98 protein-coding genes, 1 tRNA gene and 1 pseudogene (2 of these 100 running past the window's edge) are annotated in these 112,070 nt (G+C 68.9%); 51 read left to right on the top strand and 49 right to left on the bottom strand.

The window, feature by feature from the left end; all coding sequences use genetic code 11:
- On the top strand, nucleotides 1–474 hold the final stretch of the coding sequence (locus QSJ30_RS02070) for an MFS transporter (RefSeq protein WP_285606125.1). It extends 723 nt beyond the left edge of the window; 474 of the gene's 1,197 nt are visible here — the last part of the coding sequence; its start codon lies off the left edge, out of view; its stop codon occupies nucleotides 472–474.
- Here QSJ30_RS02070 and nuoE read toward each other — a convergent pair.
- The 10 genes from nuoE to QSJ30_RS02120 form a co-directional block, all read right to left on the bottom strand.
- The gene (nuoE, locus tag QSJ30_RS02075; RefSeq protein WP_285606126.1) at nucleotides 426–989 is read right to left on the bottom strand and encodes an NADH-quinone oxidoreductase subunit NuoE; all 564 of its coding nucleotides are present in this window, start codon (nucleotides 987–989) and stop codon (nucleotides 426–428) included. The two genes, QSJ30_RS02070 and nuoE, sit on opposite strands and share 49 nt — an antisense overlap.
- Nucleotides 986–2,749, bottom strand: a complete 1,764-nt coding sequence (locus QSJ30_RS02080) for an NADH-dependent [FeFe] hydrogenase, group A6 (protein WP_285606127.1) — start codon at nucleotides 2,747–2,749, stop codon at nucleotides 986–988. The genes nuoE and QSJ30_RS02080 overlap by 4 nt, the downstream gene beginning before the upstream one ends.
- A gap of 9 nt (nucleotides 2,750–2,758) precedes the next feature.
- Entirely contained in the window at nucleotides 2,759–4,936 is a 2,178-nt protein-coding gene (locus QSJ30_RS02085) for an NADH-ubiquinone oxidoreductase-F iron-sulfur binding region domain-containing protein (protein ID WP_285606128.1), read from the bottom strand.
- 126 nt (nucleotides 4,937–5,062) lie between these two features.
- On the bottom strand, nucleotides 5,063–6,145 hold the full coding sequence (gene hydE, locus QSJ30_RS02090) for a [FeFe] hydrogenase H-cluster radical SAM maturase HydE (protein ID WP_285606129.1): 1,083 nt from the start codon (nucleotides 6,143–6,145) through the stop codon (nucleotides 5,063–5,065).
- The gene (gene hydF / locus QSJ30_RS02095) at nucleotides 6,138–7,358 is read right to left on the bottom strand and encodes a [FeFe] hydrogenase H-cluster maturation GTPase HydF (protein ID WP_285606130.1); all 1,221 of its coding nucleotides are present in this window, start codon (nucleotides 7,356–7,358) and stop codon (nucleotides 6,138–6,140) included. Before hydF ends, hydE begins: the two co-directional genes overlap by 8 nt.
- Nucleotides 7,359–7,372: 14 nt before the next feature.
- Nucleotides 7,373–8,728 carry a [FeFe] hydrogenase H-cluster radical SAM maturase HydG gene (hydG, locus tag QSJ30_RS02100; RefSeq protein WP_285606131.1) on the bottom strand — a complete coding sequence of 452 codons (1,356 nt, stop codon included), beginning with the start codon at nucleotides 8,726–8,728 and terminating at the stop codon, nucleotides 7,373–7,375.
- A gap of 127 nt (nucleotides 8,729–8,855) precedes the next feature.
- Nucleotides 8,856–9,737 carry a DMT family transporter gene (locus QSJ30_RS02105; protein WP_285606132.1) on the bottom strand — a complete coding sequence of 294 codons (882 nt, stop codon included), beginning with the start codon at nucleotides 9,735–9,737 and terminating at the stop codon, nucleotides 8,856–8,858.
- A gap of 74 nt (nucleotides 9,738–9,811) precedes the next feature.
- The gene (locus QSJ30_RS02110) at nucleotides 9,812–10,603 is read right to left on the bottom strand and encodes a cupin domain-containing protein (RefSeq protein ID WP_285606133.1); all 792 of its coding nucleotides are present in this window, start codon (nucleotides 10,601–10,603) and stop codon (nucleotides 9,812–9,814) included.
- Nucleotides 10,600–11,223 carry an RNA polymerase sigma factor gene (locus QSJ30_RS02115; RefSeq protein ID WP_285606134.1) on the bottom strand — a complete coding sequence of 208 codons (624 nt, stop codon included), beginning with the start codon at nucleotides 11,221–11,223 and terminating at the stop codon, nucleotides 10,600–10,602. Before QSJ30_RS02115 ends, QSJ30_RS02110 begins: the two co-directional genes overlap by 4 nt.
- On the bottom strand, nucleotides 11,220–12,443 hold the full coding sequence (locus QSJ30_RS02120; RefSeq protein ID WP_285606135.1) for a sensor histidine kinase: 1,224 nt from the start codon (nucleotides 12,441–12,443) through the stop codon (nucleotides 11,220–11,222). The genes QSJ30_RS02115 and QSJ30_RS02120 overlap by 4 nt, the downstream gene beginning before the upstream one ends.
- Before the next feature lie 46 nt (nucleotides 12,444–12,489).
- Between QSJ30_RS02120 and QSJ30_RS02125 the strand changes: the two genes are divergently transcribed.
- Nucleotides 12,490–13,968, top strand: a complete 1,479-nt coding sequence (locus QSJ30_RS02125; protein WP_285606136.1) for a sensor histidine kinase — start codon at nucleotides 12,490–12,492, stop codon at nucleotides 13,966–13,968.
- A gap of 85 nt (nucleotides 13,969–14,053) precedes the next feature.
- Nucleotides 14,054–15,268, top strand: coding sequence for a DegT/DnrJ/EryC1/StrS family aminotransferase (locus tag QSJ30_RS02130; RefSeq protein ID WP_285606137.1), 1,215 nt, complete (start codon nucleotides 14,054–14,056; stop codon nucleotides 15,266–15,268).
- Between the two features lie 25 nt (nucleotides 15,269–15,293).
- On the opposite strand, the gene QSJ30_RS02135 is transcribed toward QSJ30_RS02130, so the two are convergent.
- The 14 genes from QSJ30_RS02135 to hisS form a co-directional block, all read right to left on the bottom strand.
- Nucleotides 15,294–16,766: an HAD-IG family 5'-nucleotidase gene (locus tag QSJ30_RS02135; protein WP_285606138.1), complete on the bottom strand. Its 1,473-nt coding sequence runs from the start codon at nucleotides 16,764–16,766 to the stop codon at nucleotides 15,294–15,296.
- 22 nt (nucleotides 16,767–16,788) lie between these two features.
- A complete protein-coding gene (locus QSJ30_RS02140) occupies nucleotides 16,789–17,208 on the bottom strand; it encodes a SprT family zinc-dependent metalloprotease (protein WP_285606139.1) in 420 nt (139 codons plus the stop codon).
- A 17-nt stretch (nucleotides 17,209–17,225) separates the two neighbouring features.
- A complete protein-coding gene (locus QSJ30_RS02145) occupies nucleotides 17,226–17,792 on the bottom strand; it encodes a hypothetical protein (protein ID WP_285606140.1) in 567 nt (188 codons plus the stop codon).
- A gap of 15 nt (nucleotides 17,793–17,807) precedes the next feature.
- The gene (amrS, locus tag QSJ30_RS02150) at nucleotides 17,808–18,884 is read right to left on the bottom strand and encodes an AmmeMemoRadiSam system radical SAM enzyme (protein WP_285606141.1); all 1,077 of its coding nucleotides are present in this window, start codon (nucleotides 18,882–18,884) and stop codon (nucleotides 17,808–17,810) included.
- A gap of 4 nt (nucleotides 18,885–18,888) precedes the next feature.
- Nucleotides 18,889–19,470 carry an AmmeMemoRadiSam system protein A gene (amrA, locus tag QSJ30_RS02155; protein ID WP_285606142.1) on the bottom strand — a complete coding sequence of 194 codons (582 nt, stop codon included), beginning with the start codon at nucleotides 19,468–19,470 and terminating at the stop codon, nucleotides 18,889–18,891.
- A complete protein-coding gene (gene amrB, locus QSJ30_RS02160; RefSeq protein WP_285606143.1) occupies nucleotides 19,445–20,269 on the bottom strand; it encodes an AmmeMemoRadiSam system protein B in 825 nt (274 codons plus the stop codon). The genes amrA and amrB overlap by 26 nt, the downstream gene beginning before the upstream one ends.
- Nucleotides 20,270–20,473: 204 nt before the next feature.
- Nucleotides 20,474–22,477: an aspartate--tRNA ligase gene (gene aspS / locus QSJ30_RS02165; RefSeq protein WP_285606144.1), complete on the bottom strand. Its 2,004-nt coding sequence runs from the start codon at nucleotides 22,475–22,477 to the stop codon at nucleotides 20,474–20,476.
- A 211-nt stretch (nucleotides 22,478–22,688) separates the two neighbouring features.
- Nucleotides 22,689–25,784, bottom strand: coding sequence for a multidrug efflux RND transporter permease subunit (locus tag QSJ30_RS02170; protein ID WP_285606145.1), 3,096 nt, complete (start codon nucleotides 25,782–25,784; stop codon nucleotides 22,689–22,691).
- The gene (locus tag QSJ30_RS02175) at nucleotides 25,781–28,870 is read right to left on the bottom strand and encodes an MdtB/MuxB family multidrug efflux RND transporter permease subunit (protein ID WP_285606146.1); all 3,090 of its coding nucleotides are present in this window, start codon (nucleotides 28,868–28,870) and stop codon (nucleotides 25,781–25,783) included. Before QSJ30_RS02175 ends, QSJ30_RS02170 begins: the two co-directional genes overlap by 4 nt.
- Before the next feature lie 4 nt (nucleotides 28,871–28,874).
- On the bottom strand, nucleotides 28,875–30,065 hold the full coding sequence (locus QSJ30_RS02180; RefSeq protein WP_285606147.1) for an MdtA/MuxA family multidrug efflux RND transporter periplasmic adaptor subunit: 1,191 nt from the start codon (nucleotides 30,063–30,065) through the stop codon (nucleotides 28,875–28,877).
- A gap of 80 nt (nucleotides 30,066–30,145) precedes the next feature.
- A complete protein-coding gene (locus QSJ30_RS02185; protein ID WP_285608038.1) occupies nucleotides 30,146–30,643 on the bottom strand; it encodes a MarR family winged helix-turn-helix transcriptional regulator in 498 nt (165 codons plus the stop codon).
- A 97-nt stretch (nucleotides 30,644–30,740) separates the two neighbouring features.
- Nucleotides 30,741–32,042, bottom strand: coding sequence for a DEAD/DEAH box helicase (locus QSJ30_RS02190; RefSeq protein WP_285606148.1), 1,302 nt, complete (start codon nucleotides 32,040–32,042; stop codon nucleotides 30,741–30,743).
- Nucleotides 32,043–32,256: 214 nt separating this feature from the next.
- The gene (locus tag QSJ30_RS02195) at nucleotides 32,257–36,567 is read right to left on the bottom strand and encodes an acyl-CoA dehydratase activase-related protein (protein WP_285606149.1); all 4,311 of its coding nucleotides are present in this window, start codon (nucleotides 36,565–36,567) and stop codon (nucleotides 32,257–32,259) included.
- Between the two features lie 326 nt (nucleotides 36,568–36,893).
- Nucleotides 36,894–38,135: a histidine--tRNA ligase gene (hisS, locus tag QSJ30_RS02200; protein ID WP_285606150.1), complete on the bottom strand. Its 1,242-nt coding sequence runs from the start codon at nucleotides 38,133–38,135 to the stop codon at nucleotides 36,894–36,896.
- On the opposite strand from hisS, the gene QSJ30_RS02205 reads away from it, so the two are divergent.
- The 6 genes from QSJ30_RS02205 to prfA all read left to right on the top strand — a co-directional run bounded on the left by QSJ30_RS02205 (nucleotide 38,134) and on the right by prfA (nucleotide 42,272).
- A complete protein-coding gene (locus QSJ30_RS02205) occupies nucleotides 38,134–38,919 on the top strand; it encodes an N-acetylmuramoyl-L-alanine amidase family protein (RefSeq protein WP_285606151.1) in 786 nt (261 codons plus the stop codon). The two genes, hisS and QSJ30_RS02205, sit on opposite strands and share 2 nt — an antisense overlap.
- 98 nt (nucleotides 38,920–39,017) lie before the next feature.
- A tRNA-Arg gene (locus QSJ30_RS02210) sits at nucleotides 39,018–39,094 on the top strand.
- A gap of 375 nt (nucleotides 39,095–39,469) precedes the next feature.
- On the top strand, nucleotides 39,470–39,796 hold the full coding sequence (locus tag QSJ30_RS02215) for a PadR family transcriptional regulator (RefSeq protein ID WP_285606152.1): 327 nt from the start codon (nucleotides 39,470–39,472) through the stop codon (nucleotides 39,794–39,796).
- Between the two features lie 12 nt (nucleotides 39,797–39,808).
- Nucleotides 39,809–40,567, top strand: a complete 759-nt coding sequence (locus tag QSJ30_RS02220) for a hypothetical protein (protein WP_285606153.1) — start codon at nucleotides 39,809–39,811, stop codon at nucleotides 40,565–40,567.
- Between the two features lie 264 nt (nucleotides 40,568–40,831).
- Nucleotides 40,832–41,092 carry a 50S ribosomal protein L31 gene (gene rpmE, locus QSJ30_RS02225; protein ID WP_285606154.1) on the top strand — a complete coding sequence of 87 codons (261 nt, stop codon included), beginning with the start codon at nucleotides 40,832–40,834 and terminating at the stop codon, nucleotides 41,090–41,092.
- 106 nt (nucleotides 41,093–41,198) lie between these two features.
- Complete coding sequence (prfA, locus tag QSJ30_RS02230) at nucleotides 41,199–42,272, top strand: peptide chain release factor 1 (RefSeq protein WP_285606155.1); 1,074 nt, start codon at nucleotides 41,199–41,201, stop codon at nucleotides 42,270–42,272.
- Nucleotides 42,273–42,376: 104 nt separating this feature from the next.
- Here the strand turns inward: prfA and QSJ30_RS02235 are convergent, their stop codons facing one another.
- The gene (locus tag QSJ30_RS02235; RefSeq protein ID WP_285606156.1) at nucleotides 42,377–43,219 is read right to left on the bottom strand and encodes a hypothetical protein; all 843 of its coding nucleotides are present in this window, start codon (nucleotides 43,217–43,219) and stop codon (nucleotides 42,377–42,379) included.
- Nucleotides 43,220–43,449: 230 nt separating this feature from the next.
- On the opposite strand from QSJ30_RS02235, the pseudogene QSJ30_RS02240 reads away from it, so the two are divergent.
- The 4 genes and pseudogenes from QSJ30_RS02240 (at nucleotide 43,450) to dnaJ (ending at nucleotide 48,189) form a co-directional block, all read left to right on the top strand.
- Nucleotides 43,450–44,328 (top strand): annotated as a pseudogene (locus QSJ30_RS02240) (hypothetical protein).
- 31 nt (nucleotides 44,329–44,359) lie between these two features.
- Nucleotides 44,360–45,049, top strand: a complete 690-nt coding sequence (locus QSJ30_RS02245; protein WP_285606157.1) for a nucleotide exchange factor GrpE — start codon at nucleotides 44,360–44,362, stop codon at nucleotides 45,047–45,049.
- A gap of 77 nt (nucleotides 45,050–45,126) precedes the next feature.
- Nucleotides 45,127–46,989 (top strand): molecular chaperone DnaK, encoded by a 1,863-nt coding sequence (gene dnaK, locus QSJ30_RS02250; RefSeq protein WP_285606158.1) that lies wholly within the window; start codon nucleotides 45,127–45,129, stop codon nucleotides 46,987–46,989.
- A 39-nt stretch (nucleotides 46,990–47,028) separates the two neighbouring features.
- Nucleotides 47,029–48,189, top strand: coding sequence for a molecular chaperone DnaJ (dnaJ, locus tag QSJ30_RS02255; protein ID WP_285606159.1), 1,161 nt, complete (start codon nucleotides 47,029–47,031; stop codon nucleotides 48,187–48,189).
- A gap of 279 nt (nucleotides 48,190–48,468) precedes the next feature.
- On the opposite strand, the gene QSJ30_RS02260 is transcribed toward dnaJ, so the two are convergent.
- Together QSJ30_RS02260 and QSJ30_RS02265 are read right to left on the bottom strand one after the other, a co-directional pair.
- Complete coding sequence (locus QSJ30_RS02260) at nucleotides 48,469–49,569, bottom strand: GGDEF domain-containing protein (protein ID WP_285608039.1); 1,101 nt, start codon at nucleotides 49,567–49,569, stop codon at nucleotides 48,469–48,471.
- Nucleotides 49,570–49,666: 97 nt separating this feature from the next.
- Complete coding sequence (locus QSJ30_RS02265; protein ID WP_285606160.1) at nucleotides 49,667–51,625, bottom strand: hypothetical protein; 1,959 nt, start codon at nucleotides 51,623–51,625, stop codon at nucleotides 49,667–49,669.
- A 119-nt stretch (nucleotides 51,626–51,744) separates the two neighbouring features.
- On the opposite strand from QSJ30_RS02265, the gene pilB reads away from it, so the two are divergent.
- The 4 genes from pilB to QSJ30_RS02285 all read left to right on the top strand — a co-directional run bounded on the left by pilB (nucleotide 51,745) and on the right by QSJ30_RS02285 (nucleotide 56,570).
- Entirely contained in the window at nucleotides 51,745–53,565 is a 1,821-nt protein-coding gene (pilB, locus tag QSJ30_RS02270; protein ID WP_285606161.1) for a type IV-A pilus assembly ATPase PilB, read from the top strand.
- 11 nt (nucleotides 53,566–53,576) lie between these two features.
- On the top strand, nucleotides 53,577–54,767 hold the full coding sequence (locus QSJ30_RS02275; RefSeq protein WP_285606162.1) for a type IV pilus twitching motility protein PilT: 1,191 nt from the start codon (nucleotides 53,577–53,579) through the stop codon (nucleotides 54,765–54,767).
- Nucleotides 54,768–54,856: 89 nt separating this feature from the next.
- Nucleotides 54,857–56,059 carry a type II secretion system F family protein gene (locus QSJ30_RS02280; RefSeq protein ID WP_420798755.1) on the top strand — a complete coding sequence of 401 codons (1,203 nt, stop codon included), beginning with the start codon at nucleotides 54,857–54,859 and terminating at the stop codon, nucleotides 56,057–56,059.
- A gap of 55 nt (nucleotides 56,060–56,114) precedes the next feature.
- Nucleotides 56,115–56,570 carry a type II secretion system protein gene (locus tag QSJ30_RS02285; protein ID WP_285606164.1) on the top strand — a complete coding sequence of 152 codons (456 nt, stop codon included), beginning with the start codon at nucleotides 56,115–56,117 and terminating at the stop codon, nucleotides 56,568–56,570.
- A gap of 15 nt (nucleotides 56,571–56,585) precedes the next feature.
- On the opposite strand, the gene QSJ30_RS02290 is transcribed toward QSJ30_RS02285, so the two are convergent.
- The 5 genes from QSJ30_RS02290 to QSJ30_RS02310 all read right to left on the bottom strand — a co-directional run bounded on the left by QSJ30_RS02290 (nucleotide 56,586) and on the right by QSJ30_RS02310 (nucleotide 61,243).
- Nucleotides 56,586–57,500: an ABC transporter permease gene (locus tag QSJ30_RS02290; protein ID WP_285606165.1), complete on the bottom strand. Its 915-nt coding sequence runs from the start codon at nucleotides 57,498–57,500 to the stop codon at nucleotides 56,586–56,588.
- A 9-nt stretch (nucleotides 57,501–57,509) separates the two neighbouring features.
- Nucleotides 57,510–58,271 carry an ABC transporter permease gene (locus tag QSJ30_RS02295; RefSeq protein WP_285606166.1) on the bottom strand — a complete coding sequence of 254 codons (762 nt, stop codon included), beginning with the start codon at nucleotides 58,269–58,271 and terminating at the stop codon, nucleotides 57,510–57,512.
- Nucleotides 58,268–59,161, bottom strand: a complete 894-nt coding sequence (locus QSJ30_RS02300) for an ABC transporter ATP-binding protein (RefSeq protein WP_285606167.1) — start codon at nucleotides 59,159–59,161, stop codon at nucleotides 58,268–58,270. Before QSJ30_RS02300 ends, QSJ30_RS02295 begins: the two co-directional genes overlap by 4 nt.
- A 119-nt stretch (nucleotides 59,162–59,280) precedes the next feature.
- Nucleotides 59,281–59,808 carry a prepilin-type N-terminal cleavage/methylation domain-containing protein gene (locus QSJ30_RS02305; protein ID WP_285606168.1) on the bottom strand — a complete coding sequence of 176 codons (528 nt, stop codon included), beginning with the start codon at nucleotides 59,806–59,808 and terminating at the stop codon, nucleotides 59,281–59,283.
- Between the two features lie 355 nt (nucleotides 59,809–60,163).
- Nucleotides 60,164–61,243, bottom strand: a complete 1,080-nt coding sequence (locus tag QSJ30_RS02310) for a tetratricopeptide repeat protein (protein ID WP_285606169.1) — start codon at nucleotides 61,241–61,243, stop codon at nucleotides 60,164–60,166.
- Nucleotides 61,244–61,489: 246 nt separating this feature from the next.
- Here QSJ30_RS02310 and QSJ30_RS02315 point away from each other — a divergent pair, with 246 nt between their 5' ends.
- Nucleotides 61,490–62,269, top strand: a complete 780-nt coding sequence (locus tag QSJ30_RS02315) for an enoyl-ACP reductase FabI (protein ID WP_285606170.1) — start codon at nucleotides 61,490–61,492, stop codon at nucleotides 62,267–62,269.
- 93 nt (nucleotides 62,270–62,362) lie between these two features.
- Here QSJ30_RS02315 and QSJ30_RS02320 read toward each other — a convergent pair whose 3' ends face one another.
- Both QSJ30_RS02320 and QSJ30_RS02325 read right to left on the bottom strand, forming a co-directional pair.
- Nucleotides 62,363–63,166, bottom strand: coding sequence for a tetratricopeptide repeat protein (locus tag QSJ30_RS02320; RefSeq protein WP_285606171.1), 804 nt, complete (start codon nucleotides 63,164–63,166; stop codon nucleotides 62,363–62,365).
- A gap of 1 nt (nucleotide 63,167) precedes the next feature.
- Nucleotides 63,168–63,638, bottom strand: coding sequence for a peroxiredoxin (locus tag QSJ30_RS02325; protein WP_285606172.1), 471 nt, complete (start codon nucleotides 63,636–63,638; stop codon nucleotides 63,168–63,170).
- Nucleotides 63,639–63,770: 132 nt separating this feature from the next.
- On the opposite strand from QSJ30_RS02325, the gene QSJ30_RS02330 reads away from it, so the two are divergent.
- Complete coding sequence (locus tag QSJ30_RS02330) at nucleotides 63,771–65,027, top strand: L-serine ammonia-lyase, iron-sulfur-dependent, subunit alpha (RefSeq protein ID WP_285606173.1); 1,257 nt, start codon at nucleotides 63,771–63,773, stop codon at nucleotides 65,025–65,027.
- Between the two features lie 5 nt (nucleotides 65,028–65,032).
- On the opposite strand, the gene QSJ30_RS02335 is transcribed toward QSJ30_RS02330, so the two are convergent.
- From QSJ30_RS02335 to QSJ30_RS02345, 3 genes are read right to left on the bottom strand one after another with little or no spacing between them, the layout of a single operon-like run.
- Nucleotides 65,033–65,746 (bottom strand): hypothetical protein, encoded by a 714-nt coding sequence (locus QSJ30_RS02335; protein WP_285606174.1) that lies wholly within the window; start codon nucleotides 65,744–65,746, stop codon nucleotides 65,033–65,035.
- Nucleotides 65,743–66,393: a hypothetical protein gene (locus QSJ30_RS02340; protein ID WP_285606175.1), complete on the bottom strand. Its 651-nt coding sequence runs from the start codon at nucleotides 66,391–66,393 to the stop codon at nucleotides 65,743–65,745. Before QSJ30_RS02340 ends, QSJ30_RS02335 begins: the two co-directional genes overlap by 4 nt.
- 8 nt (nucleotides 66,394–66,401) lie before the next feature.
- Nucleotides 66,402–67,766 carry an ABC transporter substrate-binding protein gene (locus tag QSJ30_RS02345; RefSeq protein WP_285606176.1) on the bottom strand — a complete coding sequence of 455 codons (1,365 nt, stop codon included), beginning with the start codon at nucleotides 67,764–67,766 and terminating at the stop codon, nucleotides 66,402–66,404.
- Nucleotides 67,767–67,936: 170 nt separating this feature from the next.
- On the opposite strand from QSJ30_RS02345, the gene QSJ30_RS02350 reads away from it, so the two are divergent.
- Nucleotides 67,937–69,691 (top strand): ABC transporter ATP-binding protein, encoded by a 1,755-nt coding sequence (locus tag QSJ30_RS02350; protein WP_285606177.1) that lies wholly within the window; start codon nucleotides 67,937–67,939, stop codon nucleotides 69,689–69,691.
- Nucleotides 69,688–71,583, top strand: coding sequence for an FUSC family protein (locus tag QSJ30_RS02355; protein ID WP_285606178.1), 1,896 nt, complete (start codon nucleotides 69,688–69,690; stop codon nucleotides 71,581–71,583). Before QSJ30_RS02350 ends, QSJ30_RS02355 begins: the two co-directional genes overlap by 4 nt.
- Here QSJ30_RS02355 and QSJ30_RS02360 read toward each other — a convergent pair whose 3' ends face one another.
- A complete protein-coding gene (locus QSJ30_RS02360) occupies nucleotides 71,584–73,215 on the bottom strand; it encodes a GspE/PulE family protein (RefSeq protein WP_285606179.1) in 1,632 nt (543 codons plus the stop codon). It abuts the gene before it with no gap.
- Nucleotides 73,216–73,349: 134 nt separating this feature from the next.
- On the opposite strand from QSJ30_RS02360, the gene QSJ30_RS02365 reads away from it, so the two are divergent.
- The 18 genes from QSJ30_RS02365 (at nucleotide 73,350) to QSJ30_RS02450 (ending at nucleotide 88,938) form a co-directional block, all read left to right on the top strand.
- A complete protein-coding gene (locus QSJ30_RS02365; protein ID WP_285606180.1) occupies nucleotides 73,350–73,703 on the top strand; it encodes an NADH-quinone oxidoreductase subunit A in 354 nt (117 codons plus the stop codon).
- A complete protein-coding gene (locus tag QSJ30_RS02370) occupies nucleotides 73,694–74,203 on the top strand; it encodes an NADH-quinone oxidoreductase subunit B (protein WP_285606181.1) in 510 nt (169 codons plus the stop codon). The genes QSJ30_RS02365 and QSJ30_RS02370 overlap by 10 nt, the downstream gene beginning before the upstream one ends.
- Nucleotides 74,203–75,081: an NADH-quinone oxidoreductase subunit C gene (locus QSJ30_RS02375; RefSeq protein ID WP_285606182.1), complete on the top strand. Its 879-nt coding sequence runs from the start codon at nucleotides 74,203–74,205 to the stop codon at nucleotides 75,079–75,081. Before QSJ30_RS02370 ends, QSJ30_RS02375 begins: the two co-directional genes overlap by 1 nt.
- Nucleotides 75,082–75,090: 9 nt before the next feature.
- Entirely contained in the window at nucleotides 75,091–76,191 is a 1,101-nt protein-coding gene (locus tag QSJ30_RS02380) for an NADH-quinone oxidoreductase subunit D (RefSeq protein ID WP_285606183.1), read from the top strand.
- 19 nt (nucleotides 76,192–76,210) lie between these two features.
- Nucleotides 76,211–77,368, top strand: a complete 1,158-nt coding sequence (locus QSJ30_RS02385; RefSeq protein ID WP_285606184.1) for a complex I subunit 1/NuoH family protein — start codon at nucleotides 76,211–76,213, stop codon at nucleotides 77,366–77,368.
- A 10-nt stretch (nucleotides 77,369–77,378) separates the two neighbouring features.
- Nucleotides 77,379–77,882, top strand: coding sequence for a NuoI/complex I 23 kDa subunit family protein (locus QSJ30_RS02390; RefSeq protein ID WP_285606185.1), 504 nt, complete (start codon nucleotides 77,379–77,381; stop codon nucleotides 77,880–77,882).
- A gap of 34 nt (nucleotides 77,883–77,916) precedes the next feature.
- Complete coding sequence (locus QSJ30_RS02395; RefSeq protein WP_285606186.1) at nucleotides 77,917–78,468, top strand: NADH-quinone oxidoreductase subunit J family protein; 552 nt, start codon at nucleotides 77,917–77,919, stop codon at nucleotides 78,466–78,468.
- Entirely contained in the window at nucleotides 78,468–78,770 is a 303-nt protein-coding gene (nuoK, locus tag QSJ30_RS02400; RefSeq protein ID WP_026853022.1) for an NADH-quinone oxidoreductase subunit NuoK, read from the top strand. Before QSJ30_RS02395 ends, nuoK begins: the two co-directional genes overlap by 1 nt.
- On the top strand, nucleotides 78,767–81,097 hold the full coding sequence (gene nuoL / locus QSJ30_RS02405; RefSeq protein ID WP_285606187.1) for an NADH-quinone oxidoreductase subunit L: 2,331 nt from the start codon (nucleotides 78,767–78,769) through the stop codon (nucleotides 81,095–81,097). Before nuoK ends, nuoL begins: the two co-directional genes overlap by 4 nt.
- 21 nt (nucleotides 81,098–81,118) lie before the next feature.
- On the top strand, nucleotides 81,119–82,795 hold the full coding sequence (locus QSJ30_RS02410; RefSeq protein WP_285606188.1) for a complex I subunit 4 family protein: 1,677 nt from the start codon (nucleotides 81,119–81,121) through the stop codon (nucleotides 82,793–82,795).
- On the top strand, nucleotides 82,795–84,261 hold the full coding sequence (locus QSJ30_RS02415; RefSeq protein WP_285606189.1) for an NADH-quinone oxidoreductase subunit N: 1,467 nt from the start codon (nucleotides 82,795–82,797) through the stop codon (nucleotides 84,259–84,261). Before QSJ30_RS02410 ends, QSJ30_RS02415 begins: the two co-directional genes overlap by 1 nt.
- 60 nt (nucleotides 84,262–84,321) lie before the next feature.
- Nucleotides 84,322–84,603, top strand: coding sequence for an AtpZ/AtpI family protein (locus tag QSJ30_RS02420; RefSeq protein ID WP_285606190.1), 282 nt, complete (start codon nucleotides 84,322–84,324; stop codon nucleotides 84,601–84,603).
- Nucleotides 84,596–85,000 (top strand): hypothetical protein, encoded by a 405-nt coding sequence (locus QSJ30_RS02425; protein ID WP_285606191.1) that lies wholly within the window; start codon nucleotides 84,596–84,598, stop codon nucleotides 84,998–85,000. The genes QSJ30_RS02420 and QSJ30_RS02425 overlap by 8 nt, the downstream gene beginning before the upstream one ends.
- 12 nt (nucleotides 85,001–85,012) lie before the next feature.
- The gene (atpB, locus tag QSJ30_RS02430) at nucleotides 85,013–85,744 is read left to right on the top strand and encodes a F0F1 ATP synthase subunit A (RefSeq protein WP_285606192.1); all 732 of its coding nucleotides are present in this window, start codon (nucleotides 85,013–85,015) and stop codon (nucleotides 85,742–85,744) included.
- A 103-nt stretch (nucleotides 85,745–85,847) separates the two neighbouring features.
- On the top strand, nucleotides 85,848–86,144 hold the full coding sequence (locus QSJ30_RS02435; protein ID WP_285606193.1) for an ATP synthase F0 subunit C: 297 nt from the start codon (nucleotides 85,848–85,850) through the stop codon (nucleotides 86,142–86,144).
- Between the two features lie 93 nt (nucleotides 86,145–86,237).
- Complete coding sequence (locus QSJ30_RS02440) at nucleotides 86,238–87,407, top strand: TIGR04552 family protein (RefSeq protein ID WP_285606194.1); 1,170 nt, start codon at nucleotides 86,238–86,240, stop codon at nucleotides 87,405–87,407.
- On the top strand, nucleotides 87,401–87,739 hold the full coding sequence (locus tag QSJ30_RS02445) for an anti-sigma factor antagonist (protein ID WP_026853016.1): 339 nt from the start codon (nucleotides 87,401–87,403) through the stop codon (nucleotides 87,737–87,739). Before QSJ30_RS02440 ends, QSJ30_RS02445 begins: the two co-directional genes overlap by 7 nt.
- 32 nt (nucleotides 87,740–87,771) lie before the next feature.
- Nucleotides 87,772–88,938 carry a PP2C family protein-serine/threonine phosphatase gene (locus tag QSJ30_RS02450; protein ID WP_285606195.1) on the top strand — a complete coding sequence of 389 codons (1,167 nt, stop codon included), beginning with the start codon at nucleotides 87,772–87,774 and terminating at the stop codon, nucleotides 88,936–88,938.
- Here QSJ30_RS02450 and rfaD read toward each other — a convergent pair.
- The 5 genes from rfaD to QSJ30_RS02475 form a co-directional block, all read right to left on the bottom strand.
- On the bottom strand, nucleotides 88,935–89,870 hold the full coding sequence (gene rfaD / locus QSJ30_RS02455) for an ADP-glyceromanno-heptose 6-epimerase (RefSeq protein WP_285606196.1): 936 nt from the start codon (nucleotides 89,868–89,870) through the stop codon (nucleotides 88,935–88,937). The two genes, QSJ30_RS02450 and rfaD, sit on opposite strands and share 4 nt — an antisense overlap.
- A gap of 117 nt (nucleotides 89,871–89,987) precedes the next feature.
- Nucleotides 89,988–90,938 carry a DMT family transporter gene (locus tag QSJ30_RS02460; RefSeq protein ID WP_285606197.1) on the bottom strand — a complete coding sequence of 317 codons (951 nt, stop codon included), beginning with the start codon at nucleotides 90,936–90,938 and terminating at the stop codon, nucleotides 89,988–89,990.
- Between the two features lie 67 nt (nucleotides 90,939–91,005).
- The gene (locus QSJ30_RS02465) at nucleotides 91,006–91,968 is read right to left on the bottom strand and encodes a DUF1573 domain-containing protein (protein ID WP_285606198.1); all 963 of its coding nucleotides are present in this window, start codon (nucleotides 91,966–91,968) and stop codon (nucleotides 91,006–91,008) included.
- Nucleotides 91,969–91,995: 27 nt separating this feature from the next.
- Complete coding sequence (locus QSJ30_RS02470; protein WP_285606199.1) at nucleotides 91,996–92,961, bottom strand: glycosyltransferase family 9 protein; 966 nt, start codon at nucleotides 92,959–92,961, stop codon at nucleotides 91,996–91,998.
- Nucleotides 92,952–94,055, bottom strand: coding sequence for a glycosyltransferase family 4 protein (locus QSJ30_RS02475; RefSeq protein WP_285606200.1), 1,104 nt, complete (start codon nucleotides 94,053–94,055; stop codon nucleotides 92,952–92,954). Before QSJ30_RS02475 ends, QSJ30_RS02470 begins: the two co-directional genes overlap by 10 nt.
- A 335-nt stretch (nucleotides 94,056–94,390) precedes the next feature.
- Between QSJ30_RS02475 and QSJ30_RS02480 the strand changes: the two genes are divergently transcribed.
- From QSJ30_RS02480 to QSJ30_RS02520, 9 genes are all read left to right on the top strand, one after another.
- Complete coding sequence (locus tag QSJ30_RS02480) at nucleotides 94,391–95,845, top strand: sigma-54-dependent transcriptional regulator (RefSeq protein ID WP_285606201.1); 1,455 nt, start codon at nucleotides 94,391–94,393, stop codon at nucleotides 95,843–95,845.
- A gap of 88 nt (nucleotides 95,846–95,933) precedes the next feature.
- Nucleotides 95,934–96,434, top strand: coding sequence for a type II secretion system protein (locus QSJ30_RS02485; protein ID WP_285606202.1), 501 nt, complete (start codon nucleotides 95,934–95,936; stop codon nucleotides 96,432–96,434).
- Nucleotides 96,431–96,964 (top strand): YceD family protein, encoded by a 534-nt coding sequence (locus tag QSJ30_RS02490; RefSeq protein WP_285606203.1) that lies wholly within the window; start codon nucleotides 96,431–96,433, stop codon nucleotides 96,962–96,964. Before QSJ30_RS02485 ends, QSJ30_RS02490 begins: the two co-directional genes overlap by 4 nt.
- A 44-nt stretch (nucleotides 96,965–97,008) precedes the next feature.
- Nucleotides 97,009–97,194 (top strand): 50S ribosomal protein L32, encoded by a 186-nt coding sequence (gene rpmF / locus QSJ30_RS02495; protein ID WP_257304982.1) that lies wholly within the window; start codon nucleotides 97,009–97,011, stop codon nucleotides 97,192–97,194.
- Between the two features lie 4 nt (nucleotides 97,195–97,198).
- The gene (plsX, locus tag QSJ30_RS02500) at nucleotides 97,199–98,224 is read left to right on the top strand and encodes a phosphate acyltransferase PlsX (RefSeq protein WP_285606204.1); all 1,026 of its coding nucleotides are present in this window, start codon (nucleotides 97,199–97,201) and stop codon (nucleotides 98,222–98,224) included.
- A 169-nt stretch (nucleotides 98,225–98,393) separates the two neighbouring features.
- On the top strand, nucleotides 98,394–99,332 hold the full coding sequence (fabD, locus tag QSJ30_RS02505) for an ACP S-malonyltransferase (RefSeq protein ID WP_285606205.1): 939 nt from the start codon (nucleotides 98,394–98,396) through the stop codon (nucleotides 99,330–99,332).
- Nucleotides 99,333–99,491: 159 nt separating this feature from the next.
- Nucleotides 99,492–101,282: a 2-oxoacid:acceptor oxidoreductase subunit alpha gene (locus QSJ30_RS02510; protein ID WP_285606206.1), complete on the top strand. Its 1,791-nt coding sequence runs from the start codon at nucleotides 99,492–99,494 to the stop codon at nucleotides 101,280–101,282.
- Between the two features lie 8 nt (nucleotides 101,283–101,290).
- Entirely contained in the window at nucleotides 101,291–102,166 is an 876-nt protein-coding gene (locus QSJ30_RS02515; RefSeq protein WP_285606207.1) for a 2-oxoacid:ferredoxin oxidoreductase subunit beta, read from the top strand.
- An 11-nt stretch (nucleotides 102,167–102,177) separates the two neighbouring features.
- Complete coding sequence (locus tag QSJ30_RS02520) at nucleotides 102,178–102,699, top strand: ferritin-like domain-containing protein (RefSeq protein ID WP_285606208.1); 522 nt, start codon at nucleotides 102,178–102,180, stop codon at nucleotides 102,697–102,699.
- Between the two features lie 137 nt (nucleotides 102,700–102,836).
- Here the strand turns inward: QSJ30_RS02520 and QSJ30_RS02525 are convergent, their stop codons facing one another.
- The 6 genes from QSJ30_RS02525 to QSJ30_RS02550 all read right to left on the bottom strand — a co-directional run bounded on the left by QSJ30_RS02525 (nucleotide 102,837) and on the right by QSJ30_RS02550 (nucleotide 108,680).
- Complete coding sequence (locus QSJ30_RS02525) at nucleotides 102,837–103,502, bottom strand: hypothetical protein (RefSeq protein WP_285606209.1); 666 nt, start codon at nucleotides 103,500–103,502, stop codon at nucleotides 102,837–102,839.
- A gap of 27 nt (nucleotides 103,503–103,529) precedes the next feature.
- A complete protein-coding gene (locus tag QSJ30_RS02530) occupies nucleotides 103,530–105,092 on the bottom strand; it encodes a DHA2 family efflux MFS transporter permease subunit (RefSeq protein ID WP_285606210.1) in 1,563 nt (520 codons plus the stop codon).
- A gap of 159 nt (nucleotides 105,093–105,251) precedes the next feature.
- Nucleotides 105,252–105,686 (bottom strand): GxxExxY protein, encoded by a 435-nt coding sequence (locus tag QSJ30_RS02535; protein ID WP_285606211.1) that lies wholly within the window; start codon nucleotides 105,684–105,686, stop codon nucleotides 105,252–105,254.
- A complete protein-coding gene (locus QSJ30_RS02540; protein WP_285606212.1) occupies nucleotides 105,683–106,795 on the bottom strand; it encodes an HlyD family secretion protein in 1,113 nt (370 codons plus the stop codon). Before QSJ30_RS02540 ends, QSJ30_RS02535 begins: the two co-directional genes overlap by 4 nt.
- Before the next feature lie 11 nt (nucleotides 106,796–106,806).
- Complete coding sequence (locus QSJ30_RS02545) at nucleotides 106,807–108,159, bottom strand: TolC family protein (RefSeq protein ID WP_285606213.1); 1,353 nt, start codon at nucleotides 108,157–108,159, stop codon at nucleotides 106,807–106,809.
- A 38-nt stretch (nucleotides 108,160–108,197) separates the two neighbouring features.
- Nucleotides 108,198–108,680, bottom strand: coding sequence for a MarR family winged helix-turn-helix transcriptional regulator (locus QSJ30_RS02550; RefSeq protein WP_285606214.1), 483 nt, complete (start codon nucleotides 108,678–108,680; stop codon nucleotides 108,198–108,200).
- A 173-nt stretch (nucleotides 108,681–108,853) separates the two neighbouring features.
- Between QSJ30_RS02550 and QSJ30_RS02555 the strand changes: the two genes are divergently transcribed.
- The 3 genes in view from QSJ30_RS02555 to QSJ30_RS02565 are tightly spaced (at most 50 nt apart) and all read left to right on the top strand, a layout consistent with a single transcriptional unit that may run on beyond the window.
- Nucleotides 108,854–109,873 carry an alpha/beta hydrolase gene (locus QSJ30_RS02555; RefSeq protein WP_285606215.1) on the top strand — a complete coding sequence of 340 codons (1,020 nt, stop codon included), beginning with the start codon at nucleotides 108,854–108,856 and terminating at the stop codon, nucleotides 109,871–109,873.
- Nucleotides 109,874–109,923: 50 nt separating this feature from the next.
- On the top strand, nucleotides 109,924–110,670 hold the full coding sequence (gene fabG, locus QSJ30_RS02560) for a 3-oxoacyl-[acyl-carrier-protein] reductase (protein WP_285606216.1): 747 nt from the start codon (nucleotides 109,924–109,926) through the stop codon (nucleotides 110,668–110,670).
- A 7-nt stretch (nucleotides 110,671–110,677) separates the two neighbouring features.
- Nucleotides 110,678–112,070, top strand: the 5' portion of a protein-coding gene (locus tag QSJ30_RS02565) for a PP2C family protein-serine/threonine phosphatase (RefSeq protein ID WP_285606217.1). 539 nt of this gene lie beyond the right edge of the window; the window shows 1,393 of its 1,932 coding nt (coding positions 1–1,393); its start codon is at nucleotides 110,678–110,680; the stop codon falls past the right edge of the window.

Below are 112,070 nucleotides of genomic sequence, written 5' to 3' on the forward strand. Positions count from 1 at the left end.
ACCCGGGCCGTGACCCTGCTCTACCTGTCCTACATCGTGGGCGTGGTGGCGGGGCCCCTGGCGGGGCGCCTCAGCAACCGCATCGGCAACGGCGCGGCCATGGTGGTCGGCTCCCTGGTGTTCGGGGCGGGCCTCGCGGTCACCCTAATCCCGCAGGGCTGGGCCATGGCGCTGGCCCTGGCCCTGGTCTGCGCGGGCTTCTTCACCATCCACGCGTCGGCGGCCGGCGCCCTGAACCGCAAGCTCAGCACCGGCCGCGGCCGCGCCAATGCCTTCTACACCCTGTTCTACTATCTGGGCGGGACGGCGGGCATCACGCTCAGCGGCCATGCCTACCACCTCGCGGGCTGGCATGGGGTGGTGGCGCTGGCGGCGGGCGTGCTGCTGGTGCCCCTGAGCACCGGCTTGGTGGAGATGCGCCTGGCTCAGCGGGACGGATCGGCCACCAGATCCTCGGTGGCGCGGGCGAGGTAGCTTTCCAGCAGGGCGGGGACCAGGCTGGGCGTGAGCGGGCCGTGGACCTCGTCGCCGATCATCACCACGGGCGCCAGGCCGCAGGTGCCGACGCAGCGGGTGCTCTCGAGGCTGAAGATGCCGTCCTTGCTGGTCTCGCCGAAGCGGATGCCCAGCTCGTCCTGGAGCTTCTGGGCCACCTTCTCCGCGCCCTTCACATAGCAGGCCGTGCCGAGGCAGACGTTGATGAGGTACCTGCCGCGGGGCTGGAGCCGGAAGTAGTGGTAGAAGGTGGCGACCCCCGTGACCTTGGCCAGGGGGATCTGCATGAGCTGGGCCACGGCTTCGAGGTGGCCGGGGCCCAGGTGCCCGAAGTGGGCCTGCACCTGGTGGAGCGTGGCGATGAGCATGCTCTCGCTGCGCTCCTGGTGCCGGTGGGCATCGATGAAGGCGAGGATGTCCTCGGGCAGCATGGCGCGGTAGCCGCGCTCCAGTTCGGGCCAGTTGTCGGTGGAGCAGGGGCAGCAGCCGTTCATCGGATCCCCCGGGGCGTGCGGGCGGTGTAGTGGGTGTGGAGCAGCTCGTGGGCCCGGTGGCTGAGGGGCTCGCCGAGGAAGTCGGCGTAGAGCTTCTGCACATCGGGGTTGTCGTGGCTGCAGCGCAGGGTCTTGGCGGAATCGATGCTGTAGAGGGCCTTGGCGCGGGCCCGGGCCAGGTCGTGGTTCATGGTGTAGGTGCCGATGGGCGGGTAGGGCTGGCCGCCTCCGCAGATGCAGCCGCCGGGACAGGCCATGATCTCGATGAGGTGGTAGTCCTTCTCGCCGCGCTGCACGGCCTCCAGGAGGACCTTGGCATTCTGGAGGCCGTTGGCCACGGCCACATTCAGGGTCCTCCCGGCCAGGGTCACAGAGGCCTCCCGGATCTCGCCGGTGACGCCGCGGACTTCGGTCAGCTCCAGGTTGCCGAGGTTCTTCCCGGTCAGCTTGAAGGCCGCCGTGCGCAGGGCGGCCTCCATCACGCCGCCGGTGGCGCCGAAGATGTCGCCGGCGCCCGACGAGGTTCCCAGCGGGTGGTCGAAGTCGCTGTCCGGCAGGCGGGTGAAGTCGATGCCGTAGGACTTGATCATCTGGGCCAGCTCGCGGGTGGTGATGACCGCGTCCGTGGTGGGGCACCCGTCGAGCACATGCTCGGGGCGGGCGGCCTCGAACTTCTTGGCCACGCAGGGCATGACGGACACCACATAGATGTCCTTGGGATCCAGCCCCTTCTGCTGCGCGTAGTAGGTCTTGATGAGGGTGGACTGCATCTGCATCGGGCTCTTGCAGCTCGACATGTGGGGAATCAGCTCGGGATAGAACTTCTCCAGGAAGCTCACCCACCCGGGGCTGCAGGAGGTGAGCAGGGGCAGGGGGCCGCCGCCCTCCAGGCGCTTCAGCAGCTCGTGGGCCTCTTCCATGATGGTGAGGTCGGCGCTGAAGTTGACATCGAAGATGGCGTCGAAGCCCATGCGGCGCAGGGCCGTGACCATCTTCCCGGTGACCGGAGTGCCCATGGGCAGGCCGAAGGCCTCGCCGAGGGCGGCCCGGATGGCGGGCGCGGTGGTGACCACGACATGCTTTTCCGTCCGGGGGAACCCGAGCGCCTTCCAGACGCGCTCGGTGTGGTCCTGTTCGAGGAAGGCGGCGGTGGGGCACACGCTCACGCACTGGCCGCACTGGATGCAGGCGCTCTCGTCCATGGGCGCCAGGTTGGCGGGGCCCACCACGGTGGTGAAGCCCCGGCCGTGCTGGCTGAGGTTGAACACGCACTGCACCTCGCCGCAGACGCGGATGCAGCGGCCGCAGAGGATGCACTTCTCCGCATTGCGCACCACGGAGGCCCCCGCGTCGTCGATGGGGAACTGCTTCCGTCTGCCCTCAAAGTGCCGCTCGCGCACGCCCATGCGGTAGGCCAGGTTCTGCAGCTCGCAGATGCCGTCGCGGTCGCAGGTCTGGCAGTCCTTGGGGTGGTTGTCCAGCAGCAGCTCCACGATGTCACGGCGGGCCTCGCGGATGACGGGGCTGTTGGTCTGGACCTCCATGCCCTCCCAGGCCGTGGTGGCGCAGGAGGCCAGGCAGTGGTCGAAGCCCTCCACCTGCACCACGCAGACCCGGCAGCTGCCCTCGAGGCTGAGCTCAGGGTGGTAGCAGAGGCGGGGGATGTGGATGCCGAGCGTTTCCGCCGCGTCCATGACCGTGGTGCCGGCCGGGACGAGGATGGGCTCGCCGTCGATCTTGAGGCTGATCATCTGGGACATGGCGCGCTCCTACACCCGATCAATGGCGGCGAACTTGCAGACATCGAAGCAATTGCCGCACTTGATGCAGGCGGCCTGATCGATCCCATGGGCCTCCTTGCGGGCGCCGGAGATGCACTCCACGGGGCAGTTCCGGGCGCAGATGGTGCAGCCGATGCACTTCTCCGGATTGATCTCGTAGCGGATCAGGGCCACGCACTTCTTCGCGGGGCAGTGCTTGTCCTGGATGTGGGCCAGGAACTCCTCCCGGAAGTGCTTGAGGCTGGAGAGCACGGGGTTCGGCGCGGCGCGGCCCAGGCCGCAGAGGCTGGTGCGCTGGCAGAGGCGGGACAGGCGCTCGAGCTTGTCCAGGTCGGCCAGCTCTCCCTTGCCCAGGGTGATGCGCTCCAGGATCTCGAGGATGCGCGTGGTGCCCTCCCGGCAGGGCGTGCACTTCCCGCAGCTCTCCTCCTGGCTGAAGGCCATGTAGAACTTCGCGATGTCGACCATGCAGTCGTCCTCGCTCAGGACGATCATGCCGCCGGAGCCCATGATGGAGCCGGCCTTCTGCAGCGGCTCGAAGTCCACCTCCATGCCCTGCATGGCCGCGGGGATGAAGCCGCCCGCGGGGCCGCCGGTCTGGATGGCCTTGAGCTGCCTGCCGCCGGAGACGCCGCCGCCGATGTCGTTCACCACGCGGGAGAGCGTGGTGCCCAGGGGCACTTCCACCAGGCCCGTGTGCCGCACCTTGCCCGCCAGGGCGAAGACCTTGGTCCCGCCGCTCTTCGGGGTGCCGATGCGGGAATACCAGTCGCCGCCGTAGCGCAGGATGGCGGAGACATTGGCGAAGGTCTCCACATTGTTGATCACCGTGGGGTGGCCCCACAGGCCGCGATCCGTGGGGTAGGGCGGGCGCACCTTCGGCTGGCCGCGCTCGCCTTCGATGGAGCGGATGAGGGCCGTCTCCTCGCCGCAGACGAAGGCGCCTGCGCCGAGCCGGATCTCCAGGTCGAAGTCGAAGCCGGAGCCCATGATGTCCCTGCCGAGCAGCCCCTGGGCCCGGCAGGCGGCGATGGCCTGCTCGATGCGCTTGATGGCCAGCGGGTACTCGGCCCGGATGTAGAAGAACCCCTTCTGCGCGCCGATGGCGAAGCCGCCGATGATCATGCCCTCGACGATGTTGAAGGGGTCGCTCTCGAGCATGGAGCGGTCCATGAAGGCGCCCGGGTCGCCCTCGTCGCCGTTGCAGATGATGAAGCGGGTGGTGTCGGCCTGCTGGCGCGCCAGGGTCCACTTGGTGGCCGTCAGGAAGCCGCCGCCGCCGCGGCCTCGGAGCCGGGCCTTGGTCAGTTCGGAGATCACCCAGTCGGGCTCGCGGCGTTCCAGGGTGGTGGCCAGGGCCTTGAAGCCGTCGAAGCCGAGGTATTCGTCGAGGTTCTCGGGATCGACGACGCCCGCATTCCGCAGGGCGATTCGGCTCTGGCGGTTGAAGAACGCCACATCCCCATAGCGCTCCAGGAACTCCAGGGCGATGGGCTCCTCCTGCACCCGCAGGCGGGCGACCACCTGGCCTTGGAGGACGTGCTCCTGGAGGATGTCCTCCAGATCAGCTTCCGAGGTCACGCGATAGAGGATCTTCTCGGGGCGGGCCAGGAGGTAGGTGGCGGCGGAGCCCGCTAGCCCGCAGGCCCCGAAGCAGCTGGTGGTCGCCACGCCCACCCGGTGAGGCTCGACGCCGTGTTCCTCGAGCAGCTCCAGGAACCGGGCGCGGAGGTCCACGCCGCCCTTCTGGCAGCGGTCCCCTTCGCAGAACAGGAACTCGCGCTCGGGCAGCGCCTCACCGTCATGATCCAGCACGTGCTTCATCACCGGCACGCCGCCCTGGATGTGCTCGGTGAAGATGCGGTGGACCAGGTCGCGGTCCACCCGCTCGTACTTGACGGGCAGCTGGCCGGGCAGGCGCACGCCGAGGATGGGCTCGCGCGAGCAGCGGCCCGTGCAGCCGGTGCGGTGGATGACGATGTCCTTCCGCCCGGAGGCCCGGATGTGCCGGATGAACTCCTCGGCCACCGCCTGTGATCCCGCCGCGTGCTCGCAGGTGGCGGACCCGACCTGGATGAGGATCCGGTTCTCCAGGTCCCTGTCGGCCAGGGTCCGGACGGCACGGTCCGCCAGGGACCGGTAGAAGTCGCTCACGGGAAGAGGCATGAACTCTCCTGCCACCCGCTGGGGACGGGTGGATTCAAAGATGTGGAGGACGGCGGAGAGGAGGGACCCAGCACCGCGGACCGGCCATCAGCTGCACAGGGAGTCTGCTCATTGATGACCTATAGATCAGTGATGGAAGTCACATCCGGCTAAATCTTTACACTCTGTTCTGAGGCGGCCTCCAGGGCCCCTGCCGATCTGCCTTCCCAGGGCGCGGAGGCGGGTCTCCAGGCAGCCCTGGCAGGCCGCGGCCGTCTCGCCCACGCAGGCCTTGCCGGGGTAGATCTCGTAGCGGACGCGATAGCCCACGGGCGTCACATTGGGCATCAGCACGTTGGCCCCGCGCCTCAGCGCCAGCTCGCGCCCCTGAGCGCGGTCGAGGGTGGCGAGGGCGGTGGTGCCGGGGATGTTGGCCTCGGGGCAGAGCCGGCGCGTCAGGGCCACGGCCTTGAGGGTGGTGAGCTCGTCGTTGGGGACCTGATCCCGCAGAGCCAGGTAGGACGGGGCATCCGGCCCGCCCATGGGCGTCCGGGGGCTGGGCAGGAAGGGGCCGATCCCGAGCATGTCCATGTCGAATTCGCGGAAGCGGAGCAGGTCGGCGGCGAGGATGTCCCAGGTCTGGCCCGGAATGCCCACCATCACGCCGGTGCCGATCTCGTAGCCCATGTCCCGCATGCGGCGGAGCTGGGCCAGGCGGTCGCTGGGCCGGCCCGGCAGGTCCGGATGGATGAGGTGGTACAGCTCCGGGTCGCCGGTCTCGAAGCGCAGCAGGTAGCGATCCGCGCCCGCGGCCCTCCAGGCGGCCAGGTCCCCGTCGCTCCGCTCCCCCAGGGAAAGCGTGACGGCCAGGGGCGTGTCGGCCTTGATGGCCCGCACCGCCTCTGCGATGAGGGCCCGGTCGAGGCCCGGGTCCTCTCCGGCCTGGATGACCACGCTGCCGTAGCCGAGGCGGTGGGCCTCCCGGGCCGCGTCGAGGATCTCCTCCCCCGTCATGCGGTAGCGGTCCAGGCCCCGGGCGGGGGCCCGCAGCCCGCAGTAGTGGCATGCACGCACGCAGAAGCTGGAGGCTTCGATGAGGCCGCGCAGGTGGACCTCGTCGCCGACCCGGGCCCGGCGCACCGCATCCGCCTCGGCCCAGAGGCGCTCGAGGGCGGCGGGGTCCTCTTCCCGGAGCCAGGCCTTCACGCGGCCCTGGTCGAGGTCAGCCATGCAGGGCCTCCAGGGCTTCCGGGAAGGGGCGCAGCGCGCGGTCGAGGATGCCCTTGGCGCAGGCGATGGCCAGCCCGTAGTTGGTGATGGGAACCCCGGCCTCCTCGCAGCGCTGGATGCGGGACAGCATCTCGCGGCGGTTGCCCATGCAGTTGCCGCAGTGCACCACCAGGGCGTAGCGCGCGAGATCCATGGGAAAGTCCCGCCCCTGGATGTGCTCGAAGCGCAGCGGCGCTCCCACCCGGGCCTCGAGCCAGCGGGGGAGCTTCACGCGGCCGATGTCCTCGTCACCGGGGTGATGGGTGCAACCTTCGGCCACCAGGACGCGGTCGCCGCCGCGGAGGCGGTCGATGGCGGCGGTGCCGCGCACCTGGGCCCGCAGGTCGCCATGGAAGCGGCTCAGCAGGATGCTGAAGGAGGTGAGGGGAACCTCGGCGGGGACCTGCGCAGCGACGCCCTGGAAGGCCTGGGAGTCGGTGATGACCAGGGCCGGGGGGCGCTTCAGCCCCTCCAGCGCCGCCGGCAGCTCGCGCTCCTGCACCACCAGGGCCAGACTGTGGCCGTCCAGCAGGTCGCGGATGGCCATGACCTGGGGCAGGATGAGGCGTCCCTTCGGGGCCTCCGAATCGATGGGCATCACCAGGATCGCCACCTGGCCCGGGGGCACCAGGTCCGCGAGCAGCTGGCGGGAGTCGAGGAATCCGCCGGGCGCAGCCCGGAGCAGGGCCTCCTTCAGCTCTGGCAGGCCCTCGCCGCTCCGGGCGGAGACGGGCACGCAGGGCGTCCCCAGGGCCTCAATGCGGGCCCGTCCCGAGTCCAGGGGAGCCGCCAGATCCGCCTTGTTCAGGACCCCCACGGTGGGGATGTCCCGCTGCTTCAGCTCGGCCAGGAGGGCGTCCTCGAAAGGGCCCCAGGCCCCGGCCTCGGCCACGAGGAGGGCCAGGTCCACCCGCTCGAGGACGGCGCGGGTGCGGGCCATGCGCTGACCTCCGAGGGCACCCTCGTCATCCAGACCGGCCGTATCCACGAAGAGCACCGGGCCCAGCGGCAGCAGCTCCATGGGCTTCTCCACCGGATCCGTGGTGGTGCCCGCCTGCTCGGAGACGAGGGAGACCTGCTGGCGCGTGAGGGCGTTCAGCAGCGAGGACTTCCCCACGTTGCGGCGCCCGAAGAGGCCGATGTGGAGGCGGAGGGTGCGGGGCGTGGGCTGCATGGGATTCCCGGCGCTCAGCAGAAGACGTCGCGTTCGCCGCGCCGCACGCGCGCCACCATGGACTCGGCGCGCGTGCGGGCCCGGTCGTCCATGGCGGCGAGGCTGCCCGCGACCAGGGCTCCGGCCGCGGCGCGGGTGGCGGGGCCGGCATGGTCCTCCACGAACTCCTGGAGGGTGGCGAGGGCGTTGGGCTGGCAATGGAGCTTGATCTCGCCGGGCCTGGCGAGGTCCATGAAGTCGGCGCCGGTGCGGCCCAGGCGGTAGCAGCTGGTGCAGAAGCTGGGGATGAAGCCGGACTCCGCCAGGTCGTGCACCACCTCGTCCAGGTCGCGGTGATCACCCAGGGAGAACTGGGCGCCGCCGTCGCCGCCGTCCTCTTCGTAGCCGCCGGGGTTGGTGCGGCTCCCCGCGCTGATCTGGCTGATGCCCAGGTGGAAGACCTCGCGGCGGATCTCCGGGCGTTCGCGGGTGCTGAGGATCAGCCCCGTGTAGGGCACCGCCAGCCGGAGGATGGCGACGAGCTTGCGGAAGTCGGCGTCGGTCACGGCGAAGGGCGGGGCTTCGCTGGTGGCGGAACCCTCGGCGGGCTCGATGCGCGGCACGCTGATGGTGTGGGGCCCGCACCCGAAGCGGTCTTCCAGGTGGCGGGCGTGGCGCAGGAGGGCCAGCAGCTCGAAGCGCCAGTCATGGAGGCCGAAGAGGGCGCCGATGCCCACATCCTCGATGCCCGCCTGCATGGCCCGGTCCATGCAGCCCAGGCGCCAGTCGTAGTCGGCCTTGAGGCCGCGGGGATGCATCAGCGCGTAGGTGGCCCGGTGGTAGGTTTCCTGGAACAGCTGATAGGTACCGATCCGGGTTTCCCTGAGGCGCCGGAAGCCCTGGAGGTCCAGGGGGGCGATGTTCACATTCACCCGGCGGATGCTCTCGGTGCCTTCGCGCGTGGCGTAGACCGTGCGGATGGCCTTCAGGATGTAGTCCAGGCCCTCCTGGGGGTAGGCTTCGCCCGCCACGAGCAGCAGGCGCTTGTGGCCCTGGCGCAGGAGGTGGCGCACGTCGGCGGCGATCTCCGCCTGGCTCAGCGCGCGGCGGGCCAGGTCGCGGTTGGAGGCCCTGAACGCGCAGTAGAGGCACTCGTTGCCGCAGAGGTTCGACACATAGAGCGGCGCGAACAGGACGATGCGCCGGCCGTAGATCTCCTCCTTCACCTGCTCGGCCGCGTGGAACAGCTCGTCCAGCAGCTCGGGCTGCCGGAGGGCCATGAGGATCGGGAGGTCGGCCTCCTCCAGGCCCCCCAGCTCCCGGGCCCGGGCGAGGATGTCGCGAACGCGGACAGGATCCTGCGCCGGCGCAGCATCCAACAGCCGGCCCATGGACGCTTCATCCAGGGGGAATGCTTCCGAAGGGCCATGCATGGAAAGAACCTCCGCGGGGGAGCGCTGCTGGCCAAACATAACCCTGAGGTTGTCTTTGATCCAGCCCCGCAGGGGCGGACCTTGGTCACAACCGCGCGGGTAGGCGTCTCGAGAGGCGGGGTGGCAGGCTGTACCAGATGATCGTCCCCAGGATCAGCAGTCCGCCCAGGAGGGCCCAGGCCGAAGGCCGCTCGCCGATCCCGAGGAACACCCAGATGGGATTGAGGACGGCCTCGAGGGTGCCGGTCACCACGGCGCCGGTGGCGGAGAGGTGCTTCATGCCGGCGTTGAACAGGAGGTAGGCCACGCCGATCTGGAAGACGCCGAGGTAGAGGAGGATGCCGGTCTGGCTTGGCGTCGGGTGGAAACCCCGCAGGGCCAAGGGCGCGCACAGGAGTGCCACCAGGAAGTTGCCCAGGATGATGGAGCTGATGGGATCCACCTCCGGGCGGCGGTCCCGCTGCAGCTTGAGGGAGAGGGAGAAGAGGGCCAGGCAGAGGCCCGAGGCGACGCCGAGGATATTGCCGGACAGGGTGCCCGCGCCGAGGCGGCCCACGAAGAAGAGCGCCATGGCCCCGAGGCAGACGATCACCGCCGTGAGGTCCCGGGCCGCGACCCGGCGGCCGGCCAGGCGCGGCTCGAGGAACACCAGGTAGATGGGTGCGGAGAACTGCAGGAAGATCGCGTTCGCCGCGGTGGTGAGCTTGGTGGCGGCCACGAAGAACACCAGCACGCCGGCGTACGAGACGGCGCAGGCCAGGGCCAGCGCATCCGGCCGGGGGAAGGGGCGCCCGCCCCGCAGCCGCACCACCAGGGCGATGGTGAGGGCCGCCACCAGGCTGCGGGCGAAGGCGATCTGCAGTGCGCACAGGGGCAGCACCTTGATGAACAGGCCACTGGAGCTCCAGAGCAGGGCCGCGAGCGCCACCAGGGCCGCGCCCCGCATGCTGTCGCCATGTCCGGTCATGGAGCCATTGGATCACGGCCGGATCTTCGTGTCCTTCGTGGGGACCCCCAGGCTTTCCAAAATGAAAAGCTGGATCAGCCCACGGCCCCCAGGATGCGCCGCCAGCCTGCGAAGCGGATGCCGCCTTCGATGCGGAGGAGGGCCCAGCACTCGGCGCCCGGGCCGGCGGTGGGTCCGTGCTGCTGCCCGGCGCCGCAGGCCAGCCAGTCGCCGGGGCCCAGGTGGGCAGGGCCGTCCTGCAGGGTGCCGGAGAGGACCAGGGACAGTTCGGAGCCGCCATGGCCGTGCAGGGGCATGCTCATCCCGCCGGGCATGCGGGCCAGGTTCAGGGTGGCGCCAGTGGCGGGATCCCGCAGGAGCTGGGCCACGTGGGCGCCGCCCAGGCCGCGACGGGTCCAGCGCCAGTGGTCCTCCGGCGGCAGGTGGGGCCGGAGCAGGCCGAGGGCATCCCCGCCGGAAGGGCCCGTGGCGGGAATGGCCTCGCCCGCGGGGTGCTGGCTTCGGCAGCTGTCGCAGTGGCCCAGGTGCACCCTCAGCAGCAGGGCCTTGAAGGGATCGCCGCCGGGTTCCAGCGCCGACCAGGCCTCGTCCTCTGGATGATGTACGGGGCCCCGGGGAATCCGGCCCTGACGCAGGGCGGCGAGGGCGCCGCCCAGGGCGCGCTCCGCGGCCGGGGCGGGCGGCTCGGGCCAGAGCTTCCTCAGCAGGTCCGGGGTGCGCTCGAAGCTGTCCAGGAAGGCCCGGCAAGGCGGGCAGAGACTCAGGTGCAACTTGAGGCCGAGCCAGCCGAGGGGCCCCAGGGCGCCCTCTTCGTACTCGGTGAGCAGGCCGACGACTTCGGCGCAGGTGGGCATGAGCAGCGTCATCGGTCCTCCACTGGCCGCGGCGCGAATTCGGGCAGCAGGGCCCGCAGGGCCAGCCGGGCCCGGTGCACGCGCTGGCGCACCAGCTCGCGGGTGATGCCCAGGTGGCGGCTGATCTCGTCCGTGTCCCAGCCCTCGAGGTCGCGCAGGACGAAGACGGCCCGCTGGTCGTCGGACAGCCGGTCCAGGCCCTGCCGGACCCTGGCCTTCAGCTCTTCCTGTTCGACCTTCATCAAAGCCTCCGCGTCCTCGCTCCATTCGAGGAGCAGGTCCACCTCCTTGTGATGCCCGTCGTCACCGAAACGTGGCATCAGATCCTCGATGGCGTCCTCCCGGCGCCGGACCCGCTTCCGCCGGGCCATGAGGGCCTGGTTCACGCAGATGCGGTAGGCCCAGGTGCTGAACTTGCTGGCGCCCTGGAAGCCCGGCAGCTCCCGGAGGATGGTGAGGAGGGCGTCCTGGAGGGCATCCTGGCTCTCGGCCTCATTGCCGAGGATGCGGTCGATGACCCGGAAAAGCATGCCCAGGTGCGGGCGGACCAGGGCCTCGAAGGCCTCGGGGTCGCCCCCGGCCGCCGCCTGGACCAGGGCCGCCTCGGAGGGGCTGGCGGGCGCGGGGCTCATGAGGCCTCCGGGACCGCCCGGCGGGGCAGGCGGATGGTGAAGGCGGATCCGAAGCCGGGGCCCCGGCTGGACACGCGCACTTCACCCCCGTGGCGGGTCACGATCTCCTTCACGAGGAAGAGGCCCAGCCCGGTGCCGGCCACCTGCCGGGTCATCTCGTCGCCCACCCGGAAGAAGCGGTGGAAGACCCGGGGCAGGTCCTTGGCGCTGATGCCGTGGCCCTGGTCGCTCACCACCAGGAGCACATCCTCCCCGTCCCCATCGAGGGTCACCGTGGTCTGCCGGGGCTCCGAGGCGTACTTGTAGGCGTTGGACAGGAGGTTCTCCACGACGGTGCTCAGGGCCTTGGGGTCCGCGTCCACCCACAGGGGGTCGGACGAGCACTCCAGCTTCAGCCCCAGGGCTCCCGGGCCCAGGCGATGGTCCATGCCCTCGCAGACCCCGGCCAGCCATGGGCCCAGCTCCAGCGGGGCGAGGTGGAGGACCAGGCTGCCGGACTCGGCCCTGGCCACGTCCAGCAGGTTGCCCACCAGCTCGTTCAGGCGCTCGAGGTCCTTCTCCATGAGCCCGCGGATCCGCTGGCGCTGATCCGGGACGAGCTCCCGGGTGAAGAGGGTCTCCGTCCACACCCGCAGGGAGGCGATGGGGGTCTTCAGCTCGTGGGTGACGGCGGAGGTGAAGTTCCGCTGGCGCAGCTTGAGATCCAGCTCCTCCGAGAGCTTCCGGTAGAGGAGGACGAAGCCGAACAGCACGGCGAATACCATGAAGGCGCCTTCCGTGCTGGCGCGGAAGACGGCGTGCCAGCGCTCGTCCTCCAGCTCCTTCAGGGGCGCGGGACGCAGCGTGAGGAAGGCGGCCCCGTCCAGCATGAGGGGATCATCCGGCGCCATGGGCCGGGGCACCAGCTCCACCTGGGGATAGGCCGCCTGGATCATCTGCCGGCGCTCCGCGAGGCTGGGCATGGCCGGGACCCGCCCTTCCACGGCTCCGTCGCGCGAGGAGGGATCGGGCTGGGTATGCAGGATGGTGAGCAGTTTCATGCTGTCCATCTGCCAGGCCTGGGCCCGCCCGGCCCTCAGGGCCTGGGTGCGCGCCTCCAGAAGCCGCCCTGAATCGCGGATCTGCAGCCGGATCCACCAGCCGACCTGGAGGCACAGGACCACGGACACGGACAGGAAGATGATCCGTTGCAGCGGGAGGGGCTGGGCGCGAGGGGCCATGCCTCCATCTTGGCAGTGTCCCCGCATGAGGCCATCCTGGAGTCCGATGGCCACCCCCGACTCCCCTTCCGGCCCCAAGCCGATCCCGCCGCCCCCGAAAGCCGACTCCGGTCCGAAGCTGACGGCCGCGGGTGCGAAGGCGGCCTCCGGCCCCAAGCAGGTGCCGCCGCCGGCCCCGCGGCCCCAGGGCGCGGAGCTGCTGGCGGAGTTGATGCAGGCCCAGCGGCAGTTCACCCAGGCCATGCAGGAGGTCCGGGATCTGCGCGGCAAGCTGAGCCGCCGGTCCCACCAGATGCAGGTCCTCCAGCACGTGTCCGAGATCCTGGCGGCCACCTCCAAGGGCGGCCAGGTGGTCAGCGTGGTCCTCGAGGTGCTGGCCCAGGAGTTCCGCTGCCCCCGCGCCGTGGTCTGGACGCTGGAGGACGGCGGCTCGGGCTACGTGCCCAAGGAGGGCACCGGGCTCACCCGCGCCGAATGGTCCGCCATGCGCCTGCCCGCCCCGAACCCCTTCCCGGAGACCCCCCTGGTGCTGTTCCAGAGCCAGTGGCTGGACTCGCCCACCGGCGGTGCGGCCCTCGCGGCGCTGCGGGGGACCGGAGGCGGGAGCCTCTACTTCGTCCCCTTCGAGCACCAGCTGCTCCTCATGGGCTTCGTGATCCTGGCCATGCCCGCGGACCGGCAGGTGGAGGAGGAGGAGCTGGATTCCATCTCCATCCTCCAGCGGCAGACCGCCATCTCGCTCTACAACGCCTGGCTGTTCCAGGACCTGTCCGAGCAGCGGGACGCCCTCCAGCGCCAGACCCTCGAGCTGGAGCGCGTGAATGACGCCCTGCGCGAGGCGGACCAGCTCAAGAGCGAGTTCCTGGCCCTCACCAGCCACGAGCTCCGCACGCCGCTCACGGGCATCCTCGGCTTCACGCGCCTGGTCATGGACGGCCTCTACGACGATGCCGAGGAGATGCGGTCCATGCTCCAGGACAGCTACACCTCGGGGCAGCACCTGCTGGGACTGCTCAACGACATCCTGGACCTGGCGAAGATCGAATCCGGCCGCCTGGAAGTCCATTGCGAGCCCACCGGCCTCAGCCAGCTGCTGGAAGAGGTGAAGCCCATCGCCGAGGCCTATCCGCGCCGCCCCGGCGTGGAGCTGGTCTGGTCCGATGCCGCCGGCATCCCGGAGGTGATGGTGGACTCCAGCCGCCTCAAGCAGGTGCTCCTCAACCTGCTGTCGAACGCCCTGAAGTTCACCAAGGAGGGGAGCGTCAGCGTGGTGGTGGAGCGGCACCCCGGCATCATCGCCCTGATGGTGGTGGATACCGGCATCGGCGTGAGTCTCGAGGGCCAGGCCCGCCTCTTCCAGAAGTTCGCCCAGGCCGAAGGCGGCCATGCCCGGGAATATGGCGGCACCGGCCTCGGCCTCGTCATCTGCAAGCACCTCATGAGCATGATGGGCGGCACCATCAGCCTCCACAGCGAGGGCCTCGGACACGGGAGCACGCTGAAGATCACGATGCCGATCGCGTAGGGCCCGGCAGCGCCGGTGGTCTGTGGTCGATCGCGGAGCTTCGCTCCGCGATGTGTGAAAATGATCGCTCGTGCACGGAGCTCCCATGTCCTATGTCCGCCGGACCCACTTCCTGCCCTTCACCCGCCCCATGGTGGGCGAGGAGGAGATCGCAGAGATGATCGACACGATCCACAGCGGGTGGATCACCACGGGGCCGAAGTCGGCGGCCTTCGAGGAGAAGCTCAAGGCCTACAACGGCGTGCCCCACTGCCTGGCCATGAACAGCGCCACCACCGCCCAGGAGATCACCATGCAGGTGCTGAACCTGCAGCCCGGCGACGAGGTCATCACCACCTCGCTGACCTGGGTGAGCACGCTCAGCACCGTGGTGCTGCAAGGCGGCGTTCCGGTGCTGGTGGACATCGACCCGGTGACGCTGAACCTCGATCCCGCCAAGCTCGAGGCCGCCATCACGCCGCGCACGAAGGGCATCATCCCGGTGCACCTCACGGGCCTGCCGTGCCCCATGGAGGCGATCTGGGCGGTGGCCGAGAAGCATGGCCTCTGGGTCATCGAGGACGCGGCCCAGGCCATGGGCGCCCACTACAAGGGCACGAAGATCGGCGGCGACCCGCGCTCGATCATGAGCGTCTACAGCTTCCACCCGAACAAGAACATGACCACGGGCGAGGGCGGCGCCATCGCCTTCTTCAACGACGACTACGAAAGCCGCATCAAGCGCCTGCGCTTCCACGGCATCGACCGGGATGCCTGGAAGCGCTTCGCCAAGGAGGGCAGCCCCCACACGGAGGTCTACGAGCCCGCCCGCAAGGCCAACTTCATGGACCTCCAGGCGGCCATGGGCCTGCACCAGATCGACAAGCTGGACGGCTTCAACGCGCGGCGCGGCGTGCTGTTCCACCGCTACCTCGATCTGATGAAGGACATGGACGAAGTGCTGCTGCCCTGGCCCGGCGATGCCGACCACGGCCACTGCTTCCACCTCTTCGTGCTGCGCATCCACCCTGAGAAGGTGGGCCTCGATCGCGACGCCTTCGTGGCCGCCCTCAAGGAGGAGAACATCGGCACGGGCATCCACTACCGCCCGGCCCACATCCACCCCTGGTACGGGGACTTCTATGCGGCGAACCCGCAGCACCTCCCCAAGGACGGCCTGCCCCACACCGAGTGGAGCGGCGAGCGACTCCTGAGCCTGCCCCTGTGGCCAGGCCTCAGCGAAGCCGACCAGGATCAGACCGTGGGCGCCATCAAGCACGTGATCGCCCAGGCCAAGGCCCGGAGCCGCGCCACCCGCTGAGTCCCGGTCCTGGGAGCGGATCGGCTCACATCATCCGTTCGTGGGGCAGGGCGGGCAGCGGCGCGTACACCGTCGCGTGGGGATCATACATGTAGAGGTTGCCCACGCGGCCGGTGTAGGCGCAGGCGAACTGCTGGATCTGGTCGGCAAAGCGGGTCTGCTCGTCCCGGTCCCGGAACATGGGCCCCCAGGTGGGATTGAAGGCGGCCTCCACGGACTTCGTGAGGGTGTCCAGCTCCAGGTTCTGCAGCTCCGCCCGCCGCTGGAGGGCCTCGGCGCTGCTGGCCAAGTGGGCGGCCTCGTGGTCCAGGGCGATGGCGGCCTCGGTGCTGAGGCGGGCCCCCAGCACATGGCGCCGCACCCGGTTGCGCTTCCACTGGTCCATGAGCACCGAGGCCCGGCGGAGGGTGCGGCGGCGGATGGTCTCGAGGCGCAGCAGGTCGCGCATGTCCTGGTTCCGCGCCTCCAGCAGCTTGATCTCGTGCTCCAGCTCGGGCACCAGCAGCAGGGTCCGCCAGGAGGCGTTCTTCTTGGACCGGAGCACATCGCCGTAGATGTGGTCGCCCACGTAGAGCACCTGCTCGCCCTCCGCCCCGAGCTGGGCCTCCAGCCAGGCGGCGTGGCCACCGGTGAAGCAGCGGGGCCAGCCCTCCAGGGGCACCGGCTCCGGCGTGTCGAGGAAGAACCCGGGCTTGCGGCTGCTGACCACCACCAGGTCGAAGTAGTCGGTCCAGCGGGGCCGGGCCGGATCCTGCCCATCCAGCAGGTGGCCCAGGACGCCGGCCGTGAAGCTCCACTCGCTGTTGGTGAGGAGGAAGAGCTTCTTCCCCTCGCGTTTGAGCCGGTCCAGGGCCAGGGCCAGCTGGGGGTCGTGGGGAATGAAGAAGTCCCGGTGCTCCAGGATCTCCATCTTCATCTCGCCGTTGCGGTGGGTGGTGTCCACGGCCCAGCGCACGTCCCGGAAGAGCTGGAGGTAGTTCTCGGCCTTCAGCCGGCCCTGGTCGAACCCATCCACCATGCGGGCGTAGAGGTGGCTCTCGGGAATCTCGAAGAGGGTGTCGATGCTGCGGAACCCCTTGGCGGTCGTGGACAGGCGCCGGCGGCTGTAGACCGCGTCCAGGGCGGGGCGGGGCATCGCGCGGGTGCCATGGCAGGCGCGGACCACCTGGCGCTCGCGGTTGAGCTTGAGCAGGTTGCCCCGCAGGCCATCCAGCACCAGGCCCCGCACCGCGAAGGCCGGGTCGTACTCGATCTCCAGGAGCCAGGGCGAGTAGCCGCGGTCGCGTACCAGGAACCGGGCCGCCTTCTTGAAGGCCAGCTCGTCGATCTCCGGTGCCCGGTAGCGCGCCAGGGTGTGGTCCATGTCGAAGCCGATGGCCTGGATCTCGCCCAGGGGCAGCGTGCGCAGGGCGAAGAGCTTGCGCTCCGGCGGCAGCCGGTCCTCTCCGTTCAGCAGCAGCGGCGGCGCGGCGAGCAGGGCGAGGTCCCAGGCGGTCATGGAGCGAGTCTACTCCCGGCGGTCACTCTGGTTCGGTACCGATGCCATGCGTAATGCTCTGGTGCCCGAACACCTCCCAGGCCAGCTGCCGGAACCTCTCGGAGTGGCCCCAGTCCTTCTCCCGGTCCATCCAGAGCTTGTAGTGGATCAGCTCGTGCTCCAGGATGCGCCGCTGGATGTCGTCAGGGGTGTGGCAGTTCATCCCGCACACCTGCTGGGGCCAGGGCCAGTCCCGGCGGCGCAGCAGGGTGATGCTGAGGCGGATCTCCGGGTGCCACTTGCCCCGCGAATCCTTCTCGATCACGAAGAGCCCCGCGCACCGGGCCATGCGCGGCGACCAGAGCACCGGGGGCGGCGCGAGGTCCCACCCCGCCTCGCGGAGGATGGCCTGGGCCTTGGCACGCAGGGTGAGGGTCATGGTCCGGGTCTGGGGCAGTTCCACCAGGGCTCTGGTTCGCCCTATTTCCGGGCCTTTTCCTGGGCCTTGTTGTGCTTGTAGGACCCTAGGAGGAGGTTGGGGCCCTGCTCGGCGACGCCGACGTCCAGGGTCTGGTTGTCGTAATAGAACTGGTGGTTCAGGTAGGAGAGCTGGGGCGTGCCGAGGTCCGAGAGGCTGCGGAGCACCGCGAAGGCGAAGTGGATCAGCGCATCGTTGGACTGGTACTGCAGGAGGACGGTCCGGTCCAGCAGCAGGTTCTCTTCGTGTCGGTTCAAGGGGCGGGAATAGTAGATGACCTTGCCGTCGAAGGAGATGTGCGACTCATCGGTGGCGATCGTGTAGGTCTTCCCCTTGTCCGTCACCTCGAACTGATAGGCGGTCCCCTTCTTGAAGGCCGTCATCAGGCTCTGGAAGCGGGGGTGGTTGAGGTAGGCGGAGCCGTAGATGATCTTTTTCGCGGCCGGCCTCATCTCCCCAGCCGTCGGGCCGTACATCATGTGGTTGTAGCGCAGGGCCTCGCGACGCTCCTCGGGGGTCTGCCGCTTCTCCTTTTCCTTCTTGGGCGCTTTTCCGGGCGTAGCGTTCATGGGGTTCCTTGTCACTCACGGTGTCGGGCTTGATTGTCTCACAGTGCCAGGGGCGGCGCGGACCGCCGGGTCGAAGTCCCCGGGGATCGCCGCACCGCAGTCGGGGCAGCGGCCGTCCGGCCTGAGGCGGTTGGCGTCGATTCGGAACCAGTCGCGCACGATGAGCACGGCCCGGCAGGCGGGGCAGTAGGTGGTGCCCCCGGCGGGATCGTGCACATTGCCGGTGTAGACGTAGTGGAGCCCGGCGGCGAGGGCGATCTCCCGCGCCCGGGTGAGGGTGGCCGCGGGTGTCCGGGGAAGGTCCAGCATCCGGTAGTCCGGGTGGAAGGCGCTGAAGTGCAGGGGGACATCCGGGCCCAGTTCCCCGGCGATCCATTCGGACAGTGCGGTGAGCTCGCCCGTGCTGTCGTTCTGGCCGGGAATGAGGAGGGTGGTGATCTCGAGCCAGGTGCCGGTCTCGTGCCTGAGGTAGCGGAGAGTGTCCAGGACGGGCTGGAGGTGGGCCACGGAGAGCCTGGCGTAGAAGGCCTCCGTGAAGGCCTTGAGGTCCACGTTGGCGGCGTCCATCTTCGCGAAGAAGGCGCGCCGGGGCTCGTCATGGATGTAGCCGGCGGTCACGGCCACGGTCCGGAGGCCCCGCGCGTGGCAGGCATCCGCCACATCCATGGCGTATTCCGCGAAGATCACCGGGTCGTTGTAGGTGAAGGCCACGCTCCGGCAGCCCGCGGCCTCGGCGGCATGGGCGATGGCCTCGGGGGAAGCCCGCTCCAGCAGCCGGTCCATGTCCCTGGACTTGCTGATGTCCCAGTTCTGGCAGAACCTGCACATGAGGTTGCAGCCCGCAGTGCCGAAGGACAGCACCTTCGAGCCCGGCAGGACGTGGTTCAGGGGCTTCTTCTCGATGGGATCGATGCCGAAGCCGGAGGAGCGGCCGTACGTGGTCAGGACCATGCCGCCGGCCAGGTTCTGCCTCACGAAGCAGGCGCCCCGCTGACCCTCGCCCAGCTTGCAGTCCCGGGGGCAGAGGTCGCACTGGAGGCGCCCGTCCCCGAGGCGGTGCCACCAGCGGGCGGGATGGGGGGAACCGTCCACGGCCTCACCCGGAGCTTCCCACCCCGACCTCTTCCTGGAAGCGGGTCACGGTGAAGCGGGAGAGCCGCATCCCGTCGTTCCAGGCATCCGGGGGCAGCCCGGCCTTCTGGTTCAGGTGGGCCAGGAAGTCCGCGGGGTCGGGCAGCTGCTCCCAGACCTGCGGCAAGAACGCGCCCCGGTGGCCTTGCCATGTCAGCACCAGGCCATCCTCGTGGGGCCGGAGCAGCCCCAGCAGCTGGGCCCGGCTTTCAAACGGGATCGGCTCCAGGGGCGACAGGAGGGAGACCTCGAAGCCGGTGTCGGCGTACTCGCTGCGGGCCAGGGGCGGGAAGCGGGTGTCGTGGAAGGCCGCCTCCCGGGCGTTGGCGGCCACGTCCTCGCCCAGGGGCCGGTGCGGGGAGAGGGTTCCCACGCACCCCCGGAGCTGGCCGTGGCGGTGGAGGGTGACGAAGGTCGCTCCGGGCTCTTCGAGCCAGCGGGCCTCGGCACACGGCGGCGCCACCAGGCCCAGCCGCTCCGCGACGGCTCCCCGGGCGATCGCCAGGAGGGTGGGGCCCCGGTCAGTGAGTGTGGGTGGCTGGGTCATGGGCGGCCTCCGGGATGAATGCGAACGCGGCGTAGCCCACCACGCGGCCGCGGTCCCCGGCCGTGTCCCCGGAGTTCCGCAGGTCCAGCAGGTGGGGCTCCAGCCGATGGCGCCGGGCGGCCAGCAGCAGCCCGTTCACCGCCGTGGCGCCGCAGGCCTGGTCGTGGGAGGCCAGGAGGGCCAGGTCCGAGATGTCGGTGCAGGTGCGGCGATCCAGGTCCCGCGCGTGGTCGTAGGGCAGGTAGTGGGACAGGTCCGAGCTCACGACGATCAGGGTCTCCAGCCCGCCCCAGAGCAGCTCCAGCACCTCGGCCACCGCCTCGGCGGTGGCCCGGCCCACGGCCAGGGGGACGAGCTGGAAGGCGCCGAGCACCTGCTGGAGGAAGGGCAGCTGCACCTCGATCGAATGCTCGCGCGCATGGGCCGCCGGGCTGGTGGTCACCATGGACAGGGGGCGGAGGAGGTCCACGGCGGCGCCGTCCACGGGGACCCGGCCCAGGGGCGTGTCGAAGGCCGCAGCCCCGGGCAGGGCCAGGCCGGAAACAGCCACATGGTGGGCGGGGCCGAGGACCACCACCCGCTGGATGATGCCTCGCAGGCGATCCAGGGGCGCGTAGGCGCTGGCGGCGATGGGCCCGGAATAGGGGTAGCCGGCATGGGGGACGATCAGGGCCTTGGGGGGGCGGAGCCGGGGATCGCCCCGGGCCGCGTCGGCGAACATCGCCTGGATGCTGCGGCTCAGCTCACGGCTCTCCCGCGGGTAGAACAGCCCGGCCACCGCGGCCGCACGGACAGCCATCGTCGTGTCCATGCCGCCCAAAATAACCCCCTGGCCGCGCGGGGCCAGGGGGAGGGGCAGATCTGCGGATACCGGATTCCAGCGCGCCGCCGGTGGGGATCAGACGGGGCGGGGGGTCAGGGCTTGGTGAAGGTCGTGACCACGCCGGCGGGGGTCTCGGTCCGCGGCAAGTGGGCGCTCGTCCGGGAAGGTTCCACGGGGAGCTCAGAACTCGAAGGTGGGCCCGCTGAGGGTCTGGGCGTCCAGGATCTGGCCCTGGGCGTCCAGGGTGACGAGGCCCTGGGCCTGCCGGGGCGTCATCTGGCCGATCTGCTGGAGGGCCTGGCCCCGCAGCTCAGGGCTGCCGCCTTCGGCACTCTCGAAGAACACGGCGCCCACGCGGTAGGTCTGCTTGGCATCCTGCATCAGGTGCAGCTCGCGGAGCTGGCGCTCGTCCACGGGGCTGGGGGCGTCGGTCATGAGGCAGCGGGCCTGGGCGGTCTTGGGGAAGGCGATGACCTCGCGGATGTTGTCCACGCCCGCCAGGAGCATGACCAGCCGGTCCAGGCCCAGGGCCAGGCCGCCGTGGGGCGGGGCGCCGTAGCTGAGGGCATCCAGCAGGAAGCCGAACTTGGCGCGGGCCTCCTCCTCGCCGATGCCGATGGTCCGGAACATGCGACTCTGCGTCTCGGCGTCATGGATGCGGATGCTGCCGCCGCCCACCTCGAAGCCGTTGAGCACCAGGTCGTAGGCCACGGCGCGGCACCGGCCGGGGTCGGTGTCCAGCAGGTCCAGATCCTCCGGGTGCGGGCTGGTGAAGGGGTGGTGACAGGCCACGAAGCGGCTCGCCTCCTCGCTCCACTCCAGCAGGGGGAAGTCCACGACCCACAAGAACGCGTACGCGTTCTTGTCCATGAAAAGCGAGGAGAGAGCCGGGTCCTTCTCCTGGGCCGCCAGCTGGGAGGCGAGGCGGACGCGCAGCTCGCCCAGCACGCGGGAGGTCTGCGCGTCGGTACCCACCGCGAACACGGCCAGCCCTTCCCCCGTGGCGCGGAAGTGGTCCTTCAGGGCCGCTTCCGCGCCCTCGTCGAGGAACTTCTTGAAGCTGCTGGAAAGCCCGTCCTTGCCCCACTTGGCGTAGGGCAGGCCGCCGGCACCCAGCTGCTTGGCGGCCTCGCCCAGCTCGTCCAGCTGCTTGCGGCTCAGCGACCCCGCGGCCTCGCCGGGGAAGAACAGGGCCCGGACGCGGCGCTGGCCCTGGCTCTCGGCGGCGGCGCGGAAGAGGTTGAAGCCGCTGGCCGCGAAGAGGCTGGTGGCGTCCTGGATCTTGATGGCGCAGCGCAGGTCGGGCTTGTCGGAGCCGTACCACTCCATGGCGTCCCGGTAGGGCAGGCGGGGGAAGGGCGCGCTCACGTCCTTGCCGACCATCCTGGCCAGCTTGACCATGAGCGGCTCGATGACGCCCTGGACGTCCTCCTGGCGCACGAAGCTCATCTCGATATCGATCTGGGTGAACTCGGGCTGGCGGTCGGCGCGCAGATCCTCGTCGCGGAAGCAGCGGCAGATCTGCACGTAGCGCTCGAAGCCGCTGACCTGGAGCAGCTGCTTGAAGAGCTGGGGGCTCTGGGGCAGCGCGAAGAACTCGCCGGCGTGGACGCGGCTGGGCACCAGGTAGTCGCGGGCGCCCTCCGGCGTGGACTTGGTGAGGATGGGCGTCTCGACCTCGATGAACTCCAGCTCCCGGAAGTGGTTCCGGGTGAGGTTCGCCACCTCGCTGCGGAGGATCATGTTGCGCTGGAGCTGCTCGCGGCGCAGGTCCAGGAACCGGTAGGTGAGGCGCAGGTCCTCGCCCACGCCCTCGTCCTCCAGGGGGAACGGCAGGGGGGCGGCGGTGTTGAGGATCTTCAGGCCCGTGAGACGGATCTCGATGTCACCGGTGGCCATGTTGGGATTCTTGCTCTCCCGCTCGGCCACCACGCCCTCGACGGCCAGCACGAACTCGCTGCGCACGGCCTTGAGCCGGGCCAGCAGCTCGGGGTCGGCGGTCTCCTCGTTGGCCACCAGCTGCACCAGGCCCCAGCGGTCGCGCAGGTCCAGGAAGACCAGGGAGCCCAGGTTGCGCACCCGGCGGCACCAGCCGAGCAGGCGGACGGCCTGGCCCGCGTGGTCGAGGCGCAGGTCGCCGTTGCGGTGGGTGCGTTGGAAGTCGCCGAGCCGATCGAGTTTCATAGCCCTACAGGATCGCATCCCGGGGGCCTTGGGCTCAAGCCAGGAGGCCCGAAACCATTGTTCAAAAGGATTTACCACCAAGGCACCAAGGCACCAAGAAAAGCCACAAAGGCGAGGCTTCGTTCTGTCTTGGTGCCTTGGTGCCTTGGTGCCTTGGTGTCTTGGTGGTGATCAGTTCGTTCTTTTTTGGGCTCAGAGTCTTCCACCCAGTTCAGTCCTGCATCAAGGTCTCGACCAGCCCGGCCCTCCCCTTCCGATACCGCTCCCACCGCAAGCGGGCCCGGTCCATGTAGAGGTAGATGACGGGGGTGGTGTAGAGGGTGAGGAGCTGGCTGAAGAGGAGGCCGCCCACGATGGCGATGCCCAGGGGCTGCCGCAGCTCGGAGCCGGTGCCCATGCCGATGGCCAGGGGCAGGCCGCCCAGCATGGCGGCCATGGTGGTCATGGTGATGGGCCGGAACCGCAGGAGGCAGGCCTGGAAGATGGATTCCTCGGGGGTCTTGCCCTCCCGGCGCTCCACCTCGATGGCGAAGTCGATCATGAGGATGGCGTTCTTCTTCACGATGCCGATGAGCAGGATGATGCCGATGAAGGCGATGACGCTCAGCTCCGTGCGGAAGGCCAGCAGGGCCAGCAGGGCCCCCACGCCCGCGGAGGGCAGGGTGGAGAGGATGGTCAGCGGGTGGATGAGGCTTTCATACAGCACGCCCAGCACGATGTAGACCACCAGCAGGGCCGCGGCCAGCAGGAGCGGCTGGTTCGACAGCGAGGCCTTGAAGGCCTGGGCCGTGCCCATGAAGCTGCCGCGGATGGTGCCGGGCAGGCGGATCTCCTGCTGGGCCTTGTCGATGGCGGCCACCGCATCGCCCAGGGCCACGCCCGGGGGCAGGTTGAAGGACAGGGTCACGGAGGGCTGCTGGCCCTGGTGGTTCACGGACAGGGCCGTGTTCCGACGCTCCAGGCGCGTGAAGGCGCTGAGGGGCACCAGGTCGCCGGTGGTGGAGCGCACGTAGGTGTGGCGGAGGCCGTCGGGCGTCTGCATGAAGGGCGTGTCCACCTCCATCACCACGTGGTACTGGTTCAGGGTGGTGTAGATGGTGGACACGAAGCGCTGGCCGAAGGCGTCGTAGAGGGTGCTGTCGATGGCCTGGGGGGTGATGCCCAGCCGGGAGGCGGTGGCGCGGTCGATGACCAGGGAGGCCTCCAGGCCCTTGTTCTGCAGGTCCGTATTGGCATCCGCCAGCTGGGGCACTGTGCGGAGCTTCTGGAGTACCCGGGGCGCCCAGTCGAAGAGCTCACGGGCATCGTCGCCCTGGAGCGTGTACTGGTACTGGGAGCTGGAGGGCCGGCCGCCGATGCGGATGTCCTGGACGGGCTGCATGTAGAGGGTGCCGCCCGGAAGATGGGCCGTCTTCCCCCGCAGGCGGGCGATGACCTGGTCGGCGGTCTCCTTCCGCTGATCGTTGGGCTTCAGGGAGGCGAACATGCGGCCCGTGTTGCCCCCGCCGATGAAGGCCGTGACGTTCTCCACGGCGGGATCGGCCTGCACGATGGCCACGTACCCCGTCATCAGCTTCTCCATGCCCGCGAAGGAGATGTCCTGGGCGGCCTGGATGGAGCCGGTGAGGCGCCCGGTGTCCTGCTGGGGGAAGAAGCCCTTGGGGATGACCACGTAGAGACCCACCGTCGCCAGCATGGTCCCCAGGGCCACACCCAGCGTGAAGCGCTGGTGCCGCAGCACCCAGGCCAGCGACGTCTCGTAGTGCCGCATGATCCACTGGAAGGCCCGCTCCGTGGCCTGGAAGACCCTGCCATGGCGCTCCTCGCTGTGGGGGCGGAGCAGGCGGGAGCACATCATGGGCGTGGTGGTGAGGGACACCACCATGGACACCACGATGGCCACGGAGAGCGTCACGGCGAACTCGCGGAAGAGCCGGCCCACGATGCCGCCCATGAGCAGGATGGGGATGAACACGGCGATGAGCGAGATGCTGATGGAGACCACGGTGAAGCCGATCTCCTTGGCGCCATGGAGGGCCGCCTCCATGGGCTGCATGCCGCCCTCGAGGTGGCGCGTGATGTTCTCCACCACCACGATGGCGTCGTCCACCACGAAGCCCGTGGCCACGGTGAGCGCCATCAGGGACAGGTTGTCGATGGTGTAGCCCAGCATGTACATGGCACCGAAGGTGCCGATGAGCGAGATGGGCACCGCCACGCTGGGGATGAGCGTGGAGCGCACGCTGCGGAGGAAGACGAACACCACCAGGATCACCAGGCCGATGGAGATGCTCATGGCCACCTGGACATCCTTCACCGAGGCCCGGATGGTGCGGGTGGCATCGATGAGCACTTTCAGCTCGATGGTGGGCGGCAGCGAGGCCTGGAGCTGGGGGAGGATGGCGCGGACCCGGTCCACGGTCTCGATGATGTTGGCGTCCGGCTGGCGGAAGATGGGCACGATGATGGCCGGGACGCCGTTGGACAGCCCGCGGTTGCGGACGTTCTCCACGGAATCCGTGACCGTGGCCACGTCCGACAGGCGCACGGCATTGCCGTTCCGGTACCGCACAATCAGCGGCTGGTAGTCCGCGGCCTTCATGAGCTGGTCGGTGGTGGACAGGGACCAGGTGGTGCCGCCGTTGGCGATGTCCCCCTTCGGCCGGTTGATGTTGGCTCCGGCGATGGCCAGGCGGACGTCCTCCAGGGCCATGCCCTGGGCGTTGAGGACCGCCGGATTCACGTCCACGCGCACGGCGGGCAGGGCGCCGCCCCACACGAAGACCTGGCCCACGCCCTGGATCTGCGACAGCTTCTGCTGCAGGACCGAGGAAGCGACGTCGTACATGCGCTCCCGGGGGATCAGGTTGGAGGTCAGCGCCAGCATGAGGATGGGCGAGTCCGCGGGGTTCACCTTCCGGTACGAGGGGTTGTTCGGCAGGTTGGAGGGCAGGTCGCCTCGGGCGGCGTTGATGGCCGCCTGCACGTCGCGGCCCGCGGCATCGATGTTCCGGCTGAGGTCGAACTGGAGGGTGATGTTGGTCCCCCCCAGGGAGCTGGCCGAGGTCATCTCCGTGATGCCGGCGATGCGCCCGAACTGGCGCTCCAATGGCGTGGCCACGGAGGAGGCCATGGTCTCGGGGCTGGCGCCGGGCAGCCCGGCGGAGACCTGGATGGTGGGGAACTCCACCTGGGGCAGGGGCGAGACCGGCAGGAAGGTGTAGGCGATGGCCCCCAGCAGGGCCAGGGCCACCGTCAGCAGCGTGGTGGCCACCGGCCGGCGGATGAACGGCGCTGAGATGCTCATTCCGAGGGGGCCCTGCGCAGGCCGCGTACGCGGCGTGCGAGGCGATCAAAGGCCAGGTAGATGACGGGCGTCGTGTAGAGCGTCAGCACCTGGCTGAAGATGAGGCCGCCCACGATGGCGATGCCCAGGGGGCGGCGCAGCTCGGCGCCCACACCGGTGCCCAGGGCCAGGGGCACGCCGCCCAGCAGGGCCGCCATGGTGGTCATGATGATGGGCCGGAACCGCAGCAGGGACGCCTGGTAGATGGCCTCTTCCGGGGGCTTGCCGTCCTTGCGTTCGGCCTCCAGCGCGAAGTCGATCATCATGATGGCGTTCTTCTCCACGATGCCGATGAGCAGGATGATGCCGATGAGCGCGATGACGCTGAAATCCGTGCGGCAGAGCATGAGCGAGAGCAGGGCGCCCACGCCGGCCGAGGGCAGGGTGGACAGGATCGTGATGGGGTGGATGTAGCTTTCGTACAGCACGCCCAGCAGGATGTAGACCGTCAGCACCGCGGCGAGGATGAGGAACGGCGTGTTCGTCAGCGAGGCGCCGAAGGCCTGGGCCGTGCCCTGGAAGCCCGCCTTGATGCTGGGTGGGAGGTCCAGCTCGTTCCGGGCCTTCTGGATGGCCTTCACGGCATCGCCCAGGGAGGCGCCGGGGGCCAGGTTGAAGGACACGGTGGCTGTGGGGAACTGGCCCTGGTGGTTCACGGCCAGGGGCGCCGAGACGGTCTCGATGCGGGTGAAGGCGCTGAGGGGCACCGACCCGCCGGAGGCGGAGCGCACGTAGATGGCCTGGAGGTCCTCGGGCCGCTGGTACTGGCCGGGGCGGGCCTCCAGCACCACGCGGTACTGGTTCAGCTGCGTGAACATGGTGGAGACCTGCCGCTGGCCGAAGGCGTCATAGAGCGCGTCGTCCAGCATCTGGGGCGTGATGCCCAGGCGCGAGGCCGTGGCGCGGTCGAGGATGATGCGGATCTGGAGGCCGGCGTTCTGCTGGTCGCTGGCCACGTCCCGCAGCTCGGGCAGGGCGGAGAGCCGCTCCACGAACCGGGGCACCCACAGCCCCAGCTCCTTCGGATCCGCATCCTCCAGCGTGTACTGGTACTGGGTGCGGCTGACCCGGTCCTCCACGGTGAGGTCCTGCACGGGCTGGAGGTAGAGGCGGATGCCCTCGACCTTCGCGAGCTGGGGCTGGAGGCGGTGGATGACCTCGATGGCGCTGAGGCCCCGCTGCTCGAGGGGCTTGAGGTTGATCTGGATGCGGCCGCTGTTGAGCGTGGTGTTGGTGCCGTCGATGCCGATGAACGAGGACAGGCTCTCCACGGCCGGATCCTTGAGGATCTCCGCGGCGAGGGCCTGCTGCCGCTCGGCCATGGCGGGGAAGGAGACGGTCTGCGGGGCCTCGGAGATGCCGAGGAGCACGCCCGTGTCCTGCACGGGGAAGAAGCCCTTGGGGATGACGAGGTAGAGCAGCACCGTGGAGGCCAGGGTGGCCACGGCGACCACCAGAGTGCCGGTCTGGTGCTTGAGGACCCAGGTGAGCGTGCGGCCGTAGAAGGCGATGATCCGCTGGAACACGCGCTCCGAGGACTGGTAGAAGCGGCCCTGCTCGGCTTCCGGCGTGTGCTTCAGCAGCTTGGCGCACATCATCGGCGTGAGCGTGAGCGACACCACGGCGGACACCAGGATGGTGACGCTGAGGGTGACGGCGAACTCCCGGAAGAGGCGCCCGACGATGTCGCCCATGAAGAGCAGGGGGATGAGCACCGCGATGAGCGAGACGGTCAGGGACAGGATGGTGAAGCCGATCTGGCCCGAGCCCTTCAGCGCCGCCTGGAGGGGCGGCTCGCCCTCCTCGATGTAGCGCATGATGTTCTCGATCATCACGATGGCGTCGTCCACCACGAAGCCGGTGGAGATGGTGAGGGCCATGAGCGTGAGGTTGTTCAGGCTGTAGCCCAGCAGGTACATCACCCCGAAGGTGCCCACCAGCGAGAGGGGCACCGCCACGCTGGGGATGATGGTGGCCGCCAGGGTGCGGAGGAACAGGAAGATCACCATGACCACCAGGGCGATGGTGAGCATCAGCTCGAACTCCACGTCCTCCACCGAGGCCCGGATGGTGACGGTGCGGTCCGTGAGGATGGTGAGCTCCACGGCGGCGGGCAGGGAGGCCCGCAGCTGGGGCATCAGGTCCTTCACCCGGTCCACCACGGCGATGATGTTGGCGCCGGGCTGGCGCTGGATGTTGAGGATGACGGCGGGGGTGGTGTTCTTCCAGGCGGCCAGGCGCACGTTCTCCACATCGTCCTGCACGAGCGCCACGTCGGACAAGGTCACGGGGGCGCCGTTCCGGTAGGCGATGATGAGGGGCCGGTAGTCCTCGCTGGAGAGCAGCTGGTCGTTGGCGCCGATGGCGTAGGCCTGGCGAAGGCCGTCGAAGCTGCCCTTGGCCTGGTTCACGTTGCTGGCGGCCACGGCGGTGCGGACGTCGCCCAGGGTGAGGCCCTTGGCGGCGAGATCCGTGGGGTTGGCCTGGATGCGGACTGCGGGCTTCTGGCCGCCGCTGATGCTGACGAGGCCCACACCGGGCAGCTGCGAGATCTTCTGTGCCAGGCGGGTGTCCGCGAAGTCCTCCACCTTCGAGAGGGGCAGGGTCTTCGAGGTGAGGGCCAGGGTGAGGATGGGCGCGTCGGCCGGGTTGATCTTGCTGTAGATGGGGGGATTGGGGAGGTCGCGGGGAAGGTAGGTGCCCGCGGCGTTCACGGCGGCCTGCACCTGCTGCTCGGCCACGTCGATGTTCAGGTCCAGCACGAACTGCAGGGTGATGATGGAGCTGCCCCCGGAGCTGGAGGAGGACATGCGGTTCAGGCCCGGCAGCTGGCCGAACTGGCGCTCCAGGGGGGCGGTGATGGCCGAGGCCATCACGTCCGGGCTGGCGCCGGGATAGAAGGTGACGACCTGGATGGTGGGGTAGTCCACCTGGGGCAGGGCGGAGACGGGCAGCTGGCGGAAGGCCAGCAGGCCCACCAGGAGCAGCCCGGCCATCAGCAGCGAGGTCGCGATCGGCCGGAGGATGAAGGGCCGGGATGGGTTCATCGGGTCAGCCCTTCGCGGCCGGGGGTTTCGGAAGCAGGACCTTGCTGCCGGGGCGGAGCTTGTCGAGCCCGTCGGTGACCACGGCCTCTCCGGCCGTCACTCCCTGCTTGAGGGCGGTGTCGTCGCCGTCGGTGGCGAGCACCTCGACCGTGCGCATCTCCGCGGTCCCGTCGGCCTTCACCACGTAGACGAAGGCGCCCTGGGGGCTGTGCTGCACGGCGGCCGTGGGCACGATGACCACCCGGCGCAGGGTGTCGACCAGCAGACGGGCGTTCACGAACTGGTTGGGGAAGAGGGTGCGGTCGTCGTTGGTGAAGAGGGCCTTCAGCCGGACCGTGCCGGTGGCGGGATCCACCTGGTTGTCGATGGCCGCAAGGGAACCTGCCGCGAGCCGGCTCTTGAGGTCGCGGTCCCAGGCCTCGACGGGCAGCTTCCCGCCCTTGGCCGTCTGCCCCAGCACCTTCTGGATGCTGTCCGCCGGCACCGAGAACACCACGTTGATGGGCTGGACCGGGGCGATGACGGCCAGGCCGCTGGCATCGCTGGCGCGCACCATGTTGCCCGCGTCCACCTGGCGGAGGCCCACGCGGCCGGCTATGGGGGCGGTGATGCGGCTGTAGGTCAGGTTCAGCTTGGCGCTCTCCACCTGGGCCTGGTCCGCCTTGAGGGTGGCCTCGTACTGGGCCACGGAGGAGCTCTGGGTGTCCAGCTGCTGCCGGGAGATGATGCCTTGCTCCACCAGGCCCTGGAGGCGCTTCAGATCCGCCAGTGCGTTCTGATAGGCCGCCCGGTCCTTGGCCAGCTGGCCCTCAGACTGCATGAGCTGGACCTGGAAGGGCCTGGGGTCGATCTCCGCCAGCAGGTCGCCCTGGCGCACCATCTGGCCCTCGGTGAAGGCCACGCGCACCAGCTGGCCGTCCACGCGGCTCTTCACGGTCACGGTGCTCAGGGCGGTGACGGTGCCGAGCCCCGTGAGGCTCACGGGCATGTCGCCCTGGCGGGCCTGGGCGGCCACCACCGGCACGGGGCGTCCGCCCGCGGGGTTCGCGCCGGTCTCCTTCTTCCCGCCGCGGCCGAAGAGGGCCAGGGCGAGGATCGCCGCGGCCGCCAGGAGGGCCCAGAGGCGCCAGCCGCGGAACATAGCGGGGCGCCCGGCGCCGGCTTCAGGGGACTGGATGGGATCGTTGGCGTCCATGGGGGATCGAGGCCTTTGCGAGCAGATGGATCAAATGGGCTTCGGCGCTTGGCACCGGCGGAGCCGGCCCTCAGGTCGGATCAGGGCTGTGGGGCCATGGACTTGGCGGTGCCCTGGGTGAGGGTGGCCGAGTACATGGCCTCCAGGTTACCGATCATGGTCCGGAGTCCGCTCTGCAGAACATCCTGCTGCGCCTGTGTCAGGCCGGCGGCCATGGACTCATGGAGCTCCCTGGCCAGGGCCTGGAGCTCGTGGGCCTTGGCGACGGCCCCCGGAGCCAGATCGATGAGGATGCGGCGGCCGTGCCGGGGGTCGGGCCTGGCCGTCAGCCAGCCGCCCTTCACCATCGCCTTCACCACGCGGCTGGCGGTCGGATCGTCCATCCACACTTGCTGGGCCAGAGGATGCAGCGACGAGGGGCCCTTCTGGAGGAGCACCAGGATCACCCAGAACTGCTGGGGACTCAGCCCGTAGGGGGTGAGGCGGGCCCAGACGACCTGCTTGAGCGTCCGGCGGACGGCGGCGGCCAGGGTTCCGAGGCCGGCGTCATGAAGGGGGTCGGGAGCCTGTTCTTGCATAAGCAACGAGGCTGCGCTCCGTTTACCCTCGTGTCAAGGGGTATAGATCGGCTTATTCCCCCTGGAAGTCGGGAGTTAGGGAGCGGTCGCCGCCGCTTCACTTCCCCCGGGAGCTGGGCCGGGCGGGGTGGCGTCCCCGCTCACCCTTGGGCGCCTGGCCGGAGGAGGGCCGGGCGCTGCTGCGGGCGGGACCGCGGCTGCGGCCACCGCCGCCGCCCTGGCGCCCGGTCTGGATGGGCTCGGCGGGGATGCTGGGATCGGGGGCGTAGCCCTGGATCACGTCCTTGGGCAGCTCCTTGCGCAGGAGCTTCTCGATGTCCTTGAGCAGCCGGTGTTCGTCCACGCAGACCAGCGACAGGGCCTCGCCCTCGCTGCCGGCCCGGCCCGTGCGGCCGATGCGGTGGATGTAGTCCTCGGGCACCTGGGGCAGCTCGTAGTTCACCACGTGGGGCAGCATGTCGATGTCCAGGCCGCGCGCGGCGATGTCCGTGGCCACCAGGACGCGGACGGCGCCCTTCTTGAAATCCTCCAGGGCCTTGATGCGCTGGGGCTGGCTCTTGTTGCCGTGGATGGCCATGGAGCTGATGCCGTCCTTGTCGAGCTGCTCGGACAGGCGGTTCGCGCCGTGCTTGGTGCGGGTGAAGACCAGCACCTGCTCGAGCTTGCGGGACTGGATGATGTGGGCCAGCAGGGCGCGCTTGCGCTCCCGGTCCACGGGATGCACGACCTGGCGGACCAGCTCGGCGGCAGTGTTCTGGGGCGTGATCTGCACCGAGGCGGGGTTTTTGAGGAACTTGGAGGCCAGCTGCTTGATCTCGTCCGTGAAGGTGGCCGAGAACAGCAGGGTCTGCCGCTTGACGGGCAGCAGGGCCAGGATCTTCTGGATGTCACGGATGAAGCCCATGTCGAGCATGCGGTCGGCTTCGTCCAGCACCAGGATCTCCAGCTGGCTGAAGTTGAGGTTGCCCTGGCCCTGGTGATCCAGCAGGCGCCCGGGGGTGGCGACGAGGATCTCGACGCCAGCGCGGAGGGCCTTGGTCTGGGGGTTGATGTTCACGCCGCCGAAGATGGTGGTGGAGCGCAGGGGGATGTACTTGCCATAAGTACGGACGCTCTCCTCCACCTGCATGGCCAGCTCGCGGGTGGGCGTGAGGATGAGGGCGCGGATGGGATGGCGCGCGGGCGAGGCCGAGGTGTTGGCCTGGGGGGCCAGCAGCTGGAGCATGGGCAGGGTGAAGCCGGCGGTCTTACCGGTGCCGGTCTGGGCCCGGCCCATGAGGTCGCGGCCCTCCAGCACGAGGGGAATCGCCTGGGTCTGGATGGGGGTGGGGTGTTCGTAGCCCTGCTCGCGTACGGCGCGCAGCAGCTCGGGCAGCAGCCCGAGGGTATCGAAGGACATGGTCGCTCCTGAAGGGGCCCGCCCACGGAACATGTCCGGGGGCCCGGTCAGGGCGAAAAGGGGGATTCGGACTGAGAAGAGGCGGAGACCGGGGGTCGCCTGCGATCACGAAGGGGATAGTCTACCGTCATGGTCAGGATTTGGCGAGACCTCGATAGGCATCTGCCCCTCGGTCGAATTCTAACACCTTTGAAAATAAGAACCTACAGACCCATCAGATGGAGGAGGCGGTGCGGAGCCGGTCGTCCCGGGAGGCGGGCCGGCGGCTCCGTCGGCGGAGCAGGCGTCGGCGGCGCACCTCGAAGGCGAAGGCGTCCAGGGCCTCGGGATCCGGCGGCTCGCCGTTCAGGGGCACGGAGAGGATGAGCAGGCCCTCCCGTTCGGTCGCGTGGATGAACTGGGCGTCCGCCAGCTTGGAGGGCATGCACTCCAGAGGCGCCACCAGCACGGCCGCGTCGATCTCACCCCGGCGCCAGCCCAGCAGGGGGGCGCCGAGGGTGAGCACGGCTTCGCCTTCCAGGGCCTCGCGCAGGTAGGGTGCTGAAGCTTCCAGGATCCTGGGCAGGGAGCCCCGACGGGGCCAGTCGAGCTCGGTCGTGAGCGTCCCTTCGGCCACGGCCAGGATCCGCTCCCGGACCCACCGCTCCACCCGGGCGGCTGGGCCGGTCTTGGCACCCTGGGTCCGCGCGGTGTACTCGGAGTATTCGATGAAGTCGGTGGTGGCCTCGATATCCACTCGCAGACCCCGGGCGGCCAGGGCGCGCGCCATCTGGCCGTTGGCGAAGGGATCGAGCCGCACGTAGATCTCCCCGGTCAGCAGCACCCGGGGCAGGTCGGCCCCGCTGTCCGCCCGCCGGAGCTCCGCCAGGGCCTGGCGGAGCAGGGCGGGGATGCCGTAGATGCGGCCCGTGGCCACCTCGGAGACCACCCGCGCGGCGCCGAGGTCGCCGGCGGCCGTGGCTTCGAGATGAGCTGCAATGCGGGCGGCCCACTTGTCCCGGATGGCGTCTGCCGCGCCGGGCGTCCGCTCCGCGGCCCGGATGTGGCAGAGGGCCCGCTCGAGGGTGCCGAAGGCCGCCATGCCCGCGAGGATGAGGGCCTTGAAGCCCGTGGGCAGGCCGCGGAAATAGTCGCCGTAGGGCGGGGACCAGATCCGCACCCGGGCCTCCTCGCCCAGGCGCTTCAGGATCAGCTGGTGCAGGGTGCGGTAGGCCCCCATGCGACAGGGGCCGAAGGCGGCGGGAAGCAGCAGGACCACGTGTCCGGCCGGGTGGCGCTCCAGGTGGGCGAGGAGCCCGCCCAGCAACAGGGTCATGGGCAGGCACTCCTTTCCGGAGGTCTGCCGGCGGCCGAGACGCAGGGCGCCCAGGTCCGAAGGCGGCAGGGCCTCGGCCGGCAGACCCAGGCCACGCATGACGGCCGCGACGGCTTCGGGCTCGGGGCCCATGGGCGGGATCAGCAGGAGCTCCCCCTCGCGGTGGATCTCCTGGAAGGTGCGGGTGCCCACGCAGAGGTCCGCAGCCGGTCGGGGCTCGCACTGGCCTTCCCGCGGCCGGTCCTCGCGGACGCAGTGGAGGAAGGCCTCCACCCGAGTCTTGGTGCCGGCGTCCCCCGAGTGCCCGTCTGTCTCGATGACGGCGTAGGGGCGCCCCTCCATGAGCCAGGCGAAGAAGGGGACGGTGAAGCTGTCGGGCCCGCAGGCGTAGTTCGAGCAGAAGACGCTGTAGAGGCCAGGTGTCCGGCGGATCTGCCAGGCGGCCCGCAGGATGCGCTGGCTGTGGCCCCAGAAGACCTCGTCGAAGGTGGGCACGCCCTCGTCCAGGGGCAGGCAGTCCAGGGGGATGGCGATGGCGCCCTGCTCCCGGAGGATGGCGGGCACGTTGGAGTTCAGCACATCGTTGTGCAGGGTGTAGCCGCGGCCCAGCAGCACCACGGGCACCAGGTCCCGCTCCCGGCAGAAGGCCAGGGCCCGGCGGCCCAGCTCTGTCAGCTCCGCCTCGAAGGTCAGCTGGGCGGCCCGGGCCGCCCGCCAGGCGGAGCGCCATTCCGAAGGCAGGTCCCGGCCCAGGTCCGCGGCCAGGCGCCTGCACACGCGCAGGAAGGCCGGGGAGTCGTAGGCTCCGGGGCCGAAATCCACCACCGGGGAGAGCACCTTGGGCGCAGCGGCTCCCAGCTCCAGGCGGAGCACGTCCGGGGCCCCCTGGGAGATGGGGCAGACCACCGCATGGGGCTCTCCGCCCACCCTCGGAAGCTCCCGCATCATGGGCAGGAACAGGTAGTCAGGCCTCGCATCCGCCATGCCGGCCACGAGGCCGTGGTACTGCTGCATGGGCGCGCAGAAGGGCACCCCCGCTTCCTCGATGCCCCGCTTCAGCGTGTCGCGCCCCGGCGTGGGGGCCACCTGCAGGTCGAAGCCGAGCTCGTGGAGGAAGGTGGCGAAGAAAGGGAAGGTGCCTTGCAGCTGGAACTCGCCGCTGATCCCGATGAGGGGCCGGCCCCGCCGCTCCGAGAGGGGCTCGGAGAGGCGGGCCACCAGCTCCCGGCGCTCCCGGAAGGGGTCGGGGGCCCGGTCCGGCAGCTTGGCCCGCCGGGTGCCCTTGTCCCACAGGGAGCAGCCGCCGCCCCAGGTGAACCTGGTGGTGGTGCCGTCCACCCGCGTGGTGAGGCGGTCGATGCGGCACTTGTTCCCGGCGCCGCCGCAGCCCTGCGTGGCGGTGCAGACGAACTGATCCTTGGCGGCCACCTCCGCCTGGAGGAAGCGCGCCCCATCCAGGTCGTCGGCCTCCTCCCAGGCCAGCTCGCGGGCGGCCAGGAGCGCGATGCCCACCGCGCCCATGAGGCCGGGCTTGGGCGGCACGATGACCTCGGCCCCGGTCTGGCGGGCCACCGCCGCGGCGAGGGCGTCGGAGGCGAAGGGCATGCCCTGGCAGAAGATCACCTGGCCCACGGAGCGGCTGCCCTTCACGCGGTTCAGGTAGTTCGCCACCACGGAGTCGTAGATGCCCGCGATGATGGTGGCCTGGGGCACGCCGGCGGCCACGGCCCCGTCGATGACCTCAGCCATGAAGATCGAGCAGTGCTGGCCCAGGGAGATGCAGTGGTCCGCGGACAGCGCCACCTCGCCCAGCTGCGCCACGGAGTCGATCCCAGTGAAGCGGCGCCCCTGCTCCTCGATGAAGGACCCGGTGCCGGCGGAGCAGGCCTCGTTCATGGCCGCGTCGACCACCTTGCCGCCGGCGAGCCGGATGTATTTGGCGTCCTGGCCGCCGATCTCGAAGATGGTGTCCACCCGCGGATCGCACTGCAGGGCTCCGGTGGCGTGGGCGGCGATCTCGTTGAGCACGGATACCGCCTCCCGGCCGTAGCAGACGGAGAGCAGGGAACCCACGATCTCCCGGCCGGACCCAGTCACGCCGAAGCCCCGGATGTGGTGCGCGGCGGCGGTGCCCGCCAGGAGGTTGCGCATGAGGGCCTGGGCGGCCGCCACCGGCGCGCCGTCCGTGGGCAGGTAGTCCTCCCAGAGCACGGATCCGCTCTCAGGCTCCAGGGCCACCGCCTTGGAACCCGTGGAGCCGATGTCGAAGCCGACGATGACCTCGACGGGGACGGCCGCCACGGGGCCCGCGGCCAGAGATTCCGGCGGCCCCTGCAGGCGGCGGACCCGGTCCAGGTGGAAGGACAGCGGTTCGGAGACCTCCAGCGGCGCCCGATCCGGCGGGCGCAGGAGCGAATCCAGCCCCGGCAGGGCGGCGGGGGCCTCGGCGGCCAGGATGGCGCAGCCCAGGGCCTCCAGGTAGAGGCGGTCGTCTTCGGAGGCTTCCAGATAGGTCAAGCCATGGGCGGCTGCGTGGCGGCGGAAGTGGGCCTGGATGCGGGTGGACCTCGCCACGCCGCCGGCGAGCAGCAGGCGCTCCGGGCAGACCTTGGGCTTCAGGAGGGCCTGCACGTTCTCCGCGATGGCGTCGAGCAGCCCGGCGAGGATGCGCGCGCGGGATTCCCCCTTGTTGGCCAGATGGGTCATGTCCGTCTTGAGGATCACGGGGCAGCGGCCCGACAGGGGCGCCGGGTCGGCCACACCCTCCGCCAGGGCCGAGGCCTCCTCCACCGTGAGCCCGAACCGCCCCACCAGCTGCTGGAGGAAGTTCCCCGTCCCCTGGGCGCAGCGGCCATTCTCTCGGTAGATCTCGGTGCCCTTGACCCGGAGCTCCAGCACCGAGAAGCCCCGGCTGCCGATGGAGACCACCGTGGCGGGCTCCGGTCCATGCCGGAGCCGGAAGCCCGCGGCCAGGGCCTGGCGCCCCGGCACCCGCGGCAGGGCCACCGGCCGTCCCAGGCGACCCGTCACCGCGGCACCGGCCACGCCGTCCCAGTCCCAGCCGCGGAGCAGATCCAGGAAGGCCCTCCCGGGGTCCTTCCCGTGGGCCACGCAGGCCCGCCGGGTCCAGGCCCAGCCGTCTCCCTGCCGCGTCAGCTCCACGGCCTTGAGGGTCTCCGCGCCGAGGTCGAGACCGATGAACCGTGCCATGGTGCCTCCTATCCGGGGCCTCCCGGAAGCTGGATTCAGAAGCGGCAGATGAAGCTTGCGCCGGCCCGGGTCAGGAGGACACCCATAACTCGAGCCGCCAGGCTGCTTTCGAATCTCAGGTCCCCAGGTGCTTCAAGACTGAGACTGCAGAGCAGAATGAACGGATTCCGCCGAAGGGGCAGGGATATGAAGGGCTCCCGGGTTGGGCTTGGAGGAACGCTGCGAGTACCTGATCTACCTCGAGTGCGAACCCATGGTCGGCCCTATCCGGAAGGACCCCCGGTTCAAGGCCCTCCTGAAGTCGGTCCGTTCCTGGTTTTTTCGAGTCATTTCAGCCGCGTGAACACTTCGCCCATCGACCAGCTCTCCTGCTCGCCGGTCGCCATGTGCTTGACGGTGATGGTGCCGCCGTCCAGTTCGCCGTCGCCCAGGATGAGCACCGTCTGAATGCCCGTGCGGTTGGCGGTGGCCATGGCCTTCTTGAGGGCGCCACCGCGGGTCTCCAGCTGCAGGGCGATGCCGGCATCCCAGAGCCCGCGCGCCAGCTTGAAGGCCTCGGTGGCGGCCCGCTCGCCCAGGGGGATGAGCAGGGCGGGGGCGACCTGGGGGGCCTCGCCGTGGATCTGCTGCAGCACCATGGCCAGGCGGTCCAGGCCGATGGCCCAGCCGAAGGCCGGCACGTCGGGGCCACCCAGGTGCTTCACGAGCAGGTCGTAGCGGCCGCCGCCCAGCAGGGCGCTCTGGGCGCCCAGGTCGGAGCTGAGCAGCTCGAAGGCCGTGCGGGTGTAGTAGTCCAGGCCGCGCACGAGCCGCGGATTCTCTTCGTAGGGGATGTCCAGGTCTGTGAGAAGAGCCTTGAGCCGGGCGTGGTGCTTCGCCGAGGCCTCGTCCAGGTAGTCCGTGATCACCGGATGTCCTTCGAGCGCCGCCTGGCAGGTTTCGTTCTTGCAGTCCAAGACGCGCAGCGGGTTGGACTCGATGCGCCGGTGGCAGTCGGAACAGAACTGCTCCTGCCGCGCCGCGAAAAAGGCGCGGAAGGCCGTGTAGAAGGCGGGGCGCGACTCGGGAGTGCCGACGCTGTTGATGGAGAAGACCATCTGCTTGAGTCCCAGCTCCTTCAGGAAGCTGTGGAGCATGAGCAGGCTCTCGGCCTCGCTCTCGGGGCTGGCCACGCCAAAGCTCTCGGCGCCGATCTGCCAGAACTGGCGGTACCGGCCGGTCTGCATGCGCTCGTAGCGGAACTGCTGGCCGATGTAATAGAACAGGACGGGATCACTGGAGGCCAGCAGCTTGTGCTGGATGGCCGCCCGCACCACGCCGGCGGTGTTCTCGGGGCGCATCACGACTTCGCGGCCGCCCTTGTCCGTGAACTGGTACATCTCCTTGTTCACGATGTCGGAACTCTCCCCGACGCTGCGCTTGAAGACGTCCAGCTCCTCGAGGATGGGGGTGCGGATCTCGCCGTAGCCATGGCGGCCGAACACGCGGCGGGCGGTTTCTTCGATATGCTGGAACCAGCGCAGCTCCGCCCCGAACAGATCCCGCATGCCTTTCACCGATTGGGCCATGATCCGACTCCCGAGCCTCCTGCTCACCTTCAGCCTACTGTCTTGGGCCCAGACCCCCAAACCCACCGGCCCTCCGGTCCATCCGCCGCGCCTGAAGGTCATGGTGGATCCGGGGCACGGCGGGGACGATGGCGGGGCCAAGGGGCCCAGGGGCCTGAAGGAGAAGGCCGCCGCCCTGGAGATCGGCCAGGCCGTGGCCGCCAAGCTGGAAGCCGCCGGGTTCGAGGCGGTGTTCACCCGGGACGATGACACCTTCATCCCCCTCTGGGATCGGGCCCGGGCCGCCAATGCCCAGGGGGCGGACCTCTTCATCAGCCTCCACCTGAACGCCGCCCGGACCCGTGCCGCTCGGGGCTCCGAAGTCTACTTCCTGAGCCTGGGCAAGGGCGACGACGACGAGGTGGTGGCCGCCGAGAACGCCGGCGCCGGGACCGCCCCGACCAGCGCAGACAGCGTGGTGGCGAGCATCCTGGATGACCTGGCCCAGAAGGCCTTCCTCCAGGATTCCGAGCGCCTGGCCGTGGCCATCCAGGGCCAGCTGAACCGCCTGGCGGGCATCAAGGAACGCGGCGTCAAGCAGGCGCCCTTCATTGTCCTGCGCGGCGCGGCCATGCCCGCCGTCCTGGTGGAGGTGGCCTTCATCTCCAACCCGAAAGAGGAGGAGAAGCTCAAGGACGCCGCCTTCCGCGCCAAGGTGGCCGACGCCATCACCCGCGGGGTGCGCCGCTACTTCGCCCAGGCCAACGGCAGCGTGCGGCGCCGGACCGTGGCCGGACCCGGCTGAGGGAGCGTTGGCCTCCGAAGCCAAAGGCCATGCGCGCCCCGGTGCCGAAGCCTCAGCCTTGAATGAAAAGCCGATCGAAGCCATGATGAGAGGTCGTAGTACCCGTAGCTCAGTTGGATAGAGCGTTGGCCTCCGAAGCCAAAGGTCGCTGGTTCGATTCCAGTCGGGTGCACCAACAAAGCCAGGGGGGCCTTTGGCCCCCCTGGCTTTGTTGACGTTTCTGGAATCGAACCAGCGAGTGGATCGCCCAAGGCGGCACTAGATGTGCCGCCGACGCGAGCCGAGGGCGGCGCAGCCGCACGGTTCGATTCCCGACGGGGGACCAGTGGCCCCCCCTGGCTTTGTTGACGCTCCTGGAATCGAGCCAGCGAGCGGGATCACCCAGGTTTTTCCGGGTCGCGGCAGGGCCCTCCGGGTGGAGCCGCGGGGGCCGACCAGGCCAGGCTCCATGCAGCCTGATTCCCTTGAACCAAAAGGAATTTTCAATCCCGCGGCCTTGACGGACCTCATTTTGCGAGGCACAATGAAACAGCCTAAACCGGAGGACCCTGTGGATCGTGAACTGCTGAAGGGCAGCACACCCCTGCTGCTGCTGTCGCTGCTCTGCGAGGGGCCCATGTATGGCTACCAGATCATCGAGACGGTCCGCCAGCGCACCGGGGGATCGTACACGCTGAAGGAAGGGGCCCTCTATCCGGCCCTCCACAAGCTGGAGGCCACGGAGTTCATCACCTCGTACTGGGAAACCCAGGAGAATGGCCGGGAGCGCCGCTACTACTCGATCCAGCCCGCCGGACAGGCCTTCCTCTCCGCCAAGAAGAAGGAGTGGAACCAGTTCGTGGACATGGTCCAGGCCTTCGTCGGGCCCCGAGGCTGAGGGTTCGCTTCCATGTCCCGGGCCCTTGACGGCTACCTCTCCCAAGTGGCTGCCGGCCTGAGGGGAGTGTCCCGCCGGCGGCGGCTCATGCTGCTGCGGGAGCTGGAGGCCCACCTGCTGGACGAGGCCGAGGCCCGGGGCATCCAGGGCGAGTCGGCCATGTCGGCCCTGCTCGCCGAAAAGGAGCGGCCCGGCCGGCTGGCCGAGGAACTCGCGGCCGGAGAAGGCCAGGACGCCAATCACCGCGGCGGCACGGCCCTGGCGGCGGGCATGATCATCGGGGCGGCGACGGGCAGCCACATGTGGTTCGAGGGCTGGCGCTGGTACATCTGCGTGGCCTTCGCCGCGGCCCAGGGTCTGGCTGTGGGCGCCGGCTACTTCTGGGCCCGGCGGTACTGGCTCCGGCTTGACCCCTGGGCGCGGACGGCCGTGGCCGTCCTGCTCACCTCGCTGCTCTCCATCCCCCTCGGATTCACCACATCCCACGGGTTCAAGCCGACCCGCCTGCTCTACGGGGCCTACACCGGCTTCCTGCTGGAGCGGCACAGCCAGGAACGCCCGCTCTGGCAGACCCTCCTCGAGCCCGTCCTCTTCACGGCCTTCATGTTCGCCGTGGAGACGGGGTTCCTGGGCCGGATCCGGTTCCAGTGGTGGCAGGTGCCCCTGGAGCTCAGCTTCAACGCCACTCTGCTGATCAGCGTGATGCTGGCTCTGAAGCTCCGGCGCGTCCTGGCCGAACGCTGGGTGTTGATGCCCCAGGAGCAGGGGTGAATGCTGTCCGGGGGGTCCCTCGCAACGTATGCGTTGCGAGGATCTAAGGGCGCGCTGCGCGCCTCCATGTGACACGACGCTTCGCGTCGTTCCCACTCGCCTCTGGCTCCTGGACATGGAGCCTCCCCCCGGGCCCCCACGCCGGATCCCGGGAATCCCCCTTGAGTCAGGGGCGTTCCAGCGATAAACTGTTCGTCTTGCGTGGACAAGCCGCGTGCATTCACCCCGCCCATGGGGGCATCCGGTCGGTCCCAGGAGGAAGAGATGAAGGAAAAGATCCACCCCGAGCTTCACGACGTGAAGGTCCACTGCGCCTGCGGCAACGAGTTCATGACGCGCTCCACCAAGAAGGAGCTGCGCGTGGAAATCTGCTCCAACTGCCACCCGTTCTTCACGGGCAAGCAGCGCCTGATGGACACCGAAGGCCGCGTGGAGAAGTTCAACAAGAAGTATGCGAAGAAGGAGGCCCCTGCGGCCCCCGCCGAAGCTGCTGTCGAGACTGCACCCGAGACCACCGAAGCCTAGCTGTGATGTTCCAAAGAACGGGCCGAGCTCCTCGGCCCGTTCTTCTTTTTTGTGTGCTCCAGATCCCGGCGCAGCCGGGATCTGGAGATAGCTGAAAAGGTGGATCATGCTCGACCAATTAGAAGCCGTCGAAGCCCGCTTCCAGGAAGTGGAGGCGCAGCTGCAGGATCCGGCCGTGGTGTCGGATCCCAAGCGCCTGCGTGAGCTGGCGAAGCTCCGCGCGGAGCTGGAGCCGGTGGTGCTGGCCTTCCAGACCCAGCGCACCCGCATGAGGCAGCTGGAGGAGGCGGAGCTCATCCTGGGCGACAAGACCATGGATGCGGAACTCCGCGAGATGGCGGAAATGGAGATTCCCGACCTGAAGAAGGCCATCGCCGAGGGCGAGGCCGAGATCAAGCGGCTGCTCATTCCCAAGGATCCCGCCGACGCCAAGAACGTCATCCTCGAAGTCCGTGCCGGCACCGGCGGCGAGGAGGCCGCGCTGTTCGCCGCAGAGCTGTTCCGCATGTACATCCGCTTCGCAGAGCGCCGGGGCTTCAAGGTGTCGGTGCTGGACGAGAGCGATGCGGACGCGGGTGGGCTCAAGGAGGCCACCGCCGAGATCCAGGGGGACGGGGCCTACAGCCTCTTCCGCTTCGAGAGCGGCGTGCACCGCGTGCAGCGGGTGCCCAAGACCGAGACCCAGGGCCGCATCCACACTTCCGCCGCCACCGTGGCCGTCATGCCCGAGGCCGAGGAGGTGGACATCGAGATCCACCCGAAGGACCTCCGCATCGACACCTTCTGCTCCGGCGGCAAGGGGGGGCAGAGCGTGAACACCACCTACTCCGCCGTGCGCCTCACCCACCTGCCCACGAACACCGTGGTCAGCTGCCAGGACGAGCGCAGCCAGATCAAGAACATGGCCAAGGCCATGACCGTGCTCCGCAGCCGCCTCCTCCAGAAGGCCCAGGACGAGGCCGACGCGGCCCACTCCGCCCTCCGCAAGTCCCAGGTGGGCAGCGGTGACCGCAGCGAGAAGATCCGCACCTACAACTTCCCCCAGGGCCGCGTCACCGACCACCGCATCGGCGTCACCATCCACCAGATCGACAGCTTCATGTCCGGCCAGATCGAGCCGATCATCGAACCTCTGCGGGCGGCGTTCGAGGCCGAGCGGCTGCAGGCGCTGGAGGCGTGAGTGGGCTGTCAGCTATCAGCTGTCAGCTCTCCGTAAAAGCAGAAGCGGGAGGCATGCCTCCCGCTTCCTTTTTTGGCTGATTGCCGATAGCTGACAGCTGAAAGCTACTTCTTCAGCGTCACCCTCTCCGGTGAGGTCAGGCTGAAGGCCACGGGCTTGGTGGCGGGGATGCGGATCACGGTGTCGGCGGTGCCGGCGGCCACGGCGGTGCCGGCGGCGGCCCCGACGGCCGCGCCGCCGAGGGCGTGGTCGCCCTGGTTCTTCTTGTCGGTGAGGAGGCCGACCAGGGCGCCGAGGGCCGCACCGCCGCCGATGTACTTGGCGTTGCGCTCACCCCGGGCGCTGGCCACGACCACGTGGGTGTCCGTATCGATGCCGACCCCGGCGATCTCGGTGAGCCGGATGCCCAGGGCACCCTTGCCATTGCTGAGGCGGCCCGCGGCGGCGCTCTGGGTGACGACGCCCCGGGCGGAGCTGCCAGCGCTCCAGACCAGCTTGCCGTCCACCACCACGTCGGAGGCCAGGGAGCCTTCCCAGGCATCACCGGGCTGGTCTTTGTCCGTGGCCAGCTCGCGGGCCAGGGTGATCTCCAGCTTGGTGCCGGTGGGCACGTCCACCACCACGGGCTTGGGCGCTTCCTTGGCGGCAGGTGCGGAGGCGAGGACGACGGCCTCCTGCTTCTTGGCCTCGGCCCGCCGCTTCGCATCGGCCACCTGGCGCTCCAGGGCCTTGACCTGGGACTTGGTCACCTGCTGGACGGTCTCGGCATCGCCGCCGGCCACCTTGCCGGCCTTGGCTTCGGCCAGCTGCTGCTCAAGCTGGGCAACCTTGGCCTCGGCGGCCTTGGCGGCCTCATCGGCCTGGATGGAGGCTTCACTCTTGCGGTTGCAGCCCACGGCCAGGACGAGGGCCGCAGCGAGGGAAAGGCGGGTCAAGGTGGTGCGCATGGGACCTCCGTTGGGGGGGTATATAGTATGACAGCCCGACAAAGTTTACCCACATGGCCACCCCCACCCCCAACCTCAACCCCCGCGGCGAATCCGTGCTCCGGACCCTCATCGAGGCCTACCTCGAGGCGGGGGAGCCGGTGGGGTCGCGGCTGCTGGCCAAGCGGTTCCCCGAGCCCCTCTCCAGCGCCACCATCCGGAACGTGCTGTCGGATCTGGAGGACGAGTCCATGGTGGCGCAGCCGCACACCTCCGCGGGACGGGTGCCCACAGAGCGGGCCTACCGCTACTACGTGGACCGCTGGCTGAAGGCCCAGGCCCCGGATCCCGAGCTGGAGGGCCGCCTCGCCGCGGCGCTGGACGGTCTGGAGCTGGATCCCGAATCCTGGGCCCGCCACGCCAGCCGGACGCTGGCCGAGGTGATGGGCGGGGTCTGCGTGGCCCTGCCGCTGCCCCTGACGCAGAGCCGCCTGGTGCGCCTGGAGTTCGTGCCGGTCGGGCCCGGCCGCCTGGTGGCGATCTGGGTGGGGAGCTTGGGCGAGGTGGACCACCGCCTCATGGACAACCCCTGGAACTATGCCGATACCGTCCTCACGGAGCTGGGGAACTACGCCACCGCCCAGTTCGCGGGCCTCACGCTGGCCGAGATGCGGTCGAAGCTCCTGGCGGCCCTCCAGGCCGGGGCGGTGGAGGGCGAGACCCTCCGGACCCGGCTCCAGGAGTTGGCCTCCCGGTGGCCCGAGGAGGGGCCTGCCGGCGACCCCCCGGTGCTGGTGTCCGGCCTGGGCCGCCTGGGCGGCCTGCCCGAATTCTAGGATGTCGCACGGTTCCGGGGGCTGGTGGCGGCCTTCGAGGAGCGGGGCCGCCTGGCCCGCCTCCTGAACGCCTTCGCCGACCGCGCCTCGCAGGACATCCAGCTGCTGCTGGGCTCCGAGAACCCCTACCTGGATGGCTGGCCCCTGGCCACGGCGGTCCGGACCGTGGGCCTGGGCCCCGCCGGCTACGTGACCTTCGCCCTGGTGGGGCCCCTCCGCATGGACTACAGCCGGGTCATGGGCGGCCTGCGCTGGTGGTCCCGGCAGATCCAGCGGCGCCAGGGCGGATCCTGACGTCCTGTTCCGGACTGCGTATACTGCTGCGATGACCACCGGCACCCCCCGCGAGCCCCATGACAAGCCAGCTCCGCCCACCGGAGAGCCGGAGGACGTGGTGGACCTCAGCCTGGACGATGCCCTGGACGGGGATCTCCAGTCCGTGGCCGACGAGGTGGCTTCGGAATATCCGGCCCCGGCCGGGGAGGAAGCCGATCCCATGGACCGCGGGGAGCCCCGGGTGGACCTGGAATCGGCCCTCACCGAGGCCGAGGGGCAGATGGAGGAGATGCTGAGGCGCGAGGGCGAGCTGATGGATCAGCACCGCCGCCTCGCGGCGGACTTCAACAACTTCCGCAACCGGGCCCAGCGGGACATCGCCATGGCCGTGGAGCAGGCCGAGCGGAAGATCCTCCTCGAGATGCTGCCCGTCCTCGACAACTTCGAGCGGGGTCTCAGCGCCTCCTACCAGGATGTCGAATCCTTCCGCGCCGGTGTGGAGCTGATCCAGAAGCAGTTCCTGGAGGCCCTCCGCCGCATGAACGTCGAGCCCCTCCCCCTCAAGGTCGGCGAGGCCTTCGATGCCCTTCACGCCGAGGCGCTCACCACCTTCAGCGACCCGAACCTGCCTGATGGCGCCGTGGCTGCGGTCTACGAGCGCGGCTACAAGCTCAAGGGGCAGCTCCTCCGCCCCGCCCGCGTGGTGGTGAACCGGCTGCAGGACTCGGGAAAGTCCTAGCCGGGCCCAGCACCAGCACTGGATGACGCCCAGAATTCCTTTTATGATGAAGCCGATTCCCCCCCGGAGTTCCACCCATGGCAGGCAAACTGATCGGCATTGATCTGGGTACGACGAACAGTTGCGTCTGCGTGATGGAGAGCGGGGACTCGCGGGTGATCCCCAATCGGGAGGGAAGCCGCACCACGCCTTCGGTGGTGGCCTTCACGGACAAGGGGGATGTGCTGGTGGGCCACATCGCCAAGCGGCAGGCCGTCACGAACCCCCAGCGCACCCTGTTCGCCGTGAAGCGGCTCATCGGGCAGCGGTTCCAGGCTCCCAAGGTCCAGGAAGCGGTCAACCGGCTGCCCTTCCCGGTGGTGTCCGCGCCCAACGGCGACGCCTGGCTGCGGGTGGGCGAGCGGGACTACGCGCCGCCTGAAGTGACGGCCATCGTCCTCCGGTCCCTGAAGCAGGCCGCCGAGGCCTTCCTCCACGAGGAGGTGACGGACGCCGTCATCACGGTGCCCGCCTACTTCGACGATGCCCAGCGCCAGGCCACCAAGGACGCCGGCAAGATCGCGGGCCTGAACGTGCAGCGCATCATCAACGAGCCCACGGCGGCGGCCCTGGCCTACGGGTTCAACAAGAAGGGCCTCAAGCAGATCCTGGCCATCTACGACTTCGGCGGCGGCACCTTCGACTTCACCCTGATGGAGATGAACGACGGCGTCTTCGAGGTGCTGGCCACCAGCGGCGACACCTTCCTCGGAGGCGAGGACATCGACCTGGCCATCCAGAACTGGCTGGTGGAGCAGTTCCGCGAGAAGACCGGCATCGACCTGTCCTCGGACCGCATGGCCCTCCAGCGGCTGAAGGAGGCCAGCGAGAAGGCCAAGTGCGAGCTGTCCACCCTGGATCGCGTCGAGATCCGCCTGCCCTTCATCGCCCAGGCTCCCGGCGGCCCTCAGCACCTCGAAGCCACCCTCACCCGCGAGCAGCTCGAGGGGATGGCCCGGGGGCTGGTGGAGCAGACCCTGGTTCCCATCAAGGACGCGCTCGAGCAGGGCGGCAAGACGCCGCGGCAGATTGACGAGGTGATCCTCGTGGGCGGGCAGACCCGCATGCCGCTGGTGCAGCGGCTGGTGAAGGACTTCTTCGGCAAGGAACCCAACCGGAGCATCAACCCCGACGAGGTGGTGGCCACGGGCGCGTCCATCCAGGGCGCCGTGCTCAAGGGCGATATCAAGGACCTGGTGCTGCTGGACGTCACGCCGCTCTCCCTCGGCATCGAGACCCAGGGCGGCGGCTTCGTGAAGATCATCCAGCGCAACGCCACCATCCCCACCCGGGACTCCCGCACCTTCACCACGGTCACGGACAACCAGAACCGGGTGGAGATCCACGTTCTGCAGGGCGAGCGCGAGCTGGCCGAGCACAACAAGAGCCTGGGCCGCTTCGACCTCATCAACCTGCCGCCCCTGCCCAAGGGCGTGCCGCAAATTGAAGTCGCCTTCGACATCGACTCCAACGGCATCGTGAAGGTGTCAGCCCGCGATCTCATGACTGGCCTGGAGCAGGGCCTGAGCATCCGCCCCAGCTCCGGCCTCTCCGAGCTGGAGATCCAGCGCATGATCCGCGAGGCCCTGGCCAACGCCGAGACCGACGTGAAGAAGCGCGACGCGCTGAAGTACATCGCCTCGGCCGAGGGGCTGATCTTCTCCTGTGACAAGAGCTTCGCCGAATGCGGCAAGTACCTCCCCGAGGACCAGCAGATCATGATCCGGGACGTGCTCACCCGGGCCCGGCAGGCCGTGGCCGCCCAGGATCCCGCCGCCCTGCGCGCCTGCGAGGGGCAGCTGCTGGAGGCCCAGAACCTGCTGACCGATGCCGTCCTGGCCGCCAGTGAGGCCATGATGGCGTCCCTGGACGGCGAGGACGAGGGCGCGGGACCCAACTAGGCCCGAGCTATCGGCTATCCTGGAACCCAGGATGGGTGCATGAAGCGTGACTACTACGAAGTGCTCGGCGTGTCGAAGGAAGCCGGGGCGGATGAACTGAAGAAGGCCTATCGCAAGCTGGCCATGGAGCTGCATCCCGACCGCAATCCCGGGAACAAGGAGGCGGAGGAGAAGTTCAAGGAGGCCGCCGAGGCCTACAGCGTGCTGTCGGACCCCGAGAAGCGGAAGGCCTACGATCAGTACGGCCACGCCGGCCTGGGCGGGGCGGGCGGCGGCCAGCAGTTCCAGTTCGACCCCAACCAGTTCGCGGATTTCGAGGACATCCTGGGCAGCTTCTTCGGCGGCGGCCTCTTCGGGGATCTCTTCGGCGGCGGAGGCCGGCGCCGGTCCAGCGGCGAGGAGCGGGGCTCGGACCTGCAGTACAACCTCAAGCTCAGCTTCCGGGACGCGATCTTCGGCAAGGACAGCGTGGAGCTCAGCATCCCGCGCCTGGAGGCCTGCGGCACCTGCCACGGTTCCGGCTGCGAAGCCGGCTCCCGCCCGGAGACCTGCCCCCAGTGCCGGGGCGCGGGCCAGGTGGCCGTGCGCCAGGGTTTCTTCCAGATGCTCACGCCTTGCCCCCGCTGCGAGGGCAAGGGCCGCATCATCCCCAAGCCCTGCCGCGAGTGCCGGGGCGAGGGCCGCGTCCACCGCAAGTCCAAGGTGAGTTTCAAGGTGCCGGCCGGCGTGGACCGCGGCACCCGCCTCCGCCTCCAGGGCCAAGGCGAGTCAGGCCGCTTCGGCGGCCGCACGGGCGACCTCTACGTGGTCTTCGACGTGGAGCCGGATCCCCGCTATGAGCGTGACGGCCACGACCTGCACCAGCGCCTGGAGGTTTCGTGGCCCCTGCTGGTGACCGGCGGCGCCCTGGAGGTGGAGACGCCCTATGGCCCCGACAAGGTGAAGCTCGCGGCGGGCACCCCCGCGGACCACGTGGTGAAGCTGGTGAACGCCGGCGTCCCCCGCCTCCAGGGCAGCGGCCGCGGCGACCTCTACCTGCATCTGCGCGTGGCCGTGCCCAAGGCCCTCAACGCCGAGCAACGCCAGCTCCTGGAGCAGCTCCGCCGCAGCCTCGATGGTGAGCCCGCCGGGGAAGGTGAGGAGGGCTTCCTGGCCAAGGTCTTCGGCGCCGAGAAGAGCCGGAAGAAGAAGCGGAAGTAGGGGCGCTCTTAGAGCTCATAACAAAACCCGACGATGCCGCGATGAAGCTAGGCGGAATGCACCGCAAGGAAGGGCCCGCAGGGCAACGCGGTTCGTTGTTGAAGGGACCTGACACCGCGGGGCGCCCGCCTGGCTTCATCCCTCCGGGCGAGGGGCGACGGGCGTCGCGATGCCGCGTTACGCTCGTCGCGCGTAGTACCCGCTACGCATCTCCTCGCGTTCCTCGCCTCGCTCGCCCGGCACCCCTCGCGCGGCGCCGTGGGGTTTTGTTATGAGCTCTCAGCCCGCCACCACCACCTGCCGCTTGCCTTCCCGCTTGGCGCGGAGGAGGGCGCGGTCGGCCTGCTCGATGAGGTGGCCGGCGCCGTCGGCATGCTCGGGGAAGGCCGCCACGCCGGCGCTCAGGGAGATGGTCAGGTGATCATCCCCCAGGAGGACCGGCTGGCCGAGGGTCACCTGGACGAGGCGTTCGGCCAGCTTCTGGGCACCCCGGGCCTGGGTGCCGGGCATGAGGAGGCAGAATTCGTCCCCCCCGTAGCGGTAGAGGCGGTCGTGGGCCCGGCAGAGGCGCTGGGCGGTCCGGGCCACGGCCTCCAGCACGATGCTCCCCGCGGGATGGCCGTACCGGCTGTTCACCTGCTTGAGGTCATCCACATCCAGGAAGACCAGGGCCACGGACTCGCCCTTGGCGGCCGCGGCCCGCACGGCCTGGGGCAGCTCCGCCTCCAGGCAGCGGCGGTTCTGCGCCACGGTGAGATCGTCCTTGAAGGACAAGGCGCGGCTCTCCTCCAGGCGCCAGGCATTGAGCAGCAGGGGCTCCACATCCTCGAAGCCCTGGAGGAACTGTTCCGGAGACTCATGGGGATCCAGCAGCCGCAGGATGCCCAGCTGCTCCGAGGCGGCCAGCGGGAAGGCCTCCCCCCGGCGCACCAACTCTGCGGCCGCATGGCGGGGCAGGGGCGCCTCGGGGAACGATCCGTCGCCGGCCCGCTGGTAGAACAGGTTCTCCTTCCTCAGCCAGATGGCACCGCCCTGGGCTCGGGATTGCCGGATGGCCCGGCTCAGCACGAGCTCCAGGAGGTCGTCCAGCGACGCGAGATGGAGCATCTGGCGCAGCCAACCCTCGCTGCCGAGGTCCCGCTGCCGCAGGTGCCGGAGGGCCTCCCGGGCCGCTTCGAGCGGCCGGTCCTGGAGCAGCACCCAGCCCGCCCTCCGCTCCAGCACGGCGCTGACCTCTTCCGCCCCCGCCTGCTGGACCCACCAGAGGATCTCCGATCCCTCCGCCGGGATCAGCCCGGGGTCGGGCCGCTCCGCCACCAGCACCAGCGAACCGGGCCCTGGTCCTGGCACCACCATGTGTCCCCACGCCTCCAGGGCCACGCGCAAAGCGTCTCCGGCCCGGGAAGGGTGTGGCTCCAGCCAGTGGATACGGTGCATGAAACTCCCAGAAGGATGGTCCACGAGGGGGGCCGGGCGGTCAACCCAGAGCGGCTTCCAGTCTCAACGCCAGCTGGCTGAGGTGGGCGGCGAGCTGCTCCAGGATGGGCAGGGACCCTTCCCGCTGGCCGCGCTCGGCCCGGACCCAGCGCTTGAGCAGGGTCACGGCCTGGGCATCGCGGACCCCGAGGCGCTTGGCGCTCTGGATCAGCTTGTGGGAAAGCCGCGTGCGCTCCGGCCCCGTGGGGCCTTCCTTCAAGCCGGCGATGAGCCTCAGGGCCTCCTGGGCCACCTCGAGATCCTGGCGGATCAGCGGCACCCGGGCGTTGATCCGGAGCAGGAACAGCTCCAGGAAGCGGAGCAGCTCGCCCAGCACGTCCATGGCATCACGGAGGGCCTGGTGGACTTCCTCGGGGGACTCCAGGAGGCGGCCCAGATCCTGGATGAGCCGCTCGGCCTCCTCCCGGTCCGGCCGGCGCATCAGGGGGAACTCGGGGCTGCGGCGGAAGGCCAGCAGGTGCCGGTAGGACTGGGCGAGCCCCAGCGCGAGCCGGGGCCAGTCCTGGAGCTCCAGGCTCAACAGGAGCTGGGCGTGGATGGGGGGAACCTGCTCCCACAGCCGCTGGATGCGGAGCCGGAGCCGCTCGCCCTCCTCCATCATGCTGGGGGACTCCGGGAAGAGCCGCTGCTGCACGTCAGGCGAGAACAGGCCCACCAGCTCGCCCATGAGCTGCTTCTGGTGGTTGATGAGCAGGCCGCGCAGGTTGTCCAGGGTGTGGGCCAGCTGGTCCGCATCCGCGCCCGCCAGGGCCTGCTGCAGGAGGCTCCGCAGGGTCGCCTGGTCCTGGCGGAGGCTCAGCACGGCCTGGCGCAGGTAGGCGCGGAGGCGTGGCACCTCGCGCTGGTCCGGGTTCAGCAACGCGGCCCGCCCGGGGTCGTAGGCGCGCTCCACCACGCGGCCCAGCTCGGATTCGATGACGAGGAAGGTGGGCACGGCCGCATAGATCTCCTGGGCGCCGGCTCCCGCGCCGGGCTCCAGAGACTCCATCAGCCCCAGGAGGGAGATGTGGCTGGCCAGGGCCCGGGCCACCACGGAGAAGAGGGCCCGGTCCTCCCGGCGGAGGCCCTGGAGCAGCCGCCGCAGGTCGGCGGGCATGCGATCCCGGAACAGCTCGGCGTCCATGCGGGGCAGGACCCAGCCCAGGTGGTCCCAGAGCCACTGCAGGCTCCCCCGGACCTGTTCGACGGCGGGCCAGTGGATGCCCCGGTCCAGGGGACGCATCAGGCTCAGGCGCAGGTTGGTCACCACGTTCTGCAGCAGCAGCAGGGGCTCCACCCGGGCGTGGAAATCCGGGGGGATGCACGATTCCAGCTGCTCGGCCAGGCGGGCCAGGGACTCCTCCAGCCGGCCCTGGCCCTGGATGGCCCGGTTCACCACCTTCATCTGGGCGTTCAGGCGGGCGACGGCGTCGGGCCCGTCCTTGCAGGTCTGGAGCGCCGTCAGGATCTGGCGGAAGGAATCGCGGTGGTCCTCCAGGAAGGCCGCCCACAGGGCCCGGAGGGCGCCGGCGTCCTCTCCCGGCGGGGGGGCCATGGCCCGGAGCGAGGCCAGAAGGTCGAGGAGAAGCCCCACCCAGGTGGGCTGCTCCAGCTCCACCATCAGCTCCCGGTGGGCCGTCCCGGTCAGCTGGGCCAGCCGCCCCAGGCTGTGCTGGAGGACCTGGCCCATGGCGGCCCGGGCCTCGCCGAGGCGGCGGGGCGAGAACTGATGCAGGAAGGCCAGGAACAGGCCGAGGTTCCGCCGCAGCTGGGCCTGGGCGGGAGATTCCCCGGCGGCGACGGGTTCCCGCGAGGGCGCCTCCAGCAGGGGATCCAGGTCGCCGGCCCCTTCCCTGAGGATGTCCTCCAGCAGGGTGAGGTCCAGCCGGGAAAGGCCCTTCTCCCGGATCAACTGCCGGGCCAGCAGCAGGCGCTGGGGCTGAGTTCCTGGGACGGACATGGCGAAAGCATACAACGGGCCGGGTTCGGGGAAGGGGCCGGGCCGTCAGGATGATGCCGGAGGTGATACCATCGCCTCACCCCATCCGGAGGCAGCCAGTGGTCAGCAAGCTAGGGGAAATGCTCGTCAAGGCTCAGCTCATCACGGATGCCCAGTTGGAAGAAGTCATCAGGATCCAGCGGCGTGAGGGCGGCAAGCTCGGCAGCATCGTGGTGCGTCAGGGCTTCTGCTCCGATCAGGACATCGTGAGCTTCCTGGGCATGCAGTACGGCGTGCCGGCTGCGGACCTGGAGCAATGGCCCCCCATAGATGCAAGTGTCATCGCGCTCATCCCCAAGGACCTGGCCCAGCGCCACAAGGTGCTGCCCCTCCAGCGCACGGGCAACGTGCTGACCCTGGCCATGTCCGATCCCACCGACATCTTCGCCATGGATGATGTGCGCTTCCACACGGGCTACAACGTGGATCCCGTGGTGTCCAGCGAGATGGGCCTGGTGCGGGCGGTCGAGAAGTACTACGGCGGTTCCAGCGGGGTGCGCCTGGCGGACGGCCAAGCCGGCCGCGCCACGACGACCAACCTGGGCGGCGCCGCTGGAGCCGGCCCCACCGACGCTAGCCTTCCCAATCCCTTCAACGAACAGGACGAGCACATCGACCTCCAGGAGCTGGAGCAGGAGCTGGATGCCGACGCGGAGTTCGAGGCCACGGACGACGACGAGGAGAGCATCAACGTCGGCGCCCTGAAGCGGGGCAGCGAGGACGCCCCGGTGGTCAAGCTCGTGAACATGGTGCTCATCGACGCCATCAAGCGCGGTGCGTCCGACATCCACATCGAGCCCTATGAGAAGAACTACCGCATCCGATTCCGCATCGACGGCATCCTCATGGAGGTCATGCGGCCCAACCTCAAGCTGAAGGACCCGCTCACCTCCCGCGTGAAGATCCTGGCCAAGCTCAACATCGCCGAGAAGCGCCTGCCCCAGGACGGCCGCATCAAGCTGCGCGTGAACATGAGCGGCCGGCAGAAGGTCATCGACTACCGCGTGAGCATCCTGCCCACCCTCTTCGGCGAGAAGATCGTGCTGCGGCTGCTGGACAGCGACAAGCTCATGCTCGACCTCACCAAGCTCGGCTTCGAGCCGGAGAGCCTGGAGCGGTGGGACCGGCAGATTTCGAAGCCCTACGGCATGGTGCTGGTGACGGGCCCCACGGGATCGGGCAAGACCAACACGCTCTATTCCTCCATCGCCAAGCTCAACACGGTGGACACCAACATCCTAACGGCGGAGGATCCGGTGGAGTTCAACTTCCCCGGCATCAACCAAGTGCAGATGAAGGAGCAGATCGGCCTCAACTTCGCCGCCGCCCTGCGCTCCTTCCTCCGGCAGGATCCCAACATCATCCTCGTGGGCGAGATCCGCGACTTCGAGACCGCCGAGATCGCCATCAAGGCCTCGCTCACCGGCCACCTGGTGCTCTCCACCCTGCACACCAACGACGCGCCCAGCACCATCAACCGCCTCATGAACATGGGGGTGGAGCCGTTCCTGGTGGCCACCTCGGTGAACATCATCTGCGCCCAGCGCCTGGTGCGCCGCCTCTGCAGCAGCTGCAAGGCCGTGGACACGCACCACCAGCCCGAAGAGGCGCTGCGCGAAGTGGGCTTCACCCCGGAGGAGATCCAGCGGGGCATCACCTTCTACAAGCCCGTCGGCTGCGACATCTGCAACAAGCGTGGCTACAAGGGCCGCGTGGGCCTCTACGAGGTGCTGGAGATGTCCGAGACCCTCAAGGACATGATCCTCACCGGGGCCTCGGCCATCGAGCTGCGCGAGCAGGGCCAGAAGGAGGGCATGATCACCCTCCGCCGCTCCGGCTGCCGCAAGGTCCTCGACGGCGTCACCACCATCGAAGAGATCATCCGCGAAACCGTGTTGTAGGAGAGCTCCGCATGAGTGAAATCGGTTCCAACTACGTAGCCCCGCTGCAGCAGCTGCTCAAGACCATGGTGGAGTACGGGGGCACGGATCTCCACATCACCACGGAAACAGCCCCCCAGATCCGCATCGACGGGCGCATGGTGCCCCTCAAGCTGCCGCCCATGGATGCCTCCCAGACTCGGTGGCTTTGCTACGGCGTCATGACCGACCAGCAGAAGCACCGCCTGGAGGAGGATCTGGAGGTGGACTTCTCCTTCGGTCTCCAGGGTGTGGCCCGCTTCCGCGCCAACGTCTTCAACCAGCGCGGTGCCACGGCGGGTGTCTTCCGCACCATCCCCGAGAACATCCGCAGCTTCGATCAGCTGGGTCTTCCCCCCTCGGTCCAGGCCCTCTGCGACAAGCCCCGCGGCCTGGTGCTGGTGACGGGCGTGACGGGCTCCGGCAAGTCCACCACCCTGGCCGCCATGGTGGACAAGATCAACGCCGAGGAGCCGGTGCATATCCTCACCATCGAGGACCCGGTGGAATACGTCCACAAGCACCGGCGCGCCCTGGTGAACCAGCGGGAGATCCACGCGGACACCCACAGCTTCAAGAAGGCCCTGCGCTCGGCCCTGCGCCAGGATCCCGACGTGGTGCTGGTGGGCGAGATGCGCGACCTGGAGACCATCGAATCCGCCCTCACCATCGCCGAGACGGGCCACCTCACCTTCGCCACCCTGCACACCAACAGCACCGTGCAGACCATCAACCGCATCATCGATGTGTTCCCCAGCCACCAGCAGGCGCAGGTGCGAGCCCAGCTCTCCCTCGTGCTGGAGGGCGTCATCTGCCAGAGCCTCATCCCCAAGGCCGGCGGCAAAGGCCGGGCCCTGGCCCTGGAGATCATGATCCCCAACTCCGCCATCCGGAACCTCATCCGCGAGGACAAGATCCACCAGATCTACGGCACCATGCAGTCCGGCCAGTCCAAGTACGGCATGCAGACCTTCAACCAGAGCCTGTCCGACCTGGTCATCCGCAAGGAGATCACCCAGGAGCAGGCGTTTGAGTATTCCTCGAACACCGACGAGCTGCGGGAGCTCATCAACCGCGGCGTGGGTGTCGGCTCCGCCGGCGGTCGCGGAGCCGCGGCCGCGCAGCCCGCCGCCACCAGCAACCCGGCGCTGGGCGGGCGGAACCCCAACATCAAGTACACCTAGGCATTTTCCCTGCGACCATTAGTTCTTCACCACTGATCCATTCCTGCCTATCCTGAAGGCACCACCGTTCCTAGCCCGCCGAGGTCCGCATGCCCGCATACGCATGGAAAGGAAAGAATCGAATGGGGGAGGCCCAGGAGGGCGTCCTGGTGTCCGAATCCCGGGACGCCGCCGCCGCCACCCTGAAGCGCAACGGCATCGAAGTCACCTCCATCGGCGCCATGGCCGCCAAGGGCACCAAGTCCTTCGGCAAAGTGAAACCCAAGGACCTCGCCATCTTCACCCGCCAGTTCAGCGTCATGATCGACGCCGGCCTGCCCCTGGTGCAGTGCCTGGAGATCCTCGGCGCCCAGCAGCAGGACAAGGGCTTCCAGAAGATCATCGAGGCGGTGCGGCAGGACGTGGAGCAGGGCCTCACCCTGCAGGCCGCCCTCTCCAAGCACCCCAAGGCCTTCAACGACCTCTACGTGAACATGGTGGGCGCTGGCGAAAGCGGCGGCATCCTGGATGTCATCCTCCAGCGCCTGTCGGGCTACATCGAGAAAGCCGTGAAGCTTACCGCCAAGGTGAAGGGCGCCATGACCTACCCCGTGGCCGTCATCACCATCGCCATCGCGGTGGTGGTCATCATCATGGTAAAGGTGATTCCCGTCTTCTCCGCCATGTATGACGGCCTGGGCAGCAAGCTGCCCTTCCCAACGCTAGTCTGCATGGCCATCTCCACAGCGCTCATCAATTACAGTTGGCTGATCATTCTTGCCGTCGTGCTTGTCGTAGTGGGTCTGCGTCAGTACTACAAGACGACGGCGGGCCGCCTCGTAATCGATTCCCTCATGCTGAAGATCCCGATCATCGGCGACGTGCTCCGCAAGGTGGCCGTGGCCCGGTTCTGCCGCACCCTGGGCACCCTCATCAGCTCTGGTGTGCCCATCCTCGAGGGCATGGACATCACGGCCCGCACCGCTGGCAACATGGTCATCCAGAACGCCATCCTCAAGTCGAAGGACGCCGTGGAGCAGGGCCGTAACATCGCCACGCCCCTGGCGGAAACCAAGGTCTTCCCGCCCATGGTGGTGCAGATGGTGGGCGTGGGCGAGGCCACAGGCGCCCTGGACGCCATGCTGTCCAAGGTGGCCGACTTCTACGAGGACGAGGTGGACAACGCCGTGGCCAACCTCACCAGCCTCATGGAGCCCGTCATGATCGCCATGCTGGGCGGCATCATCGGCTTCATCGTCATCGCCATGTATCTGCCCATCTTCAACCTGGCCAACGTGTTCGGGAAGGACTGACCGCGGCGGTTCCGCACGCCCCTTGCATGCTTTCCTGAACCCATTGGAGGCCCCCATGACCGGCCCATTGTCCCGCTTATCCTCCCGCCGCCGTCGGGGCACCACTGGCGGTTTCTCCCTGATTGAACTCCTTCTGGTGTTGGCCATCATCGGCATCATCAGTGCCATCGCCATCCCCAGCTTCCTGGGCCAGCGACGCCGGGCCCGGGTTATCGGTGACGCCATGGCCAACGCCAAGGTCTTGTCCATGTCTCTGGAGAACCGCAAGGCTGAGAGCGGTCTTTATGGCCCCGCTGGCACCTACGGATGGAAGCCCGATGGTAGCGATACCACGGGACCCACCTTCATCCCCACCTTCCAGCCTCAGGGCAACAGCAAGATGAACTACGAGGTGAAGATCACGGGTGCGGGGCTTACCTACGAACTCACCGTCACCGATCCATCCATCGGATCGGGGGTTACCGCCTACAAGACCGACCAGTCTGGCGCCGAATTGGCTCGCCTGCATTGAGCTGACAACATCCCTTCAGTTCCGGTTCCTTCCCGCATCGGCATAGCCGAGCCCAATCATCAGGGCGCCTGCCAAGAGACTGAAGGTGGCGATGAGCCAGCTTGGTGTAGGTGGGGGCGGCGGGAACAGCATCTCGTCCGGAATGTTCTGCCATGTTTTTATTTTTTTCCCACTTGGAAGCCGCACGATGTTGGGCTCAGGTTGGAAGAGAGCCCCAGCCAGGTGCGCTTCCTGCTGGGCTGGACCGCTTCGAACCACCTGTTCGGCCGCGGCATAGGGCAGCACCCAGGGAATTAAATCCCGCCGCCATGGCTGGGGCAACTCTTGGCCCGTGAGGGAGATGGTGAGCAGAAGGCCCAGGAGGCCAAACACGACAGGTACCGCCAGGCTGTTGATGCGATCGGATAGCCACAAGTAGAGCGCCAGAACAGGCAGGCTGCCCAGCCACAGCCAGCCCAACACTTTCGCCATCTGGAGGCCGTGGAAGTGGAAGGCCAGCAAGGGACTCAGCCATCCCATGATCCGCCGATCCACCCAGAGCAGCAGGCCGATCAGAATCAACATGGCCGCGCTCAGCATCAGGGCGTAGGTCGCCTTCGCCAAAAAGATGCCCCGGCGGGACAGGGGCATGGCGTGCAAATGGCGCCAAGTCTTGAACCGATGCTCGGGCCGGAAGAGCAGAGCGGGGAGGATCGCCAGCATCAGTGGGTGAAAGAAACCTCCCCACAGGGCCACCACCATCTTCACTTGCAAGAAATCCAAGGTGGTCTTGACCTTGGGGGTCAACACCCGCAAGCCGAGGAAGGACCGCTCGACCACCAGCCCCTCGACCAGAACGAACAAAAGCGGCAGCAGCCAAACCAACCGCAGAGCAGGAGACCGCCGCAGTTTCATGCCCTCGGCGGCCAGGAGTCGAAAGAAGGCTCGCACGGCATCTCCTCAGCTACGGGGCTCGTGGTGCCGCGTGAAGTCGAAGGCCCCCAGGGCCACAAGGGCTCCCGCAGACAGCAAACTGCCCGCGGCATAGATCCAGGGAAGAACGCGCCAGCGCTCGAACATGAGTGCCATGTGGGCCGCCAGCCCCCAAGGCAGCAACTGGACCAAGGCTGACCCGCCCACTAGGCGCTGAGTGAACCAGCTACCGGCAATGGCCGCCGCCAGGCCTATCCACAACCCGGGGATCCGCATGGACAGCCAAGTCTGGAAGGCCACCACTGCTACCAAGGCCAAGGCTGAGTAGGTGGTGAACTGGACGAAAGTGACTAAGGGCAGGGGGCCCATCAGCAGGCCGGGCTGATTTCGGAGAAAGAAGCCACCGAATGCGAGCAGTACCGCGAGCAGTGAAAGTGACATCAGCAGCAGCACCAGGTGGCCGAGCGCCTTCACCAGGTAGTGGGTATGGTGAGGCACAGGTTGGATCAGCAGCAGGTTCCAGGCTCGGGCCTCGCGCTCCTGCTCCCAGGACAGCTCACATACCAGGGCGGTGATGACCGGCATGATCACCAGATTCCATGCCGCGAAGTTCAACTCCAGCCAGAACTGGAAGCCCGGCTTGAACATGCGGATCCGGCTTTCCGAAAACCAGAAGATCACCGCCAGGAATCCCGTTTGACATAGAGGTGCCAGGATGGCCGTGAGCAGCAGCCAACTCTTCCGCCACTTGACGCGCTCGGCCCTGAAAAAGGAGCCCAGGGAGGTCATGCCTCCTCCAGCAGGGTCAGGAAACGGGCCTCGAGGTTCGCCTTGTGGGGGGCCAGCTCATAGAGCGGGCAGCCCTTCTCGACCAGGCAGGCGGCGATGCGAGGGGCCACGGTGGCGGGGGCCTGGATCCAAACACGGCCTTCGGCGACCCGGGTAGGGAAGCCCAGTGACTCAAGCGCTGCCTGGGCCTGGAGCAGATCTCCCACCCGCACCACAAGTTCAGCATCGCCCGGCGACCCGAGGCCCTCAGTAGGCCCCTGGTACCGGAGCTTGCCCCGATGAATGACCACCAGATCCTCGGCCACCTGCTCCACCTCCGCCAGCAGGTGGCTGGACAGGAACACCGAAGCACCGGTCTCCTTCGGCAGGCTGCGGATCAGCTCGCGCATGTCCTGGATGCCCGCGGGATCCAGGCCGTTGGTGGGCTCGTCCAGGATGAGGAGGCGGGGCTCGCCCAGCAGGGCCAAGGCCATGCCCAGGCGCTGGCGCATGCCCAGGGAGTACTCCCGCACCGGGCGCCGGGCATCCCGGGCCAAGTCCACCAGCTTCAGCACCCGGTCGAGGCTGGAGCGGGGGATATCCCGCATCAACCGCGTGATCTCCAGGTTTTCCAGGCCCGTTAGGTGGTCGTAGAGCGATGGAGATTCCACCAGCGCGCCAATTTGCGCCAAGGCTGCGGGGTGTCCTGGATGCTGTCCAAGCACCTCGCAGGCACCGCTATCGATCTTGAGGAGCCCCAGCAGCAGCGAGATCGTGGTGGTTTTTCCGGCCCCATTGGGGCCTAGAAAGGCTGTGATGGCTCCTTCCCGAACCTGGAGGTCCAGGTCAGCCACGGCCTTGGTCTTGCCAAACCGGCGAGTCAAACCTTGGGACCAGATGGCATGTTCCATGGCGACCTTCTCCGGAATGGACCTATTTGAGAGTATCTGATCCTTGGCGCCCTCGTTACGGAGGCCCAGGACCTCACAAGAAAGGGGCCCGAAGGCCCCTTTCTCAGAAAAAAGTAATGCTACTCGACGTTGCTGACCTTGATGAACTGATTGGTGGCCGTGCCAGTGGCATCGTTGAAGGTGTTGTTCAGATAGACGGATGTGGCGACGATACCGCCGGCGGTCGGGGCGGGCGGCAGGTAGCCGATCTGGACCTGTCCCTTCTTCGCTAATGTAGCAGCTGCTTTTGTGGTCGTCCCAATGGAATCAGCTTCAGCGATTGCTGCCTGAGCATACGCCGATTCGGTGCCCGTCGCAGCCCAGGGATTCTTGGAAGTCCACACCATCGGGACCATTGAGGCCGCTGCGGTTCCAATGATATTTGTATTGAACAGAGCGAGGGTGGACACGTCCGTGCTGGCCTCACGGGCCCGGTCATAGGAGGACACGAGATCTGCCACGATGCTCACGCAGTTTTCCTGGCTGCTCTTGTCACGGGCGCGAGAACGCTGGCCCAGCAGGGCGGGGATGGCGATGGCGCTGATGATGCCGATGATGGCAAGCACGAGCAGCAGCTCGATCAGGGTGAAACCCTTCTGGTTCTTCATGGAGATCTCCTTGTGGGCGGTTGCCGCGACTGAAGGTATCAATACCTGTGCCAAGGGGCAAAGGAGAAATCGAATCCTTGCCCTGAATGGGCATCAGGCACACCTTCCACCAAGCGGGGGCTGCGAAACCCGACCACACGTCAAGAGACTGACGCGTTGGGTCAGTGTCCTGGCTCCATTGCGTCCACCCAAGTCCCCGCTTCGGCGATTGGAATCGCGCCTGACGGGTCCTGGGCCATGCTACAGGGACACGAAGTGGAAAAGCGGAGACAGGATGAACAGGATTCTTGAGGATTAACAGGATTAAAGATGACAGCAATAGGCTTTAATCCTGTTAATTCGGCTTTTAATCCTGTCAATCCTGCCCCAGCTTTTCCAGCAGTTCCCTCGCCCCCCGATGTTTCGGATCGAGCTTCAGGGATTCCTGGGCCGCCAGACGGGCTTCGTCCTTCCTTCCCAAGCCTTGGAGGATCTGCCCCTTCCGCCACCAGGCGCCGGGGTAGCCGGAACTCCCGCCTTCGAGGGGTTCGCGGAGCGCCTGGTCGAGGGCGGCGAGGCCTTCGGGGCGGTGGAGGCCGCTGACGGCGGCCACCTTGCCGAGCTGCAAGCGAAGCAGGCTGGGGGCGTCCACCTGGGCGAGGTGATCCTGGGCGACCTGCCAGGCGAGGTCGGGGCGCCCACCGTGCAGGTAGGCGTCGCTGACGGCGGCCACGCCGCGCGCGCGGGTGCGGATGCCGGGCAGCAGCCGGGGCGCCTCAACCAGGAGGCGGGCGTTTTTCCCGGCTTCGCCCAGGGCCTTCTTGGCAGGGCGTCGGTCCAGGGCATCCAGCCATTGGCCCACCACTTCGGGATCCTGGGGGGCTTGGGCGAGGGCGCGGCTGAAGGAGGCCTCGGCCTCGCGCCACTTGTCCTCCTCCACCAGGATGAGGGCCTGGAGGAGGTTGCCCCGGGCGGGGGCCACGCGGCGCAGTTGGTCGGCGCAGTTCAGGGCCTTCTTCGTGGACCCGCCCAGCAGGCCCGGCAGCATCTCGTAGGCCAGTCCCAGGCTCATCCAGGCCGGCGCGAGAGTGGAGTCGGCCGCGGTGGCGGCGCGCAGGTCATCCATGGCCCCGAGGGCCCCGCGCAGGCCGCTGAGATCGCGCTGGCGGATGGCCTCCCCCGCACGGGCCAGGCCGCGGGCCAGGAGGGCATCCGCCAGACCGGGCTTCAAGGCCACCGCCCGGTCGGCGGCGGCGCGGGCCTCGGTGAACCGCTGGAGGCTGGACAGGGCCTGGGACTTGGCCGCCCAGGCGGCGGCATCGCTCGGGTTCTGGCGCAGCCGGGCTTCGGCCTCGCCCAGCACCTTGAGGTAGTGCCCGGCATCCAGATCGGCGCGGAAGGCGGGGGCTGGAGGCTGGGCCAGGAAGACCAGGGCGATGGGAATGGGTCGGAGCATGGATAGCCTTCCGGCAAACAGGCGAAAACAGGACTAACAGGATTAGGAAGACCGGATGGGCAAGATTGGGAAAGATATTTTTGTCACTGATTTCAGCGCCATCGCTGAAACCGGCGGCTGATCGGTTGTTCTCTGGAGGATCGGTCCGCCGAGGCCAGCGGTCCAGTCCTTACCCCGGGTATAGCGTGGCGGCGCGGGTTCAGCTATGCTAAGTGATTGTTTGCACATGGCTCTGGAGGAGACCACATGAGCGCCAAGGGCGGATTGTTGGAAGGAAAGCGGGGCCTGATCATCGGCGTGGCGAACAAGCGGTCCATCGCCTGGGGCATCACCCAGAAGGTGGCCGAGGCCGGCGCCCAGCTCTGCCTGACCTACCAGAACGAGCGCCTGGGCGAGAACGTCCGCGAGCTGGCGGTGGACCTGAAGAACCCCCTGCTTCTGCCCATGGACGTGGGCAGTGACAGCCAGATCGTCATGGCCTTCGACGAGATCCGCAAGAAGTGGGGCAAGCTCGATTTCCTGGTGCACGCGGTGGCCTACGCGCCCCGGCAGGCCCTGGAGGGCCGCTTCGTGGAGACCAGCCGTGAGGACTTCCGCGTGGCCCACGACATCAGCGCCTACTCCCTGGCTGCCGTCTGCAACGCCGCCCAGCCCCTCATGGCCGAGGGCGGCTCCATCGTGACCCTCAGCTACCTGGGCGGCGAGCGGGTGGTGCCCGGCTACAACGTGATGGGCGTGGCCAAGGCCGCCCTGGAATCCTGCGTCCGCTACCTGGCCGCCGACCTGGGCCCCCAGGGCATCCGCGTCAACGCCATCTCCGCCGGTCCCATCAAGACCCTGGCCTCCTCGGCCATCCCGGGCATCGGCTCCAAGCTGAAGGCCCACCGCTCCCACACGCCCCTCCAGCGCGACACAGACCAGCTCGAGGTGGGGGACGCTGGCGTGTTCCTCGTCAGCGACATGGGCCGCGGCATCACCGGCCAGGTGCTCTACGTCGATGGTGGCTTCAGCATCATGGCGGGGTAGGCTCCGGCCATCTGAAAGGCGTGGACAGGATTAAGTGCTTGATTAACAGGATTAGAAATCTGATTGCGTCTTTGAAATCCTGTTAATCCTGCCTCAGCTTTTCCCCTGCGGGGACAGGGATTTCAGGAGAGCTTCGGCGCGTTGAGTGGCTTCGGCGCGCGCTGCTGGGGGTTGCTGGGCTTCCATCAGGCGGACGGGAAGCGCCTGGAGGCCCCGCAGGCCCAGGCGTTCGGCCACCTTCATCCAGGCCAGCCCCTCGATGGGGTCCTGGGGGGCGCCCTTGCCGCTGCTGAGGAGGAGGCCGTAGGTCAGGCAGGCCTGGGGATTTCCCGCCGCCAGCCGGGTCTGAAGGGAGGAGATGGCCTTCCGGTACCAGGCGTCGGCCACATCGGGGTGGGCTGTGTGCTGGAGGTCTCCGGCGAGGATCATGGCATCCGAGTCGCCCTGTTGGGCCGCGGCCTCAGCCCAGCGCAGGGCAAGGGCGGGATCCTTCGGGAGGCCAGTTCCAGTGAGCAGGGCCCGGGCCAGGTGGAACTGGGCGCGGGCATCGCCCTGCTCAGCCGCCTTGCGGAACCAGTGCGCGGCCTTGGCCGCATCCCTGGCGAGGAAGCCCTCGCCCTGGGAGCGGAGTAGCCCCATGGCCCGCTGGTCCGCCGGGTGCCCCAGGGCTACGCCGAGCAACCCGCGCCAGGTGCTGCGGCCATCCCAGAGCGAGGCCAGGAGGAAGGCGAGGGGGAACACCAGGGCCAGGGTGCGGAGCAGGCGGTGGAAGGCCACGCGGCTGCTGCCGCCCTGCCGGTTGGAGTGGATGGCCTGGACGGCCCCGGCCAGCAGGGTCGCGGCCAGGGCGATGGTCAGCGGCAGGAGGGCCGCGATCCCGAGGTAGGTCCAGTTCATCTCAGCCCTTCAGCCTGGTGAGGACGTCCAGCACGTCCTGCACGTGCCCCTTCACGCTCACCTTGGGCCAGGCGTGGCGGATGAGGCCCTTGGGGTCCACGAGGAAGGTGCTGCGGATGATGCCTTCGACCTCCTTGCCGTACATGACCTTCTTCCCGAAGGCCCCGAGGGGTTTCAGCAGGGCACAGTCGGGGTCGGAGAGCAGGCGGAAGGGGAGCTGCTGCTTGGTGATGAAGTTCTGGTGGCTCTTCAGGCTGTCCCGGCTGATCCCGTACACCTGGGCGCCGAGGGACTGCACGCGGGCCAGGTTGTCGCGGAAGTCGCAGGCCTCGGTGGTGCAGCCGGGGGTGCTGTCCTTGGGGTAGGCGTAGAGCACGGTCCAGCGGCCCCTGAGGTCCGCGGCCGTGACGGTCGCGCCCTGGTCGTCCTGGAGGGAGAAGGCGGGGAGGGGGTGCCCGATGAGCGAAGTCATGGGCCGTAGCCTAATACGAGTCGGGCCCATGGCGTGGAGGAAGCGGCCTGAAACCTTTCCCTGGAACCTCGGGCCCCCCGGCCGTCTGTGACCGGGGGCATGCTGCGTTGCGGCCAGAATGGGGCGGCGAGGATGACCATGGACCTGACCGAGTTCCTGTCCGCCGAATGGAAGCCGGCCCTTGGCTGCACGGAACCGGCGGCGGTGGCCCATGCCGCCAGCCTGGCTGCGGCCCAGGGCGCCGGCGGGATCCGTGAGGTGCGGCTGGTCGTCGACCCCCGCACCTACAAGAACTGCCACGCCGTGGGCCTTCCCAACAGCGGGGGGCGAACCGGGATCCTCTGGGCCCTGGCCCTGGGCGCCTGCCTGCCCGACCCGGCGCTGGGACTGGGCTGCTTCGCGGCGGTGGATGCGGCCCTCCTCGCCGCGGCACGGGAGCTGGTGGACCGGAAGGTGATCCGCGTGGAGGTGGATACCTCCCGCCTGGAACTCCACATCGACTGCACCGTGGCGCGTGAGGGCGGCACGGGCCGGGCGGTGCTGGAGGTGGAACACACGCACCTGGCGCGGTTGGAGGCCGATGGCACGCAGGTGGGCGGCAGCCCTGCCCGGGCCGGGGCTGGGGGCGCTCCATCAGTGCGGGCCCGGGTGGGAGCCATGGGCCTCCTGGAGCTGCGGAAGCTGGCGGCGGAGCTCTCCGGGGAGAATCGCCAGCGGCTGCGCGAGGGGGCGGCCTTCAACCTGGCCATGGCGGAGCACGGGGTGGCCCTCCTGCCGGAAGGTTTCGTGCCGCCGCCTGGGGGGGACCCCATGGCCAGGCTCTCCCGGCTGGTGGCCGCCGGGGTCTTCGCCCGCATGTCCGGCGAACCCCTCATGGTCATGTCCCTGGCGGGATCCGGGAACAAGGGGATCACCGTGGCCGTGCCGGTCACGCTGTGGGGCCGGGCGGGCGGGCATGCCCAGGCGCGGGTCGACGAGGCCCTGGCGTTCGGCTGTCTGGTGACCTCCGCGACCACCCACCGGTTGGGCACCCTGTCCGCCGTGTGCGGGGCCGCCAACGCCGCGGGCATCGGCATCGCTCTGGCCATCCTCCTGCTGGAGGGAGCGACTCCCGCGCAGATGGATCTGGCCGTGGCCAACATGGTGGGCAACGTGGCGGGCATGATCTGCGACGGCGCCAAGATCGGCTGCGCCATGAAGGCCATGACGGGGGTGGACGCGGCCTTCCGCTCGGCCACCCTGGCCCTGGCGGGCTTCGGCATCCCCGCCACGGACGGCATCGTGGGCATGGATGGCGACGACTCCCTGGTCAACCTGGGCCGGCTCGCCCGGCGGGGCATGACCGGCGTGGACGCCGAGGTGCTGGAGATCATGCAGGCGAAGCTCTGAGCCTCTCACCCATATTTGGGTGCGGCTGAGCTGGAGGCGCTCCAGGCGAGCGCCAGCGCCACGGCCAAGGCGCCCCAGCCGAGCGGGCTCGGATCGGTGGCCAGGCGGGGCAGTTGTTCCAGCAGCAGGCGGCCCAGGCTGTCGTGGCCGGGACCTGGGCCCAGGCCCAGCGTCGACAGGGTGGCCTCGCCCCAGAGGGCGCCCAGCCAGGCGCTGGGGAAGAGGGCGGCGGCCTGCTCCAGGCCCCAGGGCGCCCAGCGGCGGAGGGTCGAGGCCCCGGTGGCGCCGAGGGTGCGCTCCGCGGCCCAGGCCGGAGACTGCCGGAAGGCATCGAGCCTGGCACGCAGCGGTGGTTCCAGGTGGGGGGCCAGCAGCAGGCCCAGCAGCAGGAGGAGGGCCGCCCCGCCGAGGCCACCGGCAGCCGCCGCCAGGGGGAGGAGGAACAGCACGGGCGGCAGGCTGCGGAGGGCGGACAGGGCCCCGCGCCAGTACCGCCCCCGCCAGGCCAGAAGCAGCGCCAGCCCCAGGGCCAGCAGGGCGCAGGCGCTGGCGAAGCCCACGCTGCGGGCGCCGGCCAGCAGCAGGCGCAGCAGGGCGTCCCGACCGAGATCATCCGTGCCCAGGGGGTGCCTGAGGGAAGCCGCCAGGCCGCCGCCGAAGGGGTCCAGGGGCAGCTCCGGCAGGACCAGCGCCACCAGGAAGGCGAGGCGCCACTTCAAGGAACGGCCTCCGATTCCAGCGGCCTCGACAGCAGCCAGAGCAGGGCCAGGGCCGCGACCCAGGCCGCGAGCCCGGCCCGGTCCCGCCCGGCCACACGGTCCATCCAGTCCGTTCCGAGGCCCGGCACGCCCAGCATCCGTTCCAGCACCAGGGAGGCCGTGAGCCAGACCGGCAGGCGGGCGGCCAGCCAGCGGCTGACGAGGCGGGTCAGGGCAAGCCTTCGTGCCCGGCGCACCACCCGAGCGCCCCAGGCGGCGGGGAAGGGCACCTCGCGCGGCAGGGCCGCCGAAAGCCAGCGGACCTCGCCCGGAAGCGCGGCGGCGAGGAAGGCGGCGAGCCACCCGCCCTGGCCCGGGGGTCCCCAGGCCGCCGGCCACAGGGCGAGCAGGGCCCCGGCCCAGAGCAGGTCCGGCGGGGCCTCCAGCAGGGCCAGGGACCGCCGGGTCGCGAGGTCCGGTCCCCCGAGCCAGGCGAGCAGCGGCGCCGCGACGGCCAGGGCCCCCAGGGCCAACCCCGCGGGAAGCAGGGCCTGGAGGGGGAAGGGCGGGGCGGGGACCGGCCGCCACAGGGCGCCGGGGAGGCTCCAGGCCAAGCCGAGGGCCAGGCCCCAGACGGCCGCGCCCTGGGCGGCGGCGCTCCGGGCCACCGGGAACCTCACCGGTTCCAGCGCCAGCCCGCGGCCCCCGGCGTGCCGAGGTAGAGTCCCAGCACGCCGGGTCCCACCTCGAGGCGCTTGTCCACCCAGATCACGCTCTGGAGGTCGAGGATGGGGAGGGCGGCGGGATGCCGGGCCCAGAGGTTCTGGAGCTCCCGCCAGGCGGCCCCTCCCGCGTCCCGGAGCCCGGCGGCCAGGGCCGCGAACTGGGGGTCCCGCCAGCCGGTGACGTTCATGGGGCCCTTCGGTTCCAGATACTCCAGCACCGCCCACGGGTGCGGCTCGAAGACCACCACGGAACAGGCCAGGTCGAAGTCGCCCCGGCGGAGCCGGTCGACGAGGAGGGCCTGCTCCAGGGGGATCAGCTGGAGGTCGAAGCCATCCCGGCGGGCCCGCTCCCGCAGGGCCAGCAGCAGGTTTTCGGTGAAGGCCTCGCCGGAGACATAGAGCAGCTTCAGAGTCGCCGGGGGCCTGGGTGGACCGACCTCCTCGCTCTCGATGGCCTGGGGCTCGAAGCCCAGGCTCTCGGGCCAGAGGCCGCGGCTGGGGCGGGCGTTCTGGCCTAGGAGGCCAGGCGGGAAGGCGTCCTGGCGCCAGCGCTCCAGCAGCTGGAGGGGTCCCGATCCCGCGTGGCTCCAGACCACCAGCTGGGCATTCATGGGCTGGACCACCACCCGGTGGGTGGCGGGCGGCGTCAGGGGGCGGGCCGGCGGGGCGCCGATGGCGAGCCAGCCCTTCTGGAGGGCCTGGAGCACCGTGGCCGGGTCCGGCAGGAGGCGGAAGCGGATGCCGTCGATGCGGGGCTTCAGGAAGTGCTCACGGCGGAGGAAGGTCCAGGCGGCAGGCTCCTTCACGAAGCGGAAGGGGCCCGAACCCCGCTCGGGGTGGTCCTTCTGGGCCACGGGTACGCGTGCCAGCTCCAGCAGGAGGCGGCCCGGGGGCTTGGGCGAGCGGATCCACACGCGGCCCTCCTGCACACGCGCTTCGGCCCCCTCCAGGATGGTCCGCTTGGTTGGGCTGGCCTTGGGATCGCGGCGGAGCTCCGTGAAGGTCCACAGGACATCCTCCGCGGTGACCGGGCTGCCATCCGTGAACCGGGCGTCATCGCGCAGGCCGAAGGTGATGGCGCCATCTTTCTGGATCTTCCAGGAGGTGGCCAGACGCGGCACCGCCCGGCCCCCGGGATCGAGGCCCACCAGCGCGTCGCCCGCCAGGGACTGGAGGATCCACTGCTCGTAGCTGTCGCCACGGATGAAGTCGAGGGGACCGGGATCCCGGGGCAGGGACTCCTCGACCATCTGCGCCCGGGCCGGGGCCAGGGCCGAGAGAAAGACCAAGGTCAGGGCGGCTAGGCGATTCCGCATGGCTGGAGGCTCGAGGAAGTTTCCTCCAGCATGCCCGGGGCCGTGGGGCCTGCCAAGGGGTGGTTCCCGGGGGCCGTTCCACCCTTCATTTCCGGTCATCCTGTCTGCGTTTTTGCCGGGCCCGCCTGCGCCCGGGGATCGGTGTTGCTACTCTGAATGGCGGAGGCGCTGTGGCCGATCTTTCGGAATCCAAGCTGTTCTGGTGGTGGCCGCTCATGGACCGCCACCGGCGCACCCTCTACTGGGGCCTGGCGGCCACGGTCTGGTGCAGCGTGGCCGCCTCCGTGGTGCCCTACTGGTCGGGCCGGGCGGTGAACGCGCTGGAGCGCCACGATTGGCAGGGCTCCCGGGTCTTCCTGGCCTGGATGCTGGCCTTCACGGCGGCGGCGGGCATCGGCCGCTACCTCATGCGCAATACGCTCATCGGCCTTAGCCGCGACGTGGAGCGGGAACAGCGTGAATCGCTGTACAGCTTCCTGCTTGCCCGGCCCTTCGCGTTCTACGAGCGGCAGCGGGTGGGCGACCTCATGTCGCGGCTGGGCGACGACGTGGGCACGGTCCGCATGGCCACGGGGCCGGGCCTCATGAGCTTCCTCCAGGTGATCTCCATCCTGCCGGTGACGCTGGGCCTGATGTTCAGCACCAGCTGGCGGCTCACCCTGGCGGTGATGCTGCCCTTCTCCTTCCTGGCGCTGGGGTTCTACATCATCGGGAAGTGGAGCCACATGGTGCAGCAGAAGCTGCAGCTGGCCTTCTCGGCCCTGTCGACCTACAGCCACGAGACCATCAGCGGCGAGCGCGTGGTGCAGGCCTTCGGGCTGGAGGAGGCCCGGGTGGCGCAGTTCGACGCCCTCAGCCGGCGCCACGCCTCGCTCAGCATGAAGCAGTCGGTGATCTTCAGCGCCTACGCCCCCCTGTCCGCCCTCATCAGCGGCGTGTCCGCCCTTGTGCTGGTGACCTACGGGGGCAGCCTGGTGGTGCGGGGCGTCCTGAACCTGGGCGACCTCACGGCCTTCACGGGCTTCCTGGTGGCCCTGGCCTGGCCCATGATGAGCCTGGGCTGGTCCGCGAACTTGTTCCAGCGGGCCAAGGCCGGGCAGGAGCGGCTGGATCAGCTGCTCCACAGCCCCGAGCAGCCCCTGCCTCCGGCCGAGGCCATCGCCCTGCCGGAGGTTCCGGCCGCCCTGGCCCTGGAGGGCGTGACCCACCGCTTCGAGACCGGGCGCGGCCTGGGTCCGCTGGAGATCACCCTGGCGCCCGGCGACAGCCTGGCGGTGGTGGGCGGCATCGGCGCGGGCAAGACGCTGCTGCTGCAGGTGCTGGCGGGCCTTCGCGCGCCCCAGGCGGGGCGCATGCTCGTGGATGGCGAGCCCCTCTCCGACACCACCCTGCGCCGCCACTGGGCGGGCCTGGGCTGGGTGCCCCAGGAGGCCTTCCTGTTCTCGGAAACGCTCCGTATGAACCTCGCCATGGGCCGCCCCGAGGCCACGGAGGAGGAAATCTGGGAGATCGCCCGGGTGGTGGCCATGGACGAGCTGATCCACCGCCTGCCTGACGGTCTGGATACGGTGGTGGGCGAGCGGGGCGTGGCCCTCAGCGGCGGCGAGCGCCAGCGGACGGCCCTGGCCCGGGCCCTGCTGCGCCGCCCGCGCCTGCTGCTGCTGGATGACGCCCTCTCCGCGGTGGATGCCGAGACGGAAAGCCGCATCCTCGAGAACCTCCGCGCCTTCCTCGGCAAGTCCACCCTGGTGCTGGCCACGCACCGGGTCTTCGTGGCGGAGACCTGCGCCCGGGTGCTGGTGCTGGAGGAGGGGCGGGTGGTCCAGTTCGACACCCCCGAGGCGCTGGCCGCCCAGCCGGGGCTCTTCGCGCGCCTCAAGCGGCTGCAGAGCCTGGAGCGGGAGCTGGTGAAAGGCGTCGTTTGACGGCCCTGCGGATCGACCGCCCGGTGCTGGTGCGGGCCCTGGCGCTGGCCCTGTCCGCCTGGGTGGCCTTCGCCATCGCGACGCTGGTGCACGTGCAGAACGCCTACTGGGCGGCCATGCCGGTCTGGGTGGTGGCCCAGGCCTCGCGGGGCGTGCTGATCGAGCGGGCCCTCTTCCGCGTGCTGGGCACCCTGCTGGGGGCGGCCGTCGGCTTCGCGATCCTCCATATCCCGGTGGATCCGTATGTGCAGTTCGCCCTGCTGGGTCTGTGGGTGGCCGTCAATGGGGGACTGACCCACGTGCTGCGGGGCGTGCATGGCTACGGAGCCCTGCTGGCAGGGATCACCGCGGCCATCGTCGTCATCCCGGCCGTGCTGGCGCCGGGAGCCTCGCTGGACTTCGCCACCGCCCGGGTGGAATGCACCCTCATCGGCGTGGTGGTGGCCACCGTGATCACGGGGCTGGCGACGCCCGAATCGCCTCGGCAGGCGTTCTTCCTGCGCATCCGGCTGCTGTCGGCGGACGCTGTGGCCTACGCGGCTGGAGTCCTGCGCAGCGGGGCCTCCGCAATGGGCGGCGAGAAGCGCAGGATCCTCGCGGAGATCAGCGAAGCGGAAGTCTCTGCACGCCTGATCCTGGCGGGTTCCTTCGAGGGGTACCGTCGGCTGCACGACGTGGACTCGCTGATGGTGGGCGTACTCGGGACCATGAGCGCCGCCGTGGCACTCCAGCCGGATGGACACCCGCGGGCGGCCGGGCTCGATGAGCTGGCCCAGGGGTTGGAGCCAGTGGCGGAAAGCCTCCGCTCGGAGGGCGGCCTGCCCATGGGTGAGGTCCCACGGCTGGCTGAGGTGCCCGGCTCCGAGCGCCTGGCCGGTGCCCTGGCCCGCCTCCTGGAGGCCAATGCGGCCCTCGGCCGGCCCCTGGATGAAGCTACGGCCCTCCCCCTGCGGCGGGAACTGGCCGTCCTCGCACCGCACCGGGAGTGGCCCCAGGCTGGGCGCACCGCCCTGGCCTCCGGGGTCGCGACCTTCCTGGCGGCGGCCCTGGCCCACGGGTCAGGTTCTCCTTTGGCGGTCCAGGTCGCCGTGGGCGTCTGCATCTTCTCGCTGGTGCTGGGCTCCATGGCGCTGCCCCATCACATCGCCCCCAAGCTGCTGGCAGGGGTGGTCACCGGGGCATTCGTGGCGGTCCTGTACCGCCTCCTGGTGCAGCCGACCTTCCCCTCGCCCCCAGGCCTGCTGTGGACGCTGGCGCCCTTTCTGCTGGTGGGGGGCTTCCTCCGGGCCCACCCCCGCACGACCCTGGCCGGCGTGGACTTCAACATGTGCTTCCTGCTGGCCAGCCAGGCCGGTGCCACGACCATCCCGGGCACGATGGAGGTGATCGGAGGCTCGGCCGCGCTGGCCGCCGCCGCCTGCCTGGTGGCCGGGAACTACATCCTGATGCCGCGGAGCTCCGTGCGGCAGGCGGAGGAGACCGCCGAGGTGATCCGCCGGGACCTGCTCCGGATGGTCGAGCCAGACCCCGGAGCCGCCATCGAGGACTGGCGGGCGCGCGGTTCGCGCCAGATCCTGCGCCTCTCCCTGCACCTGGGCCGCGCGAAGGACCTGGGCGAGCGCTGGCCCAAGGGGATCCTGGCGGTGCTCAACCTGGGATATGCCATCGAGCAGCTGCATGAAGCGCCGGAGGACGGCGCCAAGGCAGAGGCATTCGGCCACCTGAGGCGGCTGGCCCAGGATCCCGCGGGGACGGCCGAGGCGCTGCGAAGCCTGGCCGGGAAACCCGCCGGGAGCTCCCAACAGGCGGTACTGCTGGATCTGGCCGCCGGCCTCGAGACCTCGGCCGACCTGCTGACCTTCGGCCGAAGCGGAAAACCCGACCTCAACTGATCAGGCTCCGTCGCGGAACGTGACCTTGTTGATCTCGGCGAAGGTGGTGATGCCCAGCCGCACCTTCTCGATGGCGCTCTCCCGGAGGAACTGCATGCCGCCCCGGCGGGCGGCGGCCTTCACTTCGCGGGTCGGCGCCCGCTGGATGAGCAGTTCGCGGATCTCGTCGTTCAGGCCCATGAACTCGATGATGGCCTGCCGGCCGCGGAAGCCCGTGCCGTGGCAGTCCACGCAGCCCACCCGGTCGAAGAGGGTGGCGCCGCGCAGCCAGGCCTCGTCCACGCCGTTCTCCTCCAGCTCCTGAGGGCTGGGCGGGTGGGCGGGGCGCTTGCACTTGGGGCAGAGCACGCGGATGAGGCGCTGGGCCAGGATGCAGTTCAGGGACGAGACGAAGTTGTAGACCTCGACGCCCATGTGCTGGAAGCGGCCGATCACGTCCAGCACGTTGTTGGCGTGGACGGTGGTGAAGACCAGGTGGCCCGTGAGGGCGGACTGGATGGCGATCTGGGCGGTCTCGGGGTCGCGGATCTCGCCCACGAGGATCTTGTCGGGATCGTGGCGGAGGATGGAGCGCAGGCCCAGGGCGAAGGTGAGGCCCTTCTTCTCGTTCACGGGGATCTGGGTGACGCCCTCGAGCTGGTATTCGACGGGATCCTCGATGGTGATGATCTTGTCCTCGGGGGCCTTGATCTCGCTCAGCACGGCGTAGAGGGTGGTGGTCTTGCCGGAACCTGTGGGGCCGGTGACCAGGAACATGCCGTAGGGCTCGCGGGCGAACCGGCGCAGGCGCTTCAGCTCGTGGTCGGAGAAGCCCAGGATCTCCAGGGTCAGGGCCTGGAACTCCTCCGTGAGGTTCTCCTTGTCCAGGATGCGGATGACCGCGTCCTCGCCGTGGATGGTGGGCATGATGCTGACGCGGAAGTCGATGGCCCGGCCGCGGACCTTGAGCTTGAAGCGGCCGTCCTGCGGCTTGCGCTTCTCCGCGATATCCAGCTCGGACATGACCTTGATGCGGCTGATGATGGGCGAGGCGAAGCGCCGGTCGATGGGATCCGCCGCGGGGTACAGGCTGCCGTCGATGCGGTACTTGATCTGGAAGCCCGTGGCCGTGGTCTCCAGGTGGACGTCGGAGGCGCGGCGCTGGAGGGCGTTGAAGATGGTGGTGTCCACCAGGCGGACGATGGGCGCCTCGTCCTTGTCAGTCAGGCGCTCCAGGTCGAGCACCTCGTCGTCCAGATCCTCCTCGTGGAGCACCTGGATCTTGAGGGCCTCGCCGGCCTCGTCCATGACCTTCTGGCCGCTCTCGGATTTCTTCAGCACCTCCTGGATCTGGGCGAGAGGGGCACCGGCGAACCGGAGGGGCCGCTTGAGCTGCTGCCGCAGGAGGTCCTGGGTGGGGATGTCCAGGGGGTCGGCCATGGCCAGCCACAGGACGCCATCCCGCTCCTGCACCGGCACGAAGTGGTGCTTGAGCATCAGGTCGATGGGGATGGCCTGGAAGAGCGCGAACTCCACCGGCTCCCGGGTCAGGTCCAGGTTGGGGTACAGCTCCCGGGCCGGCCGGAAGTCGGTCAGGGCCGGCTCGCCTGTCTCGACGGCATCCGTGGGGTCCGGGGGAGTGGGAAAAGTCATGGAAACATCCTACTGGAAGGGACGAAGGCCCGAAGGGGCGGAATCGGACCTGGATCACAAAGGACGCCATGGTTGGCTTCGATCGTTGACCTGCGCGGGACCGGCACTCCACAATGACTGGTCCTGGAGGCTCCATGCGTGGGTACGCGTCCATCCTGCTGCTGATCCTGGTAGCAGTGGCCCTGCCAATCATCATCCTGAACCTGTCGTGGCTCCTGCGCCCCAGTTGGCCCAGCGCGGCCAAGTACGCCACGTACGAGTGCGGCATCGTCACGACCAACGAGGCCCGGGAGAAGTTCTCCGTTCGTTACTACCTGGTGGCAGTGATGTTCCTGGTGTTCGACGTGGAAACGGTGTTCCTCATGCCCTGGGCCATCCAGATGAAGGAACTGGCCGTGTTCGGCTTCATCGAGCTGGGCCTGTTCCTGTTCCTGCTGCTGTTCGGCTACGGCTACATCTGGTCCAAGGGAGCTCTGACATGGGAATGAACCAACCCTCCGCCCTTGAGCACATCCTGATCACCACCAAGGTGGAGAAGGTCATGAACTGGTCCCGCGCCACCAGCGTGTGGCCCGTGACCTTCGGCCTGGCCTGCTGCGCCATCGAGATGATGGCCGCCGGCGCCAGCCGCTTCGACTTCGACCGCTTCGGGGCCGGCATCTTCCGCGCCACCCCCCGCCAAGCGGACCTGATGATCGTGGCGGGCACCGTGACCTACAAGATGGCCCCCATCATCAAGACCCTCTACGACCAGATGCCCGAGCCCAAGTGGGTGATCGCCATGGGGTCCTGCGCCACTGCAGGCGGGCCCTTCGATTCGTACCACACGGTGCAGGGCGTGGATAAGGTCGTGCCCGTGGACGTCTACATCCCGGGCTGCCCGCCCCGGCCCGAGTCGCTCATCTACGGGTTCATGAAGCTGCAGGACAAGATCATGACCAGCAGCCTGGCCGATCGGTACAAGGACATCTTCGAGGAGGTCGGCTGATGTCGGAACCGAACGTCCCCCAGACTCCGGAGGTCCCGGAGGCTCCCGCCGGTCCGTACGTCTACGACTACGCGGCCGCGCCGAACCGGCAGATCGTCATGCCGAAGACGGTGCCCCTGCCGAGCTACCGCACCTACCTGGCCGAACAGAAGGCCGCGGCCGAAGCCGATGAGGCCAAGTGGCAGAAGTCGCTGGCGGACTACGAGACCGCGAAGGCCAAGGCGGAGGCCGAGGGCAAGGACGCCCCCAAGCCCCCCGTCCGGCCCGTCCCCCGCAAGGACGACAACGACATGAAGGCCCCGGTGCCGCAGGAGGCGACGGACGCCGATCTCCTGAAACTGCAGGCCCTCCTGGGCGACAAGGTCGAGGAGATCTTCGAGCAGGCCGGCGAGCTGGTCTGCCAGGTGAAGAAGGAGGCCATCCTCGAGGCGCTGACGCTGTGCCGCGACGAGGCCGCCCTGAAGTACGAGATGCTGGCCGACCAGTCGGGCACGCACTATCCCGCCGCCAAGGACTTCGCCTACAGCGTGGTCTACCACCTGACGAGCATCTGCCGCCGGAAGCGCCTGCGCCTCCGCATCCTCGTGCCCGAGGGGTTCGCGCCCGAGAGCGCCTGCGCCGTCTATCCCGGGGCCAACTGGATGGAGCGCGAGATCTACGACATGCTCGGGATCTGCTTCCTCAACCATCCCGACATGACCCGCATCCTCTGCCCGGAGGACTGGGAGGGCTACCCCCTGAGGAAGGACTACCCGACCGTGGGCTGGGGCCAGCGGGACATCTCCTTCCGCGAGGACCGCAGCGGCATGCTGGAGCGCATCGCCCTCCAGAAGGCCGGCCAGCTGGGCCTCAACCTGAAGCAACCCAAGGCGGACTAGGAGCGGACGGTGTTCAAGAACGAGGAAATGGAGATCAACCTGGGCCCGCAGCACCCGTCCACGCACGGTGTGCTCCGGGTGAAGCTGCGGCTCGATGGCGAGACCATCACGCACTGCCGGCCGATGATCGGCTACCTGCACCGGGGCGTCGAGAAGATCTGCGAGAACCAGAGCTTCTTCCAGGGCCAGGTCTGGACCGATCGCATGGACTACTGCTCCGCCGTGGCCAACAACCTGGGCTGGGCGGAGGCCAATGAGAAGCTGCTCGGCATCACCGTGCCGCGCCGCGCCCAGTACATCCGCACGCTGCTGAACGAATTCAACCGTCTGGCCTCGCACCTGATCTGGCTGGCGACGCACGCCCTCGACATCGGCGCGATGACGGTGTTCCTCTACGCCTTCCGCGAGCGCGAGGACATCCTCGACATCAACGAGGCCTTCTGCGGCTCCCGCCTCACCACCACGGCCTTCCGCATCGGCGGCCTGCGCGAGGACCTGCCTCCCGGCTTCGAGAAGCTGGTCCGGAAGTTCCTGGCCAAGTTCCCCACCTGCCTCGAGGAATACGAGAACCTGCTCACCGAGAACCGCATCTGGAAGAAGCGCACCATCGGCGTGGCCAAGCTCGGCGCCGAGGATGCCATCGCCATGGGCGTCACGGGCCCCGTGCTGCGCGCGGCCGGGGTGCCCTACGACATCCGCAAGGCCTTCCCCTATGCGGCCTACGGGGAGATGGACTTCGAGATCCCCACCCGCACCGAGGCGGACACCTACGCCCGGTACCTGGTCCGCATGGCCGAGATGCGCCAGAGCGCCCGCATCATCCAGCAGTGCATCGACGGACTCCCCGAAGGGCCCGTCATGGCCAAGCTCCCGAAGATCCTGAGGTCCGAGGTCAACGAGGTCTACCACGCCACGGAATCGCCCAAGGGCGAGATCGGGTACTACCTCGTGGGCGAGAAGGGCTCGCTGAACCCCTACCGGTTCCACGTGCGGGCTCCCGGGTTCATCAACCTCCAATCCCTGCCCAAGATGGCCGAGGGAGGCCTGATCGCCGACATCGTGGCGGCCATCGGCACCCTGGACATCGTGCTCGGCGAGATCGACCGCTAGCCGACGAGGATCCCAAGACATGCCGACTCCGACCCTCACCCAGTCCATCGTGATCACCCTCATCCAGTGCCTGCTGGTGGTGATCTTCGTCTTCGTCGTCGTCCCCCTCACGGTGTTCGCCGAGCGCAAGGTGCTCGGCCACCTCCAGCAGCGCCTAGGTTCCACCCGCGTGGCCAGCGGCCACATCGGTGTCACCGGCTGGATGAACCGCGGCATGTGGAAGTGGGGCCGTATTCCGGTCCTCTCGTACTGGCGCGGCATCCCCGGCCTCCTGGCCGATGTGCTGAAGCTGATCCTGAAGGAAGACATCATCCCCACGAAGGCCGACCGGTTCGTCTTCTTCCTCGCGCCCTCCATCAGCATGGTGTCCGCGGTGGTGGTGTTCGCCGCGATCTCCTTCGTGCCCGGCACCTTCTTCACCTTCCCGGTCTGGTTCCCCTTCGTGGGCGGCCTCCCGGTCTCCGGTGGGATCGCCGACATCAACGTGGGCCTGCTCTGGATCCTGGGCGTGGCGACCGTGGGGGTGTACGGCATCGTCCTGGCGGGCTGGTCCTCGAACTCCAAGTACCCCCTGCTGGGCGGCCTGCGCAGCGCGGCCCAGATGGTGAGCTATGAGGTCCCCCTGGCCCTCAGCCTCCTCGCGCCCGTGGTCCTCTCCGCCAGCCTGAATTTCGGCGAGATGTCCGCCCGCATGGCGACCGGGATGCCGTTCTGGGCCCTGGTGCCCCAGGTCATCGGCTTCCTGCTCTACCTGACCTGCGGCTTCGCCGAGACCAACCGCCTCCCCTTCGACATGCCCGAGGCCGAGAACGAGCTGGTGGCCGGCTTCCACACCGAGTATTCCGGCATGAAGTTCGGGTTCTTCTACCTGGCCGAGTACATCAACATGACCGTCGTGGCGGCCCTGGCCTCCGCCTTCTTCCTGGGCGGCCCCTGGCTCCTGCCCTTCGGCCTGCAGGGCCTGCTGATTCCCGCTTCCGTCCCGTTCATCGGACAGCCCCACGCCATCTTCTTCGTGGCCAAGATCGTCTTCCTGCTCTTCACCTACATCTGGGTCCGCGGGACCATCCCCCGCTACCGGTACGACCAGATCATGGCGGTGGGCTGGAAGTACCTGATCCCCATGGCGCTGATCAACCTGCTGCTGGCGGCCGCCATCCGCTGCTTCGCCGTCTAAGGGGCCGCCCATGAACAAGTTCCTGAGGACCCTCATCCCCACCGACATCGCCAAGGGCCTGTCCATCACGGGCAAGCACTTCAGCCAGGTGTTCTTCACGGCCAACCGGCGCAAGGTGCCGTTCCACATCGTCTCCGAGTACCCCGAGGTGCCCGTCAAGGTCCAGCCCCGCTACCGGGGCCGCCTGACGCTGCTCAAGGACGAGCAGGGCGAGATCAAGTGCGTCTGCTGCCTGGCCTGCGAGAAGATCTGCCCCACCCAGGTGATCACCATCGAGAAGGGCAAGAAGGAGGGGCGCAAGATGCCCTTCCCCGTGCGCTACGACTTCGAGATGGAGCGCTGCATCTTCTGCGAGTTCTGCGTGGAGAGCTGCGGATTCGATTCCATCATCCTCAACCACCAGTTCGAGCTGGCCTCCTACAACCGGGAGGATCTCTCCCTGGGCACCGAGGGGCTCGGCCAGAACATGTTCGTGCCCTCCCCCGTGGGCAAGTTCAGCGTGGCTGACGACTGATCCCATCCCTTCGCGCCTATCCAGAGGACGTCCCATGGAACATTTCATCGAAACGATCGGCCGGAACATGTTCGCCATCTTCGGCGTCATGGCCCTTGTCGGCGCCCTGCTCATGATCGCCTCCCGGAGCGCGATCCACAGCGTGCTGGGCTTCCTCTTCGCGATGCTGAGCATCGCGGGGTGCTTCCTCTCGCTCGAGGCCGAGTTCCTGGGCATGGCCCAGATCCTGGTCTACGCGGGCGGCATCGTGGTGCTCTTCCTCTTCGTGGTCATGCTCGTGGAGATGAGCAAGAAGAAGGAGGGCGAGGTCTTCCAGCTGCAGTCGCGCTACGCCGTGGTGGCTGTCGCGGTGGGCGCCGCGCTGTTCCTGACGGTGTTCCGCAAGGCGATCTTCGGTGTCGCCTCGCCGGAAGCCCTGGTCCTGCGGCCGGAGCTGGCCAGGGGGCTGGACGTGGCCCATCAGAACGCCCAGGCGGTGAGCCGCGGCCTCTTCGCGGACTACCTCCTGCCCTTCGAGATCCTCAGCGTGATCTTGCTGGTGGCCCTGGTGGGCGCCGTGGTGCTGGCCAAGACGGAGAGGGTGTGATGGTCAGCCTGAACGCGGTCCTCCTCATCTCCTTCCTGCTGTTCTCCATCGGCATCGCGGGTGTCCTGATCCGGCGCAACGCGCTGATCATTCTCATGTGCGTCGAGCTCATGCTCAACGCCGCCAACCTGAACTTCATCGCCTTCGCCCGCCACAACGGCTCGGTCGCCGGCCAGGCCTTCGCCCTGCTGGTGATGGGCTTCGCCGCTGCCGAAGTGGCCGTGGGTCTCGCGCTGGTGGTGGCCCTCTACCGCAAGCGCGACACCGTCCAGGTGGACGATATCAACCTGCTGAAGGGATGACGACGACCATGGAACATGCAATGACCGCCGCCTCCCATCCGAGCAGCTACCTCTGGCTGATCCCCTTCCTGCCCTTCTTCGGGTTCCTCATCAACGGCCTCAGTGGCCGGAAGCTGAAGAGCACCAAGGTCGTGGACTTCTTCGCTCTCGGCAGCGTGGGCCTGGCCTTCCTCCTCACGCTCTGGCATTTCGTCCAGCTCATCGGCCTGCCCGCCGATGGCCGCTCCCTCCACCAGAGCCTCTGGACCTGGTTCGACATCGGCGGCGCCCGGGTGCTGGGCGGGCTTACGACCTACAAGATCGAGTGGGCCTACAAGTTCGATGTGCTCAGTGGCTGCATGGCCCTGCTGGTGTCGGGCGCGGGCTTCCTCATCCACCTGTTCAGCACCGGCTACATGGCCGAGGAGCGGAACGACGGCCGCTACTACCGCTTCATGGCCTACCTGAACCTCTTCGTGTTCAGCATGCTGAACCTGGTGCTGGGTGCCAACATCCTGATGATGTTCCTGGGCTGGGAAGGGGTGGGCCTCTGCTCCTACCTGCTCATCGGCTTCTACTTCGAGAAGGAGTTCGCCGCCGTTGCCGGCAAGAAGGCCTTCGTCACGAACCGCATCGGCGACTTCGGCTTCATGCTCGGGTTCTTCCTGATCTTCCAGGTCTTCGGAACCCTCGACTACGACACGCTGATGGGCTCCGTCCGCGGGATCGCGACCATGCCGGCCATCACGCTCTACGGCCACACCGCGAGCCCCACCTGGTGGTTCAACCTCATCGGCTGCTGCCTCTTCGTGGGCGCCATGGGCAAGTCCGCGCAGATCCCCCTCTATGTGTGGCTGCCGGACGCCATGGCGGGCCCGACGCCCGTCAGCGCGCTGATCCACGCCGCCACCATGGTGACCAGCGGCCTCTACATGATCACGCGGCTGAACTTCATCTACGTGAACGCCCCCGTGGCGCTCGCGGTGGTGCTGGCCTTCGGTTCGCTCACGGCCTTCGTGGCCGCCACCATGGGCCTGGCCCAGTACGACATCAAGAAGGTGCTGGCCTACTCCACCGTGTCCCAGCTGGGCTTCATGTTCATGGGCATGGGCGCCGGGGCCTTCAGCGCAGGCATGTTCCACGTCTTCACCCACGCCTTCTTCAAGGCCAGCCTCTTCCTCGGTTCCGGCGCGGTCATCGCGGCCTGCCACCACGAGCAGGACATGCGCAACATGGGCGGCCTCAAGAAGCTGATGCCCATCACCGCCATGAGCATGATCCTGGCGACCTTCGCCATCGCCGGCATCTTCCCCTTCTCGGGCTTCTTCTCGAAGGACGAGATCCTCTGGAAGGTGTTCGAGGGCTGGTACCAGCACGGCCACTACACGGGCCCCACCCTGAACCTGGTGGCCTGGATCCTGGGCATGCTCGGAGCCTTCTGCACCGCCTTCTACATGACCCGCCTCATCGCCATGACCTTCTATGGCGAGTACCGCGGCGCGGGGAACGATCCCTACGGCCTGACGGTGCAGTCCGAGGCCCATCACGGCCACGACGACCATGGGCACGGCGACCACGGCCACGACGCGCATGGCCACCAGGCGAACGGCCTCCACGAGCTCGATCAGACGCATGCCCATCACGATGACGATCCGGAAGACCACGACATCGTGCCGGGGCATCACCCCCATGAGGTCTCCTGGCGCATGTGGCTGCCGGTGGCCATCCTGGCGGGTCTGGCGGTGGTCGGCGGCTTCCTGAACTACCCCGAGAGCCTGCACCGCGTCCTGCCCATCGTGCCGGCCGAGCTCTTCAGCAAGTGGATCGAGCCGCTGCTCTACCAGGTGGCGCCGGTCCATCACGGGGAGCACATCCCGCCTGCCATGGAATACGGCCTCATGGCCTGGGCGACCCTGGTCTGGGCCCCCGGCGCCATGCTGCTGGCCTGGTGGATCTACAAGGTGGATCCCAGCTGGAGCCGGGCCAAGGCCTTCGTGGCCCGCTTCCCGAACCTCTACCGCTGGGTGAACGCCAAGTACTACGTGGACGAGTTCTACGAGGCGGCCCTCATCGAGCCCATCAAGCGCTTCTCCGCCCAGCTCTGGAGCTTCGACACCTGGGTGGTGGACGGCATGGTGAACGGCGCCGCCCGCGTCACGATCATCTGGGCCGACCTGTCCCACTGGATCGACCAGAAGCTGGTGGACGGCGCGGTCAACCTCACGGCCTACATCATCCAGGAGACCAGCTCGGTCTTCCGGAGCCTGCAGAGCGGCCGCGTGCAGCACTACGCCTTCGTGATGTTCATCGGCTTCCTCGTCTTCGCCTTCTGGAAATTCCTCGCCTAGCCCTCATTGGTTGGAGTCCCCATGTTCACCGCAAACACGACACTGATGCTGGTGGCGACCTTCCTGCCCCTCCTGGGGGCACTGGTCCTGCTTCTCGTGCCCAAGGACCAGCGCCGGGTCTTCGAGATCGGCTCCCTGCTGGTGATGATCGTCAGCTTCCTGATGAGCGCCGTCTTCTGGTTCGGCTATGACCGGTCCAGCGACGCGGTCCAGTGGTTCAAGGCCTGGGACTGGATCCCCTCCCTCGGCGTGAAGTTCGCCGTGGGCATGGACGGCATCAGCCTCCTGCTCTGGCTGCTGACCACCTTCATCGGCCCCATCGCCATCGCCTGTTCCTTCAAGGCCATCGAGGATCGGCACAAGGAGTACTACATCTGGATGCTGGTTCTCCAGACGGCCATGCTCGGTGTGTTCATCACCCAGGACATGTTCCTGTTCTACCTGTTCTGGGAAGTGATGCTGGTGCCGATGTACTTCCTCATCGCCATCTGGGGCGGCCCCCAGAAGCTGTACGCCGCCATCAAGCTCTTCCTCTACACCCTGGCGGGCGGCGTGCTGATGCTGGTGGCGATCCTGGCCATCTACTTCCTGCAGCACAAGACCACGGGCGGCTACAACTTCTCCCTGGAGAGCTTCCAGGCCATGGCCCCGGTGATCGCCCAGCAGAGCAAGACCTACCAGATCCTGCTGGCCCTGGCCTTCTTCATCGGCTTCGCCATCAAGGTCCCGATGTTCCCCTTCCACACCTGGCTGCCGGACGCCCACGTGCAGGCGCCCACGGCCGGCTCCGTCATCCTGGCGGCCATCCTCCTGAAGATGGGCACCTACGGCTTTGTCCGGTTCCTGCTGCCCATCCTGCCCGGCGCCACCAAGGAGCTGATGCCCTGGTTCATCGCCCTGTCCCTCATCGGCATCATCTACGGCGCCCTGGTGGCCATGATCCAGAAGGACATGAAGAAGCTGGTGGCCTACTCCTCCGTGAGCCACCTGGGCCTCTGCATGCTGGGCCTCTTCGCCCTGAACCCCTACGGCATCAAGGGCGGCCTGTTCCAGATGATCAACCACGGCATCAGCACCAGCGGGCTCTTCCTCGCGGTGGGCATCGTCTATGAGCGCCGCCACACGCGCATGATCGCGGACTTCGGCGGCCTCTCGAAGAGCATGCCCGTCTACGCCACGGTCTTCATGATCATGACCATGAGCAGCCTGGGCCTGCCGCTGCTGAACGGGTTCATCGGCGAGGGCGTCATCCTCATGGGCTCCTTCCAGGCCTTCCCCTGGGCCGCGGTCGTGGCCACGCTGGGCATCATCCTCGGCGCTGCCTACCTGCTGTGGATGTACCAGCGCGTGATGTTCGGACCCATCACCGCCGTCAACGAGAAGATGGAGGACCTCAACCTCCGCGAGGTGCTCTACTTCGCGCCGCTGGTCATCGCCGCCTTCTGGATCGGCATGTATCCCAAGCCGGTCATGGACGTGATGGACGCTCCGGTGCGCAAGCTCGTGGAGCAGATCACCCCCGGCTACCACGCCGCCCAGTCCCTGGCCGCCCAGCAGGCCGCCGCCGCCAAGCTCGGCATGCAGGGCATGGCCGCTCCTGCCGCGCACCACGAGGCGGCTCCGGCTGGCCATGACGTGGTGCCCGCCGGCCATGAGGCTCCTGTCCACGAAGCTCCTGCCCACGGCGGAGGCCACTGATGACCGGCTTCGCGCAGGGGCTCCTGGGTGCGCTCCTCCGGGACACGCCCTACATCACGCCCCAACTCTTCCTGATGGTCGTGGCCACGCTCATGCTCTGGCCCGGCGACCTCTTCTTCAACCGGAACGAAAAGCACCGGTGGGCGCCCATCACCCTGGTGGTCCTTGCCGTCACCGCGGCCCTGATCGGCCGCACGCCGGACGGCGAGGGCTTCTCCCGCATGTTCCGCATGGATGGCTTCACCCGGGGCTTCCAGATGCTGTGCGTGCTGGGCGCCGCGGCCACCGTGGCCCTCAGCGTGAAGCTGCTCAACGGCCTCAAGCAGCAGACGGTGGAGTACTACGCCCTGATCCTGTTCTCCCTGGCGGGCATGCTCTTCCTCTGCGGTGCCTCCGACCTGATCTCCATGTATTTCAGTCTCGAGCTGATGGCCATCTGCATCTACATCCTGGTGGCCTACCTGCGGGACCGCGCCACCAGCGTGGAAGCCGGTGTGAAGTACTTCCTGCTGGGGGCCTTCTCCAGCGGCATCCTCGTCTACGGCATCAGCCTGCTCTACGGCGCCGCCGGCGGCACCACCACGAACCTGGCGGACCTGGACCGCGCCCTGGCGCTCACTCCGACCACCAGCAACCTGCTGGTCTTCTCCGGGGTGCTGATGGTGCTGATCGGCATGGCCTTCAAGGTGGCGGCCGTCCCCTTCCACATGTGGTCGCCGGATGCCTATGAGGGCGCCCCCACGCCCATCACCATGTTCATGGCCACGGCCCCCAAGGCCGCCGCCCTGGCCGCCTTCCTGCGCGTCTTCGGCTCGGGCCTCCACGGCGTGTCCAGCGACTGGGTGCTGCCCCTCTGCTACATCGCCGGGGCCAGCATGATCCTGGGCAACGTGACCGCCGTGAAGCAGGAGAGCATGAAGCGCCTGCTGGCCTACTCCAGCATCGCCCACGTGGGCTACATGCTGCTGGGCGTGCTCTCGGGCGATCCCAGGGCAGGGGCCCAGGCGGTGTGGCTCTACATGCTCATCTACATCGTGATGAACACCGGTGCCTTCGCCGTGGTGATCTACCTCCAGGGCAAGGGCGAGGGCGAGCGCATCGAGGACTTCAGGGGCCTGGGCCGCAAGCACCCCGTGCTGGGCTTCGCCATGATGATCTTCCTGCTGAGCCTGGCCGGGATCCCGCCCCTGGCGGGCTTCTTCGGCAAGTTCTACCTGTTCAAGCTGGCCATCGAGCAGGGCTTCGTCACCCTCACCACCATCGCGCTGCTCACCAGTGCCGTGGGTGCCTACTACTACCTGGGCGTGGTCGCGCAGATGTACTTCCGCGAGCCCGACGGCGAGCCCGTGGCGCCCATGGGTGCCACCTCCGTCTTCGTCGTGACCCTGGCCTGCGCCCTGGTCCTGGTGGCCACGGCCTTCGGCCCCTGGCTGGTGGATTGGGCCTCTAAAATCACGTGGGTGTAGGCCCCGGTCGTACACTGGGAGGCGCGGGGCGACCCGCGCCTTTTCTTTGGGGGATGATCGGTGATCTTCAGGCGCGGCGGGGACGCGGATCCCGGGGAGCGGGCCCTCTGGGGCGACCTCATGTCCATGGGCCTGACCTTCCCGCTCTGCATCGCCCTGGGGTTCTTCCTGGGGCGCTGGCTCGGCGGGCGGTTCGGGCATCCGGCCGTGGGGCAGTGGGTGGGCCTGGTCTGGGGCATTTCCGCGGCCTTCTGGGAGCTCTACAAGGTGAACCGGCGCATGGCGAAGCGGGATGCGGAGGAGCTGAAGCACCTCGATGACGGGAAGGGCCCCCATGAGTGATGACGGGAGCCTGGATGAGGGCGGGGACCACCTCCGCCGCGTGACCGAGGCGATGGTGGTCCTGGGGCTCCTGGGCGTCCCGCTCTGGGGCTTCCTGCGCTCCTGGACCGCCGCCCTGGCCTTCGGCGTGGGGGCCCTGGCCAGCCTGGCCTTCTGGACCCTCCACCGCCGTCTGACCGCCCGGATGCTGACGCCTTCGGTGCGCCGGAGGTGGCTCTACGGCTTCCTGTCCCTGGGCAAACTGGCGTTGATCGCGTTGGTGCTGCGTGGGATGATGGGGAGATACCCGGCGGAAGCCCTGCCGCTGGCCCTGGGAGTGCTTCTCTTCGTGGCCGGCATCCTCCTGGAAGCCGTGCGTCTCGTCTTCCAGAAACCTGAAGCCACACCGCCTGATTGAGGTCCGACCGAGATGGAACACCACGCATCGTTGCTCGCCCAGTGGCTCACCCAGGTGCTCCACCTGTCCCAGCACCCGTGGCCCGGCTTCGCCCATGGGGCGGCCCTGTCCGTCCTGGAGCGCTACGACCACCTGCTGAACGCGGCCCTGGCGGCCCTCGTGGCCATGCTCTTCACGGCCCTGGTGCGGAAGAACCTGGCCCGGATCCCCGGCCCCCTCCAGCAGATGTTCGAAGGCGTGGTCGAGTGGCTCAAGGGCATGATCAACGACAACATCGCCCACCACGGGGAGAAGCACCTGCCCTTCATCGGGACCATGGCGCTCTTCGTCTTCTTCAACAACCTCTTCGGCCTCCTCCCGGCCCTGAGCCCCGGCACCAGCAACTGGAACGTGACCCTGGGTGCGGCCCTGGTGGTGTTCGGCTACTACAACTTCCACGGGATGAAGGAGCAGGGAGCCGGTAAGTACTGGCTGCACTTCGCCGGGCCCATCTGGTGGCTGGCCCCGCTCATGTTCCCCCTGGAGATCCTGGGCCTGCTCAGCCGGATCCTCAGCCACTCGCTCCGTCTCTTCGGCAACATCGCCGGCGAGCACGTCGTGGCCGGCATCTTCTTCGGCCTCATGCCCCTGCTGCTGCCCGTGCCCATGATGTTCCTGGGCCTCTTCTTCGGACTCATCCAGACCTTCGTGTTCACGATGCTGGCCACCATCTACTTGAGTGGCGCCGTCTCCCACGAGCATTGATGAGTCATCAGCTGTCGGCTATCAGCTGTCAGCTACCACATAGCATTTCCAACCCCGGAGGGCGGGATTCCGAACCCCGCCCCCAGAACCCACGAGGTTTGCCATGAAGAAGTTCCTCACCACCGCCTTCCTGTTCACCCTGGCCGCCGTCGCCTTCGCGCAGGGCGCCCCCGCCGCCTCCAAGAGCCTCTTCGAAGGCCAGTTCACCGCCCACATCGCGCTTGCCATCGCCGCCGCCGGCTGCGGTCTGGCCCAGGGCAAGGCTGTGGTCGCCGCCTGCGAGGGCGTGGCCCGCAACCCCCAGGCCGCCGGCAACATCCGCACCACCATGATCATCGGTCTGGCCCTCATCGAGGCCCTCGTGATCTACGTGCTCGTCGCCGCCTTCGCCATCAAGTAGGGCGGAGTCGATGTTCAGCGGGGCGCCCCTTTTCCGGGCGCCCCGTTTTTTTATGATCCATTCTGAGGAATATCGGTAAAGATGCTGGACGTCATGCGCCACCATGCCCTGTTCCCCATGCCCCCGGAGGTCACCCAGGTGATCCTGGGCGGGGGGTCCCCCATCGACTTGGAGGGCCTGCGCATCCAGTCCCACGACGAGGCCTGGAACTTCGCCCTGAACTACGGCTACGACATGGGCATCCCTGCGCAGCGCGCCCATGTGCTGCGGGTCTACGAGGATGCCATCGACTTCCTCGAGGGGGTGGTCCTGGACGGGACGGACCTGCACGTTCCCAACGAGCTGAGGGGCCTGGAGGATCCCCTGGACCTTCTCGTCTGGGCCTCCGAGCGCCCCCGCACCCTGGACGGCCGTTGGTCCTGCGCCATCCTCCGCGTGATGCACACCCTCTTCCACGTGGACCACAACGTGAACCTGCGCTACCTCCCGGAGATCCAGCGCCAGGTCTTCAGCCGCTACGACCAGTTTCTCGTGTGCGAGGACGGCCGCTGGCTGCTCCGGGGCGCCTATGAGGTGCCGCTGGTGGCGGTGGAGCGCAAGGAGAACAAGGACCGGGTGTCCATGCTCCTCAAGATGCTGCACAAGCCCGAGAACGTGGCCGAGACCATCTATGACCAGATTGGCATCCGCTTCGTGGCCGAGGACCGCCTGGGCGTCCTCATGGCCATCCGCTTCCTCCTGGACCACCACGTGCTGATGCCCACCCACATCAAGCCCAGCCGGAGCCGGAACCTGATGATCGACCTGACGGCCCTGGCCGCCTGGACCGAGGCCCTGCCGCCCCTGTTCCAGATCCAGGACCTGAGCCCCGAGGAGCGGCAGGCGCTCAGCGCCACCCTGGCCCTCAAATCCGGCGGCATTGAACAAAACCCCTTTTCCAGCAAAGATTATTCAGCCATCCAGTTCACCGCCCGCACGCTGATCCGACTGCCGGGTCCGGGCGCGTCGGCCCTGGTGGCCCTCCAGGACCACCTCAGGGCCCTGGGGCACGGGGATCTGGCCGGCCTCGCCCGGATTCCAGAGTTGATCCAGGAACAGGAGGAGTTTACTTTCTTCTTCGCACATGAAGTCCAAGTGATGGAACAATCAGGGTTTCAAAGCTCACGATCTGGTCCGGCATCCCATTCGGAATACAAACAACGCCAGCGTGACGCTGCACGCCGGAGAGTGCTTCAGGGAATTCTTCAGGAGGAGCCATGCTGAACATCCAGACCCGCCAAGAGGGCACTGCTTCCGTGGTGTCGATCCAGGGCAAGGTCAACTTCGAGGTGACCGCCCAATTGCGGGATGTGATTAGGGAAACGGTGGCCACGGCCCAGCCCAAGCTCCTGGTGATCAACCTGGAGGGCGTGAGCTTCATCGACTCCTCGGGCCTGGGCCTGCTCGTCGCCGCCCGGAACAGCGTGGACAAGTCCGGCGGGAAGCTGCACCTGGCCTGCCTGCCCGCCCCCGTGAAGAAGACCTTCGACCAGACGAACCTCACCAACTACTTCTCTATCTTCGCCACCGAGCAGGACGCCCTCCGCGGCGCGTGACAGCCGGGAACGGCCTCCCCTGAAGGTTCTGCATGGCCAAGGGCGTAGTCCTGGTGGTGGATGATGAAGCGCCCATCCGGGATATCCTCAGCTTCTACCTCAAGCGGGCGGGCTACCAGGTCCTGACTGCGGGCCACGGCGTCGAGGCGCTCGGGGAGATGGGGCGGCTGAAGCCCGACCTCATCATCTCGGATCTGCGCATGCCGGAGATGTCCGGCGATGAGCTCTGCAAGCGGGTCAAGAGCGATCCCGCCACCCAGGACATCTACTTCATCATCCTGTCCGCCCTGGACGGCACGGCCTCGCGCATCGGCAGCCTGACCCTGGGCGCCGACGACATGATCCCCAAGCCCTTCCATGCCCAGGAGGTGCTGGCCAAGGTGGACTCCACCTTCCGCCTCATCGGGATGCAGAAGGAGATCAAGCGCCAGAACAAGGAACTGACAACCTTCCAGGAGCGCGTGCGCGAGGAGATGGAGCTCGCGGCGGCCCTCCAGATGGGCCTGCTGCCCAAGCTTCCCGGCGAGGGGGCGGGCGTGCACTACACCCACTGCTACCTTCCGGCCGCGGGCATCGGCGGGGACATCTACGCGGTCCTGCCGCTGGCGGATGGCGCCACGGCCATGATGATCGCGGACGTGAGCGGTCATGGCGTCACCGCTGCGCTCATCTCGGCCATGGTGAAGACCTCCTTCGAGAACCAGGTGCGGCTGGGCGGTGAGCCGCTGACCTGGGCCCTGGGGATGAACGAGGACCTCTGCCGCTCGACGCTGGCCGAGCAGTTCGCCACCGCCTGGCTGGGCCGCCTGGACCCCGCCGCGGATCGCATCTGCTATGTGGCGGCCGGGCACTGCGCGCCGCTGCGCATCGTGAAGGGCTCCCGGGGCGGACTTCAGCGGTCCGAGGTCCTGCGGGGCAAGGGCTTCATGCTGGGGCTGGACGCCCAGCTGCCGTTCATGGAGCACGAAGCGGAGTTCCTGCCCGAGGACCGCCTGGTGCTGTACACGGATGGCCTGGTGGAGGTGGAGCGCGAGGATCGCACCATGCTCGAGGAGGCGGGCCTGCGCCGCATCTGCGCGGAGCTCCCTGCCGGGGCCGAGGAGGCCGCGGCCTCCGTCATCGCCCAGGCCCGCGCCTTCAATGCCCCCGCGCCCTTCGTGGACGACGTGACCCTGGTGATCCTGGACCGGAAGGCCTAGATCTCCGCCAGGGTGGCCGCGATGCCGGCCTCCAGCTCTGTGAATGGGGCCGTGTAGCCGGCCGCCCGCAGGCTGCGCACGTCCGCCTGGGTGAAGCTCTGGTACTTGCCGTGCAGGGCCTCGGGGAAGGGGATGTACTCGATGCGCCCCTGGCCCAGGTGGGTGATGAGGGTCTGGGCGATGTCGTTGAAGCTACGGGCCTTCCCGGTGCCGGCGTTGACGATGCCCTTCGCCATGCCCCCCCCGCCGAAGTGCAGGTTGATGGCCACGACGTCGCCCACGAAGATGAAGTCCCGGTGCTGCTCGCCGTTGGCGTACCCCTCCGTGCCCTCGAAGAGGCGGCAGACGCCACCCTCCTTCAGCTGGCGCAGCAGCTGGTGGAGCACGGACATCATGCGGCCCTTGTGGTCCTCGCGCGGCCCGAAGACGTTGAAGTAGCGCAGGCCCACCACGGGGCTCTGGATGGCCGGCAGGAGGCTCCGCACGTGCTGGTCGAAGGCCAGCTTGGAGTAGCCGTACACGTTGAGGGGCCCCTCGTTGCGGGGCACGGGCTCGAAGTCGGTGCTGGCGCCGTAGGTGGCCGCGCTGCTGGCGTAGACCAGGGGGGCCTTCCGGGCCAGGCACCAGTGGAGCAGGGCCTTCGAATCACCGAAGTTGTTCTCCATCATGTAGCGGCCGTCGGTCTCCATGGTGTCGGAGCAGGCGCCGTTGTGGAACACGGCCTCGGGGCGCAGGTCCAGCGTCCCCGCGTCCAGGCGGGCCCGGAACTCCCGCTTGTCCATGTAGTCCGAGAGGGTCAGGTCCGCCAGGTTGCGCGCCTTCTCCGCCCGGGCCAGGTTGTCCACCACGAGGATGTCCGTGTGCCCGCGGCGGTTCAGCTCCCGCACCAGGTTGCTGCCCACGAATCCCGCGCCGCCCGTGACGATGAACATGCCCCACTCCTCTGCCGCATCCAGGATAACGGCTTCACCGTCGCCCAATTCATTGGCCGACGGCATAAGGGGCCATCACGGAGTGCTCTGGCTTTGCCAGGCACCCCGCAACAGCCCCTAACCGATGGCCTCTTCCGGTTCCGGCCGCTGGAGCCGCTTCAGCAGCCTCGGTCCCAGCTCGGCCACGAAGGTGGCGGCCAGGATCAGGAGGCCGCCCGCCAGCTGCACGGGGCCCAGGTGCTCCAGGACGCCCGGGACGACGCCGCTGACGGCGATGCCGGCCGTCCAGACGGGCTCCAGGCTGAACAGGATGGCGCTTTCCGTGGCGCCCAGGCGGGCCTGCATGGTGCTCTGCACGTAGAAGGCCAGCGTGGTGGCCAGCAGCCCCATGAAGCCGAGGGCGACCCAGGTCCCGCCCCGGGCGAGGGCCGCACTGGCCCCCTGGAAGCCGTGCGGCGCCGGCAGGGCGAGGGTGACGATCAGCGAGATGGCCCCGGTGACCGCCACCTGCATGAAGGCCAGCACCCACCCCGACGAGCGGCGGGAGAAGTGCGCCGTCATCACGATGTGGAACCCGCAGAGCACGGCCGCCAGCAGGGTCTCCGAATCGCCGCGGTTCCAGCCGCCCCAGGCCGCCCCGGGCTCGTGGACCAGCAGGGCGAGCCCTGTCAGGGCCACCAGGGCGGCCAGGCCGTGGGAGGGCCGCAGGCGGTCGCCCGCCAGCAGGGCCACCAGGGGCGTGAAGATCACATAGAGCCCCGTGATGAACCCGGACTTCGAGGTGGAGGTGAAGCGGAGGCCATCGGTCTGCAGCCAGAACAGCGTGGCCAGCACCAGTCCCAGCCAGAGGCCGTCCAGGGCATCCCGCCGCCGGACGGGCACCCGGAGCAGCAGCATCATCAGGCCCAGGCCCGCGGCGCCGATGGCGAACCGGAGGGTGAGCAGCGCTCCCACGGACAGGCCGGCCTGGAGGCAGTACTTGGTGGCGGGGAAGCCGCCTCCCCAGATGGCCGCAATGGCCGCCATGGCGAAGACGGCGAAGAGGTGGGACCTGCGGGACTCCGGCATCCTTCCAGGCTATCGCCGCGCTCCGTTCCGGCGAAGGAGGAATCGCGAAGCCCTTGACGTTTTGTTGTTATTTCAAGATGGCGGCCAGGCGGATCGTCAATTCGGGCTGATCCGGATCATCGGTGGTCAGGGACAGCACCTCGCTGTACCGGCCGGCCTTCAGGGCCGCGGGCAGCACCACGGACAGGTCCTGCGAGGCGGCCTTCTGGCCCAGCCCCTCCACCCGCACGCCCGCGAGAGAGCAGCGGCTCCCGGTGACGCGGAAGGCGCGGCCTTCCCCCTGCTTGAGGACGAGCTTCTGCCGCAGCTCGCGGCCGGGGGCATCCTGGAACACCAGCTCGGCGGGGGTGGCCTGGACCGCGGGCTTCAGCTCCCACTGGATGTTCAGGGCCAGCTGGTTCATGCGGGGGTTCGTGAAGTGCACCGTGGCCTGCTCGACGCCGCGGAACCGGCCGGCGGGCACCTTCCGGCCGTCGAAGGCCACTTCCATGACCACGTCCTTGCCCTCCTGCCGGAAGGCGAAGGCGAGGAAGGGGGCGCCGGGGGCCTTCACGTCCACGATCTGGACCGGCTCGCCGTTGCCGCTGGCGTAACGGACACTGCTGCGCGTGGTGGCGGCCTTGGGGACGTGGTGGAAGTAGACGGATTCCACGGAGGGCATGATCTCCTGCACCACCTCCGCCTCGAGGGTCAGGCTGGTGGCCGGGGTCTTCGGGTCGTTGCAGACCACCTCGATGGACTTGCGCACGCCCCCCTTGAGGCCCCGGGGGTCGAAGGTGGCCTCGAGGTCCGTGCTCTCCCCGGGGGCGATGGACCACTTGCCGATCACCGTGGCCGTGCAGCCGCAGCTGGGCCGCACCTGGGTGATGCTGAGGACGGCGTTGCCCGTGTTGGTGACGCGGTACTTGGCGGCCACCTTCCGGTCCGGCGTGATGCGGCCGAAGTCGTAGTGGGTCTTGTCGAAGCTGATGACGGGGGCCTGGGCCATGAGGGTGGCGGCGGCGCAGGCGAAGAGGAGGCGGCGGAGCATGCGGGACCTCGGGGAAGACCTGTGATTCTAGCCGGAGATGAGGCTCCGCAGCTCCGCCCACACCTGGTCGGGCCCGATCTCCGCCAGGCAGGGGTGCCCCGGCGTGAAGCAGTCCCGCTTGAAGCAGGGGGCGCAGGGGATGCCCTCCTTGCGCAAGCCGCGGCTCCTGGGGCCCCAGGGGGTGGACCCGCCCGGGTCCGTGGCGCCATAGAGGGCCAGCGCCGGCGCGCCGGTGGCGGCGGCCAGGTGGCTGAGGCCCGAGTCGTTGCCCAGGACCGCCGCCGCCCCGCGCATCCAGGCCGCAGCCTCCTTGAGGGTTGTCTTCCCGCAGAGGTCGATACCCTCGGTCCCCGCCACCACGGCGCAGGTGGGGGCCTCGTCCGGGGAGCCCAGCACGGCCACGGCGAAGCCCTCGGACCGGGCCTTCAGCAGCAGGGCCCGGTAGTGCGCCACGGGCCAGGCCTTGGAGGGCCAGGTGGAGCCGGGCATGAGGCAGAGGTAGCGCTCCGACGGCTTGTCGATGGCCACCTGCGGATCGAAGTCCGCGTAGGGCATGGGGGGCAGGTCCGGCCAGCGCCGCTTCAGCACCGCGTGGTAGCGGAGCAGGAAGGGGCCCTCGGCCTCCCAGAAGGGGCCGCTGTGGGTGTTGAAGAGGCCGGCCAGGCTCTCGTCCACGCCGATGCGCTCGGGCACCCGGGCCAGCCAGGCGGCCAGCGCGGGCCGCAGGGACTTGGGGAAGTGGATGCTGCGCGCGGCCCGGTGCTGCCGCAGGATGCGCGCCAGCTCGAAGGGGCCGGGCTTGCCTTCGTCCGGCAGGGCCGCGTCGCAGAACCACGTGTCCGCCACCAGGCCCACGGTGGTCTTCGGACCCCAGACGACGAGGGGGCCCGCGTCGATCTCCCGCAGCAGGCGCAGCACGGGCAGCTGCATGGCGGCGTCCCCCACGAACCGCGGGAAGCGCACCCAGGTGGCATGGTCGGGGATCACAGCCATGGCGCCACCGCCTCGCGGAACCTCGCCGAGGCGTCGTAGTCCCGGGTGAGGGCCGTGCCGAAGGCGTGGGCCTTGGCCCGTTGGGCCTCCCAGGCCGCGGGGTCCGCCAGCAGGGGGGCGATCCGGGCGGCGGCCTGGCGCAGCAGGCCCTCGTCGATGGGGCGCCGGTCGTCGGGCTTCTGGATGAGGAAGCCGCCCTCCCCGTCCTTCAGCACGGACCCGATGCCCCCCACCGTGGGCGCCAGCACGGGCACGCCGCGCTCCAGGGCCTCGATGAGGGCGAGGGGGAAGAAGCCCTCGTTGCGGCTGGTCATGACATAGAGGTCGAGGGCGGCGAAGGCGGGGCCCAGGTCGGGCAGGGGGCCGAGACGGCGGGTGCGCTCCTTCAGGGGGGAGGCCTCCAGGGCCGCCTGGAGGGTGGCGGCGGTGGCCGGTTCCTCCCGGCCCGCGAACAGCAGGGCGGCGCCGGGCAGGCTCTCGGCGAAGCGCAGCACGGAGACGGGATCCTTGCGGCCGTCGATCTGGCCCACGTAGCCCACGACGAGCCCTGCCTCGGGCAGGCCAAGGGCGAGGCGGGCCGCCCGGCGCTCCCCGGCGTCCACGGGCCGGGCCTCGGGGCGCGGGTACAGGGGGTGGATGATGCTGCAGGGAGCCTGGCTGAGGTGCTCCCGCACGGCGGCGGTGAAGTCGTAGGTGCAGAGCCAGCGGTCCACGAGGTCGCGCACGCCGCGGTACTTCCGCAGGTGGCGCTCGTAGTGCTCGTGGAGGGTGAGCACCGTGGGGATCCGCACGCCGAAGCGCGCCAGCCAGGGCAGGGCCCGCTGCACGCCCTTGTGGTTGCAGAGGACCAGCAGATCGGGCCGCGTCTGGCGCAGCCAGCGGAAGGCGCCCACGGCCCCTGGGAGGTGCAGCACCTCGGCCACGTTCGGGTTGCGCTCGTGCAGCTCGGGCTCGATGTCGCGCTTGCCGGGTTCCTTCCGGAAGAGCACGGAAACCTTCACCGGCAGGCCCGCCAGTGCGGCCACCTGCTCCAGGAGCACCCGCTCGCCCCCCCCGAAGGACAGCTTCCGGTGCGCGAACACGACGTGCTTCACGGGACTCCAGCTAGGGGTCTGTTTTCAAAATGGATGCGAGCCGCGACGGGTCCAGCCGCGTGATCCAGGAAGGCGGCGGCCGCAGGGCGATGCGGGACATCGTTCAAGGCCACCAACGCACCTGGGCGCGCGGCTGGGCCCGTCCCGAAGGGCAGGGGGCAGCGCCCGGCGCGATACTGCGTCAAGCTCCTCGCCAATAGTGCCGCTATTGCCATCGTCGCTTTCCTTGTCTCGCTTGGGCGGTGCCCCCTGCGCGGCCACACCCCATTTTGAAATCAGACCCCTAAGGTTCAAGATAGGATAACTGACCTAACGCGTCACTTCTCCAGGTTGCCATGTCCCTCGCCACGACCCAACGGATCCTGCTGGTGGAGGATGAACCCGGCCTCCGGGAGGTGCTGACGTTGGCCCTGGAGGGGGCCGGCTTCCGGTGCGAGGCCGCCGCGGGCATCGAGGAGGGCCAGCGGGCCCTCCGGGAGACCACGTTCGACGGGGTGCTCTCGGATCTGAAGCTGAAGGACGGCTCCGGCATCGAGCTGCTCACCTGGATGAAGGAGCAGGGCCTGGAGACGCCGGTGGTGATCATGACCGCCTACGCCACCACGGAGACCACGGTGCAGGCCCTGAACCAGGGTGCCGTGGACTTCATCACCAAGCCCTTCAAGCACGACGAGCTCATCGGTACGCTGAAGGGCCTGCTGGCCGCCACGGAGCCGGCGGCGCCGCCGCCCCAGGACCTGGGCGAGCTGGTGGGCGTGGGGCCCATCATGCGGAAGATCAATGCCCTCATCGGCAAGGTCTCCCGCGCCGACACCACCGTGCTGCTCACGGGGGAGAGCGGCACGGGCAAGGAGGTGGTGGCCCGGCTCATCCACCGCTACTCGGACCGGACCAAGGGCCCCTTCGTGGCCGTGAACTGCGGGGCGCTGCCGGAGGCCCTGCTGGAGAGCGAGCTGTTCGGCTTCGAGAAGGGCGCCTTCACGGGCGCCGGGGCCATGAAGCGCGGGCTCTTCGAGGAGGCCGGCGGCGGCATCCTGTTCCTGGATGAGATCGGCGAGATGCCCCTGTCCCTCCAGGTGAAGCTGCTGCGGGTGCTCCAGGAGCGCCGGCTGCGCCGCCTGGGCGCCACGGAGGAGCGGGCCGTGGACGTGCGCGTCATCGCCGCCACCAACCGGGACCTGCGGGCCCGGACCGAAGCCGGGGCCTTCCGGGAGGATCTCTTCTACCGGCTGAACATCCTCCAGATCGAGCTGCCGCCGCTGCGGGAGCGGCCCGAGGATCTGCCGGTGCTGGCCGAGCACTTCCTGCGGCGCTCCTGCCAGAAGCTGGGCAAGGCGCCCATGCAGCTCCACGCGGACACCATGGCCCAGCTGCTGGCCTACCGGTTCCCGGGCAACGTGCGGGAGCTGGAGAACCTCATGGAGCGCTGCGTGGCGCTCAACGCCGGCGGCCCCATCACCAAGGACCTGCTGCCGGAGGGCTTCGGCCAGGCTCCGGCCGGGGAGGGGGCCGGCCGTTCCGCCCCCCTGACCATCCCGCCCGACGGGTTCGACCTGGAGGCCTGGATCACGGCCCTGAAGGGCCACTTCCTCAAGCGGGCCCTGGAGGAAGTGGGGGGCGTCAAGACCAAGGCCGGCAAGCGGCTGGGCATGAGCTTCCGGGCCTACCGGTACTGGCTGGCGGAGCTGGGGGGCCTGGAGGCCCTGCCCCAGGACTTCCCGTGGCCCTCCGACTTCCCGGCCCCCGCCGTGGACGAAGGCGGCGGAACCGACACGCCCAAGGACGCATGATGCTGATGAAACCTTGCATTTTCAGCCATTCCTGGCACACTGGAACGCTCGGATGCAACCCAGACGAGCCCTCTCACCGGACCCTCCCATGACCCTGCCCATCGCCCGCCGCCGAGACCGCGGCTTCTCCCTGCTGGAGCTGCTGGTGGCGATGATGATCATCGCCGTCCTGGGCACCCTGGGCTTCTCGCAGTACAAGAAGCACTCCGCCGCGGCCCGCTACCTCAAGGCCCAGGACGACCTCAAGATCGTGGCCGAGGGGCTGGACCAGTACTACCTGAAGCACGGCCGCTTCCCGGATTTCGGCAGCTACGACGCCATGATCGACGGCAACTCCACGCTGGTGAAGGAAAGCCTCATCAAGGTGGGGATGAGTGCCGTGGATCCCTTCGGCCAGCCCTACGAGGGCAAGTCCAGCCGCGCCACCTACGACCTGAAGTGCGCCGGCGACCCGGGCAATCAGGAGGAAGCCGGGCCCATCACCCGCACCCCCGGCCAGGTCTCCGGTTCCTCTCCGGTCAGCTCGCCAGGCTCCACGGCGGCCCCCAAGGCCGATGCCCCGGGCGCCGATGCCGGAGCCAAGAAGTGATCGATCTCCACAAGCTGCCCCTGGAGGGCCTCCGGCTGAACGGCACCACCGAGCAGGTGGCGCTGGAGGGCGGCGTCTCCCTGCGGGACCTGGCCTGGTCCGTGTTCGCGCTGGCCTCCGACGGGGATGTGTTCCTGGAGGTGAAGGGCCAGGCGGTGTGGCAGGGCGCCTGCAGCCGCTGCCTCGCGCCCCTGGACCGGCCCATCTCGGTGGAGAGCCAGTTCCTGGGCAGCAAGGATCCGGACCTGGTGGGCCGCGGTTCCCACACCCTGGGGACCCAGGATCTCGATGTGGTCTTCCTGCCCGAGGACACCCTGGACGAGACGGAGCTGGTGCGGGAGCAGTTCGAGCTCCAGGCCCCCATGCACCCCCTCTGTGTCGAGGACTGCAAGGGCCTCTGTCCCACCTGCGGCAAGAACTGGAACAAGGGCCCCTGCCAGTGCCCGACCGAATCCGTGCAGGCCCCCTCCGCCCTCAACCGGGCCCTGACCAAGGCCCTCGCGGGAATCAAGCTGGACCCGGAATCCTGAAACCTTTAACCTGAAACTTTGCGTTTTACCTCTAGGAGCAAGCCATGCCGAATCCCAAGCGCCGCCATTCCAAGGCCCGCCGCGACCGCCGGCGCACCCACGACGCGCTGGAGGTCATGAGCGCCAGCACCTGCCCCAACTGCCAGACCCCCAAGCTGCCCCACCGCGTGTGCCCCAGCTGCGGCTTCTATCGCGGCAAGCTGGCCGTCCGCGTCGCTGCGACCGCCTAAGGCGGTGGACAGCCATCGCATCGCACTGGACGTCATGGGGGGCGACCACGCCCCCCATGCGACGCTGCTGGGTGCCCGGGAGGCCCTCCAGGCCTGGCCGGGGCTCTTCCTCTTCCTCGTCGGGGATGAGGCGGTGCTGCGTCCGCAGCTGGCCCGCCACGGCTTCACGCCGGAGCTGATGGCCCGCGCGGAGCTGGTCCATGCCTCCCAGACCGTCGTCATGGAGGACAAGGCCACCAGCATCCTCAAGGAGAAGAAGGACAGCTCCATCCGCGTGGCCGCCCAGCTCGTGCGCGAGGGGCGGGCCCACGGCGTGGTGTCCATGGGCCACACCGGCGCCGCCATGGTGGCCTCCAGCCTCGTCATCGGCAAGCTTGACGGCGTGGACCGGCCGGCCCTGGCCAGCGTCCTGCCCAACATGAAGGGCGGGCCCACCGTGCTCCTCGATGTGGGCGCCAACGTGGACAGCCGCGCCGAGCACATCGCCCAGTTCGCGGTGATGGGTTCAGTGTATGCCGAGGAGGTGCTCGGCCTCGAGCATCCGCGCGTGGGCATCCTCAGCGTGGGCGAAGAGGACGGCAAGGGCACGGACGTCACCAAGGACGCCTCGGCCATGCTCCGCGAGATGGAGATCCGCTTCGAGGGCAATGCCGAAGGCCGGGACATCTGGAACGGCAACTTCGACGTCATCGCCTGCGACGGCTTCGTGGGCAACGTGGTGCTGAAGTCCAGCGAGGCGCTGGCCGAGGGCATCATCGGCGGCCTGCGGGACAGCTTCATGGAGTCGCCCATCACCAAGCTGGCCGGCCTCCTCGCGAAGCCCGCCATGAAGCGGTTCAAGAAAAAGCTCGACTACGCCGAGTACGGCGGCGCGCCGCTGCTGGGCGTGAAGGGTGTGAGCATCATCGGCCACGGCCGCAGCGACCACAAGGCCGTGCGCAACGCCATCCGCGCCGCCCTGCGGGCCGTGGAGCACCGCCTCCACGAGCGCATCCAGGAGCGCGTGGCCCTGCTGCTGCCCCAGGACTGAGGCGGGTCGGTCTGACCTGGGAAAGATGAAAAACCCTCGCGGAGTAAAGACGAGATGGCAGAGGGCGCAGAGGATCTCCATTGCCTTCTGTCTCAGCAGCCTCCGCTATCTCTGCGACCCTCTGCGTGTGTAGTGGTTTGAGGCAGATACTGGCCGTTTGGAGGTTCTGATGAGCAAGGTGGCTTGGCTGTTTCCGGGGCAGGGGTCGCAGGCGGTGGGCATGGGCGTGGCCCTGGCGGCGGCCGAGCCCGCGGCGCGGGCGGTGCTCCAGGATGCGGACGCGGCCCTGGGCTTCCCGCTCTCGCAGCTCATGGCCGAGGGGCCGGAGGACACGCTGAAGCTCACGGAGCACACCCAGCCGGCCATCCTCACCCACAGCACCATGGTGGTGCGGGCCTGGGGCCACCGGCTGCCGAAGCCCGACTTCGCCGCCGGCCACTCCCTGGGCGAGTACAGCGCCCTGGTGGCGCTGGGCGCCCTGGGCTTCCAGGATGCCGTCCGCACCGTGCGCGAGCGCGGCCGGGCCATGCAGGAGGCCGTGCCCGTGGGCGTGGGGGCCATGGCGGCCATCCTGGGCATGAGCCAGGCGGATGTGGAGGCCAGCTGCGCCGAGGCCGCTGCCGTCACCGGCAAGATCGTGGTTCCAGCCAACTTCAACGGCCCCGGCCAGATCGTCATCGCCGGCCACGCCGAGGCCGTGGACGCAGCCCTGGAGGCCGCCAAGGCCCGGGGCGGGCGCAAGGCCATGAATCTGCCCGTGAGCGCCCCCTTCCACTCGCCGCTCATGGAGCCCGCCCAGGCCCGCATGGCGCCCATCCTGCAGGGGCTCGCCTTCAAGGCGCCCGTCTGCCCGCTGGTCAACAACGTGGACGCAGCCGCGGTCTCAGCCCCAGAGGCGCTGCGGGACGGCCTGGTGCGCCAGATCCCCGGGGCCGTGCGCTGGCAGGCCACCCTGGACCTGCTGCTGGACCAGGGCGTCACCGCCTTCTTCGAGCTGGGGCCGGGCAAGGTCCTGGCCGGCCTGGTGAAGCGGCAGGCCAAGGAGCGGGGCCTGGAGGTATCGGCCCTGAGTCTCGGCGCGCCCGAAGACCTCGCCCAGCTAGGCTGACACTGCAATGGCAGGGCCTTCCAGCCGGGAAGGTGTGATGAAAAGCAATGCCCCCCGGGGGTAGGGTGGTGAGGACGACACTGCGTCTTCCAGTGTGCGGCGCCGAGCGGCGGAACGCGGCTCGGAGGCCGCCTACATCACCCTCAGTCCGAGGTGCCCATGCGCAAGGATCTTGTCTTCGGAATGGCCGGTTCAGGAGGCGATGGCATCGTCTCCGCCGGCGACTCCCTCCTCCAGGCTGCCTCGGCCGAGGGTTATCACGGCGTGATGACCAAGAGCTTCGGCTCCCAGATCCGCGGCGGTGAGTCCTCCTGCCGCGTGCGCATCAGCACGGATCCGGTCCTGAATCCCGGCGGCAACCTCGACGTGGCCGTGGCCCTGAACTGGGAGGACTTCCTCAAGTTCGGCGCCGAGCTCCCCGTGGCCGGCACCACCGTGGTGATCTACGAGGCCGCCACCGGCGTGGCCGAGAACCAGATCCCCCTGGTGGGCGTGACGCCGCTCCAGGTGATCGCCGTGCCCATCGCCGCCATGGCCAAGGAGACCGCCGGCACCGAGCGCGCCAAGAACACCGTGGTGCTGGGCCTCATCGCCGGCTGGTTCGGCATCGGCGGCGAAGCCGTGATGAAGGGCATCTCGAAGAAGCTGGCCAAGAAGAGCCAGGAGCTCGTCGAAGCCAACCAGAAGGCCTTCGACTCGGGCGTGGCCTTCGCGAAGTCGCATCCCCTCAAGGCCGACATGACCATCGTGCCCTCCGCGAGCAAGGGCGCCGTGAAGCTGCTCACCGACGGCAACGACATGTGCGCCGCCGCGGCCATTTTCGCCGGCTGCCAGTTCTTCGGCGGCTACCCGATCACGCCGTCCACCGAGATCATGCAGTTCTTCACCAACCACGTCTGGAAGTACGGCGGCGCCGTGCTCCAGGCCGAGGACGAGATCGCGGGCATCGGCGCGGCCGTGGGCGCCTCCTTCGCGGGCAAGAAGGCCATGACCGCCACCAGCGGCCCCGGCCTCTCCCTGAAGTCCGAGATGATGGGCCTCGCCAGCATCGCCGAGCTGCCCCTGGTGATCGTGGATGTGCAGCGCGGCGGCCCCTCCACGGGCCTGCCCACCAAGACCGAGCAGTCCGACCTCTTCGCGGCGGCCTTCTCCGCCCACGGCGACGTGATCCGCCCGGTGCTGGCCCCGACCTCCGTGGCCGACATCTTCCGCACCACCGTCGAGGCCTTCAACATCGCCGAGTACTACCAGACGCCGGTGATCATCCTCTCCGACCAGGAGATCGCCTCCCGCAAGGAGACGCTGGATCCCATCGACACCAGCCAGTTCAAGATCATCGACCGCCTGAAGCCCACCGGTTCCGACCTCCAGGACTACAAGCGCTTCAAGCAGACCGAGAACCACATCAGCCCCATCAGCCACCCGGGCATGCTCGGCGGCACCTACCTGGCCTCCGGCATCGAGCATGTGGAATCCGGCGCGCCCACGAACAGCGGCTCCGTGCATGCGCGCATGAACGACAAGCGCATCAAGAAGCTGGACCCCCTGAAGGACCGCAAGGACCTCTTCGAGATCACCGGCAATCCCGATGCGCCGCTGGCGCTGGTGGCCTGGGGCAGCGTGGCCGGCGTGTGCCGCGAGGCGCTGCAGATGGCCCGGGAGCAGGGGCTGGACGTCAAGCTCATGGTGCCCTACCTGCTCTACCCCGTGGCCGAGCAGACCTACCGCGACTTCTTCGTGTCGGTCCAGAAGGGGCTCGTCGTCGAGCAGTCCCACCTGGCCCAGACGTTCAAGGTGCTGCGCATGCACCTCGACCTGCCCAAGGGCCTGCAGTCCCTGGCCCGCAGCGGCGCGAACCCCTTCCTGCCCGGCGAGATCGTCGCGGCCCTCCACCAACTCCTCGCGGAACTGCAGCGCAGCCACGAGGGCAAGCTCCAGCCCCAGGAGTGAGGTCCACCATGAGCGCCACCTGCGAATTCCAAGCGAAAGACTTCAAGAGCGACCTGAAGCCCATCTGGTGCCCCGGCTGCGGTGACTACTCCGTGGTGCAGGGCATCTACCGGGCCCTGGCCGCCATCGGCCGCGCCCCCCACGAGGTCGCCTTCATCTCGGGCATCGGCTGCTCCAGCCGCATCCCCGGCTACACCACGGCCTACGGCTTCAACACCGTCCACGGCCGGGCCCTGCCCATCGCCCAGGGCATCAAGCTGGCCAACCCCGACCTGCTGGTGCTGGCCGCCGGTGGCGACGGCGACGGCTTCTCCATCGGCGGCGGCCACATCGCCCACCTGATCCGCCGCAACATCGACATCACCTACATCGTGATGGACAACCAGATCTACGGCCTCACCAAGGGCCAGCTCTCGCCCACCTCCCAGAAGGGCCGCACCACCTGCACCTCGCCCTACGGGAGCCTCGAGAACCCCGTCAACCCGCTCCTCTACGTGCTGGCCTACGGCGCGGGCTTCGTGGCCCAGGCCTCGCCCACGGACCTGGCGGGCATGGCCGCCACCCTCGAGGAGGCCATCCGCTACCCCGGATTCGCCTTCGTGAACGTCCAGTCCCCCTGCGTCACCTACGGCGAGGAGGCCCAGCAGATCAAGGGCCTCAAGGCCATCAGCGAGAGCCTCGCGGCCATCGGCCACGATCCGGCGGACCGCCTGGCGGCCATGGACCTGGCCCAGCACTACGGATCCAAGATGCACCTCGGCGTGTTCTACAAGAACCCCGAGCCGCCGCCGACCTACGACGCCCTGATCCGCGAGCGCCAGGCCCAGCTGTCCCAGGGCGCCCCTCCCAAGGAGCGCATCCTGGATCTCTTCATCAAGAAGTGAGGGAGCCGACCATGGCGACGCGGATCGATTTTGCCAGCCTGAGCCTCATGGATGCCCTCGATCTGGCCGTCCTGATCGAGGAGGAGGCCAAGGAGCGCTACGAGGACTTCGCGGCGCAGATGGAGCAGCACCGCACGCCGGAGGCGGCGACCTTCTTCCGCCTCATGGCCGTCAACGAGGCCAAGCACGGCCAGGAGCTGGCCGATCGCCGGAGCCAGCTGTTCGGCGCCGCGGCCCGCACGGTCACCCGGGCCATGATCTTCGACGTGGAGGCGCCGGACTTCGACGCGGCCCGCGCCTTCATGAGTCCGCGCCAGGCCATGAAGGCGGCCCTGGCCTCCGAGGTCAAGGCCCACGCCTTCTTCGTGGCGGCCCTCCCCGCCCTGAAGGATGCGAAGGTCCGCGCCCTCTTCGAGGAGCTGCGCGACGAGGAGGTCGAGCACCAGACCCTCGTCAAGGCCGAGCTGGCCAAGCTCCCCCCGGACAGCGGCCTGTCGGACGACGACTTCGTGGACGAGCCCGCGGCCCAGTAGGATCGTTCGCTCGAACCGCCAAAAGCTTTCACCACCAAGACACCAAGGCACCAAGTTTCTTTTTGCCTCGCGTATCACCGCAGGTGATAAGCGAGAGGAACTGCTTTTTCTTTTCTTGGTGTCTTGGTGGTGCTCTTTTATCCCTTGCGTTCGGCAGGGCCGTGCCAGAGATCCGCCAGCACCACAGCCACCAGGGCCAGGAAGGTCAAAGCCAGCAAGATCAGTCCTGTCCAGGCCGCCCAGGCATGGCCCGGATGCCCCTGCCGCAGCCACCACTGGCCCGCATCGAACAGCACGGCCACGGCGCAGCCGCCCACGAGGATGGTCCGGCCCTTCCAGCCGGTCCGCCGCAGGTAGCCGACGACCGCCACCAGGAAGACCAGCGGGAACACGGCCAGGTGCAGGCCCCGGGTCCCGATCGTGGCGAAGAGGCTGTCCGAGGCCTCCTCCAGGGCCAGGGGCCGCAGGTCTTCGTAGCTGGTGATCCGGGGGAACTGGCCGCCGGGGGCGTGGCAGCTGGCGCAGTTGTTGGCGACGACGGCCTCCACGGGGGCGAAGCCCTCGCGGGTGGCGCCGCCCTGCACCCAGGTCCGGAAGATCGCGGCCTCCGCGGGACTGGTGTTGGGGGCCATCACGCCTTCGAGGACGGCCATGAGGCGGGGCCGGGCGGCGGGGGCCTGGACCGTCCCGGCGCGCTCCTGGCGGGCCGTGTGGACCAGGCCGCTTCCCAGGAAGGCCGCCAGGGCCAGGATCACGAAGGTGGCGAAGGCGCGCTCGGAGGGGGGCAGGGTCCGCAGGCTCATGGGGTCCATGGTACCCGCCCGCGCCGGTCAGTCGACGTGGACCGGCCCCGTGGCCAGGCTCCGCCGCATGAGGAAGAGCATGGGGAAGAGGCAGAAGCAGAGGATGCCCATGAACCAGAAGGTGTCAGAGAAGGCCATCATGCTCGACTGCTTCACCACGGTGCCGTAGGCGGCGCCCTGGGCCAGGTGGGCGGCGTCCGTGGGCGACAGGCCGCCGCGCAGAACGCCCAGCTGGGTGGTCCGGTCCAGGAAGCCCTGATAGGCAGGATTGCCCGGCGACAGGTGGCCGATGAGGTTGGCCTGATGGAACTGGGACCGGCGGGCCAGCATGGTGGTGGCGAGGGCGATACCCGTGCTGCCGCCGATGTTGCGCACCAGGTTCATGAGGCCCGTGGCGTAGGCGGTCTTGTCGGGTGGGATGTGCTGGAAGGCCGACACGTTGATGGGGATGAAGAGGAAGGCGAAGCCGAGGCTCTGGACCACGCGCGACCACATGGCCGTGCGGAAGTCCACCTGCAGGTTGAAGCCCGACATCTGGATGAGGCCCAGGCCGCAGGTGAAGAAGCCGAAGCCGATCAGCCAGCGGGTATCCACCTTCTTCAGGAGCATGGCCACGATGGGCATCATGCACATCACCGCCAGGCCGCCGGGGCTCAGCACCCAGCCGCTCAACAGGGCCGTGTAGCCCAGCAGGGTCTGGAGGAAGATGGGTAGCAGCGCCAGGCTGCCGTAGAGCACGAAGCCCAGCACGAAGAGCATGAGGATGGACACGGCGAAGGTGCGGTCCTTCATCAGGCGGAAGTCCACGATGGGCCGGTCCTTGCGCAGCTCGTAGAGCACGGCGAAGACCAGCGCTGCCACCGCCACGATGGCGAAGAAGACGATGAAGCCCGAGGAGAACCAGTCCTTGCGCTGCCCCTCGTCCAGCACGATCTCCAGCGAGGCCAGGCCCAGGGTGAGGATGCCGATGCCGAAGTAGTCGAACCTCGCGCCCTCCTTGAGGGAGATGCGGTGGAAGGTCGGGGGGTCCTGCACCAGGGCGCTGGTGAGCGTGAAGGACAGGAAGCCCACGGGGATGTTGATGAGGAAGATCCAGTGCCAGCTGAAGTTGTCCGTGATCCAGCCGCCCAGCACGGGGCCGATGATGGGCGCCAGCACCACGCCCATGCCGTAGACGGCCATGGCCGCGCCGCGCTTCTCGTGGGGGAAGGTCTCCACGAGGATCGCCTGGGAGATGGGCTGCAGGCCGCCGCCGCCCAGCCCCTGGAGCACGCGGAAGAAGATGAGCCAGCCCAGCGATGGCGCGATGCCGCAGAGCAGCGAGGCCACCGTGAAGACACTCACGCAGGTGAGGTAGAACCGCTTGCGGCCCATGTGGCTGGAGAAGTAGCCGCCCAGGGGCAGCACCACGGCATTGGCCACCAGGTACGAGGTGAGCACCCAGGTGGTCTCCTCCACGGTGGCCGACAGATCCCCCGCGATGTGCGGCAGCGCCACGTTCGCCACGCTGGTGTCCAGGACCTCCATGAAGGTCGCGATCATCACCGTGAGAGCGATGATCCAGGGGTTGATGGTGCGGTGGGAGCTCATAGAGAAAAACTCACGCAGAGGGACGCAGAGGGAAAGGAGAATGCGGAGAGAAATGGATCAGGAGCGAGATCTTCTTCTCCGCGGATCTCTGCTGCCTCCGCGGCCCTCTGCGTGAGTATTTTCCTTTTGAAAGCATGGCTCGAACAGATGCGGTGCGGATCACGGCCTGCTCCTCACGATCCGCTCGATCCCCCCATCCTTCAGCGGCCAAGCCCAGAAATTGAGCAGGAGCCCGACGGCCTTCCCGGAGAATCGAAGGTAGCTGTGGACTTGGGCGCGGTGGATATCCAGGAGGCGCTCCACTGTCTTAAGCTCCACGATGACGACGTCATCCACGATGAGGTCTAGTCGATAAGCACACGGAACATGCAGGTCGCCGTAGTGGATATCGAGGGGAACCTGGGTGGTGATGGTGTGTCCGGATTGCTGGAGTTCATGGATCAGGCATGCTTCATAGGCCGATTCGAACAGTCCCGGCCCCAGGGACCGCTGGACCTTGATGGCCGCGCCGATAATGGACTCGGTGATGCCCCCATGGGGGAAATCTCCGCGTGCCTCTGCTTCCTCTGTGACCCTCTGCGAGAGTGGTTTCATTTGAGGATCACCGTGGCCTCGACGTTCATGCCGGGGCGGAGGGTGACTTTCCGGGCTTCGGCCTCGTCGATGTGGATCTTCACGGGGATGCGCTGGACGACCTTCACGAAGTTGCCCACGGCGTTCTCGGGGGGCAGCAGGCTCATGCGCGAGCCGGTGGAGCCCGCGATGGAATCCACGTGGCCCTTGAGCACCATGCCGTTCATGTCGATCTTGACCTCGGCCTCCTGGCCGGGCTTCATCTTCGCGAGCTGGGTCTCCTTGAAGTTGGCGGTGACCCAGGTCTGGTGCAGGGGGATCAGCGTCATCAGGCCCTGGCCCGGCTGGATGGTCTGCCCGGCCTCGACGAACTTGCGGGTCACGACGCCGTCGACGGGGGCGAGGATCTTCGTGTACCCGAGCTGGAGCTCCAGGCCCTCCTGGCTGGCGCGGGCCTGCTCCACCTGGGCCTGGGCCGAGGCCAGGCGGGCCTCGGCGGCGCCCACGGCCACCTTGCGGATATCCGCCTCGCGCTGGAGGGAGCCCATGCGCTGCTGGGCGGCGCGCCAGTCGCCGTCGGCCACCTCGGCCTGGGTGCGGATGCCGTCGAACTGCTGCGCGGAGATCTCCTCCCGCTCCGCCAGGGGCTTCATGCGCTGGACATCGGACTTCGCCTTGTCGAGGCTGGCCTTCTTGGAATCCAGGTTGGCCTTGGCGGTCTCCAGGTCCGAGCCGCGGGCCTGCTGGAAGGCCACCCGGGCCCGCTCCAGATCGGCCCGGGCGCCCTCGACCTGGGCCTTGGCCTGGGCCAGGGCGGCCCGGGCCTGGTCGAGCCGGGCCTGGATGTCACGCGGGTCCACGGCCACCAGGGGATCTCCGGCCTTCACGGCCTGGTTGTCCTCCACCAGCACCCTGTCCACGGTGCCGTAGACGCGGCAGGAGACGGGCACCAGGTGGCCGTCCACCTGCGCGTCGTCCGTGCTCACGCGGTTGCGGGAGTAGAACCACAGCCCGCCGCCGACGAGGAGGGCGATGGGCGTGCCGATGAGGAGGGCCCTCATGGCCTTGGAGATGCCGGCGGCAGCGGCGCCGCTGGGGGTGTCCTGGACGGTGGGCGCATCTTGATTCATGGAACTCTCCATCAGCGGGCGAAGGTCTGTTCGAGCTGGCCGGTGGCGCGGGCCAGGTCCACGCGGGACTGGTTCAGGCGGTAGAGGGCGCTGATCTGGTTGTCGGTGGCGCGGGCCAGCTCATCCTGGGCGTTGATCACTTCGATGTTGTTGCTCACGCCGGCCTCGAACCGATGCCTCGCCTGGGTGAGCGCCTCGGTGGACAGGCTGACGGCGAGGTTGGCGACCTCCACCTCGTGGGCGGCGGCGTCCAGCTCGGCCTGGGCCACCTGGACCTCGTAGCCCACCTGGGCGCGGACATCCCGGCGGGCCTCCTGGACGCGGCTCTGCTCGGACTTGGCGCGGGAGATGTGCGAGGACACCAGGCCGCCGGTGAAGAGGGGCACGCGGAGCCCCAGGGACACCTGGTACGTGGTCGCCCAGGGCTGGGACTGGAGGCCCGTGGAGCCGTAGGCCCCGGTGGCCACCAGGGTGGGCAGGCGCAGGCCCTGGGCGGCCTGGCGCAGGTTCTCGGCGGCCTTCTCCCGCGCCTCGAGCGCCGCAAGTTCGGGGCGCTGGGCGAGGCCCGCCTCGTAGGCCTGGTCGAAGCCGGCCGTGGGGAGCGCGGGTGCGGTGAGGGTATCCGCCAGCTCGATGCGGGTGCCGGGCTTCAGGTCCAGCAGGCGGCCCAGGCCGGCCAGGGCCGTGAGGCGCTGGGTCTGGGCCTGGATGAGGCGCTGGCGCTCGGTCTGCAGCTGCAGCTGCGAGCGCAGCGTGTCGAGCCTGGTGCCCACGCCCTGCTTCTGCTGGTTCTCCGCCAGCTTGGCCAGGGCTTCGGCCAGCTCCACACGGGACTCGCCGGCCGTCACCGAGGCGCCGGCGCGGAGGGCGCGCAGGTACTGGCCCACCACCAGGGCGGCGATCTCCTCGCGCACGGCGCGGCCCTGGGCGCGGGTGGCATCTTCGGCATGGCGTGAGGCCCGCCACTTCTTCCACAGGCTCAGGTCGAAGAGCGAGACCTGGGCTTCCACGCCCACCTGACCCCAGTTGAAGGGGCCCACGACCTGGGGGCCGCCGGGGGTGGGGACTCCGATGAAGGCATCCAGGTTGTTCTTGGCCCGCTGGCCGTAGGCCTGGGCACCCACCTGCGGCATGAGGGCCGCGGCGGCGGCCCGGCGGTCGTCGCCGCTCTCGGCGATGGCCAGCAGCGACTGCTGCACCCGGGGGTTCTGGTCGAGGGCGGTCCGCAGGGCCTGGGCGAGGGTGAGCTGCACGGTCGGGTACGGGCTGACCGACGGGGCAGGAAGGGCAGGAGGAGGAACCTGGGCCCAGGCGGCGCCGGTCCCCAGCAGGACGGACAGGACGCGGGAGCTGGTGCGGGACATGGGAGCCTCCATCCGTTCGGGGATTGATCTTGGGCCGCTCATGCGGACGGCTCGCTGTTGGCCCGGATCCGGTTCAGGAAGCCCTTGAGCTGCTCCAGCTCCTCCCGCGTGAAGCCCTTCAGGTGGGCGTTCAGCACCTTGATGGCGACCGGGGGCAGATGGGGCAGCAGCTCCTGGCCCGCGTCCGTGAGCTCCAGGTGGGTGACCCGGCGATCCTTGCTGCTGGGGACGCGCCGGATCAGGCCCTTCTCCTCCAGGCGGTCGAGCATGCGGGTCATGGAGCCGGTGTCGCAGTGGCCGAAGCGGCAGAGCTCGGCGGCCGTGGAGGCGCAGCCCCGGGCGATGCGCATGAGGATCACCCACTGGGCCCCGGTGATGCCCATGCCCTGGCTGGCCATCTCGTCATCGAACCCGGCCAGGATCCGCCGGGAGGCATCGGCGATGAGGCGCCCGAGGCTCTCCTCGGGGCTGTAGTTCTCGGGGGTGTACAGCGGCTCGGCCGCCTTTGGATCAGTCTTCATGGGAAGGGCCCCAATTTGATGCCTAAGCATTCACTGCCAGAGCAGCAATATTGAAGAGCTTTCCGCCCCCTGTCAACGGGGGGCTGCGAACTTCCCCTCCTCCCGGCCCATTGAAAGAAGGGGCCGGCCCTTCGTCTACCATGGACGGGGATCCCCGCGACCCCGGAGGCCTCATGAACCCTGCCTGGCTATGTCTACCCATCACGGGCCTGGCGGCGTTCGCCCAGGTGGTCCCCGCGCCGGCACCAGCCCGGCCCCAGTCCGAACCAGGGCCCGGGCGCGAGCTGGCCTTCCCGGGCTTCAACGCCTTTCCGCTGAAGGGCAGCGTGAAGGCGGGCGGCGCCCATTCCTACTTCGCGGTGATGGTGGCCGGCTCCGGCCCCACGGACCGGGACTGGTCCAATCCCCTGATCCCGACGCCGAGTCACGGCGGGCGCGACTTCGCGGCCTGGCTGCAGGGCCAGGGCATCGGCTCCCTGCGCTACGACAAGCGGTTCATCGGGTCGAAGGATCCCAAGCTGGACATCTCCCTGGACGCCCAGGTGGGCGACATCCGGGCGGCAATGCAGGCGGCGCGGTCCCTGCCCGAAGCCCGGGGGAAGAAGCTGCTCCTGGTGGGCCATAGCGAGGGCGCGCTGCTGTCCTTGTTGGCCGCCGGGGAGGCGGATGCGGCCCTGCTGCTGGCCATGCCGGGCCTCAGCATGGGCCGCGTGATCCTGGCCCAGGTGAAGGCCCAGCTGGATGCGGCCGGGGCCCCCGGCGAGGTGGCCACGGCCAACCTCGGCTACCTGGAGGCGGCCGAGGCCTCGATCCGCCAGGACAAGCCCCTGCCCGAGGCCGGCACCCAGGTGGCCCCTGGCGTGCTGCGGCTGGCGCGGGCGCTGGCCCAGGCCGAGAGCCGGGGCTTTGTCCGGGATACGCTCGACCTGGACCCCTGGGCCTTGGCCCAGCGCCTGCCGGTGCCCTGCGCCGTGGTCTGGGGCGACCGGGATGTGCAGACCTGGAAGCCGGATGCCGTGCCCCCGGGGTTCAAGGGCACGGTCATCCAGGTGCCCGAGGCAAACCACCTCCTGAAGCGGGAGACTCGCCCCCGGGCTTCGCTCGATGGCCGATCCGCCGCCACCGCCTATGGGGACGGCACGCCCCTGGCCGATCTGACCCCGCTCGCCCAGTGGCTGAAGGCGCTGAAATAGCGCGGACCGGACGCCTTGCTAGACTGGACCCTCGCATCTCTGGAGGTTCCATGTTCCGCCTCGACGGCAAGATCGCCCTCGTCACCGGCGCCAGCCAGGGCATCGGCGAAGCCATCGCGAAGCGCCTCGCCGCCCAGGGGGCCACGGTGGTCTGCGCGGCGCGGACGCTGAGCAAGCTCCAGGCGGTGGCGGATGCCATCACCTCCGCCGGCGGCAAGGCCGACGTGCTCGCGGCCGACCTGTCGGACGGGGCCTCCGTGCGGGCCGCGGTCGCCACGACGGTGGAGCGCCATGGCGCCATCCACATCCTGGTGAACAACGCCGGCATCACCCGCGACAAGCTGCTCATCCAGATGAAGGAGGAGGACTGGGACGCGGTGATCGACACCAACCTCAAGGGCGCCTGGACGGCCATCCAGGCGGCCACCAAGCCCATGATGAAGCAGCGCTGGGGCCGCATCATCAACATCGCCTCCGTGGTGGGCCAGATGGGCAACGCGGGCCAGGCGAACTACGTGGCCGCCAAGGCGGGCCTCATCGGCCTCACCAAGTCCGTGGCGCGGGAGCTGGCCAGCCGCAACGTCACCGCCAATGCCGTGACGCCTGGCTACATCGAGACCGCCATGACCGCGGGCCTCTCCGACGAGGTGAAGGCGGAGTTCACCAAGCAGATCCCCCTGGGCCGCATGGGCACCGGCGATGACATCGCCGCCGCCGTGGCGTTCCTGGCCAGCGACGAGGCCGGCTACATCACGGGCCAGGTGCTGAGCGTCAACGGCGGGATGCTGATGGCCTGAGGCCCCCATGCTCCAGCGCGCGAAGGACCTGATCCGCCGCGGCTGGGCCGCCTTCCGCTTCCGGCGCCACTGGCCGTGGGTGCTGGTGGTCCTCGGCCTGCCGCTGGCCCTCAAGCCCGTGGATTCGGGCTGCGCGGCCTTCCTGGCCTGGGTGGGCGGCCTGGTGCTTGTCGGCCGGGCCCTGCGCTGGATCTGGGACCGGCTGCTGTTCCGGGTGTCGCGGCGCCTCTGGGTGATCCTCGCCCTCATGTCCGTGCTCCCCGTGGTGGCCCTGGGCCTGATGCTCCTGGCGCTGAGCTGGCTGGGGCTCGGCGCACAGGTGAGCCGCTCCACCCAGCAGACGCTGGCGGCCTGGGAGGAGGCCCTGAAGACGGCCAATGGGGAGGCCTCCGATGCCGCCGCCCTGCAGACCCTCCGCACCTACGGCGGCGCCTGGGTGGACCATGCGCGCGCGCTTCCCGAGGGCGTGGGCGAGACCTTCGTGGGCATGGTCTGGGCCGACAGCCACGACGCGGAGGCGGCGGCCAGCCGCAAGGACACCTACCTCCGGGCCGTGCGGAAGGAGGCCGGCGGCTACCGGATCCTGTCGCTCAACCTCGGCGTGCTGGGCGACCGCGCCCAGGCGCTGGCCGGGGGCCAGGTGGTGTTCCAGCTCACCCCGCGGAAGGCAGGCCGCGAGGGCGGGGACACGCTGCAGATCAAGGCCGGCGACCGGCGCACGGACAAGGAGGCGCCCATCCTCGTGGGCCAGCGGGAGGCTCTCGCGAGCTGGACCAAGGGCCAGCCGCTCCAGGGGGCGGGCCTGTTCGCGCCCTTCAACCTGCCGCCCCTGGCCTTCCCCATCCTCGACTGGTCCACGGGCCGGCCCATGGTGCTGACCGCCACGCCCGAGACCAACCTCTACGCCCTGTTCGCGGGCTTCCGCTCCGGCGAGCGCCAGGCGCTGGCCGCGGGCACGGTGAAGGCCATCGTCGTGGTCGCGCTGACGCTGATGGGCCTGTTCCTGGCCCAGGCGGTGGCGGCGGTCCTGGGGCTGGTCCTGGCCTGGTCCCTGGGCCGGGCGGTGAACGGCCTGCACGACGGCGTGAAGCGCCTCAGCCTCGGCGACTTCTCCGCCCGGATCTGGCCAAGGGGCCGGGACCAGGTGGCCCAGCTCTCCGCAGCCTTCAACGACATGGCCGCCCGCCTCCAGACCGCGGCCTCCGAGCGCGAGGAGCGCCTGCGCATGGAGGAGGAGCTCCGCGTGGCCCGGGAGGTCCAGATGCGGCTGCTGCCGGATCTGGAGGCCCTGCGGCTGCCGTCGGTGCGGGCCACCATCCTGCCGGCCCGCGAAGTGGCCGGCGACTACTACGACCTGTTCCCCCTGGCGGACGGGAGCCTGGCCTTCCTCATCCTGGACG

It is taken from the genome of Geothrix edaphica (genome assembly GCF_030268045.1).
GTDB classification, from domain to species: Bacteria; Acidobacteriota; Holophagae; order Holophagales; family Holophagaceae; genus Geothrix; species Geothrix edaphica.

What these genes read in the sequence shown, in the direction of transcription:
- nuoE (WP_285606126.1), bottom strand. Translation starts at nt 989, where the DNA reads ATGAACGGCTGCTGCCCCTGCTCCACCGACAACTGGCCCGAACTGGAG.
- QSJ30_RS02080 (WP_285606127.1), bottom strand. Translation starts at nt 2,749, where the DNA reads ATGTCCCAGATGATCAGCCTCAAGATCGACGGCGAGCCCATCCTCGTC.
- QSJ30_RS02085 (WP_285606128.1), bottom strand. Translation starts at nt 4,936, where the DNA reads ATGCCTCTTCCCGTGAGCGACTTCTACCGGTCCCTGGCGGACCGTGCC.
- hydE (WP_285606129.1), bottom strand. Translation starts at nt 6,145, where the DNA reads ATGGCTGACCTCGACCAGGGCCGCGTGAAGGCCTGGCTCCGGGAAGAG.
- hydF (WP_285606130.1), bottom strand. Translation starts at nt 7,358, where the DNA reads ATGCAGCCCACGCCCCGCACCCTCCGCCTCCACATCGGCCTCTTCGGG.
- hydG (WP_285606131.1), bottom strand. Translation starts at nt 8,728, where the DNA reads ATGGGCCGGCTGTTGGATGCTGCGCCGGCGCAGGATCCTGTCCGCGTT.
- QSJ30_RS02105 (WP_285606132.1), bottom strand. Translation starts at nt 9,737, where the DNA reads ATGACCGGACATGGCGACAGCATGCGGGGCGCGGCCCTGGTGGCGCTC.
- QSJ30_RS02110 (WP_285606133.1), bottom strand. Translation starts at nt 10,603, where the DNA reads ATGACGCTGCTCATGCCCACCTGCGCCGAAGTCGTCGGCCTGCTCACC.
- QSJ30_RS02115 (WP_285606134.1), bottom strand. Translation starts at nt 11,223, where the DNA reads ATGAGCCCCGCGCCCGCCAGCCCCTCCGAGGCGGCCCTGGTCCAGGCG.
- QSJ30_RS02120 (WP_285606135.1), bottom strand. Translation starts at nt 12,443, where the DNA reads ATGGCCCCTCGCGCCCAGCCCCTCCCGCTGCAACGGATCATCTTCCTG.
- QSJ30_RS02125 (WP_285606136.1), top strand. Translation starts at nt 12,490, where the DNA reads ATGGCCACCCCCGACTCCCCTTCCGGCCCCAAGCCGATCCCGCCGCCC.
- QSJ30_RS02130 (WP_285606137.1), top strand. Translation starts at nt 14,054, where the DNA reads ATGTCCTATGTCCGCCGGACCCACTTCCTGCCCTTCACCCGCCCCATG.
- QSJ30_RS02135 (WP_285606138.1), bottom strand. Translation starts at nt 16,766, where the DNA reads ATGACCGCCTGGGACCTCGCCCTGCTCGCCGCGCCGCCGCTGCTGCTG.
- QSJ30_RS02145 (WP_285606140.1), bottom strand. Translation starts at nt 17,792, where the DNA reads ATGAACGCTACGCCCGGAAAAGCGCCCAAGAAGGAAAAGGAGAAGCGG.
- amrA (WP_285606142.1), bottom strand. Translation starts at nt 19,470, where the DNA reads ATGACCCAGCCACCCACACTCACTGACCGGGGCCCCACCCTCCTGGCG.
- amrB (WP_285606143.1), bottom strand. Translation starts at nt 20,269, where the DNA reads ATGGCTGTCCGTGCGGCCGCGGTGGCCGGGCTGTTCTACCCGCGGGAG.
- aspS (WP_285606144.1), bottom strand. Translation starts at nt 22,477, where the DNA reads ATGAAACTCGATCGGCTCGGCGACTTCCAACGCACCCACCGCAACGGC.
- QSJ30_RS02170 (WP_285606145.1), bottom strand. Translation starts at nt 25,784, where the DNA reads ATGAGCATCTCAGCGCCGTTCATCCGCCGGCCGGTGGCCACCACGCTG.
- QSJ30_RS02175 (WP_285606146.1), bottom strand. Translation starts at nt 28,870, where the DNA reads ATGAACCCATCCCGGCCCTTCATCCTCCGGCCGATCGCGACCTCGCTG.
- QSJ30_RS02180 (WP_285606147.1), bottom strand. Translation starts at nt 30,065, where the DNA reads ATGGACGCCAACGATCCCATCCAGTCCCCTGAAGCCGGCGCCGGGCGC.
- QSJ30_RS02185 (WP_285608038.1), bottom strand. Translation starts at nt 30,643, where the DNA reads ATGCAAGAACAGGCTCCCGACCCCCTTCATGACGCCGGCCTCGGAACC.
- QSJ30_RS02190 (WP_285606148.1), bottom strand. Translation starts at nt 32,042, where the DNA reads ATGTCCTTCGATACCCTCGGGCTGCTGCCCGAGCTGCTGCGCGCCGTA.
- QSJ30_RS02195 (WP_285606149.1), bottom strand. Translation starts at nt 36,567, where the DNA reads ATGGCACGGTTCATCGGTCTCGACCTCGGCGCGGAGACCCTCAAGGCC.
- QSJ30_RS02205 (WP_285606151.1), top strand. Translation starts at nt 38,134, where the DNA reads ATGATCCGACTCCCGAGCCTCCTGCTCACCTTCAGCCTACTGTCTTGG.
- hisS (WP_285606150.1), bottom strand. Translation starts at nt 38,135, where the DNA reads ATGGCCCAATCGGTGAAAGGCATGCGGGATCTGTTCGGGGCGGAGCTG.
- QSJ30_RS02220 (WP_285606153.1), top strand. Translation starts at nt 39,809, where the DNA reads ATGTCCCGGGCCCTTGACGGCTACCTCTCCCAAGTGGCTGCCGGCCTG.
- rpmE (WP_285606154.1), top strand. Translation starts at nt 40,832, where the DNA reads ATGAAGGAAAAGATCCACCCCGAGCTTCACGACGTGAAGGTCCACTGC.
- prfA (WP_285606155.1), top strand. Translation starts at nt 41,199, where the DNA reads ATGCTCGACCAATTAGAAGCCGTCGAAGCCCGCTTCCAGGAAGTGGAG.
- QSJ30_RS02235 (WP_285606156.1), bottom strand. Translation starts at nt 43,219, where the DNA reads ATGCGCACCACCTTGACCCGCCTTTCCCTCGCTGCGGCCCTCGTCCTG.
- QSJ30_RS02245 (WP_285606157.1), top strand. Translation starts at nt 44,360, where the DNA reads ATGACCACCGGCACCCCCCGCGAGCCCCATGACAAGCCAGCTCCGCCC.
- dnaK (WP_285606158.1), top strand. Translation starts at nt 45,127, where the DNA reads ATGGCAGGCAAACTGATCGGCATTGATCTGGGTACGACGAACAGTTGC.
- dnaJ (WP_285606159.1), top strand. Translation starts at nt 47,029, where the DNA reads ATGAAGCGTGACTACTACGAAGTGCTCGGCGTGTCGAAGGAAGCCGGG.
- QSJ30_RS02265 (WP_285606160.1), bottom strand. Translation starts at nt 51,625, where the DNA reads ATGTCCGTCCCAGGAACTCAGCCCCAGCGCCTGCTGCTGGCCCGGCAG.
- pilB (WP_285606161.1), top strand. Translation starts at nt 51,745, where the DNA reads ATGCTCGTCAAGGCTCAGCTCATCACGGATGCCCAGTTGGAAGAAGTC.
- QSJ30_RS02275 (WP_285606162.1), top strand. Translation starts at nt 53,577, where the DNA reads ATGAGTGAAATCGGTTCCAACTACGTAGCCCCGCTGCAGCAGCTGCTC.
- QSJ30_RS02280 (WP_420798755.1), top strand. Translation starts at nt 54,857, where the DNA reads ATGCCCGCATACGCATGGAAAGGAAAGAATCGAATGGGGGAGGCCCAG.
- QSJ30_RS02285 (WP_285606164.1), top strand. Translation starts at nt 56,115, where the DNA reads ATGACCGGCCCATTGTCCCGCTTATCCTCCCGCCGCCGTCGGGGCACC.
- QSJ30_RS02295 (WP_285606166.1), bottom strand. Translation starts at nt 58,271, where the DNA reads ATGACCTCCCTGGGCTCCTTTTTCAGGGCCGAGCGCGTCAAGTGGCGG.
- QSJ30_RS02300 (WP_285606167.1), bottom strand. Translation starts at nt 59,161, where the DNA reads ATGGAACATGCCATCTGGTCCCAAGGTTTGACTCGCCGGTTTGGCAAG.
- QSJ30_RS02305 (WP_285606168.1), bottom strand. Translation starts at nt 59,808, where the DNA reads ATGAAGAACCAGAAGGGTTTCACCCTGATCGAGCTGCTGCTCGTGCTT.
- QSJ30_RS02310 (WP_285606169.1), bottom strand. Translation starts at nt 61,243, where the DNA reads ATGCTCCGACCCATTCCCATCGCCCTGGTCTTCCTGGCCCAGCCTCCA.
- QSJ30_RS02315 (WP_285606170.1), top strand. Translation starts at nt 61,490, where the DNA reads ATGAGCGCCAAGGGCGGATTGTTGGAAGGAAAGCGGGGCCTGATCATC.
- QSJ30_RS02320 (WP_285606171.1), bottom strand. Translation starts at nt 63,166, where the DNA reads ATGAACTGGACCTACCTCGGGATCGCGGCCCTCCTGCCGCTGACCATC.
- QSJ30_RS02325 (WP_285606172.1), bottom strand. Translation starts at nt 63,638, where the DNA reads ATGACTTCGCTCATCGGGCACCCCCTCCCCGCCTTCTCCCTCCAGGAC.
- QSJ30_RS02330 (WP_285606173.1), top strand. Translation starts at nt 63,771, where the DNA reads ATGACCATGGACCTGACCGAGTTCCTGTCCGCCGAATGGAAGCCGGCC.
- QSJ30_RS02345 (WP_285606176.1), bottom strand. Translation starts at nt 67,766, where the DNA reads ATGCGGAATCGCCTAGCCGCCCTGACCTTGGTCTTTCTCTCGGCCCTG.
- QSJ30_RS02360 (WP_285606179.1), bottom strand. Translation starts at nt 73,215, where the DNA reads ATGACTTTTCCCACTCCCCCGGACCCCACGGATGCCGTCGAGACAGGC.
- QSJ30_RS02365 (WP_285606180.1), top strand. Translation starts at nt 73,350, where the DNA reads ATGCGTGGGTACGCGTCCATCCTGCTGCTGATCCTGGTAGCAGTGGCC.
- QSJ30_RS02370 (WP_285606181.1), top strand. Translation starts at nt 73,694, where the DNA reads ATGGGAATGAACCAACCCTCCGCCCTTGAGCACATCCTGATCACCACC.
- QSJ30_RS02375 (WP_285606182.1), top strand. Translation starts at nt 74,203, where the DNA reads ATGTCGGAACCGAACGTCCCCCAGACTCCGGAGGTCCCGGAGGCTCCC.
- QSJ30_RS02385 (WP_285606184.1), top strand. Translation starts at nt 76,211, where the DNA reads ATGCCGACTCCGACCCTCACCCAGTCCATCGTGATCACCCTCATCCAG.
- QSJ30_RS02390 (WP_285606185.1), top strand. Translation starts at nt 77,379, where the DNA reads ATGAACAAGTTCCTGAGGACCCTCATCCCCACCGACATCGCCAAGGGC.
- QSJ30_RS02395 (WP_285606186.1), top strand. Translation starts at nt 77,917, where the DNA reads ATGGAACATTTCATCGAAACGATCGGCCGGAACATGTTCGCCATCTTC.
- nuoK (WP_026853022.1), top strand. Translation starts at nt 78,468, where the DNA reads ATGGTCAGCCTGAACGCGGTCCTCCTCATCTCCTTCCTGCTGTTCTCC.
- nuoL (WP_285606187.1), top strand. Translation starts at nt 78,767, where the DNA reads ATGACGACGACCATGGAACATGCAATGACCGCCGCCTCCCATCCGAGC.
- QSJ30_RS02410 (WP_285606188.1), top strand. Translation starts at nt 81,119, where the DNA reads ATGTTCACCGCAAACACGACACTGATGCTGGTGGCGACCTTCCTGCCC.
- QSJ30_RS02415 (WP_285606189.1), top strand. Translation starts at nt 82,795, where the DNA reads ATGACCGGCTTCGCGCAGGGGCTCCTGGGTGCGCTCCTCCGGGACACG.
- QSJ30_RS02425 (WP_285606191.1), top strand. Translation starts at nt 84,596, where the DNA reads ATGAGTGATGACGGGAGCCTGGATGAGGGCGGGGACCACCTCCGCCGC.
- atpB (WP_285606192.1), top strand. Translation starts at nt 85,013, where the DNA reads ATGGAACACCACGCATCGTTGCTCGCCCAGTGGCTCACCCAGGTGCTC.
- QSJ30_RS02435 (WP_285606193.1), top strand. Translation starts at nt 85,848, where the DNA reads ATGAAGAAGTTCCTCACCACCGCCTTCCTGTTCACCCTGGCCGCCGTC.
- QSJ30_RS02440 (WP_285606194.1), top strand. Translation starts at nt 86,238, where the DNA reads ATGCGCCACCATGCCCTGTTCCCCATGCCCCCGGAGGTCACCCAGGTG.
- QSJ30_RS02445 (WP_026853016.1), top strand. Translation starts at nt 87,401, where the DNA reads ATGCTGAACATCCAGACCCGCCAAGAGGGCACTGCTTCCGTGGTGTCG.
- QSJ30_RS02450 (WP_285606195.1), top strand. Translation starts at nt 87,772, where the DNA reads ATGGCCAAGGGCGTAGTCCTGGTGGTGGATGATGAAGCGCCCATCCGG.
- rfaD (WP_285606196.1), bottom strand. Translation starts at nt 89,870, where the DNA reads ATGTTCATCGTCACGGGCGGCGCGGGATTCGTGGGCAGCAACCTGGTG.
- QSJ30_RS02460 (WP_285606197.1), bottom strand. Translation starts at nt 90,938, where the DNA reads ATGCCGGAGTCCCGCAGGTCCCACCTCTTCGCCGTCTTCGCCATGGCG.
- QSJ30_RS02465 (WP_285606198.1), bottom strand. Translation starts at nt 91,968, where the DNA reads ATGCTCCGCCGCCTCCTCTTCGCCTGCGCCGCCGCCACCCTCATGGCC.
- QSJ30_RS02470 (WP_285606199.1), bottom strand. Translation starts at nt 92,961, where the DNA reads ATGGCTGTGATCCCCGACCATGCCACCTGGGTGCGCTTCCCGCGGTTC.
- QSJ30_RS02480 (WP_285606201.1), top strand. Translation starts at nt 94,391, where the DNA reads ATGTCCCTCGCCACGACCCAACGGATCCTGCTGGTGGAGGATGAACCC.
- QSJ30_RS02485 (WP_285606202.1), top strand. Translation starts at nt 95,934, where the DNA reads ATGACCCTGCCCATCGCCCGCCGCCGAGACCGCGGCTTCTCCCTGCTG.
- rpmF (WP_257304982.1), top strand. Translation starts at nt 97,009, where the DNA reads ATGCCGAATCCCAAGCGCCGCCATTCCAAGGCCCGCCGCGACCGCCGG.
- fabD (WP_285606205.1), top strand. Translation starts at nt 98,394, where the DNA reads ATGAGCAAGGTGGCTTGGCTGTTTCCGGGGCAGGGGTCGCAGGCGGTG.
- QSJ30_RS02510 (WP_285606206.1), top strand. Translation starts at nt 99,492, where the DNA reads ATGCGCAAGGATCTTGTCTTCGGAATGGCCGGTTCAGGAGGCGATGGC.
- QSJ30_RS02515 (WP_285606207.1), top strand. Translation starts at nt 101,291, where the DNA reads ATGAGCGCCACCTGCGAATTCCAAGCGAAAGACTTCAAGAGCGACCTG.
- QSJ30_RS02520 (WP_285606208.1), top strand. Translation starts at nt 102,178, where the DNA reads ATGGCGACGCGGATCGATTTTGCCAGCCTGAGCCTCATGGATGCCCTC.
- QSJ30_RS02525 (WP_285606209.1), bottom strand. Translation starts at nt 103,502, where the DNA reads ATGAGCCTGCGGACCCTGCCCCCCTCCGAGCGCGCCTTCGCCACCTTC.
- QSJ30_RS02530 (WP_285606210.1), bottom strand. Translation starts at nt 105,092, where the DNA reads ATGAGCTCCCACCGCACCATCAACCCCTGGATCATCGCTCTCACGGTG.
- QSJ30_RS02535 (WP_285606211.1), bottom strand. Translation starts at nt 105,686, where the DNA reads ATGAAACCACTCTCGCAGAGGGTCACAGAGGAAGCAGAGGCACGCGGA.
- QSJ30_RS02540 (WP_285606212.1), bottom strand. Translation starts at nt 106,795, where the DNA reads ATGAATCAAGATGCGCCCACCGTCCAGGACACCCCCAGCGGCGCCGCT.
- QSJ30_RS02545 (WP_285606213.1), bottom strand. Translation starts at nt 108,159, where the DNA reads ATGTCCCGCACCAGCTCCCGCGTCCTGTCCGTCCTGCTGGGGACCGGC.
- QSJ30_RS02550 (WP_285606214.1), bottom strand. Translation starts at nt 108,680, where the DNA reads ATGAAGACTGATCCAAAGGCGGCCGAGCCGCTGTACACCCCCGAGAAC.
- QSJ30_RS02555 (WP_285606215.1), top strand. Translation starts at nt 108,854, where the DNA reads ATGAACCCTGCCTGGCTATGTCTACCCATCACGGGCCTGGCGGCGTTC.
- fabG (WP_285606216.1), top strand. Translation starts at nt 109,924, where the DNA reads ATGTTCCGCCTCGACGGCAAGATCGCCCTCGTCACCGGCGCCAGCCAG.